The organism is Lacibacterium aquatile (assembly GCF_042683105.1).
Taxonomy (GTDB): Bacteria; Pseudomonadota; Alphaproteobacteria; order Elsterales; family Elsteraceae; genus Lacibacterium; species Lacibacterium aquatile.
On record NZ_JBHUIP010000012.1, the window covers coordinates 512,103 to 623,862 of the forward strand.

Annotated in this window: 115 protein-coding genes, 1 tRNA gene and 1 pseudogene (2 of these 117 only partly in view); 59 read left to right on the forward strand and 58 right to left on the reverse strand. The window is 62.5% G+C overall.

The features are described from left to right. Positions 1–1,021: the 3' portion of a heparinase II/III family protein gene (locus ACFSM5_RS14010; RefSeq protein ID WP_379877055.1), read on the forward strand. The gene continues 650 nt to the left of window position 1, outside the view; the window shows 1,021 of its 1,671 coding nt (coding positions 651–1,671); its start codon lies off the left edge, out of view; its stop codon occupies positions 1,019–1,021. Between the two features lie 320 nt (positions 1,022–1,341). Here ACFSM5_RS14010 and ACFSM5_RS14015 read toward each other — a convergent pair whose 3' ends face one another. Next, a complete protein-coding gene (locus tag ACFSM5_RS14015; protein ID WP_379877056.1) occupies positions 1,342–2,406 on the reverse strand; it encodes a DUF2125 domain-containing protein in 1,065 nt (354 codons plus the stop codon). Positions 2,407–2,512: 106 nt separating this feature from the next. Here ACFSM5_RS14015 and ACFSM5_RS14020 point away from each other — a divergent pair, with 106 nt between their 5' ends. After that, entirely contained in the window at positions 2,513–3,391 is an 879-nt protein-coding gene (locus ACFSM5_RS14020) for a DMT family transporter (RefSeq protein ID WP_379877057.1), read from the forward strand. After that, the gene (locus tag ACFSM5_RS14025; RefSeq protein WP_379877058.1) at positions 3,388–3,975 is read left to right on the forward strand and encodes a gamma-glutamylcyclotransferase; all 588 of its coding nucleotides are present in this window, start codon (positions 3,388–3,390) and stop codon (positions 3,973–3,975) included. Before ACFSM5_RS14020 ends, ACFSM5_RS14025 begins: the two co-directional genes overlap by 4 nt. Positions 3,976–4,125: 150 nt before the next feature. On the opposite strand, the gene queF is transcribed toward ACFSM5_RS14025, so the two are convergent. From queF to ACFSM5_RS14060, 7 genes and pseudogenes are all read right to left on the reverse strand, one after another. Next, entirely contained in the window at positions 4,126–4,590 is a 465-nt protein-coding gene (gene queF / locus ACFSM5_RS14030; RefSeq protein ID WP_379877059.1) for a preQ(1) synthase, read from the reverse strand. Further along, complete coding sequence (gene tgt / locus ACFSM5_RS14035) at positions 4,587–5,714, reverse strand: tRNA guanosine(34) transglycosylase Tgt (RefSeq protein ID WP_379877060.1); 1,128 nt, start codon at positions 5,712–5,714, stop codon at positions 4,587–4,589. The genes queF and tgt overlap by 4 nt, the downstream gene beginning before the upstream one ends. Next, on the reverse strand, positions 5,711–6,742 hold the full coding sequence (queA, locus tag ACFSM5_RS14040) for a tRNA preQ1(34) S-adenosylmethionine ribosyltransferase-isomerase QueA (RefSeq protein ID WP_379877061.1): 1,032 nt from the start codon (positions 6,740–6,742) through the stop codon (positions 5,711–5,713). Before queA ends, tgt begins: the two co-directional genes overlap by 4 nt. A gap of 6 nt (positions 6,743–6,748) precedes the next feature. Further along, entirely contained in the window at positions 6,749–7,309 is a 561-nt protein-coding gene (locus ACFSM5_RS14045) for a queuosine precursor transporter (RefSeq protein ID WP_379877062.1), read from the reverse strand. A 79-nt stretch (positions 7,310–7,388) separates the two neighbouring features. Continuing rightward, entirely contained in the window at positions 7,389–8,066 is a 678-nt protein-coding gene (locus ACFSM5_RS14050; RefSeq protein ID WP_379877063.1) for a DUF2278 family protein, read from the reverse strand. A 607-nt stretch (positions 8,067–8,673) separates the two neighbouring features. Continuing rightward, positions 8,674–9,222 (reverse strand): hypothetical protein, encoded by a 549-nt coding sequence (locus tag ACFSM5_RS14055; protein WP_379877306.1) that lies wholly within the window; start codon positions 9,220–9,222, stop codon positions 8,674–8,676. Between the two features lie 39 nt (positions 9,223–9,261). Further along, positions 9,262–9,360 (reverse strand): annotated as a pseudogene (locus ACFSM5_RS14060) (MJ0042-type zinc finger domain-containing protein); the annotation flags it as partial. Between the two features lie 166 nt (positions 9,361–9,526). Here ACFSM5_RS14060 and ftsE point away from each other — a divergent pair. The 6 genes from ftsE to ACFSM5_RS14090 all read left to right on the forward strand — a co-directional run bounded on the left by ftsE (position 9,527) and on the right by ACFSM5_RS14090 (position 13,877). Continuing rightward, positions 9,527–10,204, forward strand: a complete 678-nt coding sequence (gene ftsE / locus ACFSM5_RS14065) for a cell division ATP-binding protein FtsE (RefSeq protein ID WP_379877064.1) — start codon at positions 9,527–9,529, stop codon at positions 10,202–10,204. Beyond that, positions 10,201–11,100 (forward strand): cell division protein FtsX, encoded by a 900-nt coding sequence (locus tag ACFSM5_RS14070; RefSeq protein WP_379877065.1) that lies wholly within the window; start codon positions 10,201–10,203, stop codon positions 11,098–11,100. Before ftsE ends, ACFSM5_RS14070 begins: the two co-directional genes overlap by 4 nt. Then, entirely contained in the window at positions 11,100–11,645 is a 546-nt protein-coding gene (locus ACFSM5_RS14075) for a D-glycero-alpha-D-manno-heptose-1,7-bisphosphate 7-phosphatase (RefSeq protein ID WP_379877066.1), read from the forward strand. The genes ACFSM5_RS14070 and ACFSM5_RS14075 overlap by 1 nt, the downstream gene beginning before the upstream one ends. After that, positions 11,642–12,262, forward strand: a complete 621-nt coding sequence (locus tag ACFSM5_RS14080; RefSeq protein WP_379877067.1) for a YdcF family protein — start codon at positions 11,642–11,644, stop codon at positions 12,260–12,262. The genes ACFSM5_RS14075 and ACFSM5_RS14080 overlap by 4 nt, the downstream gene beginning before the upstream one ends. Then, positions 12,259–12,990: a lysophospholipid acyltransferase family protein gene (locus ACFSM5_RS14085; RefSeq protein ID WP_379877068.1), complete on the forward strand. Its 732-nt coding sequence runs from the start codon at positions 12,259–12,261 to the stop codon at positions 12,988–12,990. The genes ACFSM5_RS14080 and ACFSM5_RS14085 overlap by 4 nt, the downstream gene beginning before the upstream one ends. Before the next feature lie 146 nt (positions 12,991–13,136). Beyond that, on the forward strand, positions 13,137–13,877 hold the full coding sequence (locus ACFSM5_RS14090) for a tetratricopeptide repeat protein (protein ID WP_379877069.1): 741 nt from the start codon (positions 13,137–13,139) through the stop codon (positions 13,875–13,877). 10 nt (positions 13,878–13,887) lie between these two features. Here the strand turns inward: ACFSM5_RS14090 and ACFSM5_RS14095 are convergent, their stop codons facing one another. After that, on the reverse strand, positions 13,888–14,487 hold the full coding sequence (locus ACFSM5_RS14095) for a DUF4142 domain-containing protein (protein WP_379877070.1): 600 nt from the start codon (positions 14,485–14,487) through the stop codon (positions 13,888–13,890). A gap of 306 nt (positions 14,488–14,793) precedes the next feature. Beyond that, positions 14,794–15,285 carry an SH3 domain-containing protein gene (locus ACFSM5_RS14100; RefSeq protein WP_379877071.1) on the reverse strand — a complete coding sequence of 164 codons (492 nt, stop codon included), beginning with the start codon at positions 15,283–15,285 and terminating at the stop codon, positions 14,794–14,796. A 136-nt stretch (positions 15,286–15,421) separates the two neighbouring features. Between ACFSM5_RS14100 and ACFSM5_RS14105 the strand changes: the two genes are divergently transcribed. Further along, the gene (locus ACFSM5_RS14105; RefSeq protein ID WP_379877072.1) at positions 15,422–16,408 is read left to right on the forward strand and encodes a 2-hydroxyacid dehydrogenase; all 987 of its coding nucleotides are present in this window, start codon (positions 15,422–15,424) and stop codon (positions 16,406–16,408) included. Positions 16,409–16,525: 117 nt separating this feature from the next. Here ACFSM5_RS14105 and ACFSM5_RS14110 read toward each other — a convergent pair whose 3' ends face one another. Continuing rightward, positions 16,526–17,536 (reverse strand): NAD(P)/FAD-dependent oxidoreductase, encoded by a 1,011-nt coding sequence (locus ACFSM5_RS14110; protein ID WP_379877073.1) that lies wholly within the window; start codon positions 17,534–17,536, stop codon positions 16,526–16,528. Positions 17,537–17,699: 163 nt separating this feature from the next. On the opposite strand from ACFSM5_RS14110, the gene tsaE reads away from it, so the two are divergent. From tsaE to addA, 3 genes are read left to right on the forward strand one after another with little or no spacing between them, the layout of a single operon-like run. Then, positions 17,700–18,197: a tRNA (adenosine(37)-N6)-threonylcarbamoyltransferase complex ATPase subunit type 1 TsaE gene (tsaE, locus tag ACFSM5_RS14115; protein ID WP_379877074.1), complete on the forward strand. Its 498-nt coding sequence runs from the start codon at positions 17,700–17,702 to the stop codon at positions 18,195–18,197. A gap of 4 nt (positions 18,198–18,201) precedes the next feature. Beyond that, positions 18,202–21,120, forward strand: a complete 2,919-nt coding sequence (addB, locus tag ACFSM5_RS14120) for a double-strand break repair protein AddB (RefSeq protein WP_379877075.1) — start codon at positions 18,202–18,204, stop codon at positions 21,118–21,120. Beyond that, positions 21,117–24,542 carry a double-strand break repair helicase AddA gene (addA, locus tag ACFSM5_RS14125; protein WP_379877076.1) on the forward strand — a complete coding sequence of 1,142 codons (3,426 nt, stop codon included), beginning with the start codon at positions 21,117–21,119 and terminating at the stop codon, positions 24,540–24,542. Before addB ends, addA begins: the two co-directional genes overlap by 4 nt. 292 nt (positions 24,543–24,834) lie before the next feature. Here the strand turns inward: addA and ACFSM5_RS14130 are convergent, their stop codons facing one another. From ACFSM5_RS14130 to ACFSM5_RS14140, 3 genes are read right to left on the reverse strand one after another with little or no spacing between them, the layout of a single operon-like run. Next, positions 24,835–26,334 (reverse strand): tripartite tricarboxylate transporter permease, encoded by a 1,500-nt coding sequence (locus ACFSM5_RS14130; RefSeq protein ID WP_379877077.1) that lies wholly within the window; start codon positions 26,332–26,334, stop codon positions 24,835–24,837. A gap of 4 nt (positions 26,335–26,338) precedes the next feature. Continuing rightward, complete coding sequence (locus ACFSM5_RS14135) at positions 26,339–26,842, reverse strand: tripartite tricarboxylate transporter TctB family protein (protein ID WP_379877078.1); 504 nt, start codon at positions 26,840–26,842, stop codon at positions 26,339–26,341. Then, the gene (locus ACFSM5_RS14140) at positions 26,842–27,825 is read right to left on the reverse strand and encodes a Bug family tripartite tricarboxylate transporter substrate binding protein (protein ID WP_379877079.1); all 984 of its coding nucleotides are present in this window, start codon (positions 27,823–27,825) and stop codon (positions 26,842–26,844) included. Before ACFSM5_RS14140 ends, ACFSM5_RS14135 begins: the two co-directional genes overlap by 1 nt. Before the next feature lie 203 nt (positions 27,826–28,028). Here ACFSM5_RS14140 and ACFSM5_RS14145 point away from each other — a divergent pair, with 203 nt between their 5' ends. The 5 genes from ACFSM5_RS14145 (at position 28,029) to trxA (ending at position 32,287) form a co-directional block, all read left to right on the forward strand. Further along, positions 28,029–28,826 carry a class I SAM-dependent methyltransferase gene (locus ACFSM5_RS14145; protein WP_379877080.1) on the forward strand — a complete coding sequence of 266 codons (798 nt, stop codon included), beginning with the start codon at positions 28,029–28,031 and terminating at the stop codon, positions 28,824–28,826. 9 nt (positions 28,827–28,835) lie between these two features. Further along, entirely contained in the window at positions 28,836–29,966 is a 1,131-nt protein-coding gene (locus ACFSM5_RS14150; protein WP_379877081.1) for an ABC transporter substrate-binding protein, read from the forward strand. Then, positions 29,963–31,057 (forward strand): FecCD family ABC transporter permease, encoded by a 1,095-nt coding sequence (locus ACFSM5_RS14155; protein WP_379877082.1) that lies wholly within the window; start codon positions 29,963–29,965, stop codon positions 31,055–31,057. Before ACFSM5_RS14150 ends, ACFSM5_RS14155 begins: the two co-directional genes overlap by 4 nt. Beyond that, the gene (locus ACFSM5_RS14160) at positions 31,054–31,833 is read left to right on the forward strand and encodes an ABC transporter ATP-binding protein (protein ID WP_379877083.1); all 780 of its coding nucleotides are present in this window, start codon (positions 31,054–31,056) and stop codon (positions 31,831–31,833) included. The genes ACFSM5_RS14155 and ACFSM5_RS14160 overlap by 4 nt, the downstream gene beginning before the upstream one ends. Positions 31,834–31,966: 133 nt before the next feature. Next, positions 31,967–32,287: a thioredoxin TrxA gene (trxA, locus tag ACFSM5_RS14165; protein WP_379877084.1), complete on the forward strand. Its 321-nt coding sequence runs from the start codon at positions 31,967–31,969 to the stop codon at positions 32,285–32,287. Positions 32,288–32,477: 190 nt separating this feature from the next. Here trxA and ACFSM5_RS14170 read toward each other — a convergent pair whose 3' ends face one another. From ACFSM5_RS14170 to ACFSM5_RS14200, 7 genes are all read right to left on the reverse strand, one after another. Further along, positions 32,478–32,921, reverse strand: coding sequence for a c-type cytochrome (locus tag ACFSM5_RS14170; RefSeq protein ID WP_379877085.1), 444 nt, complete (start codon positions 32,919–32,921; stop codon positions 32,478–32,480). A 163-nt stretch (positions 32,922–33,084) separates the two neighbouring features. Next, entirely contained in the window at positions 33,085–33,639 is a 555-nt protein-coding gene (locus ACFSM5_RS14175) for a thioesterase family protein (protein WP_379877086.1), read from the reverse strand. Between the two features lie 157 nt (positions 33,640–33,796). Then, positions 33,797–35,575: an acyl-CoA dehydrogenase C-terminal domain-containing protein gene (locus tag ACFSM5_RS14180; RefSeq protein ID WP_379877087.1), complete on the reverse strand. Its 1,779-nt coding sequence runs from the start codon at positions 35,573–35,575 to the stop codon at positions 33,797–33,799. Positions 35,576–35,588: 13 nt separating this feature from the next. Then, the gene (locus tag ACFSM5_RS14185) at positions 35,589–37,889 is read right to left on the reverse strand and encodes a 3-hydroxyacyl-CoA dehydrogenase/enoyl-CoA hydratase family protein (protein WP_379877088.1); all 2,301 of its coding nucleotides are present in this window, start codon (positions 37,887–37,889) and stop codon (positions 35,589–35,591) included. Between the two features lie 15 nt (positions 37,890–37,904). Next, positions 37,905–39,041, reverse strand: a complete 1,137-nt coding sequence (locus ACFSM5_RS14190) for a thiolase family protein (protein WP_379877089.1) — start codon at positions 39,039–39,041, stop codon at positions 37,905–37,907. Positions 39,042–39,315: 274 nt separating this feature from the next. Beyond that, positions 39,316–39,729, reverse strand: coding sequence for a MerR family transcriptional regulator (locus tag ACFSM5_RS14195; protein ID WP_379877090.1), 414 nt, complete (start codon positions 39,727–39,729; stop codon positions 39,316–39,318). 101 nt (positions 39,730–39,830) lie between these two features. Then, on the reverse strand, positions 39,831–41,543 hold the full coding sequence (locus ACFSM5_RS14200) for a long-chain-fatty-acid--CoA ligase (protein WP_379877091.1): 1,713 nt from the start codon (positions 41,541–41,543) through the stop codon (positions 39,831–39,833). A gap of 197 nt (positions 41,544–41,740) precedes the next feature. On the opposite strand from ACFSM5_RS14200, the gene ACFSM5_RS14205 reads away from it, so the two are divergent. Together ACFSM5_RS14205 and ACFSM5_RS14210 are read left to right on the forward strand one after the other, a co-directional pair. Next, positions 41,741–42,547: an enoyl-CoA hydratase/isomerase family protein gene (locus ACFSM5_RS14205; protein ID WP_379877092.1), complete on the forward strand. Its 807-nt coding sequence runs from the start codon at positions 41,741–41,743 to the stop codon at positions 42,545–42,547. A gap of 4 nt (positions 42,548–42,551) precedes the next feature. Continuing rightward, positions 42,552–43,361: an SDR family oxidoreductase gene (locus ACFSM5_RS14210; protein ID WP_379877093.1), complete on the forward strand. Its 810-nt coding sequence runs from the start codon at positions 42,552–42,554 to the stop codon at positions 43,359–43,361. Between the two features lie 33 nt (positions 43,362–43,394). Here the strand turns inward: ACFSM5_RS14210 and ACFSM5_RS14215 are convergent, their stop codons facing one another. Genes ACFSM5_RS14215 through ACFSM5_RS14225 form a run of 3 tightly spaced genes read right to left on the reverse strand, consistent with a single transcriptional unit; the run spans position 43,395 to position 46,478 of the window. Beyond that, positions 43,395–43,796, reverse strand: coding sequence for a hypothetical protein (locus ACFSM5_RS14215; protein WP_379877094.1), 402 nt, complete (start codon positions 43,794–43,796; stop codon positions 43,395–43,397). Between the two features lie 21 nt (positions 43,797–43,817). After that, entirely contained in the window at positions 43,818–45,182 is a 1,365-nt protein-coding gene (locus ACFSM5_RS14220; protein WP_379877095.1) for a di-heme oxidoreductase family protein, read from the reverse strand. A 3-nt stretch (positions 45,183–45,185) separates the two neighbouring features. Beyond that, the gene (locus ACFSM5_RS14225) at positions 45,186–46,478 is read right to left on the reverse strand and encodes an imelysin family protein (protein WP_379877096.1); all 1,293 of its coding nucleotides are present in this window, start codon (positions 46,476–46,478) and stop codon (positions 45,186–45,188) included. A gap of 184 nt (positions 46,479–46,662) precedes the next feature. On the opposite strand from ACFSM5_RS14225, the gene ACFSM5_RS14230 reads away from it, so the two are divergent. The 5 genes from ACFSM5_RS14230 to lspA all read left to right on the forward strand — a co-directional run bounded on the left by ACFSM5_RS14230 (position 46,663) and on the right by lspA (position 52,226). Further along, the gene (locus tag ACFSM5_RS14230) at positions 46,663–47,328 is read left to right on the forward strand and encodes a Fe2+-dependent dioxygenase (RefSeq protein ID WP_379877097.1); all 666 of its coding nucleotides are present in this window, start codon (positions 46,663–46,665) and stop codon (positions 47,326–47,328) included. Between the two features lie 99 nt (positions 47,329–47,427). Further along, the gene (locus tag ACFSM5_RS14235; RefSeq protein ID WP_379877098.1) at positions 47,428–47,712 is read left to right on the forward strand and encodes a GIY-YIG nuclease family protein; all 285 of its coding nucleotides are present in this window, start codon (positions 47,428–47,430) and stop codon (positions 47,710–47,712) included. 202 nt (positions 47,713–47,914) lie between these two features. Beyond that, complete coding sequence (purU, locus tag ACFSM5_RS14240; RefSeq protein WP_379877099.1) at positions 47,915–48,784, forward strand: formyltetrahydrofolate deformylase; 870 nt, start codon at positions 47,915–47,917, stop codon at positions 48,782–48,784. A 65-nt stretch (positions 48,785–48,849) separates the two neighbouring features. Continuing rightward, a complete protein-coding gene (gene ileS / locus ACFSM5_RS14245; RefSeq protein WP_379877100.1) occupies positions 48,850–51,729 on the forward strand; it encodes an isoleucine--tRNA ligase in 2,880 nt (959 codons plus the stop codon). A gap of 2 nt (positions 51,730–51,731) precedes the next feature. Next, positions 51,732–52,226 carry a signal peptidase II gene (lspA, locus tag ACFSM5_RS14250; protein ID WP_379877101.1) on the forward strand — a complete coding sequence of 165 codons (495 nt, stop codon included), beginning with the start codon at positions 51,732–51,734 and terminating at the stop codon, positions 52,224–52,226. Between the two features lie 49 nt (positions 52,227–52,275). Here lspA and ccmB read toward each other — a convergent pair whose 3' ends face one another. The 3 genes from ccmB to ybaL all read right to left on the reverse strand — a co-directional run bounded on the left by ccmB (position 52,276) and on the right by ybaL (position 55,490). Further along, positions 52,276–52,941, reverse strand: coding sequence for a heme exporter protein CcmB (gene ccmB / locus ACFSM5_RS14255; RefSeq protein ID WP_379877102.1), 666 nt, complete (start codon positions 52,939–52,941; stop codon positions 52,276–52,278). Beyond that, on the reverse strand, positions 52,938–53,573 hold the full coding sequence (ccmA, locus tag ACFSM5_RS14260) for a heme ABC exporter ATP-binding protein CcmA (RefSeq protein WP_379877304.1): 636 nt from the start codon (positions 53,571–53,573) through the stop codon (positions 52,938–52,940). Before ccmA ends, ccmB begins: the two co-directional genes overlap by 4 nt. 183 nt (positions 53,574–53,756) lie before the next feature. Beyond that, positions 53,757–55,490, reverse strand: coding sequence for a YbaL family putative K(+) efflux transporter (gene ybaL / locus ACFSM5_RS14265; RefSeq protein ID WP_379877103.1), 1,734 nt, complete (start codon positions 55,488–55,490; stop codon positions 53,757–53,759). 300 nt (positions 55,491–55,790) lie between these two features. Here ybaL and ACFSM5_RS14270 point away from each other — a divergent pair, with 300 nt between their 5' ends. The 9 genes from ACFSM5_RS14270 (at position 55,791) to deoA (ending at position 64,360) form a co-directional block, all read left to right on the forward strand. Further along, positions 55,791–56,798 carry a BMP family lipoprotein gene (locus ACFSM5_RS14270; RefSeq protein WP_379877104.1) on the forward strand — a complete coding sequence of 336 codons (1,008 nt, stop codon included), beginning with the start codon at positions 55,791–55,793 and terminating at the stop codon, positions 56,796–56,798. Positions 56,799–56,853: 55 nt separating this feature from the next. Further along, positions 56,854–58,377 carry an ABC transporter ATP-binding protein gene (locus ACFSM5_RS14275; protein ID WP_379877105.1) on the forward strand — a complete coding sequence of 508 codons (1,524 nt, stop codon included), beginning with the start codon at positions 56,854–56,856 and terminating at the stop codon, positions 58,375–58,377. Further along, a complete protein-coding gene (locus ACFSM5_RS14280; RefSeq protein WP_379877106.1) occupies positions 58,374–59,480 on the forward strand; it encodes an ABC transporter permease in 1,107 nt (368 codons plus the stop codon). Before ACFSM5_RS14275 ends, ACFSM5_RS14280 begins: the two co-directional genes overlap by 4 nt. A 1-nt stretch (position 59,481) precedes the next feature. Beyond that, the gene (locus tag ACFSM5_RS14285; RefSeq protein WP_379877107.1) at positions 59,482–60,441 is read left to right on the forward strand and encodes an ABC transporter permease; all 960 of its coding nucleotides are present in this window, start codon (positions 59,482–59,484) and stop codon (positions 60,439–60,441) included. After that, positions 60,442–60,915, forward strand: coding sequence for a cytidine deaminase (cdd, locus tag ACFSM5_RS14290; RefSeq protein ID WP_379877108.1), 474 nt, complete (start codon positions 60,442–60,444; stop codon positions 60,913–60,915). Continuing rightward, complete coding sequence (locus ACFSM5_RS14295) at positions 60,899–61,237, forward strand: DUF1491 family protein (protein ID WP_379877109.1); 339 nt, start codon at positions 60,899–60,901, stop codon at positions 61,235–61,237. The genes cdd and ACFSM5_RS14295 overlap by 17 nt, the downstream gene beginning before the upstream one ends. Then, positions 61,234–62,046: a purine-nucleoside phosphorylase gene (locus ACFSM5_RS14300; protein WP_379877110.1), complete on the forward strand. Its 813-nt coding sequence runs from the start codon at positions 61,234–61,236 to the stop codon at positions 62,044–62,046. Before ACFSM5_RS14295 ends, ACFSM5_RS14300 begins: the two co-directional genes overlap by 4 nt. Before the next feature lie 4 nt (positions 62,047–62,050). Continuing rightward, positions 62,051–62,812 carry a deoxyribose-phosphate aldolase gene (gene deoC, locus ACFSM5_RS14305; protein ID WP_379877111.1) on the forward strand — a complete coding sequence of 254 codons (762 nt, stop codon included), beginning with the start codon at positions 62,051–62,053 and terminating at the stop codon, positions 62,810–62,812. Positions 62,813–63,034: 222 nt separating this feature from the next. Further along, positions 63,035–64,360, forward strand: coding sequence for a thymidine phosphorylase (deoA, locus tag ACFSM5_RS14310; protein WP_379877112.1), 1,326 nt, complete (start codon positions 63,035–63,037; stop codon positions 64,358–64,360). 160 nt (positions 64,361–64,520) lie between these two features. On the opposite strand, the gene ACFSM5_RS14315 is transcribed toward deoA, so the two are convergent. After that, positions 64,521–66,524 carry a methyl-accepting chemotaxis protein gene (locus tag ACFSM5_RS14315; protein WP_379877113.1) on the reverse strand — a complete coding sequence of 668 codons (2,004 nt, stop codon included), beginning with the start codon at positions 66,522–66,524 and terminating at the stop codon, positions 64,521–64,523. A gap of 267 nt (positions 66,525–66,791) precedes the next feature. Between ACFSM5_RS14315 and ACFSM5_RS14320 the strand changes: the two genes are divergently transcribed. Both ACFSM5_RS14320 and ACFSM5_RS14325 read left to right on the forward strand, forming a co-directional pair. Continuing rightward, a complete protein-coding gene (locus ACFSM5_RS14320) occupies positions 66,792–67,559 on the forward strand; it encodes a C13 family peptidase (RefSeq protein WP_379877114.1) in 768 nt (255 codons plus the stop codon). Beyond that, entirely contained in the window at positions 67,556–68,233 is a 678-nt protein-coding gene (locus tag ACFSM5_RS14325; RefSeq protein ID WP_379877115.1) for a ribonuclease T2 family protein, read from the forward strand. Before ACFSM5_RS14320 ends, ACFSM5_RS14325 begins: the two co-directional genes overlap by 4 nt. Positions 68,234–68,278: 45 nt before the next feature. Here the strand turns inward: ACFSM5_RS14325 and ACFSM5_RS14330 are convergent, their stop codons facing one another. Next, positions 68,279–69,010, reverse strand: a complete 732-nt coding sequence (locus ACFSM5_RS14330; RefSeq protein WP_379877116.1) for a FadR/GntR family transcriptional regulator — start codon at positions 69,008–69,010, stop codon at positions 68,279–68,281. Positions 69,011–69,102: 92 nt separating this feature from the next. On the opposite strand from ACFSM5_RS14330, the gene ACFSM5_RS14335 reads away from it, so the two are divergent. The 4 genes from ACFSM5_RS14335 (at position 69,103) to ACFSM5_RS14350 (ending at position 72,868) form a co-directional block, all read left to right on the forward strand. Further along, positions 69,103–69,960 (forward strand): 2-dehydro-3-deoxygalactonokinase, encoded by an 858-nt coding sequence (locus tag ACFSM5_RS14335; RefSeq protein ID WP_379877117.1) that lies wholly within the window; start codon positions 69,103–69,105, stop codon positions 69,958–69,960. Further along, complete coding sequence (locus ACFSM5_RS14340; protein ID WP_379877118.1) at positions 69,957–70,577, forward strand: 2-dehydro-3-deoxy-6-phosphogalactonate aldolase; 621 nt, start codon at positions 69,957–69,959, stop codon at positions 70,575–70,577. Before ACFSM5_RS14335 ends, ACFSM5_RS14340 begins: the two co-directional genes overlap by 4 nt. A gap of 1 nt (position 70,578) precedes the next feature. After that, positions 70,579–72,357 carry an IlvD/Edd family dehydratase gene (locus tag ACFSM5_RS14345; protein WP_379877119.1) on the forward strand — a complete coding sequence of 593 codons (1,779 nt, stop codon included), beginning with the start codon at positions 70,579–70,581 and terminating at the stop codon, positions 72,355–72,357. A gap of 250 nt (positions 72,358–72,607) precedes the next feature. Next, positions 72,608–72,868: a hypothetical protein gene (locus ACFSM5_RS14350; RefSeq protein ID WP_379877120.1), complete on the forward strand. Its 261-nt coding sequence runs from the start codon at positions 72,608–72,610 to the stop codon at positions 72,866–72,868. 385 nt (positions 72,869–73,253) lie between these two features. Here the strand turns inward: ACFSM5_RS14350 and ACFSM5_RS14355 are convergent, their stop codons facing one another. Next, positions 73,254–74,123, reverse strand: coding sequence for a metal ABC transporter permease (locus ACFSM5_RS14355; protein WP_379877121.1), 870 nt, complete (start codon positions 74,121–74,123; stop codon positions 73,254–73,256). 91 nt (positions 74,124–74,214) lie between these two features. On the opposite strand from ACFSM5_RS14355, the gene ACFSM5_RS14360 reads away from it, so the two are divergent. Further along, positions 74,215–74,769, forward strand: coding sequence for a GNAT family N-acetyltransferase (locus ACFSM5_RS14360; RefSeq protein ID WP_379877122.1), 555 nt, complete (start codon positions 74,215–74,217; stop codon positions 74,767–74,769). A 162-nt stretch (positions 74,770–74,931) separates the two neighbouring features. On the opposite strand, the gene ACFSM5_RS14365 is transcribed toward ACFSM5_RS14360, so the two are convergent. Next, positions 74,932–76,044 carry a branched-chain amino acid ABC transporter substrate-binding protein gene (locus ACFSM5_RS14365; RefSeq protein ID WP_379877123.1) on the reverse strand — a complete coding sequence of 371 codons (1,113 nt, stop codon included), beginning with the start codon at positions 76,042–76,044 and terminating at the stop codon, positions 74,932–74,934. A gap of 251 nt (positions 76,045–76,295) precedes the next feature. On the opposite strand from ACFSM5_RS14365, the gene ACFSM5_RS14370 reads away from it, so the two are divergent. Next, positions 76,296–77,525 (forward strand): class I SAM-dependent methyltransferase, encoded by a 1,230-nt coding sequence (locus ACFSM5_RS14370; protein WP_379877124.1) that lies wholly within the window; start codon positions 76,296–76,298, stop codon positions 77,523–77,525. A gap of 193 nt (positions 77,526–77,718) precedes the next feature. Here ACFSM5_RS14370 and ACFSM5_RS14375 read toward each other — a convergent pair whose 3' ends face one another. The 10 genes from ACFSM5_RS14375 to ACFSM5_RS14420 all read right to left on the reverse strand — a co-directional run bounded on the left by ACFSM5_RS14375 (position 77,719) and on the right by ACFSM5_RS14420 (position 86,860). Then, positions 77,719–77,922: a DUF1127 domain-containing protein gene (locus ACFSM5_RS14375; protein ID WP_379877125.1), complete on the reverse strand. Its 204-nt coding sequence runs from the start codon at positions 77,920–77,922 to the stop codon at positions 77,719–77,721. A gap of 681 nt (positions 77,923–78,603) precedes the next feature. Next, entirely contained in the window at positions 78,604–79,467 is an 864-nt protein-coding gene (locus ACFSM5_RS14380; protein WP_379877126.1) for a hemolysin family protein, read from the reverse strand. 58 nt (positions 79,468–79,525) lie between these two features. After that, complete coding sequence (gene ybeY / locus ACFSM5_RS14385) at positions 79,526–80,038, reverse strand: rRNA maturation RNase YbeY (RefSeq protein ID WP_379877127.1); 513 nt, start codon at positions 80,036–80,038, stop codon at positions 79,526–79,528. Next, positions 80,035–81,051, reverse strand: a complete 1,017-nt coding sequence (locus ACFSM5_RS14390; protein ID WP_379877128.1) for a PhoH family protein — start codon at positions 81,049–81,051, stop codon at positions 80,035–80,037. The genes ybeY and ACFSM5_RS14390 overlap by 4 nt, the downstream gene beginning before the upstream one ends. Beyond that, a complete protein-coding gene (gene miaB / locus ACFSM5_RS14395; RefSeq protein ID WP_379877129.1) occupies positions 81,048–82,460 on the reverse strand; it encodes a tRNA (N6-isopentenyl adenosine(37)-C2)-methylthiotransferase MiaB in 1,413 nt (470 codons plus the stop codon). The genes ACFSM5_RS14390 and miaB overlap by 4 nt, the downstream gene beginning before the upstream one ends. A 69-nt stretch (positions 82,461–82,529) precedes the next feature. Continuing rightward, positions 82,530–83,345 (reverse strand): lysophospholipid acyltransferase family protein, encoded by an 816-nt coding sequence (locus ACFSM5_RS14400; RefSeq protein WP_379877130.1) that lies wholly within the window; start codon positions 83,343–83,345, stop codon positions 82,530–82,532. Positions 83,346–83,350: 5 nt separating this feature from the next. Continuing rightward, a complete protein-coding gene (gene olsB / locus ACFSM5_RS14405; RefSeq protein WP_379877131.1) occupies positions 83,351–84,184 on the reverse strand; it encodes a l-ornithine N(alpha)-acyltransferase in 834 nt (277 codons plus the stop codon). 8 nt (positions 84,185–84,192) lie between these two features. Further along, a complete protein-coding gene (locus ACFSM5_RS14410; RefSeq protein ID WP_379877305.1) occupies positions 84,193–84,630 on the reverse strand; it encodes a Fur family transcriptional regulator in 438 nt (145 codons plus the stop codon). A gap of 130 nt (positions 84,631–84,760) precedes the next feature. Continuing rightward, complete coding sequence (locus ACFSM5_RS14415; protein ID WP_379877132.1) at positions 84,761–85,186, reverse strand: Ros/MucR family transcriptional regulator; 426 nt, start codon at positions 85,184–85,186, stop codon at positions 84,761–84,763. Between the two features lie 513 nt (positions 85,187–85,699). Further along, positions 85,700–86,860, reverse strand: coding sequence for a glycosyltransferase family 4 protein (locus ACFSM5_RS14420; RefSeq protein ID WP_379877133.1), 1,161 nt, complete (start codon positions 86,858–86,860; stop codon positions 85,700–85,702). 75 nt (positions 86,861–86,935) lie between these two features. Here ACFSM5_RS14420 and ACFSM5_RS14425 point away from each other — a divergent pair, with 75 nt between their 5' ends. From ACFSM5_RS14425 to ACFSM5_RS14440, 4 genes are all read left to right on the forward strand, one after another. After that, positions 86,936–88,717: an ABC transporter ATP-binding protein gene (locus tag ACFSM5_RS14425; RefSeq protein WP_379877134.1), complete on the forward strand. Its 1,782-nt coding sequence runs from the start codon at positions 86,936–86,938 to the stop codon at positions 88,715–88,717. Then, positions 88,714–89,667, forward strand: a complete 954-nt coding sequence (lpxK, locus tag ACFSM5_RS14430; RefSeq protein WP_379877135.1) for a tetraacyldisaccharide 4'-kinase — start codon at positions 88,714–88,716, stop codon at positions 89,665–89,667. Before ACFSM5_RS14425 ends, lpxK begins: the two co-directional genes overlap by 4 nt. Further along, complete coding sequence (locus ACFSM5_RS14435) at positions 89,664–90,533, forward strand: LpxL/LpxP family acyltransferase (RefSeq protein WP_379877136.1); 870 nt, start codon at positions 89,664–89,666, stop codon at positions 90,531–90,533. Before lpxK ends, ACFSM5_RS14435 begins: the two co-directional genes overlap by 4 nt. Before the next feature lie 77 nt (positions 90,534–90,610). Further along, complete coding sequence (locus ACFSM5_RS14440; protein WP_379877137.1) at positions 90,611–90,811, forward strand: DUF2061 domain-containing protein; 201 nt, start codon at positions 90,611–90,613, stop codon at positions 90,809–90,811. Here ACFSM5_RS14440 and ACFSM5_RS14445 read toward each other — a convergent pair. From ACFSM5_RS14445 to ACFSM5_RS14460, 4 genes are read right to left on the reverse strand one after another with little or no spacing between them, the layout of a single operon-like run. After that, positions 90,808–91,557 carry a hypothetical protein gene (locus ACFSM5_RS14445; protein ID WP_379877138.1) on the reverse strand — a complete coding sequence of 250 codons (750 nt, stop codon included), beginning with the start codon at positions 91,555–91,557 and terminating at the stop codon, positions 90,808–90,810. The two genes, ACFSM5_RS14440 and ACFSM5_RS14445, sit on opposite strands and share 4 nt — an antisense overlap. Before the next feature lie 10 nt (positions 91,558–91,567). After that, the gene (rlmH, locus tag ACFSM5_RS14450) at positions 91,568–92,026 is read right to left on the reverse strand and encodes a 23S rRNA (pseudouridine(1915)-N(3))-methyltransferase RlmH (RefSeq protein ID WP_379877139.1); all 459 of its coding nucleotides are present in this window, start codon (positions 92,024–92,026) and stop codon (positions 91,568–91,570) included. 5 nt (positions 92,027–92,031) lie between these two features. Beyond that, positions 92,032–92,535, reverse strand: a complete 504-nt coding sequence (rsfS, locus tag ACFSM5_RS14455) for a ribosome silencing factor (RefSeq protein ID WP_379877140.1) — start codon at positions 92,533–92,535, stop codon at positions 92,032–92,034. 13 nt (positions 92,536–92,548) lie between these two features. Then, entirely contained in the window at positions 92,549–93,304 is a 756-nt protein-coding gene (locus tag ACFSM5_RS14460) for a nicotinate-nucleotide adenylyltransferase (protein WP_379877141.1), read from the reverse strand. On the opposite strand from ACFSM5_RS14460, the gene ACFSM5_RS14465 reads away from it, so the two are divergent. From ACFSM5_RS14465 to ACFSM5_RS14485, 5 genes are all read left to right on the forward strand, one after another. Continuing rightward, positions 93,303–94,031, forward strand: coding sequence for a hypothetical protein (locus tag ACFSM5_RS14465; protein WP_379877142.1), 729 nt, complete (start codon positions 93,303–93,305; stop codon positions 94,029–94,031). The genes ACFSM5_RS14460 and ACFSM5_RS14465 overlap by 2 nt on opposite strands. A 3-nt stretch (positions 94,032–94,034) precedes the next feature. Then, positions 94,035–94,769, forward strand: a complete 735-nt coding sequence (locus ACFSM5_RS14470) for a hypothetical protein (RefSeq protein WP_379877143.1) — start codon at positions 94,035–94,037, stop codon at positions 94,767–94,769. Between the two features lie 65 nt (positions 94,770–94,834). Further along, positions 94,835–95,527, forward strand: coding sequence for a hypothetical protein (locus ACFSM5_RS14475; protein WP_379877144.1), 693 nt, complete (start codon positions 94,835–94,837; stop codon positions 95,525–95,527). A gap of 85 nt (positions 95,528–95,612) precedes the next feature. Further along, positions 95,613–96,332, forward strand: coding sequence for a hypothetical protein (locus ACFSM5_RS14480; RefSeq protein ID WP_379877145.1), 720 nt, complete (start codon positions 95,613–95,615; stop codon positions 96,330–96,332). Next, on the forward strand, positions 96,329–97,159 hold the full coding sequence (locus tag ACFSM5_RS14485; RefSeq protein ID WP_379877146.1) for a hypothetical protein: 831 nt from the start codon (positions 96,329–96,331) through the stop codon (positions 97,157–97,159). Before ACFSM5_RS14480 ends, ACFSM5_RS14485 begins: the two co-directional genes overlap by 4 nt. Here the strand turns inward: ACFSM5_RS14485 and ACFSM5_RS14490 are convergent, their stop codons facing one another. From ACFSM5_RS14490 to rplU, 5 genes are all read right to left on the reverse strand, one after another. Further along, positions 97,160–98,428, reverse strand: a complete 1,269-nt coding sequence (locus ACFSM5_RS14490; protein ID WP_379877147.1) for a glutamate-5-semialdehyde dehydrogenase — start codon at positions 98,426–98,428, stop codon at positions 97,160–97,162. It lies immediately after the preceding gene. Further along, a complete protein-coding gene (gene proB, locus ACFSM5_RS14495; RefSeq protein ID WP_379877148.1) occupies positions 98,425–99,576 on the reverse strand; it encodes a glutamate 5-kinase in 1,152 nt (383 codons plus the stop codon). The genes ACFSM5_RS14490 and proB overlap by 4 nt, the downstream gene beginning before the upstream one ends. Positions 99,577–99,590: 14 nt before the next feature. Continuing rightward, positions 99,591–100,637 (reverse strand): GTPase ObgE, encoded by a 1,047-nt coding sequence (gene obgE / locus ACFSM5_RS14500; protein WP_379877149.1) that lies wholly within the window; start codon positions 100,635–100,637, stop codon positions 99,591–99,593. Positions 100,638–100,784: 147 nt separating this feature from the next. Beyond that, positions 100,785–101,045, reverse strand: coding sequence for a 50S ribosomal protein L27 (gene rpmA / locus ACFSM5_RS14505; RefSeq protein ID WP_379877150.1), 261 nt, complete (start codon positions 101,043–101,045; stop codon positions 100,785–100,787). 28 nt (positions 101,046–101,073) lie between these two features. Next, on the reverse strand, positions 101,074–101,385 hold the full coding sequence (gene rplU, locus ACFSM5_RS14510; protein ID WP_379877151.1) for a 50S ribosomal protein L21: 312 nt from the start codon (positions 101,383–101,385) through the stop codon (positions 101,074–101,076). A gap of 214 nt (positions 101,386–101,599) precedes the next feature. On the opposite strand from rplU, the gene ACFSM5_RS14515 reads away from it, so the two are divergent. Continuing rightward, positions 101,600–101,689: transfer RNA gene (locus ACFSM5_RS14515), tRNA-Ser, on the forward strand. Between the two features lie 332 nt (positions 101,690–102,021). Continuing rightward, positions 102,022–102,933, forward strand: coding sequence for a hypothetical protein (locus ACFSM5_RS14520; RefSeq protein ID WP_379877152.1), 912 nt, complete (start codon positions 102,022–102,024; stop codon positions 102,931–102,933). A gap of 21 nt (positions 102,934–102,954) precedes the next feature. Here ACFSM5_RS14520 and ACFSM5_RS14525 read toward each other — a convergent pair whose 3' ends face one another. The 5 genes from ACFSM5_RS14525 to ACFSM5_RS14545 all read right to left on the reverse strand — a co-directional run bounded on the left by ACFSM5_RS14525 (position 102,955) and on the right by ACFSM5_RS14545 (position 104,945). Next, a complete protein-coding gene (locus ACFSM5_RS14525; protein WP_379877153.1) occupies positions 102,955–103,464 on the reverse strand; it encodes an alpha/beta hydrolase family protein in 510 nt (169 codons plus the stop codon). Continuing rightward, positions 103,430–103,654 (reverse strand): alpha/beta hydrolase, encoded by a 225-nt coding sequence (locus tag ACFSM5_RS14530; protein WP_379877154.1) that lies wholly within the window; start codon positions 103,652–103,654, stop codon positions 103,430–103,432. Before ACFSM5_RS14530 ends, ACFSM5_RS14525 begins: the two co-directional genes overlap by 35 nt. After that, entirely contained in the window at positions 103,651–103,842 is a 192-nt protein-coding gene (locus ACFSM5_RS14535; protein ID WP_379877155.1) for a hypothetical protein, read from the reverse strand. The genes ACFSM5_RS14530 and ACFSM5_RS14535 overlap by 4 nt, the downstream gene beginning before the upstream one ends. A 114-nt stretch (positions 103,843–103,956) precedes the next feature. Next, complete coding sequence (locus ACFSM5_RS14540; RefSeq protein ID WP_379877156.1) at positions 103,957–104,355, reverse strand: hypothetical protein; 399 nt, start codon at positions 104,353–104,355, stop codon at positions 103,957–103,959. A gap of 116 nt (positions 104,356–104,471) precedes the next feature. After that, positions 104,472–104,945, reverse strand: a complete 474-nt coding sequence (locus tag ACFSM5_RS14545; protein WP_379877157.1) for a VOC family protein — start codon at positions 104,943–104,945, stop codon at positions 104,472–104,474. A gap of 121 nt (positions 104,946–105,066) precedes the next feature. Here ACFSM5_RS14545 and ACFSM5_RS14550 point away from each other — a divergent pair, with 121 nt between their 5' ends. Beyond that, positions 105,067–106,077 (forward strand): DUF1176 domain-containing protein, encoded by a 1,011-nt coding sequence (locus ACFSM5_RS14550; RefSeq protein WP_379877158.1) that lies wholly within the window; start codon positions 105,067–105,069, stop codon positions 106,075–106,077. 206 nt (positions 106,078–106,283) lie between these two features. Next, positions 106,284–107,561 (forward strand): MFS transporter, encoded by a 1,278-nt coding sequence (locus ACFSM5_RS14555; protein WP_379877159.1) that lies wholly within the window; start codon positions 106,284–106,286, stop codon positions 107,559–107,561. On the opposite strand, the gene rimI is transcribed toward ACFSM5_RS14555, so the two are convergent. Beyond that, positions 107,558–108,016, reverse strand: coding sequence for a ribosomal protein S18-alanine N-acetyltransferase (gene rimI / locus ACFSM5_RS14560; protein WP_379877160.1), 459 nt, complete (start codon positions 108,014–108,016; stop codon positions 107,558–107,560). The two genes, ACFSM5_RS14555 and rimI, sit on opposite strands and share 4 nt — an antisense overlap. Continuing rightward, entirely contained in the window at positions 108,013–108,750 is a 738-nt protein-coding gene (gene tsaB / locus ACFSM5_RS14565; protein WP_379877161.1) for a tRNA (adenosine(37)-N6)-threonylcarbamoyltransferase complex dimerization subunit type 1 TsaB, read from the reverse strand. Before tsaB ends, rimI begins: the two co-directional genes overlap by 4 nt. 32 nt (positions 108,751–108,782) lie before the next feature. Between tsaB and ddpX the strand changes: the two genes are divergently transcribed. From ddpX to ACFSM5_RS14585, 4 genes are all read left to right on the forward strand, one after another. Continuing rightward, positions 108,783–109,337 carry a D-alanyl-D-alanine dipeptidase gene (ddpX, locus tag ACFSM5_RS14570; RefSeq protein WP_379877162.1) on the forward strand — a complete coding sequence of 185 codons (555 nt, stop codon included), beginning with the start codon at positions 108,783–108,785 and terminating at the stop codon, positions 109,335–109,337. An 81-nt stretch (positions 109,338–109,418) separates the two neighbouring features. Then, positions 109,419–110,453: a polysaccharide deacetylase family protein gene (locus tag ACFSM5_RS14575; protein WP_379877163.1), complete on the forward strand. Its 1,035-nt coding sequence runs from the start codon at positions 109,419–109,421 to the stop codon at positions 110,451–110,453. 12 nt (positions 110,454–110,465) lie between these two features. Continuing rightward, the gene (locus tag ACFSM5_RS14580; RefSeq protein ID WP_379877164.1) at positions 110,466–110,810 is read left to right on the forward strand and encodes a hypothetical protein; all 345 of its coding nucleotides are present in this window, start codon (positions 110,466–110,468) and stop codon (positions 110,808–110,810) included. Continuing rightward, entirely contained in the window at positions 110,807–111,259 is a 453-nt protein-coding gene (locus tag ACFSM5_RS14585; protein WP_379877165.1) for a hypothetical protein, read from the forward strand. The genes ACFSM5_RS14580 and ACFSM5_RS14585 overlap by 4 nt, the downstream gene beginning before the upstream one ends. Positions 111,260–111,454: 195 nt before the next feature. Here the strand turns inward: ACFSM5_RS14585 and ACFSM5_RS14590 are convergent, their stop codons facing one another. Then, positions 111,455–111,760 carry the 3' portion of a DHCW motif cupin fold protein gene (locus tag ACFSM5_RS14590; protein WP_379877166.1) on the reverse strand. Its footprint extends 24 nt past the window's final position, so only the last 306 of its 330 coding nucleotides appear in the window; its start codon lies off the right edge, out of view; its stop codon occupies positions 111,455–111,457.

Consider the following 111,760-nt stretch of genomic DNA (forward strand, 5'->3'; position numbering starts at 1 on the left):
GAGTGCCGATATCCGCACCGACGGCGGCCATAGCGACCGTAGCCCGTCGCGCCAGCTGGCGGCCCTGCGGATGCTGATCGATCTGCGCAATATCCTGCGTGCCGGTGGTGGTGCCGTTCCGGACAGTCTGGTGCTGGCCATCGACCGTATGGCGCCGATGGTCCGCTTCTTCAAACATGGCGATGGCGGGCTGGCGCTCTTCAACGACAGCAACGAGGAAGACCCCGTCGAGGTCCGCCGGATTCTCGATTCCTCGGAAACCTCCAGCAAGCCACCCAACAGCGCGACGCAATCGGGTTTCCAGCGGGCGATGCGCGGCAAGACCGTGCTGATCTGCGATACCGGCGTTCCAAACATTGCCAACTCCGCCGCCCATGCCGGGACCCTGTCGTTCGAGCTGAGCTATGAGCGCGACCGGCTGATCGTCAATTGCGGAGCCCATGTGCCGGACGGTTCGGACTGGCGGCGTGCCCAACGCGGCACGGCGGCCCATTCGACCCTGACCATCGCCGACCGCCCCTCGACCGAGATCATCGACGGCAATCGCCTGGGCAAAGGCGTGACCCATGTGGGAGTCAGCCGCGAGGAAAGCGAAGACGGCGTCTGGCTGGAGATGACCCACGACGGTTATGTCGTGCCTTTCGCCCTGGAGCATCGCCGCCGCCTATATCTGGCGGGAACCGGCGAGGATCTGCGCGGCGAGGATGTGCTGGCGCCGGTCGGGCTGGAGCGCAAAGGCGCAGCGGCTGAGCCGCAGAAATTCTGTATCCGCCTGCATCTACACCCCCGCGTTCAGGCTGTGCTGATCCGCGACGGCGCGGCCGTGCTGCTGAAGACATCCGGCGGCGCAGGCTGGCGGTTCCGGGCATCGGGGGCCGAGCTCGGCTTGTCGGATTCGATCTATCTGGGCAAGCGGGGCGAACTGCGCCGCTCGCAACAGATCACCATGACCGGGACCACGACGCCGGATAAATCCACGTCCGTCAAATGGGCGCTCCAACGCGAGGCCCTAAAGCCTTAATGGGGCGTTCGTCCGGCGGCGATCTGCGTCGTTGCTTCCCGTGCTCGGTGCTCACGTACAGTCGTACGTTCCGCGCCTGCGCTCGAAAACGCCTAGCAGCTCACTCACCGGCCTTCACGCTTGAGACGGCGGTGCGACGCGGTTCGGCCACGCGAGATCCCGCATCAAGTGCGGGATGGCGGCTGCCTCTTACTCGGCTTTAGAAGTGAAGGCCGGTGGATGAGCTGCTAGGCGCTGGCGAGCGCAGGCGCGGAGCGTACGACTGTACGTGAGCACCGAGCACCGTCGGCAACGCGCAGATCGCCACCGGACGAGCGCCGTCAGGGCCTTATTGGCTTTACCTGAAACAGCTGCGACGGTCCGGCGGAGAACCAGCCATTCTGCACCGTGACCGGGATCGACAGCGACGGCAGGCCCGTCTCCTGATCCTTCTTCGCCAAGGCCAGCAGCAGCAGCTTGGACAGTTTAGCGTCGCGTTCCTCGATCAGGCCCGCTTCGGTCAGCCGCTCGATGGCTTCGGGGAAGCCGATAGCCGTCAGGGTTCCGGCAGCTTGCGGGCGCATCTGGCGATCCAGTGCCAGGGTCGCATTGCCCAGCAGCTTCACGGTGCCGCTGGCCGCGCGCAGCTCATGCATCTCGATCGTCCCGCCCTCGTCCCGCCAGGCAGGCAGCACAACAGCGGGCGGACCCGGCGGCAGGGCGCCCATGACGGTCGCGCGGATGCCGACGCTCAGGGGCTTGGCCAGGATCGGATCGGCATCGGGGGCCAGCAGATTGACCAGATCGAATTCCAGATCCAACGACGGGCGCAGATGGTCAGTCGATTGTTTGGGGTGGCGCACGATATCGAGCGCAAGCCGGTCTGCCCGCATATCGGACCCTTTGCCCGTCGCCGTCAGCGCCGCATTATCGAGCACCAGCGACAGCTTGAACCCCCCGCTCCGTTCGCTGACCGTCACCTGACCACCCCCGGCCAATGCGCCCTGCCACAGGCCGCCATTGGGCCAGCGCGCTTCGAGCGCGGTGCGGGCCGGAAGCTCCAGGCGCACCGCGAAGGGATCGAACAGCGACCAGACGACATCGGCGCTTTCGGCATCTGCCGCAAGGCCCACCAGCCCCACGATAGAGCGATTGGGATCGGTCGGGATCAGCAGGCGCGGCGTCTTGAGGTGCAGGCGGACCGCAAAGGGGAAGCCGCCCGTATCGATATCGCCATGGGCGATCTGCCAGCCGTCCGCGCGCCGGGCTTCGGTCCAATCGGCAAAGCCATCGCGCACTTTTCCGTCCGCAATGATCCACAATAGCCACAAGACGCCGGTCAGAAGAATAAAGACGGCGAGAGCAATCGTACCTGGGCGGCGCAGGATCGGCGCTAACTGAGACATCACCTTTGCCATAACTGTTCTTGAAGATATCGGCAAGGGGGACCCGCGCATCCGCCATGCAGTCAAAGCATGAGCGTTGCCCGTACACTCATGCAAACTCGGGCCCATGAACATTGTGACCCGCGCCGCGCCGCTCCTATTTGTCGCACTCTGGCATACCGGCTTCATCGGTGGGCGCCTCGGTCTGCCCCATGCCGAGCCGCTGACCCTGCTGCTCTATCGCTTCATCGCCGCCAGCGCGATCCTGAGTCTGGCCGCCTTTTTTGTACGGGCGCCCTGGCCCAAGGGCTGGCAGGCGGTGCATCTGGGCCTATCGGGCCTGCTGCTGCATGGGGTGTATCTGGGCGGGATCTTCTACGGCATCTCGGTCGGGGTATCCGCGGGCGTCACCTCGCTGATCGCCAGCCTGCAGCCGTTGCTGACTGCCGTGCTGGCCGGGCCGCTGCTGGGCGAGAAGGTCGGCGGACGCCAGTGGCTGGGTCTGGTCCTGGGTCTGGTCGGCGTTTCCTGCGTGCTGTTCGAGAAGCTGACCAGCGCCCATCTGCCGCTCGGCGGGCTTGCGGCCTGTTTCATGGGCCTCATCGCCATCACCTATGGCACGCTGCATCAGAAGAAATACGGCGGCACGGGCGATCTGCGCACCATGACCGCCTGGCAGTATCTGGTCTGCGTCGCCTTTTATCTGCCCGTGGTGCCGCTGCTGGAAAATTTCCATGTGGAATGGACCGGCGAGTTCATCTTCGCCTTCACCTGGCTGACGCTTGTGCTGTCGGTCGGCACCATCGCGCTCTATTTCTGGCTGATCCGCCGGGGCAGCGCGGCGGGGGTTGCGAGCCTGATGTATCTGGTGCCGCCGCTGACCGCGATCACTGCCTATTTCCTCTTTGACGAACGCTTGGGCATACTGGCGCTGATCGGCATCGCCATTGCCGCGACCGGCGTTGCCATTGTGAACGCGAAACCCGCCAAACCTAGGACGGCATGAACGACAGCGACTATTGGGTTTTTGGCTATGGGTCGCTGATCTGGGACCCCGGTTTTCCGTATCTCGAGAAACGGACCGGCATCCTGCGCGGCTACCACCGCCGTTTCTGCCTCTATTCCCACCGCTATCGCGGCACCAAGGAGAAGCCCGGCCTCGTCCTGGGGCTGGACCGCGGCGGCGCCTGCCGGGGCGTGGTCTTCCGGGTAGCCGCTGCCGAGGTTCCGGCGGTCAAGGAGTATCTCTGGGACCGCGAGATGCTGAACAGCGCCTATATCGCCAAGATGCTGCGGATCGTGACGCCCGACGGGCCGGTGCTGGCCCAGAGCTTCGTGATCAATACCCAGAACGAGCAATATGCCGGTCGCCTGACCCATGACGCCGCCGCCCGCCTGATCGCCACCAGCTGCGGCGAGCGCGGCCAGAACTGCACCTACCTCTATAACACCGTCGACCATCTGGCCGAGCTGGGCATCCATGACCATGGGCTGGAGGCGCTCGCCAATCTGGTGCGCAGGTTGACGACACTGCATGGCGAAGGCCTCGATAGGCCGGAGCATCCGGTGTTCGCAGGCGACGGGATTTAGGGTCGCTCGGCCGGAGGGTCGCCCAAGAAGGACGTCACCCCGGGACTTGATCCCGGGGTCTCCTCCGGGCGCGTTTCCACGTCATCTCGGCAGGATTGGACAATCTCCCGGAGGAGATCCCGTGGTCGAGCCACGGGATGACGAAAAAATTTAACCTCTACCGCGATACGGCGGCACACCTTGGTCAGGTATCCACACGCCTTTCGGCGTTTCCCCAGTCGCGTAGAACACATCGATTGGAATCCCGCCGCGCGGATACCAATAGCCGCCGATGCGCAGCCATACCGGCTCCAGCACATCCACCAGGCGGCGGGCGATATTCACCGTGCAATCCTCGTGGAAAGCGCCGTGATTGCGGAAGGAACCGAGGAACAACTTCAGCGACTTCGACTCGACCAGCCATTTGCCCGGCACATAGTCGATCATCAGATGCGCGAAATCCGGCTGCCCGGTCATGGGGCAGAGCGAGGTGAATTCAGGCGCCGTGAAGCGCACGCAGTAGGGCACATCCTGGCTGTTCGCCACCCGCTCCAGCACTGCTTCTTCGGGCGATTGCGGCAGGTCGGTCTTGGTGCCCAGCTGGGTCAGGACGGCGTATTTATCGGTGCTGCTCATAGCGGCGGGATATCCCCTTCGGCCTGTTGCCGGTGGAAGTCGGCGGCGAAAGCATCCAGGCGATCTTCCTCGATGGCCCGGCGCAGATCGGCCGTCAGTTCCTGATAATAATGGATGTTGTGCCAGGTCAGCAGGATCGCCCCCAGCATCTCCTCGGCCTTGAAAAGGTGATGCAGATAGCCACGCTGATACTGGGTACAGGTCGGGCAGGCGCAATCGACGTCCAGCGGCCGCGTATCTTCGGCATGGCGAGCATTGCGCACATTGATGGTGCCTCGGCGGGTGAAGGCCTGGGCGGTGCGGCCGGAGCGGGTCGGCAAAACGCAGTCGAACATATCGATGCCGCGCTGAACCGCGCCGACGATATCGGACGGCTTGCCCACCCCCATCAGGTAACGCGGCTTCTCCTGCGGCATGCGCGGCATGGTGAAGTCCAGGACCTTGAACATCATTTCCTGCCCCTCACCGACCGCGAGGCCGCCGACGGCATAGCCTTCGAAATCAAGCTCGGTCAGGGCATCGATGGAGCGGTAGCGCAGATCGGGATAGACCGAGCCCTGGACGATACCGAACTGGCCATAGCCCGTGCGCGCCTGGAAGGCATCGCGCGAGCGCTTGGCCCAGCGCATCGACAGCTCCATGGAGGTCTTCGCCAACTCCTCCGTCGCCGGATAAGGCGTGCATTCGTCGAACGCCATCGTGATCGTGGCATCCAGCAGATGCTGAATCTCGGTCGAGCGTTCCGGCGTCAGCTTCCACTGCTTGCCGTCGATATGGCTGCGGAAGGTCACCCCTTCCTCGCTCATCTTGCGCAGATCGGTCAGCGACATGACCTGATAGCCGCCGCTGTCGGTCAGGATCGGGCCGGACCAGTTCATGAATTTATGCAGGCCGCCCAGGGCCGCCACCCGCTCAGCGCCGGGGCGCAGCATCAGGTGATAGGTATTGCCGAGGATGATGGAGGCGCCGGTCGCTTTGACGCTTTCCGGCAGCATGCCCTTGACCGTTCCCGCCGTGCCGACCGGCATGAAGACCGGGGTTTCCACCACGCCATGGGCGGTATGCAGGCGCCCCCGCCGCCCGTTGCCGGACTTGGCGAGAACTTCGTAACGAAACTCGGTCATTGGGCAGCAGGCTCCAGAAGGCTGGCATCGCCGTAGGAGAAGAAGCGATAGCCATGGGCAATAGCGTGGGCATAGGCCGCCTGCATGCGATCCAGCCCCATCAGGGCGGACACCAGCATGAAGAGGGTTGAGCGCGGCAGATGGAAGTTCGTGATCAGCGCATCGATGCCCTTGAAGCGGTATCCCGGCGTGATGAAGATCCGCGTCTCATCGTCAAAAGCATGGAACCGGCGGTTCTCATCGGCCGCGCTCTCCAGCACCCGCAGGGCCGTGGTGCCGCAGGCGATGATGCGACGGCCAGCTTTGCGGGCTTCGTTCAGGCGTTCGGCGACCTCCGGGGTGATCTCACCGGTTTCGGCGTGCATCTTATGCTCGTCGGTTTCCTCGACCTTTACCGGCTGAAAGGTGCCAGCGCCCACATGCAACGTCACCGTCTCGCGCGCCACGCCCTTAGACATTAGTTTTTCTAATAACTGTTCGGTGAAATGCAGGCCCGCTGTCGGCGCAGCCACTGCACCATCCTTGGCAGCGAACACCGTCTGATAGTCACCCTTGTCTTGATCGTCCTGGGCGCGGCGGATATAGGGCGGCAGAGGCATCTCGCCATAACGCTCCAACGCATCCCGGAAAGCGGCACCTTCGACGTTGAAGCGCAGGATGATCTCGCCGGACTCGCGCTTCTCGATTACTTCGGCCGACAGATCATGAGAAAAACTAATTATCTGTCCCGGCTTCAGGCGCTTGCCGGGCTTTGCGAAGGCTGACCAGCAGCCATTGGCGAGGCGCTGATGTAGCAGCGCCTCCACCTTGACCTCGCCGCGCTCGCCCCGCAGGCGGGCCGGGATCACGCGGGTATCGTTGAAGACCAGCAGGTCGTCGGGACGCAGCAGGTCCGGCAGGTCGCCGACCACCCTGTCGATCAGGGCGGACGGCGTCACATGCAGCAGGCGTGCGGCTTCTCGCGGCACCATCGGCCGTTCGGCAATCCGGTCGGGCGGAAGGTCGAAATCGAAAAGCTCGACACGCATGGCTGATTACTTCGCGAACTGGGTGCCGTGCGCCCGCCACAGGGCAAGGCGGAAGGGCGCCAGCATGACCAGCGCCATCACCAGCTTCACCGCGAAGTCACCCAGCGCCAGGGTGGTCCAAGGAACATCGGTGCCCGCGAAAGCGACCGAGAAGAAGATCCCGGTATCGACGGCCGACGCGATAGCACCAGCGATGAAAGGCGCCTGCCACCAAGCCTGGGTCCGCAGGCGATTGAAGATGGTGACATCCAGCAGCTGGGCAGCCAGGAAGGCAGCACCCGAGGCAATCGCAATCCGCAGGGTGGTCAGCTCCAGGAACGAGAAAGCGACCGAGACCGCAACGCCGGTGGCAAAACCGGCATAGACGACGCGGCGGGCCTTTTCGGGGCCGAAGAAGCGGTTGATCAGGTCGGTGACCAGGAAACTGACGGGATAGCTGATCGCACCCCAGGTCAGGAACTCGCCCAGGGCGCCGCTGGTGACCGGAAACTGCACGAGGTAATTGGAAGCGACGACGATGACAATCATCGCCAGGACGGCAAGCGACAAGGCGCGCGTCTGGGGCATTTCATATCTCCATCCGGTCGAACATACCGGCGATGTTGCGGGCGGACGGCTGATGCCGAAGCCCGATCAAGGGAAGGCTTTACGCCGAGACCATCGGCGGCGCAAGCATCGTGGTTGCATGGCCGCTTGCATCCTCGGTCGCCCAGGACTGCGACTGGAACTTCAGCAGCAGCGCCACCCAGGTCTTCTCCTCGGGCAGGCAGGCCAGCAGACCACCGTCCTGCCAGCAGCCGTTCTGCGCCAGGAACTCGGCGCTATTGCCCTGGTTCATATGGATATCATGCATCCCGCGCGAGGGGATGAAGCCGAACTGCCGGTCACGGCGCAGGGGCCACGGCCCCCAGGGCTCGCCATAGATCGCCAGGAACGCGCCCCGGTCGCGCGCCACCCGCGACATCAGGCGCATCAGCAGATCGTTGAGATCATTATCCGGCCCTTCGACGAAATCCGGCAGCGGCTTGAAGTCGGCAGGCTGGCAGATCCCGGCCCGGATATAGTCGAGCGCGATCCCGCCCGGTCGCCGTGCCACGAGATGCAGCCCCGGCGGCATGGCCCACAGGCGCTCGGTCAGCGGATGGTCGAAGGGCTCGATCAGAGCGACCTCCAGTTCCGATGGCCAGAGGGCGGAGCGGATATTGACCGACGCCCGGTGCGATTGGCGCCCGGAGGAAACGCGGATCTGAAAATGGGGAGTTTTTCCCTGCCCCCGGCGCCACTCGACCGGCCGCCCCTTGAGCATCGCGTACTGCTTCAGCATGGCCGCGATCCTAGAGCGGCTTTACGCACAAAAAAAGGCCCCGCGAGCACAGGGCCTGCGGGGCTTTAAGGTCGGAAGGGTTCGAGCAGGACACCACAGTCACGCTCGATGTCGTTTGTAAGTGATAATCATTCTCATCGTCAAGGGGGAAAGAGTTGAGCGCCGGTGGAATTTTTTCGACTCATGAGTCAGATGGATGGATCGTAGGCAAATGATCGATCTGACTCATGGGTTGAGCCTCCTCGTCGCCATCCTCGGACTTGATCCGAGGATCCATAGGGTGGCCGACTTTGATGCTGCGGATCACGGTGTCGATGTCTTAGGGAGATTGGGGGAGATCGGCTCCCGGAGGAGATCCCCCGACCAAGTCGGGGGATGACGGCGTTTTTTTTTGGGGGGGCGGAAAAATCGCCCAACGCGGTTCGGCCACACGAGATCCTCGGGTCGAGCCCGAGGATGACGAGGTCTTTCTTAATAGGCTTTAGAAGCGAAGGCCGGAGGGATCAGATGCTAGGCGCTGGTGAGCGCAGGCGCGGAGCGTACGACTGTACGTGAGCACCGAGCACCACCAGCAACGACGCAGATGGCCCCTCCGGGCGAGCGAGGCTTAGTGTTCGCCTTTTTCGGCGAAGGTAACGACTAGGTTTATGGCCGCAGGCGGCAGGTCCGACAGTTCGACGCGGAACCCACCGGCAGCACCACCTTCCAGCGGGCCGACCTGGGGGGCGAAGACCCATTCCTTCAGGGCCTGGGGACGATCCTTGGCGGAGACGATGGCTTTCAAGGCCGGAACCGCTTTCATCTCGGGCGTGGTGTTAATCAGCGTACCTTCAATCACCAGCACCCGCGCATCATCCCGGCGCTGCGAGGTCACGTCGCGCAGATCGAAGCCTTCGCCGGCAACACCCAGGGGAATACGCAAAGTCTCGTAGGCCACAACCGCCTGGGGCCAGGCTTGGACGACCTGCAGACGGCCGAGATAAAGGCCGGTCAGGCCGCCGACCAGAACCAACAGCAGCAGCGCCCAACCGAGGCCGGAGCTTTTGGCGGGCGCAGGCGGCGGGCCGCGACGGCGGGGACGACGATCCTCGCGCGCTTCCTTCAGGGCAAAGACATCGCCATCGCCACTATAGGCGCCAGGGGCGGCCGATGACATCTCGACCATCTCCTCCCCAACGCCATCGTGACGCCAGGTGTGGGCGCAACGCGAACAGCGTACGGATCGGCCGCGCGTGCCAATCTCGGCTTCCGCGACGATGTATCGGGTCTCACAGGCGGGACAGCTGACAATCATCTTTAGTTCGGCCACATTTAGATGAATTCCCTTATACGGCCAAGCAGGGCTTGGCGGCAAGTTAAGAGCTTGCCTGACAATTAGTTGAAAGATGTAGCACTTTCGGCCACGGTCGAGACATCGACCATAGGTTTTTGTGGCTGAGACGGCGGGACAGGCGACTACAATGGTGCGATTCGATGCGGTTGGCGTGCGATATGGGAAAGGGCAGGAGGTCCTGCGGGACGTCTCTTTCCATCTGCCACCGGGCTCTTTTCATTTTCTGACCGGGGCGTCGGGCGCCGGTAAATCCACCCTGATGCGCCTGATGTATCTCGCCCAGCGCCCCACACGCGGCGTCGTCAGCCTGTTCGGGCGCGATGTGCAGTCGCTGGAGCGGCACGAGATGCCTGCCTTCCGCCGCCGCATCGGCGTCGTGTTCCAGGAATTCCGCCTGCTAGACCACCTGACCGCCCTGGAGAATGTCGCCCTGCCCCTGCAGGTCGCGGGCTATGACATCGCCGAAGTCGGCAACCATGTGACCGAACTTTTGAGCTGGGTCGGCCTCAAAGACCATCTGAATGCCAAGCCGTCGACCCTGTCGGGCGGTCAGCAGCAGCGTGTCTCCATTGCCCGCGCGGTGATCGGGCGGCCCGACCTGCTGCTCGCCGACGAACCCACGGGTAACGTCGACGACAAGATCGCCGTGCGCCTGATGCATCTGTTCGAGGAACTGCACAAGATCGGCACCACGGTGGTGATCGCGACCCATAGCGAGGCGCTGATCCGCGAATTTCCGCACCCCGTCCTGCATCTTGACCGGGGCGAGCTGACCCTGCGCCAACCCGGCGAGGTCTGGGCGTGAAGTTCCTGCATGAAAAGCTGGCCGTCGGCGTCGCCCTGCCTCTGCGGGCTGACGAAGGGGGCCGCCTGCTGCCCGCCATCGTCGCCGTTATGATCTTCCTGGCCATGCTGGCCGCTGCTGCTGCTTTGGCTATCAGTGGCGCCGCCAATCATTGGGACCGCACGATCTCTGGATCAGCCACTGTCCAGGTCCTCCCAGCACCGGACAGCGCGTCCCCTGCCGCCCTCGAACAACGTTTGAACGCCGCCCTCGCGGCCCTGAAGGCCACACCCGGCGTGCTGTCTGCCGACGCCATTCCTGAAGATATCTCGCGTGAAATGCTCACCCCATGGCTGGGTGAAATCGTCGCCAGCGGCGCCCTTCCCATACCCCGGCTCATCGATATGGATTTCACCCCGGGCAAGCTCGACCTAGAAGCCCTGCGCGCTAAGCTGATGGTGATTCCAGGGGTAAGTCTCGACATCCATACCCAATGGCTGCCGGGCCTGCGCCAATCCGCATTCTGGGCATCACTCGCCAGCCTCGGGCTGGTGTTGACAGTAGGCGCCGCCTCGGTTCTGGCCGTGGTCTTCGCCACCCGCTCCACCCTGCGCGTGCAGCAGGATGTAATCGAGGTGCTGCATATGATCGGCGCCCGCGACAGCTATATAGCGGGCGGTCTTGCCCGGCAGGCCCTGAAGCGCGCCCTGATCGGCGGGGCTATCGGCGGGGCCCTGGCCCTGCTGGGGCTCATCGGGCTCGCCTTCTTTGCGACCCCGGATATCGCCCTGCTGGCTGCCGTCCGCCTGTCTATTTTCGACTGGATCATCGTCGCCCTGATCCCCTTGGTCGGGGCTATTCTGGCCGCCGTCACCGCCCGCATCACCGCGATGCGCGTGCTGGCCCGGATGGTCTGATGCGTTACAAGCTGATCCTGCTGGACCGTGATGGCGTTCTGAATGTGGACCGGGCCGATTCCGTCCGCACGCCAGAGCAACTGATCATGATCCCCGGCGCCGCCGCTGCCGTTGCCCGCCTGAACAGGGCCGGGCTTCGGACGACGCTCTGCACCAACCAGTCGATCCTGGGGCGCGGCTGGGTAACCCAGGCGGTCTTCGATACGATCCATGACAAGCTGATCGCGGCGCTGGCGGCCGAAGGCGCCCGGCTGGATCATATTCTCGTGGCCCCCGATGCCCCTGACGCAGCAACCCCGCGCCGCAAACCCGGTCCGGGCATGCTGCAGGAGGCTCTGAATCTCCATGGCCTCTGGCCGGACGAGGCGGTGATGATTGGTGACAGCATGGTCGATGCCCAGGCCGCCAAGGCCGCTGGTGTGCCTTTCATTCTGGTCCGCACCGGCAAAGGCAGCAAAACCGAGTTGGATTTGCCGCCATCCGAGCGGCTTTTTGTCGCCGACGATTTACCTTCCGCAGTGGACGCGCTATTCACGGCGGCATGAAACGTCTGCCCCTCTATCGCCGGACCCGCGCGCGCCGATGGCCTTTCCGCCTGATCGCCCTCGCGCTCGTCGGCTATTTCGCGGGGCTGGTCTGGTTTGCAGCGACCCTGGCGACCGAGGAAACGGCGGATCGCCGCACCACCGACGCCATCGTGGTGCTGACCGGTGGCTCGCTGCGGGTGCAGGCGGGTTTTCAGCTACTGGAGGCTGGGCTTGCCCGCCAGCTGCTGGTTTCCGGCGTCAATCGCGAGGTCGAGCGTAACGAGCTGCTGGCCTTTGCTCCCTTGCGCAAGGATCTGATGACCTGCTGCGTCACGCTGGGCTATGCGGCGGGCGATACCATCGGCAATGCCAGCGAAACGGCGGCCTGGGCCATGGCCCATGATGTCCATTCCCTGCGGCTCGTCACTGCCAACTACCATATGCCGCGTGCGATCCTGGAGCTGAAACGCTCGCTGCCCGACGCCGATATTCTGCCCTACCCGGTCTTTCCGGCCGCCTTCGATCTGCGCCGCCCGACGTTAGCCGCGACGGCGTTGCTGTTTTCCGAATATAACAAGCTGCTGGGTGCCTGGGGGCGCCATCTTCTGGCCAGCGGCATGGAGTTGCTTTCTTGATCTACGTCCGCTCGTTGGCTTTCAACATCGCCTTCCTGGTGTGGTTCATCTGCTGCACCGTCGGCGGGTTGCCGCTGCTGTTCACCAACCGCGAAAATCTGTTCCCGCTGGCCCGGGTCTGGATCAATGGCACGAGCTTCCTTTTGCGGGTGATCGTCGGCCTGAAATACGAAGTGCGCGGCATCGAGAACCTGCCCGAGGGCGCCTGCATCGTCGCCTCCAAGCATCAGTCGGCCTGGGACACGCTGATTTTCATGCCGCTGCTGAAACGCCCGGTTTTCATCCACAAGAAGGAACTGCTCTGGTTCCCGATGCTGGGGTTCTACCTGTGGCGCGGCGGGATGATCGCGGTCGACCGGTCGGCGGGCAAGCGCGCCATCATCCATATCGGCCGCGCGGCAAAGCCGCTGCTGGCCGTCGGGCGGCGCGTCATCATCTTCCCGCAAGGCACCCGCACCCCACCCGGCGAAATCCGCCCCTATCGGTCCGGCGTACAGTCGATTGCAGCCGCGACCAACGTGCCGGTTGTGCCGGTAGCGCTGAACTCCGGCCTTTACTGGGGCCGCAACGCCTTCACCAAGCGCCCCGGCACCATCCTGCTGGAATTCCTGCCGCCCCTGATGCCGCCCCATAAAGACCGAGCGGCTTTCATGGAAGCGCTGGAAGGGGCGATCGAGCCCGCCACCCAGCGCCTGGAAGCCGAAGGCCGCGCGAGAGACGGGGTTTAAACCTCGGCATTCAGAAGAGTATGCCCCGACAGATAACGACCGGCACTTCTGCTAGGGATGAATTTTTCCCTTTAAAGTAGCGCCGATCTCTTCCCTACGATCTTTGATCTCAGTAAGGTCTCTCTCGCTAAGCACGTGAGGCCTGAATGCCCTTTTTCGTTTTGTCGCTGCTCGTCCAGGTCGCTTGTGTCGTGCATATCATGCGCACGGGTCGCGAGCGTTTCTGGATCTATGTCGTCGTTCTGCTGCCGATGGCCGGAACCGCGGCCTATCTGGTCGCGGAAGTCCTACCGGGAATGATCGGCGCCCGCACGTCTCAGAAGATGATTCAGAATGCGGGCCGGGCGATAAACCCGACGCGGGATCTGCGACGCTGCGAGCAGGCGCTCGACATGGCCGACACGATCAGCAACCGGCAGCAACTAGCCGAACAATATATGATCCATGGGCGCCCTGCGGATGCCGAACAGCTTTATGCGCGCTCCTTAGTCGGCATGCATGCCGATGATCCGACATTGCTGCTCGGGCTGGCGCAGGCGCGGCATGAGCAGGGAAACTTCGACGGCGCTCTCGAGTGTTTCGACCATATGGCGGGTGGCCTCGAGAGCTTATCCCCTGAAGCGACTTTGTTTTACGCACGTTGCCTGGAAGGAGCGAGGCGCACCACGGATGCGATCTCGGTGTATGAGCGCATCGCGGATGCCTATAGCGGTGAAGAAGCACGCTGCCGCTACGCCATGCTGCTCTACGGACAGGGGCGTGTCGCCGAATCGATGGCCCTGTTTCAGGAAATCCTGAAGCGGGCCGACCGCGCCAAACGAGGCTATCGTCAGGACCAGAAGGCCTGGATCGACATAGCTCGTCAGGCCATGGCCGCCGCCCGCTAACTTAGGATCGTTAAGGACCGCTGGTCGCCACCAGCTGTTCAACGGCGCCAAGCTGCTGACGGGCGCGGGGTTCAATCTGTCCAGCGGCTGCCCGCAGAGCAGGCGTATCGCCGCTCTGGGCATAACCGCTATGAAGCGCCCAGGCTTCGCGTTGGACGCGCAGCTGGGCTGACAGATATTTCTTGTCGAAAGACGGGCCGGGCGGCTCCACCTGCAAGCCCTGAAGCAAAGCCGCCGGACGCGGATCAAGGGCGGTTGCCACCACAATATTTGGGTCGGCATTGCGGGCGGCGGAGACCAGGATCTGCGAATCCGTCCCCTGGGTGCCGATCATCTGCTGGGCCAGATCGCGCACTCTGGGGTTCATCGATTTCTGTAGGGCTAGCTGGCTGGCCTGGATTTCGAACATATCGGCCTGGGAGGCCATATGGACATAGTCGGAGGCACGGACAGCCAGGGAGGTCGGCCCGACATCGGGGATGGCGCTGCCGGTTTCGACAGCGGGCGCGCTGGTCGTGGGTGCCGAAGCGCTGGAGGCGGCATTGGGGTCCTGACAGGCCGCAACCGACAGCGCGGCTACGGCGACGAAAGCGGGAACGAGCTTGGACATCGGCATCTCCCCTGGAAGATATCTGCCTAGGGGAACGCAATAGCGGGGCCGGAGTTCCCGGAAGGGGTTTTACGGGGGCCCACCGCGCGTCGCGCTACTTGAGGCCACTATTGATACTGTCATCCCGGGCTTGACCCGGGATCCGGCCGCATGCAGTTGCAGACTGAAGCCGCCAGAGACTGTCCATCCAAACGGCCGGATCCCGGCTCGGAGGCCGGGATGACAACGGAGAGGGGAGGCCAGTTCCCCCAAGCGGCCATTGAGGCCGCGGCCAAGGTCACGGAGTGACCGCCCGGCGAGGGCACATCAGTCTATCTTGTCGTTCGGATAGGCACCGTAGAATTCGGACTTCAGCAGCCAGCCGCGACGGCCACCCACATCGATGCGGCACCAGTCGGTCTGGCATTCGTTGATCTCGCCCACCACGCCGGGCTCAAGCCGCGCGATCGGAGGGGATTCCATTTCCGGCTTGCGCCGCAGAACCCGGACCTGCTTGGTGATCAGCGCCATCCGGCGACCCTGCACCATAGTCTGATGAACCCAGCTTTCGGCGCCTTCCGCATCACGGATCTTCCGCCAGGTATCGAATTCAGCCACGATCTCCACCGGCATGCGGGCGCGGCGATAGACCCAGTCGATGGGATATTGTGCGCCGGGGCCAAGCCGGGCATTCACTTCGTCCGACCGCAGGGATACGAAACGGGGAATCGGCAGCTTTTCCTGCGCTTGCGCAAAAGCCGGGGCAACAGGAGCAGCGGCCAGACAGGCCAGCATCGTCAGAATTGAAAGTCTCTTCATTGCCTCAACGCACAATCCTGAGCTGATCAATTCCTAACAGAAGGACGCATTTGCGCCCCACTCCGATGGAATTAAACATTGACCGGATGAAATCAAATTTCTTTCATCCATGGGACAGAAAGTAAGGCAGGCCCCCATGACCCGCAAGAAACCATTGGTTGTTGTTACGCGCAAGCTTCCCGATGTCATCGAAACCCGGATGATGGAGCTGTTCGATACTCGGCTGAACGCCGATGATCAGCCGCGCAGCGCCGAAGAACTTCTGGCGGCGGTTCAGACCGCAGATGTGCTGGTGCCGACCGTCACGGACCGGATTGATGAAGCGCTGATCAAGGCTGCGGGCGAGAACCTGAAGCTCATCGCCAGCTTCGGTGCGGGTGTCGATCACATCGACCTGAAAGCCGCCAAAGCCAAGGGCATCACGGTCACCAACACACCGGGCGTGTTGGCCGAAGATACCGCCGACATGACGATGGCGCTGATCCTGGCCGTCTGCCGCCGCATCAATGAAGGCGAGCAGACCTTGCGGGAAGGCGAATGGCAGGGCTGGGCCCCGACCTGGATGCTGGGGCGGCGCCTCTATGGCAAGCGCATCGGCATCATCGGCATGGGCCGCATCGGCACCGCCCTTGCCCGCCGCGCCCGCGCCTTCGGCCTGTCGGTCCACTACCATAACCGCAACCGGGTGGGGCCGGAGCTTGAGGCGGAGCTGGAGGCAACCTACTGGGAAAGCCTCGATCAGATGCTGGCGCGCATGGATATCGTCTCCATCAACTGCCCCCACACGCCCGCGACCTTCCATATCCTGTCGGCCCGGCGCCTGAAGCTGCTGCAGAAGCATGCCGTCATCGTGAATACCGCGCGCGGCGAGTTGATCGATGAAAAGACTCTGGCCGACCTGCTGATTGCCGGAGACATCGGCGGCGCGGGCCTCGACGTCTACGAACGCGAACCCCAGCTGGCGCCCAAGCTGCTGCGCGCCAAGAACACGGTGCTGCTGCCCCATATGGCATCCGCCACGCTGGAGGGCCGCATCGACATGGGCGAGCGCGTGATCATCAACATCAAGACTTTTGCGGACGGTCATAAGCCGCCGGACAGGGTCCTCGGAGAGTTACTTTAGTTTGACCTCGTCATCCCAGGGCTTGACCCTGGGATCTTGTGTGGCCACACCGCGTCGAGATAGCGGCGGAAGGAGATCCCCGGATCAAGTCCGGGGATGACGCACCCTATTGAGAGATCAGGGCACACCCTTCGTGGTCGAGTACTCGAAGTGGAAAATCTCGCCCGGACGAGCCACGGCATGCGCACCATGCGCTGCGGAAGCGGCTTCCGCAAAGCCCGACAGGATGAGCTTCAGCTTGCCTTCGTAGGTCGCGATATCGCCAATCGCGAAGATGCCTTCAACCGAGGTCTGGCAACGGGCGGGCGTGATCGCGATGTGGTTATGGTCGAGGTTGAGGCCCCAGTCGGCAATCGGACCCAGGGTCATCGACAGGCCGAAGAAGGGCAGCAGCACATCGGCGGGCAGTGTGCGCTTCTCGCCTTCCAGGGTTTCGACGATAACGCCGGACAGCTTGCCGTTTTCGCCTTCCAGGCCGCCCAGCTGATAGGGGATCACCAACTCGATCTTGCCCGCCTTGGCCAGTTCGTCGAGCTTGGCGGCGCTTTCGGGCGCGGCGCGGAACTTCGGGCGACGGTGCACCACCTGAACCGAGGCAGCGACGTCGGACAGCGACAGGGCCCAGTCGACGGCGCTATCGCCGCCGCCCGCGATCACCACGCGCTTGCCGCGGAAATCCTCGCGCTTCTTGACGTAATATTGCACGCCGCCGGTCGCCTCATAGGCTTCCAGACCCTGGATCGGCGGACGGTTCGGGCCGAAGGCGCCACAACCTGCCGCGACGATGACGGCGAAGGCATCGATGACAGTGCCCTTGTCGGTGGTGACGCGCCATTTGTCGCCCACCTTCTCCAACCCCATCACCTGCTGGTTGAGGTGATATTCCGGCTGGAAAGGCGCCGCCTGCTTTTCGAGATTGGCGATCAGATCGGCGGCGTCGATGCTGGGAAACCCAGGAATGTCATAGATCGGCTTTTCGGGATAAAGCGCCGTGCACTGCCCACCGACGGCATCGAGGCTGTCCACCACATGGGTCTTCAGGCGCAGCATGCCGCATTCGAAGATCGCAAAAAGCCCGACAGGTCCCGCGCCAATGATGACGACATCGGTGGAAAGAGGCGTGCTCATGCGGTTGGTATCCCTTGGGTAATCGCGCGAATCCCTCGCACCATAAGGCCCGCGCGCGGCAAATCAACCCCACAGACGGAAGGGCCTCTGCAGAGCGTGCAGTGTTGCCAAGATGTTCGCGCTCTTGCGGGACGGCATCGAAGCGGGCTAGGCTGGAGGCGCTATGAAAGTGACCCTGACCAATCCCACCACCATCGAGGTCCAGGCCGAAAGCCTGACCGCCACCACCGCCATCGCCGCTGCCCTGGCCGAGATCGCACAGAAAGGCGATGTCATCGCCCTGCGCGGTGACCTGGGTGCCGGGAAGACCGCCTTTGCGCGGGCTTTCATCCAGGCGCGCACCGGCCTGCCGGTGGAGGTGCCGAGCCCGACCTTCACGCTGGTGCAGACCTACGAACTGCGCAACGGCGCCATCTGGCACTTCGACCTCTATCGCCTGAAATCGGCGAGCGACGTCTATGAGCTTGGCCTCGACGAAGCCCTGGGCGGCATCACCCTGATCGAATGGCCCGAACGCCTGGAACAGGCGATGCCCCGCAATCCGCTGAATGTCACCCTTGCCCCCGGTAAGACCGCCGAATCGCGTCAGGTGATCATCACCGGCGGTCAAGCGTGGGAACAGCGGCTGGTCATGCTGCAAATCAGCCTCGCCCGCAGCTAAAGCGTTGGGCGGCGTCTTCACCATCCCGGCCGGGACGCCGTTTGTCGATTCTCTGGCGGAGGGGTTGGCGCTGATCTCCGGCGCCGATCCCCTGGCCCTTGCCCGCATTTCTGTTCTGCTGCCGAACCGGCGTGCGGCCCTGTCGCTGCGGGAGGCGTTCTTGCGCCGCAGCGACGGTGCGGCTGTCCTGCTGCCCCGCCTGTCCCCCATCGGCGATATCGATGCGGACGAGCTGGATCTGACGCTGCCCGGCGGTCTGGATCTGCCGCCCGCGCTAGATGGGTTGCGGCGGCAGATGTTGCTGGCGGGCCTGTTGGCGCCGACCGACTTCGCCCCCAGCGCCGTTCAGGCGGCCGATCTGGCAGGTGATCTGGCCGGGCTGATCGATCAGGTGGGAACCGAGCGGGTGGATTTCGCCCGCCTGAAAGACCTCGCCCCCGACCGCTATGCCGAACATTGGCAGATGACCCTGCGGTTCCTGGAGGTCCTGACCCAGCATTGGCCGCAGATCCTGGAAAGCCAAGGGGCGAGCAATCCGGCGGAGCGGCGCGAGGCACTGGTCCGCATGCTGATCGGCAGCTGGCAGGCGAGCCCGCCCGATCATCCCGTCGTCATAGCCGGGTCCATCGGCACGATCCCGGTGACGGCCGACCTGATCGCCGCCGTCGCGCAACTGCCATCCGGCTATGTGGTACTGCCCGGCCTGGATCGCGATATTCCGCCCGCCGAATGGGACGAGCTGATCCCGACCCACCCGCAATACGGCCTGAAACAGATCCTGAGCCGCCTGGGTCTCACCCCCCAGGAGATCCGCGACTGGCCGGGTACGGAGCACCGACCCAGCCCGCGTGCGCGCCTGCTGTCACTCGCCATGGCACCGGACCCAGCTCGTGGCAGCGACGTGGGCACAGTGGAAGCCGTGTCCGGCCTCTGGCGCCTGGATTGCCCCACGCCCCACAGCGAGGCGGCAGCCATTGCTCTGGCCCTGCGCGAGGTGCTGGAGATCCCCGGCAAACGCGCCGCCCTGGTCACCCCCGACCGGCATCTGGCCCGCCGGGTTGCGGTTGAGCTGCGCCGCGCAGGGGTGGAGGTCGATGATTCGGCTGGCCAGCCGCTGGCCACCAGCGTGCCGGGTATCTTCCTGCGGCTGGTGGTCGAGGCGGTGCAGGAGGATCTGGCGCCAGCGCCCCTGCTGGCCCTGCTGAAACATCCGCTGACCGGCCTGGGCTGGGACCCGGCCAAGGCGCGATCCGAAGTGCGCCATCTGGAGCGCCGCCTGCTGCGTGGCCAGCGGCCACCCGGTGGCATCGCGGGCCTGCGCGCGGCCTGCGCCCTGCTGCCCGAAGCGGATCGCGAGCGTCCGTTGCCGCTGATCGCGAAGCTGGAACAGGCGCTGGCCGAACTGACACCCTTGATCGGTACCGATAAGGTGCCGCTGGGCGATCTGGCGGCAGCTCATATCCGCGCAGCCGAAGCCTTGGCCGCCAGCGACAGCGAACCGGGCGCCCATCACCTCTGGGCGGGGCAGGCCGGGGCGGCGGCGGCGGACTTCCTGGCCGAGCTGTTGGAAACCGGCAGCGCCTGGGGCCAGGGCGTGCGGGGCGAGGATTACCCGGCGCTGTTCGGCGGGCTGCTGGCGGCGCGCGCCGTGCGCTCCAGCTTCGGGACCCATCCACGCTTGGCAATCTGGGGGCCGATCGAATCGCGGTTGCAGCAGGTGGACCGGCTGGTGCTGGGCGGCCTCAACGAAGGTTCCTGGCCCGCCGAACCCGCCGACGACCCTTGGATGAGCCGCCCGATGCGCCGGGATTTCGGCCTGCCGCCGCTGGAGCTGCGTATCGGCCAGTCGGCCCATGATTTCGCCCAGGCTTTTGCCGCGCCGGAGGTCATCCTGACCCGCGCTGCCCGCGCCGATGGCACCCCGACCGTGCCGTCGCGCTGGCTGCAACGCCTCGACGTCACCCTGACCGCGCTGGGCGCCCCGCCCCTGCCCGCCGGTCCATGGCTCGATTACGTCCGTGCGCTCGATGCGCCGCCCGCCTATCGCGCAGCACCGATGCCCCGGCCCTGCCCGCCGCTCGATAAGCGCCCGCGCAAACTCTCGGTCACCCGCATCGAGACCCTGCGCCGCGACCCCTACGCGCTCTATGCCTCCCATATTCTGAAGCTGCGGGTGCTCGATCCGCTCGACAAGCCTGTGGATCCGGCCGAACGCGGGACCATCATCCATGGGGCGCTGGAGACATTCGTCCAGGCCTATCCGGCTGACCTACCCAAGGATGCCTATGAGAAGCTGCTGGCTGAAGGGCGCAAGGCGTTCGGCGCCCTGCTGAACGATCCGGCCATCGAGCGGTTCTGGTGGCCGAAGTTCGAACAGCTGGCCGATTGGCTGATCGCACAGGAAACCGAACGCCGCCCCCTGTTGGCCGAAATCGGAACCGAAGTGCAGGGCGCCATGGTCTTAAGCGGCTTTGCCGGGGGCGATTTCATCCTGGAAGGCCGCGCCGACCGGGTGGAGCGCCACGGCATCGGTAGCCTCTCCGTCATCGACTATAAAACCGGCCAGCCGCCCGCGCCCAAGCTGATCCAGCAGGGCTATGCGCCGCAATTACCCTTGCTGGGGGCCATCGGACAGGCGGGTGGGTTCAAAGGCTTCGGCGCCGCGCCCATCGCGACCTTGGAATTCTGGTATCTGGGCGCCAAACCGAAGATCCAGCCCGTGGCGGAGGCTCGCAAGGCCGCCGATGCGACCTATACCAAGCAGGTGATCGATGATGCCGTTATCGGCCTGCGCAACCTGATCGCCCATTTCGATACCTCGACCGCCGTCTATCTGCCGCGCGTGAAACCCGGCAAATACGGTGGCGACTATGACCATCTGGCACGAACCCGCGAATGGGGCGGTGCGGGGGACGGCTCATGACCGGACATTCGCAAGCCTCTGCCCTGCAACGGCGCGCGACGCGGCCGGATCGCTCGGTCTGGGTTGCCGCCTCCGCCGGGACCGGCAAGACCAAGGTTCTGACCGACCGCGTGCTGGCGCTGCTGCTGGCGGGGTCGCCGCCCGAACGGCTGCTGTGCCTGACCTTCACCAAGGCGGCCGCCGCCGAAATGCAGAACCGCATCATGAAGCGCCTGGGCGACTGGGCGACGCTGGATGACGCGCGGCTGGCGGCAACGCTGGAGGAACTGACCGATACCGAGCCGACACCCGGCCTCCTGATCACCGCGCGGCGCCTGTTCGGCCGGGTGCTGGAGGCGCCGGGACGCCTGAAGATCCAGACCATCCATTCCTTCTGCCAGTCACTGCTGGGCCGTTTCCCGCTGGAAGCCCGCCTGCCGCCCGGCTTTACCGCGATGGACGAACCCACGGCGGACGGGCTGCTGGTAGAGGCGCGCAACGCCATCCTGGCCCGCGCCCGCGATATCGATCCGCTGTTGGCGCTCGATCTGGCGCTGGTGGCCGAGCGGGCGGGCGAGGAAGGGCTGCTGGACCTGATGCGCGCCCTGACGTCGGAGCGCGAACAACTGGCCCGCCGCCTCAAACACCATGGCGGCAGCGATGCCTTGATCGAGGCACTGGCCCGGCGGCTTTCGGTCGATCCAGACATGACGCCCCACCGCCTGAGGGAAGAGTTCCTGGCCAGGCTGCTGGCGGATGAGGGCACGCTGCGCAGGACGGCAGAGGCTTTTGCCAAAGGCACCAAGACCGATATCGCCAAATCCGACACGCTTTATGGCTTGCTAGAGGCACGCGATGCGGAGCGGCTGGACGGCTACCTCGGGATCTTCCTGACGGCCGAGGGCGAGATCCGCAAGACGCTGGCGACCAAGGCGGTGTGCGAGGCCAATCCCTGGTTGCCGCCGTTCCTCGATACCTCCGCTGAAGCGGCTCTGCGGTTCCGGGCCAGCGAGGCGGCCCTAGGCACCTTCCAGGCCAGCGCTGCGCTGATCCGCCTGGGCCTATCGGTGCTGGCGGAATATGAGGCACTGAAGCGTCAGCGCGCCTGGCTGGATTACGACGATCTGATCCTGAAGACGCTGGACCTGCTGCGGGCCGGGACCTCCTGGGTCATGTTCAAGCTGGACGGCGGCCTGGATCACATCCTGATCGACGAGGCCCAGGACACGAACCCCGAACAATGGGAAGTGGTCCGCCTGCTGGCCGAGGAATTCTTCGCAGGCTTTGGTGCCTCCGAAGAAGTGCTGCGCACCCTGTTCGTGGTGGGCGATGCCAAACAGTCCATCTTCAGCTTCCAGCGCGCCGACCCGGTGAAATTCGGCGAGATGCGCCGTTTCTTCGCAAACCGCATCGACGAGGCGCGCCAGACGTTTGAACAGATCGACCTGCTGCATTCCTTCCGCTCGACCGAAGCGATCCTCAAGGCCGTCGACCTGATCTGCAACGGTCCCGCCGCCGATGGGGTGCTGGATGGCGGGGTCGCGGTACAGCATCTTGTCTCGCGCATCGGCCAGGGCGGGCTGGTGGAGGTCTGGCCCCTCACTGTGAAGGCCGACCCGGAAGAAGAGGAGCCCTGGCGCCTGCCGACCGAAACCGCAGCCGATGTGGTGCCGCTGCGCCGGGTGGCGCAATTGATCGCCAGGACGATCCGCCGCTGGCTCGATAGCGGGGAGCGGCTGGCTTCCCAGGACCGGCCGGTAAAGGCAGGCGACGTGCTGATTCTGGTGCGCCGTCGCGGGACCTTTATGGCCGAAATGGTGCGCGCGCTCAAAGGCGCCGATGTCCCCGTCGCCGGCGCCGACCGCATGGTGCTGACCGAACAGCTGGCCGTCATGGATCTGCTGGCGCTCGCCCGGTTCCTCCTGCTGCCCCAGGACGACCTGTCGCTCGCCTGCCTGCTGAAAAGCCCGCTGATCGGCCTGTCCGAAGATCAACTCTATGCGGCAGCCATCGACCGGGTGGGTGACCTTTGGGGGTCTTTGCAGGCCCGCAAGGACAGCGATCCAGGTTTGGGCGCTGCGGTTGATCGCCTGAAGGAATGGCTGCGCCGCGCCGATCTGCAACGCCCCTATGAATTCTATGCTCAGGTGCTGGGCCTGGAAGGCGGGCGGCAGGCTTTGCTGGCGCGCCTGGGCGAAGAAGCCGCCGACCCCATCGATGAGTTCCTGAACCAATGCTTGGCGTTTGAGCAGGCCCATACCCCTTCGCTCCAGGGCTTCCTCTATTGGCTCGACAGCTCGATGCAGGAGATCAAGCGCGAGATGGAGGCGGGCGGGCGCGACGAAGTGCGGATCATGACCGTGCATGGCGCCAAGGGCTTGCAGGCGCCCATCGTCTTCATGCCCGACACCACCGATATGGGCCGCCTGCGCGAGGTGCTGTTCTGGCCCGAGGCGCCCGAGGAACCTTGGGGACCTTTGTGGGTGGCGGGCAAATCGAGCGCCGATCCGGTGTCGCTGGACGTGCGCGAGCTGGAAAAACAAAGCCAGGACCGCGAATACCGCCGCCTGCTCTATGTCGCCCTGACCAGGGCTGAGGACCGGCTCTATGTCCTGGGGTGGCAGAATACCAAGGAACTGCCCGCGGGCTGCTGGTACGACCTGATCCTCCAGGGCCTGCTGACCGACGCGACCGCTTTCGAGCCTGATTTCACGTCCCAGGGGTTCCCCGACTGGCCGGGACAAGGCTGGCGTCTGACCACAGCGCAGAGCGCCCCGCCCAAGCGGTCGATGGCTGCCGAAGCGACTCAGGCCGCAGCGTCCCTGCCCGATTGGGTCCGTCGTCCACCGCCGGTCGAACCCACGCCCTCGCGCCCGCTCGCCCCCTCCAAGCTGGATGAAGATCCGCCCGCCCGCTCGCCACTGGCCGGGGAGATGACGGGCTATAAACGCGGCCGCCTCGTCCATCGGCTGCTGCAGACGCTACCGGACCTGGCGCCGGAGCGCCGGGCCGACGCCGCCCGTCGTTTCCTCTCCCGCCCGTTGCATACTCTGGGCGAAGCGGATGTGGCGGCCTTGAGCCAGGAAGTGATGGCTGTGCTGGAGGATGCCGCCTTCGCTCCGATCTTCGCCCCCGGTAGCCGGGCGGAAGTTCCGCTCGCAGGTGTGCTGGGCAGCCTGGTCATCGCGGGTCAGGTCGACCGGCTGGCGGTGACGGAGCGCGAAGTGCTGATCGTCGATTTCAAGACCAACCGCCCGCCCCCGCGCGACCCGTCGCTGGTCGGGCAGAGCTATATCAAACAGATGGCCGTCTATCGTGGTCTGCTGGCGCGGCTTTATCCCGGCCTGCCAGTGCGCTGCGCCCTGCTCTGGACCGATGGGCCCTTCCTTATGGAACTGCCGGAGGATCGGCTGGAGGCGGCTTTGAGGGAAATTACGGGATAAGGCGCCACCCCCTTCATCAGTCGTCACCCCGGGACTTGATCCCGGGGTCTCCTCCGGGGACGTTTCGAACAAACAAAAACCTTGTCATCCCGGACTTGATCCGGGATCCGGCCGAAGGCAATTGCATACCTCTGACGCTATAGACGGGCCATGCTGGCGGCCGGATCCCGGCTCGGAGGCCGGGATGACAGCAAGAGTAAGGACAAGCTCCCGGAGGAGATCCCGGGATCAAGTCCCGGGATGACGACAGAGAGAAACAAAAAACCCCGGGATCACTCCCGGGGTTTTTCAGTTACGCCGTAACCGGCTTTTTCATCACAATCCGCCAGATGATCGGGCCGACCAGCGCCAGCACAGACAGCACCAGCAAGGTCGCCGACAGGGGACTGGCGAGGAAGACCGCCGGATCGCCCTGGTTGATCGACAGCGCGCGGCGGAAGTGGATTTCCGCCAGCGGGCCGAGGATCAGGCCGATGATGACCGGCGCGACCGGGAAGTCGAACCGCTGCATCACGAAGCCAACCAGTCCCAGCATCCACAGCAGGATCAGATCGAACACCGACCCCGAGGCCGCGTAACAGCCGATGGTCGCGAAGACCAGAATACCGGCATAGAGCCAGGGGCGCGGGATCGACAGCAACCGGACCCAGACACCCACCATCGGCAGGTTCAGCACCAGCAGCATGACGTTGGCGACATAGAGGCTGGCGATCAGCGACCAGACCAGGTCGGCATTGGTCAGGAACAGGGTCGGACCCGGCTGCAGACCGAACTGCTGGAACGCCGCCAGGATGATGGCAGCGGTCGAGGAGGTCGGCAGGCCCAGGGTCAGCAGCGGCACCAGCACACCGGCGGCAGCGGCATTATTGGCCGCTTCCGGTCCGGCGACGCCTTCGATGGCGCCATGGCCAAATTCTTCCGGGTTCTTGGAGAGCTTCTTTTCGGTGGCATAGGACAGGAAGGTCGGGATTTCCGCCCCGCCCGCCGGAAGCGCGCCGATGGGGAAACCGAACAAGGTGCCGCGCAGCCAGGGCTTCCACGAGCGCTTCCAGTCGTCTTTGCTCATCCAGAGCGAGCCGCGCACGGTCTCGATGGTCTCATTCACCGCCCGGTGACGGGCCGCCATGAACAGGGTCTCGCCCACCGCGAACAGGCCGACGGCCACGATCACGATATCGATGCCGTCCTGCATGGCCGGAAAGCCGAAGGTGATGCGCGCCTGACCCGATAGCTCATCAATGCCCGTCGACCCCAGGATCCAGCCGAACATCAGCGCCACCACACCCTTGAGGACCGAAGACCCCAGCATCGAAGTAACGGTGGTGAAGGCCAGGATCATCAGCGCGAAATAATCTTCCGGACCGAAAGTGACGGCGATATCGGCAACCCAGGTAGCGACAAACGTCAGCGCGATCGTCGCGATGGTCCCCGCGACAAAGCTGCCGATGGCGGCGGTCGCCAGCGCAGGACCGCCGCGCCCGGCCTTGGCCATCTTGTTGCCTTCGAGCGCCGAGATCATCGACGAGCTTTCGCCCGGCGTATTCAGCAGGATCGAGGTGGTCGAGCCGCCATACATGCCGCCGTAGTAAATGCCCGCGAACATGATCAGCGATCCGGTCGGATCATTGAGCTTGTAGGTGACGGGCAACAGCAGCGCGCAGGTCAGGGCCGGGCCGATACCGGGCAACACGCCGACGGCGGTGCCCAGGGTGACGCCGATCAGTGCATAGAGAAGGTTTGTCCCGCTCACCGCAAGGGCGAGACCGTCCAGCAGAAGACCGAAAGTTTCCATTGTTTTAGAGGATCCCCTCGAGCGGTCCGGCAGGCAGCACCAGACCAAGCAGCTGGGTGAAGGCGAAGAAGGTCACGATGGTCAGCACCAGCGCCGCGATGATGTCGGCCAGGATCCGGCGGCTGCCGAACGCGCGGGCGGTCAGCACGAAACAGAAGGAAGCAGCGGGGATGAAGCCCGCAGGCACGATGGTCAGGGCCATGCCAACCATGCCGACCGACACCAGGACCAGCGAATCCCAGGCCGTCTTCTTGCGGATCTCGACTTCGAAATCCTCCTCATTACGCAGCTGACCCCGCCAGCCGGTAAAGGCGATCAGACCGCCGCCCAGGCCCAGCAGGACGATCAGCACCATCGGGACATTCCGGGGACCGATGTAGTCATAGGTGGACGTCGCGGTGACGCCGATCACCTGCGTCAGGCACAAAAGGGCCAGGACAACGATCCCGACCCCCAAGCCGACACCGCCCCAATCAGGGGCGGTGTCGTTGCCGTGAGCTTGGCTCACTACTGCACCAGACCGATGGTCTTGAGCACGTCAGTGATCCGCTCGTTTTCCGACTTGATGTAGGCGGTGAATTCCGGACCAGCCATATAGGCATCCATCCAGTCGCGCTGCTTCAGGGTGTCCTGCCAGCCCTGCGACTTGACCATCGTGGCAACAGCCTTGTCGATTTCGGCCTTCTGGGCGTCGGTAAGGCCCGGAGGTGCCATGACCGCACGCCAGTTAGCGAGATCGACGTTATAGCCGCCTTCGATGATGGTCGGGACGTCCGGCGCGATGTCGATACGCTTGGGCGAGGAAACCGCCAGCGCGCGCATCTTGCCCGACTTCACATGGGGCAGGAACTCGCCGATACCCGAGACACCGGCCGCAACCTTGGCGCCCAGGATCGCGGCAACGGCTTCACCACCGCCCGAGAAGGGAACGTAGTTCATCTTGGTGACGTCCGCACCGGCGGCCTTGCCGACCAGACCAACGAGAATATGGTCGGTACCGCCAGCCGAACCGCCTGCGAAGGCAACTTTGCCCGGATCGGCCTTCATGGCGTTCATCAGCTCGGCCAGTGTCTTGTAGGGCGAGGAGGCCGGAACGACGATGATTTCATATTCGGCGGTCAGACGGGCAATCGGAGTCACGTCGGCAAGCGTCACCGGCGACTTGTTGGTCAGCAGCGCGCCAACCATGACGAGGCCGTTGACCATCAGCTGGCTGCCATCGCCCTTGGAGCTGTTGACGAGCTGAGCGATACCCACAGCACCGCCGGCACCGGTGACATTCGTGACCTGGGCGTTCTTCGCGGCACCCGAAGCGACAAGCGCGGTCTGCATGGCGCGCGCGGTCTGATCCCAACCACCGCCCGGAGCAGCCGGAGCCATGATCTTGACCTGGTCGAGCGCCATGGCGGCGGTCGCACCCGTCAGGGTCGCAACGCCGACGGCAAGCGCCGCCAGGCCCCGCACGGCGCGGCGCGTGAACATTTGGTTCATGAGAGTTCCTCCAGTGATGCAGGGCGGTTTTTCGCCAGCGGTTATTAGGCTGACAGGATGGCAAAAGCCTCCCCCCCTGTCACCCCCGGAATGGCGAAACGTTGCACCATAGGGCTCGGGCGGTATCAGACGGCGTAAATGCCACTTGCCACTGATATCGACTCTCAATATCGTTCGCAAAATTTTAAAAGGCCTCACCCCCGATGACATCGCCAACGAACTTTTCCGTTAAGGATGAGATCGCCCTTTACTGGGATAGCCGCGCTGAAGGGTTCGATGCTTCCTGGGGACATGGGATCCACACGGAAGACGAACGCCAGGCCTGGCTGGATCTCTTCACCCGCCATATCGGCCCTTTGCAGGGCAAACGCATCCTGGAACTCGGATCAGGTACCGGCATCATCTCCTCGCTTCTGGCTGGCGCCGGGGCAGAGGTGACGGGCGTAGACCTGGGCGAAAAGATGCTGGCGAAAGCCCGCGCCAAGGCAGCCGACAAAGGCCTGCCGATCCAGTTCATCTATGGCGATGCCGAAGATCCGATGGTGCCGCAGGGCGGATTCGATGCGGTCGTGAACCGCCATCTGGTCTGGACGCTGCCGAACCCTTCCCAGGCGCTGACGTCCTGGCGCCGCTTGCTGAAACCCGGCGGGCGTCTGCTGATCATCGACGGCGAATGGACGGACAGACGCCTGCTCTGGCGTATCCGGACAAAACTGGCCGAGAAACTGGCTGCCCGCATGGGTCAGCCTCCCCGACCCAATATCGCCGATGCCGGCAGTCCCTACGCCCAGATTTCGGCGCACCTCCCCTTCCGGGGGGAAGGCGCGCCTGCCGAGGCGGTGATGGGGCTGGTGGCCGAGGCTGGATTTGCCGACGTCAGCAGGGACGCGATGGCGGCAATCGTGCGGGCGCAGCGCAAGGCGGCAGATCTGCCGCAGTGGCTGCGCTCCTTCAACCAGCGGCGCTATGCCGTCGCTGCCGTCAACCCTGCGAAAGAGTGAGAGAAGAGCATGCTCCCGTCGCTTCGTAATGGGCTTCTGGCCCTTACAGCCGCCATCAGCTTTGCGCTGCCCGCGGCCGCCCAGATCACCGTGACCGACATGGCCGGTCGCACCGTGACCCTGCAGAAGCCTGCAGAACGCATCATCCTGGGCGAAGGCCGTCAGATTCACGTGCTAGGCACGCTCGACACCGAAGACCCGTTCAAGCGGGTCATCGGCTGGCGCGACGATTTCAAGATCAATGATAACACCAGCTATCGCGTCTATGCCCAGAAGTGGCCGCAGATCGAAAAGCTGCCGCTGTTCGGTAATCCGACCACCGGCGGTTTCTCGATGGAACAGGCCATCGCCCTGAAGCCGGACCTCATTCTGATGAACTTCGAGTTCTTCAAGGGCGCCCGCGACACCGGCCTGCTGGCCGCCGTTGAACAGGCAGGCATCCCGATGGTCTTCATCGACTATCGCGAAAACACCCTCAAGAACACGATCCCCTCGACCCGCGTCCTGGGTAAGCTGATCGGCAAGGAAGCCCGCGCCGAAGAACTGGTCGCCTTCTATGAGCGCGAAACCAAGAAGGTCACCGACAAGCTGGCCGGTTTCAGCGGCACCAAGCCGACCGTCTTCATCCATCGCGCTGCCGGTATCGCCGAGGAGTGCTGCTGGACGTTCGGTCCGGGCAACCTGGGTGAGATGATCGGTCTTGCCGGTGGTGAGAATATCTCCGTCGGCAAGGTGCCGGGCCATACGGGCGTGATCAGCCTGGAACAGGTCATCACCTCCAACCCGGACGTCTATATCGCAACCGGCGCCGACTGGTCGCTGTCGAACCCCAAGAACTTCGCGGTTCCCATGGGTCCGGGCGCCGACCCCAAGCTGGCCCTGGATCGCCTGAAAGGCCTGATCAATAGCTCTGGTTTCGACCAGACCAAGGCGTCCAAAACCGGCAAGGCCTTCGCGCTCTGGCATCCGTTCTATAACTCGCCGCACAATTTCATCGCGCTGCAGGTCTTCGCCAAGTGGTTCCATCCGGACCTGTTCAAGGATCTGGACCCGGAAGCAACCTTCAAGGAATTCCACGCGAAGTTCCTGCCGATCCCCTACCAGCCCGGTTACTGGTTCGCGCTGAGCGACGCGAAATGACCGGCCGCTCCCCAGGGCTTATCGGGTCAATGCCCGCCCCGGCTTCGGCTGCTCCGGGGAGCGTTGCCTACCGGCAGGCGACGCGCAAGAAAGTCGGCATCCTTGCAGGCTTTACCGCGCTGCTCCTGCTGTCGCTGGCGATTGACGTCGCCAGCGGCCCCGCCGGCTATTCGGTGTGGGAGGTTCTCAAAACCCTCTTCGCACCTGATAGCGTTCCGGTCGGGCAGAAGATCATCGTCTGGACCCTGCGCTTCCCCGTCGCCCTGATGGCCATCGTCACGGGTGCCGCCCTGGCGATTGCGGGCGCACAGATGCAGACCATCCTGAATAATCCACTGGCGAGCCCCTTCACACTGGGCCTGTCGGCCGCTGCCGGGTTCGGCGCGGCGCTCGCCATCGTCTTCGGCATCGCGATCATCCCCTTTGCGGGCATCCTGATCGTCCCGATCAACGCCTTCGTCTTCGCCATGCTCACGGCGTTGCTAATCTTCGGTGTCAGCCGCATGCGTGGCGGCGGGGTCGAAACGGTCGTGCTGCTGGGCATCGCCCTGGTCTTCACCTTCAATGCCGCCCTGGGTCTGCTGCAGTATCTCGCCAGCGAACAGGCGCTGCAGGAGGTTGTCTTCTGGACGCTCGGCAGCCTTGCCAAGGCCACCTGGACCAAGGTCGGCATCACCGCAGCCGTGGTGGTGCTGGTCATCCCCTATTTCGTGAAAAATGCCTGGGCCCTGACCGCCCTGCGCCTGGGCGAAGATCGCGCGGCAGCCATGGGCATCGATGTCACCCGCCTGCGCCTGCTGGTGCTGATGGCCGCCTCGCTGCTGGCTGCGGTCCCGGTCGCCTTCGTCGGCACCATCGGTTTCGTCGGCCTCGTCGGCCCCCATGTGGCGCGCCTGTTGGTTGGCGAGGATCAGCGTTTCTTCCTGCCGCTGTCGGCCTTGGCCGGGGCGCTGCTACTGTCGCTGACCTCTATCATCTCCAAATCCATCGTGCCGGGTGTGCTGATTCCGATCGGCATCATCACCGCGCTGGTCGGCGTGCCCTTCTTCCTGGCGCTCATCCTCACCAACCGTTCGGGGAACTGGAAATGAAGCTCGAGATTCTTGGCCTCAGCTCCCATTACGGCCGCCGCACGGTGCTGAACGGCGTGCAGGTCCCGGCGATAACGCCGGGCTCCGTCACCGCCCTGCTCGGCCCCAATGCCGCCGGTAAATCGACCCTGCTGCGCTCGATCCTCGGGCTTCAGGCCAGCAAGGGCACCATGACCCTCGACGGCGCCGATCTGCGCAAGCTCTCGCGCCGGGATCGATCTGCCAAGATCGGCTATCTCCCCCAGGACGTCGGCGCCCGCTGCGCGCTCACCGCTATTGAAGTGGTGCTCCTGGCCCTAAAGCAGGGGACCGGCTGGGCCGTCGACGAACAGGATCTCGCCGCCGCCCATTCCGTGATGGACGATCTGGGCATCCGTGCGCTGTCCGAACGGCCTTTGCATGAGCTTTCAGGTGGTCAGCGTCAATTGGTGGCGGTTGCGCAATCCCTGGTGCGCCGCCCGCAGATCCTGCTGCTGGACGAACCGACCAGCGCCCTCGATCTGCACCATCAGCTCGATCTGCTGGGCCTCGTCCAGCGACTGGCGCGCCGCGACGGGCTCACCGCCATGATCGCCCTGCACGACCTTAATCTGGCCGCGCGCTTTGCGGACCGGATCATCGTGCTCCATGGCGGCAAGATCGCTGCCGACGGCACACCGGCCGAGGTTCTGACGCCGAAGGTGATCGCCGATGTCTGGCGGGTTCAGGCCCGGATCGAGTCCGACCGCGACGGCACGCCGATGGTAGTGCCGGAGGGGGCGTTGGCGGCGGCCTGATGTGCGAGGCGCTCGTAACTGCCATGCATAGCGCAACCGCTTGACGTCAGGGGCGCCTCGTTCCTACATAGGATGCAGATGAACCGGCCAGCCCGCTAGATATAGGGGGTCCGCCTCCAAAAGGAACCATAAGATGGCAACCAAAGCCGTTTCCGATACCAGCTTCGAAGCCGATGTCCTGAAGGCAGAAGGCCCCGTTCTCGTGGACTTCTGGGCCGAATGGTGCGGCCCCTGCAAGATGATCGCCCCGGCACTTGAAGAACTGTCGGACGAGCTTGCCGGCAAGGTCACCATCGCCAAGCTGAACATCGACGACAATCCCTCGGCCCCCGCCAAATACGGCGTGCGCGGCATCCCGACCATGCTGCTGTTCAAGGGCGGCCAGGTCGTCGCCCAGAAGGTCGGCGCCATGCCCAAGGGCATGCTGGCCAGCTGGCTGAACGGGGCATTGTAGTTGCTTAAAGGGGTCTATCGGCCCTTGGCCTACTTGAGCCCCCTTTAAGGTAAGAAAAAACGCCGGATCATCTGATCCGGCGTTTTTGTTTGCTCTCTTTTCGTCGTCATCCCGCACTTGATGCGGGATCCCTCTCAGGCTGAACCGCCCCGGATATGCCCCGCATCAAGTGCGGGGCGACGAGGTATTTTTACTTCCGGAACTTGTTGTGGCAGTTGGCGCAGGAACCGGCCACGGCACCAAAAGCTGCCTTCAGCGCTGCCGGGTCCTTGGCGGCAGAGGCATCGGCCACCTTCTGGGCGGCATCGGTAAAGACCTTGTTCGCGGCCTCGAACCCAGCCCAATCACTCCAGACTTCCGGCTTCGACGCGGTGTCGCCGCTTTCCGAGCCCTTGGGGAACAGGGTGATGAACTTCTGACCATCGTCCAACAGCGTCTTGGCATGCGCCGCCGCAGCGGCCGGGTCCGAGCCGTCGTCGACGATCTTCTTGATCGCGCCCAGGCTGGAGCGATTGGCCTTCATCAGTTCCTTACGCTGGGCGATCACATCGCCTTGCGCCAGCGCCGTGCCGGTACCGGCCAGCAGGCCAACGGCGATCAAGGCCGCTGCAATCTTCTGTCCCATCGTAGCCATCTCGAACCCTCTTTCCTGTTCGCGGGAGCGCAGTTTTTCGCGCCTTCACCCGTAACAATGGCTGTAACGATGTCCTATTCCAAGCCTCTAGTGCTTAGTAAATACCATTAATTTTTTAATTTCACGGGTTCGCGAACAATAACAACCACGAAGATTATTGATATTAGTTCTCAATTGCAGAAATGACCGTAGCGGGGTCTTGGCGGGCCATCGCCACCTCGGCCGCCGCCCAATGGCGCACGGCTTCGGGCAGTTCGGGGCTCAGTTCCGTCACGCCGATTTCCGCCAGGACCACCGCTGTCGGCAGCGGGCCGCCGGGGGCGACGAAGCAGCCGCGCACATAGGCGATCATCGCCACGCCCTTCGGGGTGACGATCTGCTGTTCCATATAGAAGAACCGCTCGTCCCAGCCCAGGATGCGGGTCGTCAGGGTGAAGCGCTGACAGACCTTCAGCGAACGGCGAAAACGCACCATCACCCCTGCCACCACGGGCAGCCAGCGGCGCCTGAAGAAATGCCGCCAGAGGCCACTGCGCTGCATGAGATCGACCCGCCCCAGGTCCAGCAGACTGAGGTAGCGGCCGTTGTTCACATGCAGATTGATATCGAGGTCATTGGGGAAGGTCAGCAGCCCCAACTCGGCGGGCTCCAGGAACCCCACGTGACGCCTGCGCCAGGAGGTGCAGAGAACCCAGATCGCGCGGAAGAGGAGGTTCATGGGACACGATCCCCCACTAAACTCGTCATCCCGGTGCTCGACACCGGGATCTCCTCCGGGAGCCTGCCCAAGGAATCCTCGATCAGAATGGAAAAGCCCCCGGAGGAGATCCCGGGATCAAGTCCCGGGATGACAGTGTTGTGGGGGGCAAGCATCCCTAAAACGCTGCCTCTTCCATCTCCATCAGGCTTTTGCCGCCTGCCATGATCTGGATGAACAGCGAGCCATGTTCGGGCAGAACCCGCGCCATGAAGAAGCGGGCCGTGGAGAGTTTGGCGCCATAGAAAGCGGGATCCTCGCCCTGCTTCTCCAGCGCGATCTTCGCCATGCGGCACCAGAGGAAGCCGAAGACCACCAGACCGAACATGCGGGCATAATCTGTCGCCGCCGCCCCGGCTTCTTCGGGCTTCGCGAGGCCCTTCTGCGCGATGACCGCCGTCGCCTGCTGCAGTTTCCCCAATGCCTTGGCAAAGGGCAGGACGAACTCGACCATCAACGGATCGCTCTGATGCGCCTCGATAAACGCCACCGCCGGATGGAAGAAGCGACGGAGGAGACGACCATAGTCCTGGCCCATCTTGCGCCCCACCAGATCCAGCGCCTGGATGCCGTTGGTGCCTTCATAGATTTGAGTGATGCGGGCATCGCGCACCAGCTGTTCGACGCCATATTCGTGGATATAGCCATGGCCGCCATGGATCTGCACGGCGAGGTTCGCCGCCTCGAACCCATGGTCGGTGAGATAGCCTTTCACGATGGGCGTCAGCAGCGCGACGAGGTCATCCGCCTCCTGACGCTTCTCCGCATCCGGGTCCTTCTGGGCGACATCCAGCAGCATGCCGACCCAATAGGCAAGCGCCCGGGCCGCCTCGTTCACCGAGCGCATCTTCAGCAACATGCGGCGCACGTCCGGGTGCACGATGATCGGATCGGCGCTTTCCCGCCCCTGCTTGGCCTTATCGAGCGACTTGCCCTGGCGTCGGTCCTTGGCATAGGCAACGGCGGTCTGATAGGCCGTTTCCGCCAGCCCCAGCCCCTGCATGCCGACCCCTAGGCGCGCGGCATTCATCATGGTGAACATGCATTTGAGGCCCTTGTGCGCCTCGCCCACCAGCCAACCCGTGGCGCCGTCGAAATTCATGACGCAGGTAGAGGACGCCTTAATCCCCATCTTATGTTCGATGGAGGCGCAGACAGCGCCATTGCGCGGCCCTACCGTGCCGTCCTTGACCAGGAACTTCGGCACCAGAAACAGCGAGATCCCCCGCACCCCGGCGGGCGCATCGGGCAGGCGAGCCAGCACCAGATGCAGGATATTGTCGGTCAGGTCATGTTCGCCAGCCGAGATGAAGATCTTGGTGCCGGTAATAGCGTAGGAACCATCGTCGTTCGGTTCCGCCTTGGTCCGCAGCAGGCCCAGGTCGGTGCCGCAATGGGGTTCGGTCAAGCACATGGTGCCCGCCCATTCGCCGCTGACCAGCTTGGGCAGATACGTCGCCTTCAGATCGTCGGTGCCATGCTGATAGAGCGCGTTATAGGCGCCGGTCGACAGGCCGGGATACATGCCGAAGGAGAGGTTCGTGGCGCAGATCATCTCCTCCACCACGAACTGGAGCAGATGCGGCATCCCCTGACCGCCATAGGCCGGGTCGCCGGACAGCGCGGTCCAGCCTGCTTCGGTGAACTTCGCATAGGCTTCCTTGAAGCCTTTTGGCGTGCGCACGACGCCGTTTTCGAACTGGCAGCCTTCGGCATCGCCGCTCAGGTTCAGCGGCAGCAGCTCGTTCTGACAGAATTTTGCAGCCTCGCTTAAGACCGCCTCGAACAGATCCGGCGTCGCTTCGGCAAAACCCGGCAGGCGGCTAAGACTCTCGGCGCCCAGCAGCTCGTCCAGGACAAACTTCATGTCGCGCAGGGGGGCGTTATAGGTGACCATTTTCTCTCTCCCCCTAATTCCGCAGCGGCTTGCCGGTCGACAGCATGTGTTCCATGCGGGCCAGCGTCTGCGGGGTCTTCGCCAACTGCATGAAGGCCGTGCGCTCCAACGTCAGCAGATCGTCTTCGCTCAGGATTTCCGTCACGTCGGTATCGCCGCCCGACAACACCGTCGACAGCTTCTTGGAGACGGTTTCGTCATGGGGCGTCGCCTTACCCTGTTGGCGGAAGCCATCGACAGCCATATCCATCGCAACTTTCGCCGTCGGTCCCGGCAATCGGAATTCCGGCGGCGCGGGTGGTGTGTAGTTTTTAGCCATCTCTAAAACCGCGGCCTTGGCATCGGCCAGCAGCCGGTCCCGGTTCATCGTGATACCGTCGGATGCCCTGAGATAGCCAAGCTCCTTCGCCAGGGCTGCCGACCTGGATACCTGGGCGGTCGAAATGGTTTCGAAGACCTTGGCAATCGGCGGCATCGGCCCCTGGGGTCGACGCTTCTCGGCGAACTGCCGGGCCAGCAATTCCTTGCACCCACCCCAGCCAGGGATGATGCCGACACCGACTTCGACCAGGCCGATATAGCTTTCGGCATGGGCCTGGACATGGTCGCAATGCAGCAGGATCTCGCAACCGCCACCCAGCGCCATATTGGCGGGTGCGCCGACCACCGGGAAAGGCGCATATTTCAGCGCCTTATAGGCCGCCTGCCCCCCTGCCACCAATTCCTCGATAGCGGGCCAGAGAGCGATATTGGCGGCAAAGAGTGCCAGCCCCAGATTGGCGCCGACAGTGAAATTGCTGCCCTCGTTATAGACGACGAGGCCCTTCAGACCCTTCATCTGCACGAAGGCCACCGTCTCGCCCAGCAGCTTCAGAACATCGCCATCCAGGCTGTTCATCTTGGCCGTAAATTCGAAACAGACGACCCCGTCCCCGATATCCCAGAGCGCGGCCGACCCATTCTTCAGCAGCGGTTTGCCCGCCCGCTTGACATCGGCCAGCAGCAGCACGCCATCCTTGCGGACCACCGGCTTGTAGGAGCCGTCAAGCGCCAGGGCATGCAACGTGCCGCCGTCGACCTTATAGAAGCCGCCGGACGCTTGTTTCAGGATCGCGGGAGCCTTGTCGCCCAACTGTTCGGCCAGCCAATCGGCGCCCAATTGGTCGATTAGCTCGAACGGCCCGTAGGTCCAGTTGTAGCCAAGGCGCATCGCCTCATCGACCGCAGTGATATCATCGGATATCTCCGGCACCAGGGAGGCGACGTAACCCAGCGTCTGCACCAGCACGCGCTTGACATATTCGCCCTCGGTCGACGCATCGGTTGCCAGGACCTTGAGGCTGCGCCCCGCCCGCTCAATGGCTTCCAGCTTCACCTTGCCCGCCGGATGGTAGTCACCGGCCTTGAGGTCAATGGCCAGCTTCTGCCGCTTCTCGTTCAGGCGATAGAAACCGCCCTTGCCTTTGCGCCCAGTGAAGCCTTCCGCGATCATCTTCTGGAACAGCGGCGGGGTGCGGCTGATACGCAGGAAATCGTCCCCCTTGGGTAGGGTCATCGCCATCGATTTGGCGATCAGCGGCATGAGGTCCAGGCCAACCAGATCGATCAGCCCGAACACGCCGGTCTTGGGGATCCCCATCGGCTTGGAGGCCAGGGCATCGGCCGCTTCGACACTCAAGCCCAGATCCATCGCCTCGTTAACGGCCGCCTGGATCCAATAGGTGCCGATCCGATTGGCGATGAAGCCCGGTGTGTCCTTGCAACGCACCACACCCTTGCCGAGCTTGTAATCGGCAAAAGCATCGATCTCCGCCACCGCATCAGCACGGGTCTTCGGCCCTGCCACCAGCTCCAGCAGGCGCAGGTAACGCGGCGGATTGAAGAAATGGGTTATCAGAAAGTCGCGCTGAAAACCCTCGCTGCGTCCCGCCGTCAGGATCGCCAGCGGCATGGTGGAGGTATTGGAGGAGACGATGGAGCCTGGCTTGCGCACGCCCTCCAGCTTTTCGTAGAGCGTCTTTTTGATATCGAGATTTTCGACCACCGCTTCGATGATCCAATCGCACTCGGCGATCTGGGCCAGATCATCCTCAAGGTTACCCGGCGTCACCAGCTTGGCGGCGGCAGACGACATGAAGGGCGCCGGATCGGCTTTCAGCATCCGGTCGATGGCACCGCGCGCAATCGCCGAGCGGTCGGGGCCATCCTTCACGATATCGAGCAGCAGAACGGGAACCCCGGCATTGGCCACATGGGCGGCAATGCCGCTACCCATCACGCCCGAGCCGATGACGCAGACTTTGGAAATCGCCATCCTGAGGCCCTCCGCTTAGACGGCTTCGAGGATGGTGGCGATGCCCTGGCCGCCGCCGATGCATTGGGTGGCGAGCGCATATTTCTTGCCTTCGCGCTTCAAAAGCTGCGCCGCCTTGCCGGTGATGCGCGCGCCCGTTGCCCCCAACGGATGGCCCAGGGCAATGGCGCCACCATCGATGTTTACTTTATCCACACTGAACCCAAGATCCTTCATGCAGGCGATGGCCTGGGCCGCGAAAGCCTCGTTCAGTTCGATGATATCGATGTCCTTGGCTTCAAGCCCGGCACGCTTCAACGCCTTCTTGGCCGCGACCACAGGGCCGATCCCCATCACTTCCGGACGGCAGCCGCCGACGGCGATGGATTTGATCCGCGCCAGGATCGGCAGATTATGCTTCTTCGCATATTCCTCGGTCGCGACCAGCACCGCCGATGCGCCATCGGTCAAGGGCGAGGATGTACCCGCCGTCACCTGACCTGCCGCATCGAAGACGGGCTTCAGCCCCGCCAGCCCTTCGGCCGTCGTCTCCGGGCGGATGCAACCGTCTTCCTCGACCTTGCCTGCCTTGGTGTCGATGGGGATGATCTCGTCCTTGAATTTGCCCGATGCGCGCGCGGCAGCCGCGCGCCTGTGGCTTTCGGCGGCAAAGACCTCCTGCTCCTGGCGGGTCAGCTTGTATTCGTTCGCAACATTCTCGGCCGTGATGCCCATCGGCATATAGGCGCCTGCCATTTTGGCTGCCAAAGCCGGGTTCGGCATCGGGTTGAAGCCCATCATCGGCACCCGGGTCATGCTTTCGACGCCCGCGCAGATGAAGACCTCGCCCGCGCCCATCTGGATCGCGCCCGCCGCATCATGGATCGCCTGCATGGAGGAGCCGCAGAAGCGGTTCACCGTCGCCCCCGCCACCGACAGCGGCAGGTCGGACAGGAAGCCGATCAGGCGCGCGACATTGAAGCCTTGCTCCCCTTCCGGGAAAGCACAGCCCAGGATCAGATCCTCGATATCCGCTGGATTGACGCCAGTCTTGGCGATGAGGCCACGCACCACCGCCGCCGCCAGATCGTCCGGTCGCACCTTGGTCAGAGCGCCCTTATTGGCGAAATGAAAGGGGGAGCGAACATAACCAGCGATGACAACTGACTTCATGGTGCAGCTTCCTCTTATATGCGTTGGCCTACCGGGCTTCGCCCTGCTTGAGGCCGACTCTTCAGTTTGGCCTACCGGGCTGCGCCCTGCTTGAGGCCGACTCTTCAGTTTGGCCTACCGGGCTGCGCCCTGCTTGAGGCCGACTCTTCAGTTTGGCCTACCGGGCTGCGCCCTGCTTGAGGCCGACTCTTCAGTTTGGCCTACCGGGCTTCGCCCTGCTTGAGGCCGACTCTTCAGTTTGGCCTACCGGGCTTCGCCCTGCTTGAGGCCGATGTTAATTCAGATCTTTTGTGCCCTTCGCCTTTAGGCTGGCGACCACATCCCGTTCCAACTGCCGCAGTTCATCGAGAGTGGCACGCAGATCGTCGAGCTGGGTTTCAAGCGCCCCAATCCGCGCCCGCCCCTTCTTCAAGGCGGCCTTCAATTGCGTCACCTGACTGCCGTCGACGTCATAGAGATCCAGCAGTTCCTTGATATCCGAAAGGCTGAAGCCAAGACGCTTGCCCCGCAGAATCAAGCGCAGCCGCCCATGATCGCGCGTCGTATAGACTCGCGTGACACCAAGACGCGTCGGCGACAGCAGCTGCTGGTCCTCGTAAAACCGAATGGCGCGCGGCGAAATCCCGTATTCAGCCGCAAGATCACCGATTGCATAGAGCTTTTGACCCGTCGGATCGCCGTGGCTCATGGCGCGGCCTCCCTAGCCCCGAATTCCACGGGACATTTCCAGAGTATGCGAGTTACTTAACGCCGTCAATATTGAAGATTACGGCGTTAAGTGCGAGTTTATTACCCGAGTTTCGCCTTCTCGCGTTCCTCCGCCACCAATTCCTTCTTGGAGAGCTTGCCGATCATCGTCTTGGGCAGGCTGGTGCGGAACTCGATATGTTTGGGCATCTCGATGGGCGAGAGCTTGTCTTTCAGGAAATTGATCAGCGCTTCGGCCGCAACATCCTGGCCGGACTTGCAGACGACGAAGGCCTTCACGGTTTCGCCGCGATATTTGTCTTGGATGCCGATAACGGTCACTTCTGCGACCGCCGGATGCTGATAGATCGCCTCTTCCACTGTACGCGGATAGACGTTGTAGCCGCCGCAGATGATCAGATCCTTGATCCGGTCGACCAGACAGACATAGCCATCGCTGTCGAGATAGCCGATATCGCCCGTCCGCAGATACCCGTCGACCATGACCGCCGCCGTCTCTTCCGGTCGCCGCCAGTAACCCAGCATGACCTGGGGACCTTTGACGCACAGCTCGCCGCGCTCGCCGTCCGGCATTTCCTCGGTCGGGTTGGCGGGATTGCGGATCGAGAAATAGGTCTGCGGCAACGGCAGGCCGATAGCGCCCGCCTTTTCCGTGCCGCTCAAGGGATTGGCAAAACAGACCGGCGAGGCTTCGGTCAGACCATAGCCTTCGATCAGGGAGCAACCCGTCACATCTTCGAACTGCTTCTTCACTTCCACCGGCAACGGCGCGCCGCCCGAGATGCAGATCCGGATCGAACGCAGATCGTATTTCTGCAGATCCTTGTGGTTCGCCAGCGCGGCATAGATCGTCGGCACGCCCGGCAGCAGCGTCGGGCGTTTCTCGTGGATCGTCTTCATCGCCTGCTCCAGATCGAAGCGCGGCAGCATGATGATTTCCGACCCGGCCAGCAGCGACTTATTCATGACCACGGTCATGGCAAAGACATGGAAGAAAGGCAGCAGGCCCAGCATCTTCTCCAGCCCCGGCCGCGTCATCGGACACCAGCGTAAGGACTGCACGGCATTGGCATAGAGGTTGGCGTGGCTCAACATCGCCCCCTTGGGCGTGCCGGTGGTGCCGCCGGTATATTGCAGCACGGCAATATCGCGTTCGGGATCCACCTGGATCGGCGTCGGCTTGCTGGCATTCACGATGAGATCGCGGAACCACAGATTATGGCTATCGGCCGGAATATGCGCCCGGTCGGCCCGGCGGATCAGCGGGAACAGGAAATTCTTCGGGAAAGGCAGGATATCCGCCATCGGGCAGACGATGACCTGGCTCAAAATCCCCGACGCCAGGAACGGCTGAAGCTTGGGGTAGAGCGCGTGCAGATCCAGCGTGACCATGATCTTGGTCTCGCTATCCACGATCTGCTTTTCGATTTCGCGCTCGACATAGAGCGGGTTGAAATTGACGACGGTGCCGCCCGCCTTCAGGACCCCATAGTAGAAGAAGATGAAATAGGGGCAGTTGGGCAGGAACAGCCCGACCTTGGTCCCTTTGCCGACGCCCTGGCGCTGCAAGCCTGCAGCCACCCGATCGACGATCGCGCCAACTTCGGCATAGGTGTATTTCTTGCCCAGAAAATCGATGCAAGGACGCGCGCCATAGGTCGCGACGGATTCATCAAGCAGTTGATAGAGCGGCGCCACCGGTACCGGCGTGTCGAAATCGACATCGCGCGGATAATAGCTACGCCAGACCTCATGTCCCGAGGCCTCATGCCCCGTTTTTTCGGATGCACTCATATATGTTTCCTCCCCCTTCCCACCGGTGCCGGCGGGGTGCCCGTCGCTTCGACGTGGCGGCTTTCAGCCAAGTGAACAGTGTAATCCTTTTTACGTCAACCGATTTACGGAACCGTTAAATCGTGTCAGCGTAGACCATAGGTGAAGGTCGCGCCAGACGACCCATCTTGAGGAAACATCATCAGGAGTGCGCCGTCATGAACGCGATATCTCCCTCCATTATCTTGGAAGTCGATGCTGGGGTGGCAACCATCACCCTCAATCGCCCGGAAGTCCTCAACGCCCTGGACGAAGGCATGCTCACGGCTCTACAGGCCACCATCGAACCGCTGGGCCGCAACCGGGCCGTCAAGGTCGTCGTGCTGCGCGGCGCGGGCGATGCCTTCATGGCCGGTGGCGACATCAATCTCTTCAATAAATGCATGAAGCTGCCGCCCGGCGAGCGCTATTCCCATTTCTCCGCCGCTGCTGCCCGGGTTGCCGCCATCACGCTGAGCCTGCGCCAGTTGCCGCAGCCGGTCATCGCCTCGGTCCATGGCGCCTGCGCTGGCTATGGTTTCTCGCTGGTACTGGCCTGCGACCTGGCGATTGCCGCCGAAAACACCGTCTTCACCATGGCCTATTGCCAGTTGGGCGTGTCGCCCGATGGCGGCGGCACCTGGTTCTTGCCCCGAGTTGTCGGCATGAAGCGGGCGTTCGAGATCGCAACCCTGTCGGAGAAGTTCGATGCGCGGGAGGCCGAGCGCAAAGGCCTGCTCAACCGCATCGTGCCGCCCGACGGCCTGCGGGAGGCGACCGACAGCCTCGCCCGGCGGCTTGCCACCGGGCCAGCGACCGCGCTGGCCCGCACCAAGGCGCTGCTGAATGCCGCCTTCGGCGCCACCCTCGACCAGCATCTGACGCGCGAGGGCGATGCCTTTGCCGAATGCAGCCTGACCCATGATTTCCGCGAGGGGGTCGACGCCTTCCTGAATAAACGCCGCCCCGTTTTTACCGGAGAATGAGCATTTGAGCCTGAAGGACAAGACACTGCTGATCACCGGGGCATCGCGCGGCATTGGCCGTGCGATTGCTCTGCGGGCCGCGCGGGACGGTGCCAGTATCGCCATCGTCGGCAAGACGGTGGAGCCGCAGCCCAAGCTGGTCGGCACCATCCATGATGCGGCCGACGAGGTGATCGCTGCCGGTGGCAAGGCAATCGCGCTGGCAGGCGATATCCGGGACGAGGAGCAGGTCCGCTGGGTCGTCGCCCAGACCGTCGAGCAGTTCGGCGGCATCGACATCCTGGTGAATAACGCCAGCGCGATCAGCCTGACCGGCACGCTGGACACGCCGATGAAGAAGTTCGACCTGATGCATCAGGTCAATCAGCGCGGCACCTTCATCACGTCGCAAGCCTGCCTGCCGCATCTGCTGCAATCGGGCAATCCGCAGATCCTGACCCTTTGCCCGCCACCCAGCCTGGATGCCCGCTGGTTCGGCCCGCACCTCGCCTATACGCTGGCCAAGATGGGCATGAGCTTCGTAACCATGGGACTGGCGGAGGAATTCCGGGGCCGGGTCAGCGTCAACGGCCTCTGGCCCCGCACCCTGATCGCCACCGCCGCCCTGACCCAGATCGAAGGCGGCGTGCGCCCCGAACATTGCCGCTCACCCGAGATCGTCGCCGATGCCGCCCACGCGATCCTGACCCGGCCGAACCCAGGCAGCGGCCGCTTCTTCATCGACGAGGAAGCCCTGCGGGAAGCGGGAATAAACGACCTCGACCGTTATTCCCTGGTTCCCGAAGGGCAGTTGCAGACGGATCTGTTTTTGTAGGGCACGCAACTCCCCGCCACACGAAGGTGGAGCTTATTCAGAGCTGGAAACGAGGGGATAACGGATCATGAGGTCGGCCCTGACCGCTTTACCGTCCAATACGGCTGACACTTCGAGATCGAGATGATCGACTTCGGGCGTGCCGTCCCTCACCGTTTTCAGGCTGAAAACTCGCAGCAGATCCAGATCACTCTTTTCCAAAGATAAAGTTGCAATGGAGCCTTCTATCAACAGGCATGAAACATCAGCGCGCTTGAGTATCGTCTTCTGCCGACCATTATTTGCGAGCAGCGTCATAGAGGAAATCAGGTCGCCATCCAAAAGACAGAGCCCAAGCGAGAATTTGGTCAACCCCTGGCTATGCAGAACAAATTTCAGCGCCGGGATACTTTGTTGAATCTGAACATCGGCAATTTCCGTCAGAACCCAGGTCATGTCCTGTTCCTATTTTGTATCCTAAAGTGACCTGAGAAACGCCACCAGCGCCTCACGATCCACCTTCGGCAGAGACTTGAAAGCCTCCCGCGCCGTTTCCGCCTCGCCGCCGTGCCAGAGGATTGCCTCTTCGGGCCCACGGGCGCGGCCGTCGTGGAGCAGTTCCTCGTGCCCGTTCACGGCCTTGATCAGGCCTAGGCCCCAGAGCGGCGCGGTGCGCCATTCCCGTCCATCGGCCAGGAAATCCGGGCGATTATCCGCCAGTCCTTCGCCCATATCGTGCAGCAGCAGATCGGTGAAGGGGTGGAAAGTCTGGTGCGCCACCTCCGGCGCCTCATGCGCGCCTGCCGTCCAGGTTGGACGGTGGCAGGCAGCGCAGCCGCTCTGGCCGAACAGGAGCTCGCCGCGTTTGACCGCCGGATCCTCGGCATTGCGCTGGACCGGCACGGCCAGGGTCTGGGTATAAAGGGTCAGCTTGCGCCGGAACTCGTCCGAGACCTCCGGCGTCCCGCCATTCGGCGCCTTTCGGCAGGCCTTCTGGACCTCATTGCAGCCGGTTTCCGGGAACAGGCTGGTGGTCAGCCCCATGTCGCCGTTGAAGGCGGCGGCATTCTGCTGATGGAGATTGGGCTGGTTGGCTTTCCAGCCGAAGCGGCCAAGGGCGGGTTTTCCCGCCGCGAAATCCCACGGCTCATTCACCCGGCCGCTGATGCCGTCGCCATCCTTATCGTCGGGATCGGCAGTGGCGCGGATCTCGGCTTCCGGAATGGCTTCCAACAGGCCAAGGCCGATCACCTGCGGCGCGACACGCGGACTGAACAGGATATCGGCGCCCAGCGGACCAAAGGCCATATTCGCGAATTTGAACTCGGGCTTGCGCAGCCCATAGGTCGTGCCGTCGGGATAGGAGCCTTTGACCTCAACCCAGCGGATCAGCGCGCGCCCTTCGGCAGGGACGCCCGGAATGGCCCGGTCCTGCAACTGATCGCCATAGGCCGGATGCGGCTTCGGCCCGCCATGGGCATCGATGCCGGGCACCGAGAGCCGGACCAGCATCGACAGCATTTCGCCGCCCGATTCGGTCGGGCTGCGGCCGCGCCCGTCGCGGGTATGGCAACCGGAACAGGAGACGCGGTTGAAGGTCGGCCCCAGCCCGTCGAAGGTCACGGTCGAGGCGGGGGCAATCACCCAGTTGGTGTTGAAGAGGCGGTTGCCGAAAAAGAAATCGCGCTGACGCGCGGCGCCCTGGTTGGCGGCATTGAGGGTGAAGGCCTTCGACCCCAGGATGGCGCGGCTGGTGTCGCCGCCCAGCTTTGGACTGATCTCGTCCGCAGCCGCAGGGCCGGCCCAGAGAATGAGGGCCGCCGCCAGGGGTCGAAGGCGCATTCCTTACTCCGTCGGGATGACGACCAGCACCCCAAGCTTGGCACCGGCGTCGGCAAAACCATCCGCCAGTTCCTTCAGGGAAGTCGCCAGCGCTTCGGCGTTCTTACGCTCGGCGCTGTCCTTTGCGCTAGCCAAAACACTGTCGAAGGGCTGCGGCAGAGCGTCCGCATGGGCTTCGACCTTGTTCAGCAGGCCCGAGATCTTGAGGGCCAGGGCGGCATCCTGCGAGGCCAGCAGGGCGTCAAGACCGGGGCGATCCTTGCCCTGGCTGTCGCCGAACCAGACATTCCGCATGCCGCGGATGTCATAGATGAAGTCGTTGCGGGTAGTGTCGGAGAAGCAGGAGTGCTCGTCTTCCTGATCGCCGCTATCCAGCGCGACCTGGAGGCGTTCCGACATCAGCTCGTGCCCTGCAAGGCTGGCAAGACCGGCAAAGACGCGGCCCAGGGCTTCGCGCTGATCGAGCGCCTGGAAGGTCTTGGCGTAATTGTCCTTGCCCGGCGCCCAGGCATCGACCAGACCGGCCAGGTTGCCAACCAGCTGATCGGTCACGGTCTTCAGGTACAGGCGGCGGCGGTCGTTGTTGCCCTTGCCCGCCGCATAGTCGGAGGCCGGGCGGTTGCCCGGACCGGTGGCCGAGAAATCCTGGCCCCAGAGCAGGAATTCGATGGCGTGCCAGCCTGTAGTAACGTCGGCTTCGTCATCGACCTGATCGTTCTCCAGGATCACATCAGCCGTGATCTTGATCTTCGGGTTATTGACCAGACCCGCCTTGGCGTTGCCCTTCACATAATCGATGAAGGCTTCGTTCAGCGGCCAGGCATTGATGTGACCTTCCGGACCTTCTTCGCCCTTGGCATCGATATCGATCGGGCCGTCATAGAAACGGAACGCCTCGGTCTGCAGATAGGGGATGCGGGCATTGACCCAGGCATTGCGCGCGGCGGCCAGATTGGCGGCAGACGGGTTTCCGAGGAAGGCCGTGACCGCCTTCTGCAGCTTCACCGCACCCTCATGGCTGGCCTTGTAGCTGTCATAGACCAGCTCGGCATAGCCCGCGACCTGGGGCTTGCCGTCGTACTGGAAGGCATTGGCGTCGGTCGAATTCAGCTTGAAGCTGGTCGGCATCGCGCCGCCGCCTTCCGAACCGCCCTCGCCCCCTTCACCGGCAGGCGAAGCTGCATAGGCAAGGCTACCGAGGCCAAGCGAGAGGTCGTTGGTCGGCGTGACATTGAGATCAGCGCCCATCAGCGCCACGGCGCCCAGCCCAACCCAGAGTTTGGTCTTCATCGACATCGGTAGACTCCCTGATTACCAGCGTGGCGCCTCGGACAAAGGGTCGGAGGGCGGCTAAAACGGCGCGATGCTACTGCGAACCATTCTCGACTGCAATGGTCACTGTAGTAGCGTCGCGTGACTTGCGGTCGCACGTCTGCTCGGTTCATGCTGGCGCCCGCCTTTGGACCTGGAGCCACGCGTCATGATTCTCTGCATCGCCGATATGCTGACCCCCGCCGAGGCGGCGGATCTGAGCCGCAAGTTCGATGGTCTCGAAATGGGCGACGGCAAGTTGACCGCCGGCTGGCTGGCGCGGGATGTGAAGAAGAACCGCCAGGCCTTCTCCGGCCCGGCTGCCGAAGCGGTGCAGCAGGTCATCATGGCGGCCCTGCGGCGTCATCCGCTGGTGCAGTTGGCAGCGCGGCCGAAGGTGATCCGCGCGCCCCTGCTGTCAGCCTATGGCATTTCCGAAGAATATGGCGCCCATGTCGACGATGCGCTGATGGGCTCGCCCCCCACCCGCAGCGATCTCTCCTGCACGGTCTTCCTGAGCGCGCCGGAGGACTATGACGGCGGCGAACTGGTGATCGAGACGGCAGGCGGCGAGCAGGCGATCAAGCTGCCCTTGGGCGCTGCTGTCGTCTATCCCTCCACCACCCTTCACCGGGTGAATGCCGTGACGCGCGGCACCCGCAAGGTCGCGGTGACCTGGATGCAGAGCATCATCCGCGATGGCGAGATCCGCGAAATGCTGTTCGACCTGGACCGCGCCCGGCGCTCCCTGCATGAACGCATCGGCCGTAGCCCCGAAGGCGACCTGCTGGCCAAGGTCTCCGCCAACCTGCTGCGGCGGCATGCGGAGGTTTGAGGTTTAGGCTAAAAAACACGGTCGTCATCCCGGGACTTGATCCCGGGATCTCCTCCGGGAGCACTTTCAGACATTTTCCCGCCATGGTAGAAATCCTCCATGGCCGCATGGGTCTACATCGTCACGAATAAGCGAGACGGCACACTGTATATCGGCGTGACCAGTGATCTTCCGCGCCGCGTCTGGGAACACCGGGAAGGGGTCGTCGACAGTTTCACCAAGCGGTACCGCCTCAAACAACTCGTCTGGTTCGAGACGCACGACGAGATCACCCAAGCAATCCGACGCGAGAAAACCCTGAAGGAATGGCCGCGCGCTTGGAAAGTCGACCTGATCGAGAAAACAAATCCCGAATGGGCAGATCTTTATGAGCAACTCGCCTAAAACGGTAACCGCTCCCGGAGGAGATCCCGGGATCAAGTCCCGGGATGACGAGTTTCTTTTAGACTTCCTCAGTAGCGAAACCCCGGTCTGCGCCCGCAGCGGTTTCCAAGCGCGCGCGCATCTGGTAGAGCCTTCAGTCGGCCTATCGGGCATTGCCCTGCATGAGGCCGATCCGCCTTTAATCCTGCGCGTTAGAAGAAGCATGTCCGAAAGCCCTAATACCGGTTCGCTTATCCTGAAGCTGCACTGCCCCGATCAGGTCGGTATCGTTGCCGCCGTCTCCGGCTATCTGGCGGATGCAGGGTATAATATCCGTCGCTCCTATCAGTTCGAGGACGACGAGACCAAGACCTTCTTCATGCGCACGACCGTGGATCCGCAGGCCAATTCCGCGATCCGCCCGACGCTGGAGGCCGGTTTCGCCGCCATTGCCGAACGCTTCAAGATGACCTGGGGCCTGCATGATCCGACGCGCAAGATGCGGATGCTGCCGCTGGTCTCCAAGTTCGGCCATTGCCTGAACGACCTGCTGTACCGCTGGCGCTCGGGCCTGCTGCCGATCGATATCCCCGCTGTCGTCTCGAACCACCGCGAGTTCGAGGAGCTGGCGAAGTGGCACGGGCTGCCCTTCCATTACCTGCCCGTCGACAAGACGAACAAGGCAGCCCAGGAAGCCGCCCTGATCGAGTTGATGGATCAATATAAGATCGATCTCGTCGTGCTCGCCCGCTACATGCAGGTGCTGTCGCCGGATCTGTGCGAGCGCCTGCGCGGCCGCTGCATCAATATCCATCACTCGTTCCTGCCCAGCTTCAAGGGCGCCCAGCCCTACAGCCAGGCCTTCAATCGCGGCGTGAAGCTGATCGGCGCCACCGCCCATTACGTGACCCCCGACCTCGACGAAGGCCAGATCATCGAGCAGGCGGTGGAACGGGTCGATCATACCTTCACGGTGGATCAGCTGGCGGCCCTGGGCCGCGACATCGAATCGGTCGTGCTGGCGCGCGCGGTTCAGTTCCATGCCGAACACCGCGTCACGATCAATGGTCACAAGACCGTCGTCTTCTGGTAAGCACAGAGCCTAAACGGCCTCAAGCAGGGCAAAGCCTGACAGGCCAACTTGGAGAGTTTTTAACGATGAGCCGCGATTACAAGGACAGTGTTTTCCTGCCCCAGACCGACTTCCCGATGCGTGCGGGCCTGCCCGTGGCGGAGCCGAAGATTCTGGAGCGGTGGGAGAAGATTGACCTCTATCGCCTCAATCGCCAGGACGGCAAGGGCCGCGAAAAGTTCGTGCTGCACGATGGTCCGCCCTACGCCAACGGCGACATCCACATCGGTCACGCGGTCAACAAGATCCTGAAGGACGTCATCGTCAAGGCGCAGCGCATGCTGGGCAAGGACGCCGCCTATGTGCCGGGCTGGGACTGCCACGGTCTTCCCATCGAATGGAAGATCGAGGAGCAGTATCGCGCCAAGGGCAAGGACAAGAATGCCGTGCCGCCGGTGGAATTCCGCCAGGAATGCCGCGCCTTTGCCGAAGGCTGGATCGATATTCAGCGCACGCAGTTCAAGCGTCTGGGCGTAACCGGCGACTGGGCCGATCCCTATAAGACGATGAACTTCGGCTCCGAAGCCCAGATCTTCCGCGAACTGACCAAGTTCCTGATGTCGGGCAGCCTCTATCAGGGCTTCCGCCCGGTGCTCTGGTCCGTCGTCGAACAGACGGCGCTGGCCGATGCCGAGGTCGAATATCACGACCATACCTCGACCCAGATCCATGTGCGCTTCAAGGTGCAGGGCGGCGTGTTCGACGGGGCGTCGGCCCTGATCTGGACCACCACCCCCTGGACCATGCCGGGCAACCGGGCCATCTGCTATAATCCGGAACTCGCCTATGTGGTTCTGGAAGTCGGCGCGGTCGAAGACGGCAGCCTGGCACAGGTCGGCGAAAAGCTGATCGTTGCCGAAGCCCTGGTCGAAGCGGTCGCCAAAGCCGCCAAGATCTCCGCCCATACCATCACCAGCAGCTTTGCCGGTGCGGCCCTGGAAGGCGTCATCGCCGCCCATCCCCTGCGCGGCCAGGGCTATGACTATGACGTGCCGCTGCTGCCGGGCGACCATGTGACCGCCGATGCCGGTACCGGCCTTGTCCATACCGCGCCGGGCCATGGCGAGGACGATTTCGATATCGGCCAGAAGTTCAATCTGGAACTCCCGCGCACCGTGGCGGGCGACGGCACCTATTATCCGTCGGTCCCGCTGTTCGCCGGGATGCATGTCTATAAGGTCGCCGATGCGATGTGCGAGACCCTGGATAAGGCGGGCGGTCTGCTTGCCAAATCCAAGCTGGTGCACTCCTACCCGCACTCCTGGCGCTCCAAGGCCCCGCTGATCTATCGGGCGACCCCGCAGTGGTTCATCTCCATGGAGCATGGGGATCTGCGCAAGAAGGCGCTACAGGCCATCGCCGATACCCGCTGGGTGCCCGAAGCCGGTGAGAACCGCATCCGCTCGATGATCGAAAGCCGCCCGGACTGGTGCGTGTCGCGCCAGCGTTCCTGGGGCACCCCGCTTGCGATCTTCGTCAATAAGGCGACCGGCGAACCCCTGCGCGACGACACCGTCAACGACCGTATCGCCGAAGCTTTCGAAGCCGAAGGCGGCGATGCCTGGTTCTCCAGCCCGCCCGAACGGTTCCTGGGAAATCAGTATAAGGCCGAAGATTTCGAGCAGATCATGGATGTGGTCGAGGTCTGGTTCGACAGCGGCTCCACCCATTCCTTTGTGCTGGAGAAGCGCGAGGATCAGCATTGGCCCGCCGACCTCTATCTCGAAGGCTCGGACCAGCATCGCGGCTGGTTCCATACCTCCCTGCTGGAAAGCGCCGGGACCCGTGGCGTTGCGCCCTATAAGGCCGTGCTGACCCATGGTTTCGCGCTCGACGAACAGGGCCGCAAGATGTCCAAGTCGCTGGGCAATGTGGTCAGCCCGCTGAAGGTGGCGGACGAATATGGCATCGATATCCTGCGCCTCTGGGTCGTGTCGTCGGACTATTCCGAGGACGTGCGCATCGGGCCGGAGATCCTGAAGTATCAGGCCGATCACTATCGCCGCCTGCGCAATACGCTTCGCTATCTGTTGGGCGCTGTGCAGGGCTTCGACGTCAAGTCGGAGAAGCTGCCGTTCGACGAGATGCCGGAGCTGGAACGTTGGGTGCTGGCCGAACTGGTCGAACTCGATAGCCTGGTCCGCAACAGCATCCAGGCCTATGACTTCCACGGCCTCTATTCGGCGATCCATAATTTCTGCGCCAATGAGCTGTCGGCCTTCTATTTCGATATCCGTAAGGACTCGCTCTATTGCGACGATCCGGCCGAGCCGCGCCGCCGTGCCGCCCGTACCGTCATGGCGATCCTGCTGGATTGCCTGACCAAGTGGCTGGCCCCGGTCCTGTCCTTCACCGCAGAAGAAGCCTGGGGCTATGCGCCGGGCGCCACGGGTGACGAGACGGATTCGGTCCACCGCCAGCTCTTCCCGGAAATCCCGGACGAATGGCGCGACGGCGATCTGCTGGCCAAGTGGGAAGTCATCCGCGGCGCCCGTCGCCGCGTGACCAGCCGTCTGGAAGTCGCCCGCAGCGCCAAGGAAATCGGCTCCTCCACCCAGGCTGCGCCGATGGTCTATGCCTCGCGGGCCGTGTTCGACATTCTGGAGACGGTGAATTTCGCGGAAGTCTGCATCACCTCCAACGTCGGACTGGTGCCGCTGGAAGCCTTGAGCCAGGAGAAAGTTGCCGTTCTCTCGGCCGAGAATGAGGGTTCGGGGGACTTCCACGCCGTGTTGGAAAATTCCTCGGGCGAGATGGTGACCGTGTCGGGCGCCGACGTGCTGGTCGAATTCGCCAAGACCGAATATGCCCGCTGCGAGCGCTGCCGCAATCACTACAAGGAAGTCGGCACCATCGCCCGTAACCCGGATCTCTGCTTCCGCTGCGACGCGGTCATCGGGGGCTGAAAATGGTGCGTCGTCCGCTCGCGCACGGCCTGGGATGGGCTGTGCTGATCATCCTGCTCGACCAGGTGTCGAAGTACTACATGATGGGGCGGCTGGGCGTGTTTCAGCCGAGCGACCCCTTCGCCCAGGAATATGTGCTGCCGTTCCTCAACTGGTCGGTGGTCTGGAACCGAGGCGTTTCCTTCGGGATGCTGGCCGCCGACGGCTGGACAGGGGCTTACCTGCTGTCGGCCATGTCGGTCGCCGTCTCCATCGCGTTGGTGTTCTGGCTGCGCAAGGCCGAACGGACGATTGTGGTCGCCGGGATCGCCATGGTCATCGGCGGGGCCATCGGGAACATCTTTGACCGGATGCGCTTCGGCGCGGTCTTCGATTTCATCGATTTCCACTTTGCCGGTTGGCATCCGTTCGTCTTCAATGTCGCCGATGCGGGCATCAGCCTGGGCGTCATCGCCCTGCTGATCGACGGGCTGTTCCCCAAAAAATCCGACTCATGAGTTGAATAGATCAATCGTCGGCGATTGATCTATCTGACTGATCGGTAGCTTATTCCACTGCCTGCCTAAGCGCGGCCGAAATCGCCAGCGGGGCCAGCGGGGCGGCAAAGGCCAAGATCGCACCCAGGATCAGCAGATGCGGCCGGGCGCCCAGCCCCATGGCCGCGCCTTCAATGGCGCCAACGCCAAAGATCAGCACCGGCAACAGCAGCGGCAGCACCAGCAGCGGCAACAGCGCCGCGCCCCGGCGGGCGCCCAGGGTCAGGGCCGCGCCGATACCGCCGATACAGCTCAGGACCGGGGTGCCGAGCAGCATCGACAGCAGCATGGTCCCCAAGGCGTCGGGCGGCAGGTTGAGCAACAGGGCCACCAAGGGCGCCAGGATCAGCAGCGGCAGACCGGTCGTCAGCCAATGGGCCAGCAGCTTGGCCGCCGCCAGCAGGGCAAGTGGCGTCGGCGAAAGGGCGAGCTGCTCCAGCGAGCCATCTTCGTAATCGCTCAGGAACAACCGGTCGAGGGTCAGCAGGCTCGCCAGCAGCGCGGTCACCCACACGATGCCAGACGCGATCCGCGCCAGCAGATTGGGCTCAGGCCCCACCCCCAGCGGGAACAGGGTCGCCGCCAGCAGGAAAAAGACCAGCGCGGGCATGAGATCGCCCAATTGCCGGGCGGTCAGGCGCAGTTCGCGCATCAGCAGAACCTTGAAGCCGCTCATTCCGCCCTCTCCGGCAGAAAGTCGGCCGGTCGCAGCCGCAGGCTATCGGCCAGGCCCAGGTCATGATGGGTTGCAGCAACCAGCAGCCCGCCTTGGGCCAGATGTTCGCCCGCCAATTCGGCAAACAGAGCTGTTCCAGCATCATCGAGGGCTGTGGTCGGTTCGTCCAACAGCCACAGCGGCGCGGCGCGGACCAGCAGGCGGGCCAGCGACAGGCGGCGGCGCTGACCGGAGGAAAGGATACGCCCCGGCTTGTCCAGCAGCGCTCCCAGACCCACGCGACCGCCCGCTGCCTCGACATCGATGCCGGGCAAACCCAACGCACGATGGAACGCCAGATGCTCACGCACCGTCAGCGTCGGCTTGATACCATCCGAAAACCCCAGCCAATTGAGGCGAGCGGCATGATCCTCGCGATCGTCTATCGGCGCCCCATTCCAGGAGAGCTGCCCCAACTGCGGCGGCGTCAGACCCGCCAGAACCCGCAGCAGGCTGGACTTCCCCGACCCGTTCGGTCCGGTCAGCAGCAAGGCCTGACCGGGGGCGATCTCGAAAGCAAGGTCACGGAACAGCAGGCGCCCACCGCGCACCACGGCAAGGCCGCTGCCGCTGAAGGAAGCGGCATTGATCATGGGCGCCAAGGTGGCGGATCGCGGGATTAGGGGCAAGCGGCTTGATAGAAAGGATTCGTCGGGAAACCTGTCCATATGGACCTCGTCATCCCGCACTTGATGCGGGATCCCGCTCAAGCGGGGCCGCCTCGGATAGACCCCGCATCGAGTGCGGGGTGACGACTTCTTTGGGGACCCTGACCCCTACGCCGGTTGCGGCTGTCCGGCGTCGGGTTCGGCCGGGCGCTCTGCCGCAGGCTTCTTGGCCTCGAACGCCTTCTGCAACATACCCAGGGCGATTTCGCGCTCGCCCATGATCGTTTCGTCCGCGCCACGGGACTGGAGATATTCGATCTCCGCATCCGTATGGGCGCGCGCGACGATCCGCAGATCCGGATTGGCCTTGCGGGCCTGCTCCACGATCTGCCCCGCTTCAAAGCTGTTGGGGATCGCGACGAACAGCCAGTTGGCGGCGGGGATATTCAGCGTCGCCATGACCTCGGGCTTGGCGGCATTCTCAGTCACGACCTCGATGCCTTTTTCGTTCAGCTCGGTAATGCGGGCGGGAACATCCTCGACCACCAGGAACGGCTTGCCCGCTTCGGCGAGGCCATTGCAGACCACGCTACCAACGCGGCCATAACCCACGACCACCGCATGTTCGGTCAGGCTGGTCGGCTGCAGGGCCGGGACTTCCTCGACCGGTTCGGCTGTAGCAGAAGCGGCAGGCTGGGCGCGGCGTGCCTCCCACCAGGGCAGCAGTTTATCAGCGCCATAGAAAACCAGCGGATTGGCGAGGATCGAGAGAATGGCACCCGCCAGGATCAGATCGCGACCCTCGGGCGGCAACAGCCCCAGGCCGACACCAAGCGCCGCCAGGATGAAGGAGAATTCACCGATCTGCGCAAGGCTGGCAGAAATTGTGAAGGCGGTGCGCAACGGATGGCGGAACAGCAGCACGATGCCCAGCGCCGCCAGCATTTTGCCGACCACGATGATCAGCAGCACGCCCAGAACCGGCAGCGGGCTTTTCACCAGGATCGCCGGATCGACCAGCATACCGACCGAGACGAAGAACAGCACCGCGAAGGCATCGCGCAGGGGCAAAGTCTCTTCCGCAGCGCGATGGCTGAGCGGCGATTCGCTCAAGACCATGCCCGCGAAGAAGGCGCCCAGTGCAAAGGAAACCCCGAACAGGACCGCCGCGCCATAGGCGACGCCCAGCGCAATCGCCAGCACCGACAGACGGAACAACTCACGCGATCCGGTGTGGGCAATGTAATGCAGCACCCAGGGGATCACGCGCCGCCCGACAATCAGCATCAGGGCCACAAAAGCAGCGACCTTGCCGAGCGTGGTGCCGAGGGTCATCAGGATTTCCTGCGATCCGGGGCTGCCCGCCTCGTCCCCCTTGAGCAAGCCAGCCAGCGGCGGCAGCAAAACGAGGGCCAGGACCATCGCCAGATCTTCGACGATCAACCAGCCGACGGCGATCCGGCCCCGTTCGGTATCGACGATCCGGCGTTCCTGCAATGCACGCAGCAGCACGACCGTACTGGCAACGGACAGCGCCAGACCAAAAACCAGACCGGCCCCCAGATTCCAGCCCATGAAGAGGGCCATGCCGACACCCAGCCCTGTCGCCACCGCCATCTGCACGATGGCCCCTGGTATCGCGATGGCTTTTACCGCCAGCAGGTCTTTGAGCGAAAAATGCAGACCGACACCGAACATCAGCAGAATGACGCCGATTTCGGCCAGTTCCGGCGCCAGATTCTGATCGGCGACAAAACCCGGCGTGAAGGGACCGACCAACACACCCGCCAGAAGATATCCCACCAGTTGCGATATCTTGAACCGCTGCGCCAACGCCCCGAAGATGAAGGCCAGACCGAGGCCGACGACGATTGTGGCAATCAGGGGCGTATGGTGAGGCATCGGATAAATCGGTCCTTTCGAGTAAGAAGGGCTGGTCGAGATCAGAGGCGCTGGCTGCCTCGACATCCTAACGATTGGATGAGACGAAGCGATGAAATATTACCGTGTTGTAATGTTTTTCTGCTAACCGCCTCATCCTAGATAGGGTGCTGTCCCGCTCACGCAACAGAGTAATCCTGACCATAAGGTCGAATTTTCCGCGTGCCTTGCGTCCTTACTATTGCGATAGTGGCGCGATCCCGAAGGACGAGGGTACACTCGACGCGGGGCTTGGGGCATTTCACGAAGGGAGTTACACCCGTGACCGTCAAGACAACTGCGGCTCTCGCCGCCGGTTTAGTTGCTGGCCTGCTGTCGGGCAGCGCGCTGGCTCAGGAATTTGTGCCTGCTGTCGTTTTCGACATGGGCGGCAAGTTCGATAAGAGCTTCAATGAAGCGGCCTACAATGGTGCCGAGCGTTTCAAGAAAGAAACCGGCATTCAGTACCGCGAATTCGAAGTGACCAACGAAAGCCAGCGTGAGCAGGCCCTGCGCAACCTGGCGCGCCGCAACGTCGGCATCATCGTGTCGGTCGGCTTCACCCAGCAGTCGGCCGTCCAGGCCGTAGCGCCGGAATTCAAGGATCTGAAGTTCACCATCATCGACGCCGTTGTCGATGCGCCGAACGTCAATTCGATCCTGTTCAAGGAAGAAGAAGGCTCGTTCCTGGTCGGCGTCGCCGCTGCCCTGTCGTCGAAGACCGACAAGGTCGGCTTCATCGGCGGCATGGACATCCCCCTGATCCGCGCCTTCGGCTGCGGCTATGCCCAGGGTGCGAAGTACGTGAAGCAGAACGTCGAATATATCGGCAACATGACCGGCACCACCCCGGCTGCCTGGCGCGATCCTGCCAAGGGCGGTGAATTGGCCCAGTCGCAGTTCGACCGTGGCGTCGACGTGATCTTCGCAGCCGCTGGCGGCACCGGCGACGGCGTTATCCGCGCTGCCAAGGACAAGAGCAAGTTTGCCATCGGCGTCGACAGCAACCAGAACCATGTTGCGCCCGGCACCGTGCTGACCTCGATGGTCAAGCGCGTCGATCTGGCTGTCTACAATTCCTTCAAGTCGGCCCAGGACAAGTCCTGGAAGTCGGGCACCCAGGTTCTGGGCCTGAAGGAAGAAGGCGTCGGTTACGCGCTGGACGACAACAACAAGTCGGTCTTCACCGACGCGATCAAAGCCAAGGTTGAAGCGGCAAAGGCCGACATCATCGGCGGCAAGATCAACGTCGTCGATTATCGCAAGACCAACAGCTGCCCGGTTTCGTAACCGGTCGGCTCTGGTTCTTTTGAAGTCTTGACCCTCTAAGGACGCGCCGCAACGGATGACCGCGCCAGCGATCGAGCTTGTCGGTATCAACAAGCGTTTCGGCCCCGTTCAGGCCAACCGTGACATCAACCTCACGGTGGCCAAGGGGTCGATCCACGGCATTATCGGCGAAAATGGCGCCGGTAAATCCACTCTGATGAGCATCCTCTACGGCTTCTATCAGGCCGATAGCGGGCTTATCCGGGTGAATGGCCATGAGGTCAAGATCAAGACTTCGGAAGATGCCATTGCCTTGGGTATCGGAATGGTCCACCAGCACTTCATGCTGGTGGACCCTTTCACCGTGCTCGAGAATGTCATTCTGGGTGTGGAGGGGAATGCACGGCTTTCCCCCGTTCTGACGCCCGCCCGTGACGCCCTGCTGAAACTATCCCGCGACTATGGGCTTGCCACCGATCCCGACGCCGTCGTCCAGGATCTGCCGGTCGGCGCCCAGCAGCGGGTCGAGATTCTAAAGGCCCTGTATCGCGGTGCCGAGGTGCTGATCCTCGACGAGCCGACGGGCGTGCTGACGCCGCAGGAAGCCGACGATCTGTTCCGTATCCTTCGCGCGCTAAAGGCCGAAGGCAAAACGATCATCATCATCACCCACAAGCTGCGCGAGATCATGGAGGTGACCGATGCCGTCACCGTCATGCGCGGCGGCACCGTCGTGGGCGAAGTGAAGACGGCACAAACCTCGAAAGAGGAACTGGCCGAACTGATGGTCGGCCGCAAGATCAATATGACCGTCCCCAAGGCCGACCGTCAGGCGGGCGAGGTGGTGCTGAAGGTCGAAGGCCTGACCTATATCGACAGCCGCAACTGCGCCCTACTGGAAGATGCGACGTTCGAAGTGCGCGCGGGCGAGATCGTCGGCGTCGCAGGCGTGTCGGGCAACGGCCAGTCCGAACTGCTCGAAGTGCTGGCGGGCCTGCGGGCTCCCACGCGCGGAAAAATCTGGCTGAATGGGGTGGAACTGACCGGCGGCGGCCCGTCCGAGGCGGCGCACCGCCGAACGCTCGGCATGGCCCATGTGCCCGAAGACCGCTCCACCACCGGCCTTGTGAAGCCCTTCACCGCGCAGGAAAGCGCGATTCTCGGCTACCACGACGACAAGGATATCCAGCGCGGCCCGCTCTATGATCCCGCTAAGATCACCGAGCGCTGCGAGCGCTTCATGGCGGAGTTCGACGTCCGTCCGCCCAATCCGTATCTGCGGTCCAGCCTGTTTTCCGGCGGCAATCAGCAGAAGATCGTACTAGCGCGTGAGATCGACCGCGATCCGGCGCTGCTGCTGATCGGCCAGCCCACACGCGGCGTCGATATCGGCGCCATCGAATTCATCCACCGCCGCCTTGTGCAGTTGCGCGATGCGGGCAAGGCCCTGCTGCTGGTCTCGGTGGAACTTGAGGAGATCCTTGCCTTGTCCGACCGCATCCTGGTCATGGCCGCAGGCCGCGTCACGGGTCAGGTGCCGCGTATCGAGGCAACCGAACGCAAGCTCGGCCTCATGATGGCGGGCGAGACCACAGTATGATGGGACTTTTCAAGAAGGCGAACGGGCTTCCGGCCTGGGTCGACCTCGGGCTTATTCCCGCCCTCAATCTGCTGGCCGCCCTGGTGATTTCGGGCGTGGTCATCGCCCTGATCGGGGAAGATCCGTTCGAGGCGATGGGCATTCTGGTCAATGGTGCCGTCGGTTATCCCGAGGCAATCGGCTATACGCTCTATTATACGACGAACTTCATCTTCACCGGCCTTGCGGTCGCCATCGCCTTCCACGCCGGTCTGTTCAATATCGGCGCCGAGGGTCAGGCCTATTTCGCAGGCTTGGGCGTCACGCTGGTGTGCCTTGCCATGGGCGGGGTGCCGTTCATCCTGGTGCTGCCGGTCGCGCTGATCGCCGCCATGGTCTTCGGCGGGGCCTGGGCTTTCCTGCCCGGCTATCTCCAGGCCAAGCGCGGCAGCCATGTGGTCGTCACCACCATCATGTTTAATTTCATCGCCGGCGCCCTGATCCAATGGGTGCTGGTGGACCTGATCCGCGCGCCCGGCCAGCAGGCCCCGGAAAGCCGCCGCTTCGACGAAAGCACCTGGCTGCCGACCATGCAGGAAGCGGGGCGCTGGTTCGGGATCGAGATGGTGAAGTCGCCGCTCAATACCTCCTTCATCATCGCACTGATCATCTCGGGCCTATTCTATCTCTTCGTCTGGCGGACCCGCTGGGGCTACGAGCTGCGGACGGTCGGCCTCAACGAGCGCGCCGCCTCCTATGCCGGTATCCGGGTCGACCGCACGGTCATTCTGGCGATGGTCATGTCGGGCGGCCTTGCAGGCTTCGTCGCGATCAACGATGTGCTGGGCGTGCAGCATAAGCTGCTGGTGAATTTTACCGGCGGCGTCGGTTTCGTCGGCATCGCGGTCGCGCTCATGGGGCGCAATCACCCCATCGGCATCTTCCTGGCGGCCCTGCTGTTCGGCGCGCTCTATCAGGGCGGATCAGACCTGTCGTTCGAGAAGCCCAATATCACCCGCGAAATGGTGGTGGTGATCCAGGGCCTGATCATTCTGTTCTGCGGCGCGTTGGAGAATCTGTTCCGCCGCCCGATCGAACGGCTCTTTGGCGGAAAGGCGGGCTGACATGGATATTCTGCTAAGCCTGCTCGACAGCACCATTCGTGTCGCGACCCCGCTGCTGCTGGCGGCGCTGGCGGGCATGTTCTCCGAACGCTCCGGCGTGATCGACATCGGCCTTGAGGGCAAGATGCTGGCCGCCGCCTTTGCCGCCGCCGCCGTTGCCGCAATTACGGGTAGCGCGCCGCTAGGACTGCTGGCGGCCCTGGGTGTCGGGTTCCTGCTCTCGATGATGCATGGCGTTGCCTCAGTCACCTATAACGGCAATCAGACGGTCAGCGGCATGGCGATCAATATCGCCGCCTCCGGCCTGACCGCCATCCTGGCCAATGCCTGGTTCCAGCAGGGCGGACGCACACCGTTCCTGGAGGGCGATGCCCGCTTCACGCCGATCACCCTGCCGTTTGCGGAGGCGACAAAGGGCGTGCCGGTGCTGGAGATCTATTACGAGATCATCAGCGGCCATAATATCCTGGTCTATGTCACGGCGATCCTGCTGCCGACCATCGTCTGGATCGTCTATCGCACCCGCTTTGGCCTGCGCCTGCGGGCGGTGGGCGAGAATCCCCATGCGGTCGATACCGCCGGGATCTCGGTCGCCAAGCTGCGCTATCAGGCGCTGGCCATCAACGGTCTGCTGTGCGGTATCGCGGGCAGCTACCTTTCGACGGCGCAGAACAACAGCTTCCTGCAGGATATGACCGCCGGTAAGGGCTTCCTGGCACTGGCGGCGCTGGTGTTCGGCAAATGGCGCCCCTATCCGACGCTGATCGCCTGCCTGCTGTTCGCCTTCACCGATGCGGCCCAGGTGCGCCTGCAGGGCGTTAATATCTTCGGCATCGGCCAGATCCCGGTGCAGTTCATCCAGGCTATTCCCTATATCCTGACCGTTCTGCTGCTGGCAGGTTTCGTCGGCCGGGCAGTTGCGCCCAAGGCCATCGGCATTCCTTACGTGAAGTCGCGATAGATGTTTGAACTGACCCCCGAGATGACCAAGCGCCTGGTAAAGGCAGCGATGACCGCGCGTGGCAATGCCTACGCACCCTATTCGCGCTACAACGTCGGCGCCGCGCTGCTGGGCGAGGATGACGTCATCTATCCGGGTGCCAATGTCGAAAACGCGGCCTATCCGCAGGGTGCCTGCGCCGAAACCTCGGCTATCAGCCACATGGTGCTGGCGGGTCCCCGCCGCTACAAGGCCGCCGCTGTGATCGGATCCGGCCCGGATTTTTGCACGCCCTGCGGCGGTTGCCGTCAGCGCCTCTTTGAATTCGGCGATGCCTCCACCCCGATCATCCTGTGCAAGGCCGATGGCAGCCATGTCGTCCAGACCCTGGGTGAGTTGCTGCCGATGGCTTTTGGACCGTCCGAGCTGCCCGATAATATGAAGCCGATCCTGGAAGCGTACCAAGCCCGGCGCCCCGATGTCCGACAGGCTTGAGACAGCCTTCTGGCTCAAGGCCCACATCAAGATGTGGAACGACCGCGGCATCCAGATGCTTGTGGTCAAGCGCGGCGAACCGACGGCGGGCGCTGTTCTGGTGAAGATCAACCGGGGGCCCGCCATCGGCGTTACCGTCCTGTCCCAGACCCGCACGCCCGAAGGCAAACCCGCCTGGATGCGCGGCACGGGCGAGGAGCCGGTCACGGAAGCCGATGCCGATGCCTATATCGCCCGGCAGTTGAAATACGATCCCGACCTATGGGTCGTCGAAATCGAAGATGAAGCGGGACGTCACCCGTTCGAGGAGCCTGTGTTATGAGCGACGTTCTTTCAGCCATCCAAGCCATCCAGGCCCGCGCACCCGGCTTCACGCCAAAGGTCGGCATTATCCTGGGCTCGGGCCTCGGCGGGCTGGCCGATCAGGTGCAGGATGCGATCGCGATCCCTTATTCCGAGATTCCGGGCTTTCCGATCTCCTCGGTCCATGGTCACGCCGGGACGTTGGTTCTGGGCAAGCTGTCGGGCACCAATGTCGCCGTCTTCAAGGGCCGGGTGCATTTCTATGAGGGCCATGGCGCGGGTATCATGTCGGTGCCGGTGCGGGCGCTGAAGGCGCTGGGTGCCGAGACGCTGATGGTGACCAATGCCGCAGGCTCGCTGCGCCCGGAGGTCGGCCCCGGCAAGCTGATGCTGATCACCGATCACATCAACATGATCCCCGGCAATCCGCTGATCGGCGCCAATGACGATGCCATCGGCCCGCGCTTCCTGCCCATGGCCGGTGCCTATGAGCCCGACTATTGCGAGCGGATGCGTTCGACCGCCAAGAAGCTGTCCATCGAACTGGCGGAAGGCACCTATATCGCCGTTCCCGGCCCGATGTTCGAAACGCCTGCCGAAATCCGCATGTTCGCCAAATGGGGCGCGGATGCCGTCGGCATGTCCACCGTGCCGGAAGTCATTCTGGCCCGTCACTGTGGCCTGAAAGTAGCAGCGGTCTCAGCCATTACGAATCTGGGCGAAGGGCTGAGCGACTTTCCCTTGAGCCATGACCAGACCTTGCAGTATGCCGGTGTGGCGGCACGCGACCTCGGCCGCCTGGTGCTCGCTTTCCTGGAAGGGATCTAAGACCATGAACATTCCGGAGATCGCAGCGCGGGCCCTGCCGCTGCTGGACCTGACGTCGCTGAATGATGGCGATACCGAGGAAACGATCAACGAGCTGGCCCGCAAGGCAGTGACGCCCGCGGGCCATGTGGCGGCCGTCTGCATCTGGCAGCGGTTTGTCGCCTATGCCAATCCGATCCTGGACCAGCGCCTGGGCCTCGCCACCGTGGTGAATTTCCCCAGCGGATCCGAAGACCGCAAGGTGATCGAAAGCGACATCAAGGCAGCGATTGCCAATGGCGCGGACGAGATCGATCTGGTTTTCCCCTACCAGCAGTTCCTGGCCGGGAAGCGCACCTATGCCCGCGATATCGTGGCCGCCGCCCGTCAGAGCTGCGCCCATGGCGTGCTGCTGAAAGTGATCCTGGAGACGGGCGAACTGCAGACCACGGCTGCCATCCGCGAAGCCTCGGAAGCCGCCATCCTGTCGGGGGCCGATTTCCTGAAAACCTCGACCGGCAAGACCAAGGTCGGCGCGACACTGGCCGCTGCCCGCACCATGCTGGAAGTCATCCACGACATGGACCCGGAAGTGGGCTTCAAGGCGTCGGGCGGTGTGCGCACGGCGGGTGACGCCGGGGCCTATCTGGCGCTGGCCGACGAGATCATGGGCGAAGGCTGGGCAAGCCCGGAAACCTTCCGCTTCGGCGCCTCGGGCCTGCTGGACGACCTGCTGCGGACGCTCGGGCATGCACCGGCGGTGCCGGGTGCAGCGTCGGGGTATTAGAGTTTCTCGTCTCGTCGTCATCCCGGGACTGGAGCCCGGGATCTCCAGCTTTTCTCGCTTTGTCGTCATCCCCCGACTTGATCGGGGGATCTCCTCCGGGAGCTTGTCCAATTCCGCCGAGACACCCTGGAAACTCCCACGGAGGGGATCCCGGTGTCGAGCACCGGGATGACGACGGGAAATGATGACGATCCGTTTTAATTCCTCCTCTGGGAGCTTTCCATGACCTATCTGCCGCAAGAACTGATCCGTAAGAAGCGTGACGGCGGGGCATTGACGCCCGATGAGCTGCGCTTCCTGGTGAAGGGCCTGACCGATGGCAGCCTTGCCGACGAGCAGGTCGGCGCTTTCGCCATGGCGGTCTATTTCCAGGGCATGGCGATGCCCGAACGGATCGCCTTTACCGCCGCCATGCGCGACAGCGGCGACGTGCTGAACTGGCAGCAGTTCGACCTGGATGCCCCCGTGGTCGACAAACATTCGACCGGCGGTGTCGGCGACAAGGTGAGCCTGATGCTGGCCCCCATCGTGGCTGCCTGCGGCGGCGCGGTGCCGATGATCTCCGGTCGCGGCCTCGGCCATACCGGCGGCACGCTCGATAAGTTCGACAGCATCCCCGGCTATAACACCGCCCCCTCGCCCGACCTGTTCGTCAAGGTCACCAAGGAAGTCGGCTGCGCGATCATCGGCCAGACGGCCAAGATGGCCCCCGCCGACAAGCGCCTCTATGGCATCCGCGATGTGACGGCAACGGTGGAATCGATCCCGCTCATCACCGCTTCCATCCTCTCCAAGAAGCTGGCCGCAGGGCTCGACGCCCTCGTGATGGATGTGAAGTTCGGTTCCGGCTCCTTCATGGGTCCGCTGGATCGTTCGCGCGAGCTGGCCGACAGCATCGTCAAGGTCGCGACCGGCGCGGGCGTGCCGACGCGCGCCCTGCTGACCGACATGAACGAAGTGCTGGGCTGGACGGCAGGCAATGCGGTCGAAATGCGCGAGGCGGTCGAATATCTGACTGGCACCAAGCGTGAGAAGCGCCTGCATGAAGTCACCAAGGCCCTGGCAGTCGCCATGTTGCGGGTCACCAGCCTGTTCGACAGCGATGAAGCCGCCGCCCAGGCCGTCGAAGACAGTCTTTCGTCCGGAAAGGCGACGGAGAAGTTTGCCCAGATGGTCACCGCCCTGGGCGGACCTGCCGACTTTGTCCAGAATTACGACAAGCACCTGGGCAAGGCCCCCATCGTCAAAGCCATCACGGCATCGAAGACCGGATTCGTCTCCGCCATCGATACCCGTGCCGTTGGGCTGGCCGTGGTGGCCATGGGCGGCGGGCGCACCCGGTCGGCCGATGCCATCGACCATGCGGTCGGCCTGACCGATATCGCGGGTCTGGGGGCCGAGGTCGGCCCGAACCGGCCACTCGCCATCGTCCATGCCCGCGACGAGGCTCAGGTGCAACGCGTCCAGATGATGCTGGATGCCGCCTTCACCGTCGGCGCCGCCGCACCCGCCCCCGGCCCGGTAGTGGCCGAGGTGCTGGGGGCTTAGCGATCATCCCGTGGCTTGACCACGGGATCTCCTGCGGGACCCTGTCCCCACTCTCGCTGTCATCCCGGCCTCCGAGCCGGGATGACAAGGTTTTTGTTTGTTCGAAACGCCCCCGGAGGAGGCCCCGGGATCAAGTCCCGGGGTGACGGACTATTGAAAATTACGCCGCCCTTAACGTCGCGATAAAGCTATCCAAACTCGTTCTCAACTCCCCCGAAATGCTGGTCAGGCTTTCAGCCGCGACCAGCACCTGATCGGCAGCCGAGCCAGTATCGCCAGCTGCAGCGTTCACCGCATCGGCGCCATCGTTCACCGAAGTCATACGGGCCTCGACCTGCCGCAGGTTTTCCGTGATGCGCGTCGTCGCTGCCTGTTGCTGGGCCAGGGCCGCCGCGGTCCGGGTAACGATCTCGTTGATCGAAGAGATGCGTCGACCAACCGCTTCGATAGCGGGAATAGCGGCGGCAAAGGCGGTCTGGATCGTCGAAATCTGCTGATCGATATCCTCTGTCGCGCGCCCGGTCTGCCCGGCGAGATTCTTTACCTCACCAGCCACCACCGCGAATCCCCGCCCCGCCTCACCCGCCCGTGCCGCCTCGATGGTGGCATTCAGGGCCAGCAGATTGGTCTGGGCGGCAATGGTTCGGATCAGATCCGTCACCTTGTCGATCTGGCCCGCCGCTTCCGACAGTTCGGTCATCGCGGTCTGGGTCGCGTCGGATTGGGACACCGCTTCCTCCGCCACCTTCAGAGACTCCCCCGCATGCCGATTGACCTCGTCGATGGCCGAGGCCAATTCTTCGGCCGCACGGGTCATGCCACTGACAGCCGACAATGCATCCTGGGCAGCTGTTCCCATATGGGCCGAGCGCGCGCTGGTGGCGACGGCATTGTCCGACATCCGTCGGGCGCTGCCCTGCATGCTGGCAGAGGCATCATTAAGGGCGGTCAGGACGGAATCGGTGGTCGCCCCGATATCATGGATCGCGTCCTCCAGTGCCTGATGGCGTTGTTCGCGGGCACGCCGCTCGCTTTCCTGATAGGCGGCCAGGAAACTCTCCTCCCCATCCCCCTCGCGATAAAAACGGGCCACGAGGGAAATCAGCGGCCCCTGGGACACCGACGTATCCGCCGCCACTCCACGGATCAGGGGAAATAGCGAACGTCGCCGTTGTTCGGCGGCGATCAGTTGACGGCGGCAGATCCAGATGTAGAGACGCTGACCAAGGCCAGGCTGAAAATCGGGAACCCCAAGATCCCCCTGCAGGAGTTTGCGCGCATCGGTCAGCGCCGTTTCACAGAGGCGCGTCAGATCCTCCGCAAAGCGATCCTCCGCCACCTTGAGGGCGTCGATCCTCTGGCTGGTGAGATCGAACCAGTCCGTCCCCTGGATCCCCTGCAGATCGCCGGTCAGTCCTCCCTGACGTGCGACCTCCCTCATCGCTTCGATGCGCTCAATCGGCCCGTTGGACAACAGCTTGTCGAGCTGCTCGACCTGCCCATCGGTAGCAAAACGTCTGACCTCGGCCAGAGTACGATCCTGTGCCTGCACCAAGTATAGCAGGCGACGATGCTGGCTGGGTTCGAACCGACCGGCAGAGAAGGCAGCAGCCCCCATAGCACGCTCCTGCCCCGCGAACTCTTTGCCCTGCATCAGATTATAATAGGCCAGCAGCACATGAGACATCGCGCGGTCGGTCCGGATATCCGTCGCCGCCTGCACGACGGTCAAGAGAGTGGCGATAACGTCGCTGTAGGCAGACGTCGATTCGGCAGGCGTGATTGCACGCTGCTTCACCTTGCCGCGCCATTCGTCCAGACGATGCAGACCTTTCACTGCCAAGGAAACAGCAGAGACCAGTACTGATCCGAACTCCAGACGGTCTATGCCCCGGAAGGATACCAAAAGGGTTTGGCGCAGCTCGGTGCATTTGCGCGTTTGCTGTGCAAGCCTTTCAGCAGTTTGAGTATTCGCAGCTTTCAGGAAAAGGTTAGATGTTCCCCGTTCCCGTTGCAGTTCATGGATCAACTGGCTGATGGCCGTAACCGTCTGGGAAACCGCCACAAACCGTTCCAGATGAACAATTTTTTCAAAACGGAGACCTAGAAGATAACGGATACTCGCCCGTTCTCTGGCACCGAAGAACTTGAATTTTACCGGCATGGCGCATCCCTCGCGCGGAAATGATTTTCAGTATTTTTAGCAAAACCTATGCCCGTCGGACCCTATAAAGATGCACAGGTAAAGTATATTTATATCATCTTGTCATTTATTACAAAATGTTATGCGTGATTTAATTTATATTTATACAAGCGTAATATCCGCAGACCTCATCAACTATAGATTACACAGACAGACTCCCCACAATCATCGGGCTTGCAAGCCCGCCGGGGGGCGCCCATCCTGCGTTTCAGCCAGGGAGACAGGGATATGGGGCTTTCAAAATACGCCACGCTTATTGGCCTGCTGCTGGCCGCCAATCCGCTGACGACAGGTGCCGAGGCACAGGGTAATTCATCGAAGGCTCCACCGACCGCGATCACGGCCAAAGGGTTGAACTGGTATGCAGTTCTCCTGGCGGGCAGCGATGAGCATCCCGTCTTCGACCGTTTCGTGACCGACTTCCAGAAGACCCTTAAGGATGGGGGCGTCAGCGCCACAGCCTATAAGGCCGAAGGGGCACCGGTCGAGGGGCAGCCGGGAGGCAGCTTCAATCCCCGGAACCTGCTGGCAAAAGCCCCGTCGGGTGAGCAGAGCGCTTGCCTGCTCTATGTCACCTCCCACGGCAACCCGGAGGGGTTTGTCGAATATGTCAAAGACCCTCGCAACCTTGGGATTCTGACGGCAGGCGATCTGGCGGTCATGGCGGATCAGGTCTGTGGCGAGCGACCGGCCGCCATCGTGATCTCCGCCTGCTTCGGCGCTTCCATGGTGACGCAGAGCCTGCGCAAGCCCAACCGCGTGATCCTGGCCGCCGCCCGGCCCGACCGCTCCTCCTTCGGCTGTTCGTTCGAAGAAACCTATAATTATTTCGACGGCTGCATCCTGCAGAACTGGAGCGATTCCGCCACTTGGACGGTCCTGTTCGACCGCGCCAAGGAATGCATCTCGCGCCGGGAAGGACCACGCCGGGACGCCTCTGAACCGCAGATCTTCGTCGGGAGCGCCGCCAAGAACCTACCCGTTCCCCATCCATGAGACTTGCCGCGCTTCTGCTGCTGTTCCTGCTGCCCGGGCTGTCCGTGCGGGCGGAAGTGTTTGTGCTGGCCTTGAGCTGGCAGCCACAGTTCTGCGAAACGGCCGGACGCAGGAAGCCGGAATGCGCGGTCCAGCGCGGGCAGTATTTTGCCCAGAACCTGGTGCTGCACGGCCTCTGGCCGCAGGCTGGGGATTATTGCGGGATCCCGGAGGAACAGAGACGCGACGACAAGGCCCGGCGCTGGGAAAACCTGCCCGCGCTGGATCCTCAACTGGTCGATAGTCTGAAGGATGTGATGCCGGGCAGCCGCTCGTATCTGGAGCGGCACGAGTGGGTGAAACACGGCAGTTGCTCCGGCCTCGACGCCGCCAACTACTACCGGAATGCGGCGGATCTGGTGCGGCAGGTGAACCGTCTGAACCTGCGCCAATTGATCGCCGAGCATGCAGGCGGTAAAATCAGTTACGCCGACCTATGCCGCACCCTGATCGCGGACTTCGGCGCCACGGCCTCCCATGCCATCAGCCTGAAGCTCACCAAGAGCGGTGATCTTGAGGAAATCCGCATCCGGCTTGCCCGCACCGACCGGCTGGAGCTGGCGCCTGGACGACGGGACAGCCTGAAGTGCGCGGATCAGCGCGACCGGGTCATCGGGATCGATGCGGCGAACTAGAAGGGCTTTTGTGTTCGCCTACCGGGCTTTGCCCTACTTGAGGCATCAACTCCCCGCCTGGGCCGCCGCGATGCGGTCAATGGCTTCACGGGCGTCTGTCAGCAGCACCTCCATCGCCTGGGTCGCCGCGGCCGGGTCGCGGGATAGGATGGCGTCCAGCACATCCCGGTGCAGGATCAGGCTTTCCTTCGGCTTCCTCGCATGGCGGGCCGAATAGTCGAAACTGGTGATCAGCGCCGTTTCGATCAGCGTACCAAGCGCCCCCACCAGTTCATTCCCGGTCGCGCTCAGCATCGCCTGATGGAAGCGCAGATCCGCCGCCGACCAATCCTGATGGGTCTGGGAGGCATCCATGGCGCGATAGGCCTCGACCAGTTCCACCGCCTGTTCGGGGCGATGGTTGCGGGCCGCCAGCCCGGCCGCTGCCGGTTCGATCATGTCGCGCATCTCGATCAGCTTGCGGGAAAAGACCGTGAGGTCGCTGGTCTGGATGGTCCATTCCAGAACGTCGGGATCCAGCATGTTCCAGTCGCCACGCGGACGGACCTTGGTGCCGATCTTGGGGCGGCTGACGATCAGCCCCTTGGCGGTCAGGACCTTGATCGCTTCGCGCAGGGCCGTGCGGCTGACATCAAGCTCGGTCGACAGCTCCTCCTCGTTCGGCAGCAGACTACCCTCGGGATAGCTGCCACCGATGATCCGGCGGCCGAGATCATGCGCCACCTGCCCGTGAAGGCTGCGTTTGGAATAGGTACGGCGGGCGGCTGTCTGCGTCATCGGCCTCGGATTCTCCAACGATCACTCTATTCATCATACAATAATCTGATAAAGTCCTGAAGCGCACTTAAACGATAAGTCCGATGGGGACAATGAGATTGATCGGCATCGACTGGGGAACCAGCTCCTTTCGCGCCTTCCGCTTTGCTGAAGACGGCAGCCTTCTTGCGACTCACAGTGCCGCGCGCGGCATTCTGACGGTCGAGGGCGGCAAGTTCGCCGAGGCACTGCAGGGAGAGATCGGCAGTTGGCTCGATGGGTCGCCGCTGTTGCTGTCCGGCATGATCGGCAGCCGTCAGGGCTGGATCGAAGCGCCCTATTGCCCTGCCCCTGCCGGTGCCGATGAAATCGCCGCCGCTTGCATCGATCTGCCGGGCTTCAGCGGCCATATCGTCCCCGGCGTGTCCACCGTCCGCCCCGATGTCATGCGGGGCGAGGAGACACAGATTCTGGGAACCGGCATTCAGGATGGGCTGATCTGCACCCCCGGCACCCATTCGAAATGGGTCAGGGTCGTAGGGGGTCGGATCGTCGATTTCGCGACCCATATGACCGGCGAGCTTTATGCCGTGTTGCGCCAGCATTCGATCCTGGGGCGTCTGATGGAAGGCGATGGCGAGGATGAGGGCGCTTTCCTGGCCGGTGTCGCTACCGCCAAGGCCGACCCGGCCCTGGGCCGCACGCTCTTTACCGCCCGCAGCTACGGTCTATTTGAGAAAGTTCCGGCGAGCGGCCTTGCGAGCTATCTGTCGGGCCTGCTGATCGGGACCGAGATCGCCAGCGAACCGGGAGACGGTCCGGTCTATCTGATCGCGACTCCGGCCCTGACAAAACGCTATCAGGCAGGATTGAGCGTCTTCGGGCGCACTGCGCAATCCATCGACGGGGCGGATGCCGCCGCCAAGGGCCTGTGGGCCATCGGACAAAGACTGTACGGGAGAGAAGGGTGAGTTTGCTGGAGAAAATGGGAGCGCTGCCGCTGGTGGCGATCCTGCGCGGCGTCAAGCCGGGCGAGGTGGAAGACATCACGGCGATGCTGACCGTGTCCGGCTTCCGCGCGATCGAGGTGCCGTTGAACAGCCCCGATCCGTTCGACAGCATTGCGCGCCTGGTGAAGCGTTTCGGCGATAAATGCCTGATCGGCGCAGGCACGGTGACCACGGTGGAGCAGGTCAATGAGTTGGCCGCCACCGGCGCGACCTTGATGGTCAGCCCCCATACGGATGTCGACGTGATCCGCGCCGCCAAGGCCAAGGGGCTCTACGCCCTGCCCGGCTTCTTCACCCCCAGCGAAGCCTTCGCCGCGATCAAGGCGGGCGCGGACGGGTTGAAGCTGTTCCCGGCCGAAGCAGCCTCGCCTGCCGTACTGAAGGGCATGATGGCGGTCATTCCGAAACATATCCCTGTCTTCCCGGTCGGCGGCATCACGCCGGACCGCATGAAGGACTATCGCGCAGCGGGCGCCGCCGGTTTCGGCCTGGGTGGCGCGCTCTATCAGCCTGGACAATTTGCAGAAATGGTCGCGATGAAGGCCCATGCCTTCGCGACCGCCTGGACGGAGAAATAAGATGACCCGCACAAAAGATCAGCTCCGTAGCCGCGAATGGTTCGCCAATTCCGAAGATCCGGGCATGACCGCGCTCTATCTGGAGCGCTATCTGAACTATGGCCTCACCCGTGAGGAACTGCAGTCCGGCAAGCCGATCATCGGCATCGCCCAGACCGGCAGCGACCTGTCGCCCTGCAACCGCCACCATATCGAGCTTGCCGCCCGCGTCCGCGACGGCATCCGCGAAATGGGCGGTATCCCGCTGGAGTTCCCGGTTCACCCGATCCAGGAAACCGGCCGCCGCCCCACCGCAGCCCTCGACCGTAACCTCGCCTATCTGGGGCTGGTCGAAGTACTGCACGGCTATCCGCTGGATGGCGTCGTGCTGACCACCGGCTGCGACAAGACCACACCGGCCTGCCTGATGGCCGCCGCGACTGCCAATATCCCCGCCATCGTGCTGTCGGGCGGTCCGATGCTGGACGGTCATTGGCGCGGCAAGCTTGCCGGCTCCGGCATGGTGATCTGGGACAGCCGTCGACAGCTTGCCGCCGGCGAGATCAACGAGGAAGAGTTCCTGGAGGCCGCCGCCTCCTCCGCCCCGTCGGTCGGTCACTGCAATACCATGGGCACCGCCCTCTCGATGAATTCGGTGGCCGAAGCCCTGGGCATGTCGCTGCCGCGCTGCGCCTCCATCCCCGCGCCCTATCGCGAGCGCGCCCAGATGGCCTATCTCACCGGCAAGCGCATCGTCGATATGGTCTGGGAAGATCTCACCCCGTCGAAGATCATGACCAAGGCTGCCTTCGAAAACGCCATCGCGGTCGCCGCCGCCTGTGGCGCTTCCACCAACTGCCCGCCGCATCTGATCGCCATTGCGCGCCATGCAGGCGTCGATCTGACCCTGGAAGACTGGCAGCGCGTCGGCCATCCCATCCCGCTGCTGGTGAACTGCCAGCCCGCTGGCCATTATCTGGGCGAAGGTTTCCATCGGGCCGGCGGCATCCCCGCCGTCATGAAGGAACTCTTAAGCGCCGGGAAGCTCCATGGCACCACCGTCACCGTCACCGGCAAGACGACGGCCGATTTCCTGGCCGATGTGGAGATCGAAGACACCGACGTCATCCGCCCCTACGACAAGCCGATGATGCTGGAGGCGGGCTTCATCGTGCTGTCGGGCAATATCTTCGATAGCGCCGTGATGAAGACCAGCGTGATCGGACCGGATTTCCGCAAGCGCTACCTCTCCACCCCCGGCGATCTCGATGCTTTCGTTGCGCGCGCCATCGTGTTCGATGGGCCGGAGGATTATCACAAGCGGATCAATGATCCCGCCCTGAACATCGACGAACATTGCATCCTGGTGATCCGCGGCGCAGGCCCGGTCGGCTATCCGGGCTCGGCGGAAGTCGTCAACATGCAGCCGCCCGATCATCTGATCAAACGCGGCATCACCGCCCTGCCGACCCTGGGCGACGGACGCCAGAGCGGCACCTCGGCCAGCCCCTCGATCCTCAATGTTTCCCCGGAAAGCGCCGTCGGCGGCGGTCTTGCCCTGCTGAAGACCGGCGACAAGATCCGCGTCGACCTCAATACCCGCAAAGTCGATGTGCAGTTGTCCGAGGCTGAACTGGCGGAGCGTCGCAAGAACCCGGCGTCGTCATATCCGGCCCATCAGACGCCCTGGCAGCAGATCCATCGCGAAACGGTGGGGCAACTGTCGACCGGCGGCTGCATGGAGATGGCCACCGCCTATCAGCATGTGGTCGCCAACGGCACGCCCCGGCATTCGCATTAACTTTGTGTCGGCCTATCGCTTCGCTGCTTGAGGAAGCTTTTGTGTCGGCCTATCGCTTCGCTGCTTGAGGAAGCTTTTGTGTCGGCCTATCGCTTCGCTGCTTGAGGAAGCTTTTGTGTCGGCCTATCGCTTCGCTGCTTGAGGCCAGTTAAAAAAAACCTCGTCACCCCGGGACTTGATCCCGGGGTCTCCTCCGGGGGCGTTTCCTTCAGAAGACTCGTCATCCTCGGGCTTGACCCGAGGATCCAGGATGGTTGCCGAACTCCAGCTCTACGCGGGCAGCTTAAAGATGGATCCTCGGGTCAAGCCCGAGGATGACGAGGTTCAGGGGGACAAGCTCCCGGAGGAGATCCCGGTGTCGAGCACCGGGATGACGACAAAAACGGAAAGGCTTGGAGATCCCGCGGTCGAGCCACGGGAGGACGTCCGTTTCCCCACTACATATTCTCAAACGTTTCAGGCAAAGCGGCGGATCTTGGGAAACCGGGTCCGCCGCTTTACGTTTGCGTAAAGCCGGATTCCGCGCAAAAAAAAGGCCGCACACGAAGCGCGGCCCGAGTTTAGGGAGGAAACGTCCGCGGAAGCGGACCATCATCGAAGCGATGATGCAATGCAATATATGAAACTCGACTACAGATGCGCAATAGGAATCGTTCTGCGAAACGCGCATAGCCAGCATGCGAACCTTGCCAGTCACGCAAAGCTCAATCGCTATCCCCCTTATATACCTCAAATTTTTGGGAATTTCCCTGGGAGTACTGCTGAAGCTTTACGCAGTTCGCTTACAAAGGTGGCGCTTTCAGTTTGTTTCGTAAATATGTCATACCGTTACATATGAGACGAAACAGGGGCATTTTTGGAGCGCCGCTAACTGCTGCAATGCAAAATGACGGCAACTACGCCCGAAGATGACGCACGGGGAAGAATCTGCGCAACAATCCGTCTTTCGGACCAGCGATCAAGGAAACAAGGTAGGCGCCACCCGCCGCAAGGATGATCGCGGGGCCAGATTGCAGATCATAGTGGAACGACAGCACAAGTCCGAGATACCCCGACACCGTGGCCAGCAACACGCTGGTCAGGGCCAACCCCATAATCGATCGTGCCCAGAATTTCGCCGCCGCCGCTGGCAACATCATCAGGCCGACCGCCATCAAGGTTCCCAGCGCCTGAAAACCGGCCACCAGATTCATCACGACCAGCACTAGGAAGATGCTGTGATAGATCGCGCCCTGACTGCCGATGGCTTTCAAGAAGCCAGGATCGAAACATTCGACGAGCAGCGGGCGATAGATCACCGCCAGGGCCAGCAGCGTCACGCTGGCAATCCCCGCAACCAGCAGCAAGGCCGCATCATCGACTGCCAGCACAGTCCCGAACAGCACATGGATCAGGTCGACGTTCGATCCCCGGGAGGAGACGATCATCACCCCGACCGCCAGCGAGATGAGGTAGAAGGCCGCGAAACTCGCATCCTCGCGCTGGCCGGTCACCCGCGTGACGAACCCGGCGGTCAGCGCCACCAGGATGCCTGCAACGAAGCCGCCCAGGCCCATAGCCCAGAGCGACAGCCCCGCGAACAGAAAACCAACCGCCGCCCCCGGCAGAACCGCGTGGCTCATGGCGTCGCCAACAAGGCTCATCCGGCGCAGGATCAGTAGGGTTCCAACAGGACCGCAGCCCAAGGCCAGCGCCACGCAAGCGATGAGCGCGCGGCGCATGAAGGCGAAATCCAGGAAAGGATCGATCAAAATCTCGGCGAACATGGCGATTTGTTACACCATAACAGATCGACTGGCGAGCCAAGCTTATGGAATATCTGCCCCGCAGATAAGAAACGGCCGGAGAGAAAAAGCGATGATCGAAACCGAGCGACTGATCCTACGCTCTCCCAGCACGGCAGATGCCGCGGCATTGCTGGATTATGCCGCACGCAACAAAGCCCACCTCGCCCCCTGGGAACCATCCCGGAGCGATGCCTATTACACCCTTGCCCATTGGCAACGGCTGCTGGCCGATCAGGAGGCCGAGATTACGCGCGGCACCGCTACGCGCTTCCTAATCTTCCAGCATCAGGCGCCGGACCGGGTTATCGGCACCGTGAATTTCTCGCAAATCTTCCGCGGCCCCTTCCTCGCCTGTTATCTCGGCTATGGACTGGATGGCGAGGCTGAGGGCAAAGGGCTGATGTTCGAAGGTGTGCAGGCGGGCATCACCCATATGTTTGAGACGGTCGGCCTTCACCGCATCATGGCGAACTATGTTCCGACCAACGAGCGCAGCGGCCGCCTGCTGCGGCGCCTGGGCTTCGCGGTCGAGGGATATGCCCGCGACTATCTTTATATCAATGGGGCGTGGCGGGATCACATCATGACCGCGCTGAACAACCCGCAGCCCGTGATGCCTGCTTGAAGGTCAAACGCGTCAGGAAGCCGAGCTCGGCGCAAGCCAGATATAGGAGGATCTGAGCATTTTTTGCTCAACGGAGACCATGCTGTTGACCAAGCGTCGTCAAAAAAAGAAGGCCCCGCCGTAGCGGGGCCTTCCATCTAGCTCACACGATGAAGGGTGGGATCAACCACCGATTTCGTCGTTCTTACCGTTAGAGAACTTCCACCAAGTATACTTCGATGCCTTCAGGTCGCCCTTGGCGTCGAAGGACAGTTCACCGATAACGGTCTGGAAGGTGTTGCCACGCAGTGCCTTGGCAACATCCTCTGCTTTGGTCGACTTGGCGATTTCAGCGGCCTTGGCCCAGACTTCGACACCAGCATACGAAAGCAAGGTGTAGCCTTCCGGGTCGTAATTAGCAGCACGGAACTTGTCCACCACTGCCTTAGCCGTCGGGTACTTACGAGCGTCACCAGCCTGGGTGTAGATCGTGCCTTCGCCGGCAGGACCGGTGATGCTCCAATACTCAACCGTATCGATGCCGTCGCCCGACATGAACTGGGCCTTCATCCCCTGGTCGCGCATCTGGCGGACCAGCAGACCGGCTTCGTTGTGCAGACCGCCGAAATAGACGACTTCGACATTGGCCGCCTTCATCTTCGAGACGAGAGCCGAGAAATCCTTGTCGCCGACGGTGACGCCTTCGTAGATGGCTTCAGTCACACCCTTGCCGTTCAGCGCCTTCTTGGTCTCATCGGCCAGGCCCTTGCCATAGGTGGTCTTGTCATGGATGACAGCGACCGGCTTGCCCTTGAACTTGTCGGCGATGTAGCCGCCGGCAACGGTGCCCTGCTGATCGTCACGACCGCAAACGCGGAAGACGTTGCTGAACTTGGCACCACGATCAGTCAGGACCGGATTGGTCGAGGCCGGAGTGATCTGCAGGATGCCTTCTTCGGCATAGACTTCAGAGGCCGGGATCGAGACCGACGAATTGAAGTGACCGAGGACAAACGGCACCTTCTTGGTCGCGAGCTGGTTGGCAACCGAGACACCCTGACGGGGATCGGAAGCATCGTCGCCCAGTTCGATCTTCAGCTTCTTCCCGAGAAGGCCGCCCTTGGCATTGAGATCATCAATAGCCATCTGAGCGCCACGCTTCAACTGCTCGCCGAACGCTGCGTTCGGGCCAGTGAAGGGGCCGGCAACGCCAATAGCAATGTCCTGCGCCAGCGCAACACCAGAGCTGACCGAGACGGCCAGCGCAACGGCGGCGCCGAAGGCAAACTTCTTCATTCCCCAAACTCCCTTTTGGTTGCGACGCCGCAGTCTGCTCCTGAAGCCTTATTATATAGGGCACCCCTGCGACGACTGGCCGTATCGTGCATGAGCGAAACGGGAAAGTCCATGACCCACAATCACCGTTTTTTCACGCCGCTTCTTCCCGCGTAACGCGTAATCGTTTTTCCGCACTGGACGCTTGGTCGACACACCGGCAAGGTGCGCAGCTTCCAAGGCTGTTTTTCCTTTTCGAGGCTTAAGTTCCCATGTCCATCGACCAGGCTGTCCGCGATCAATATGAGGCACTCCCCTACCCGTCCCGCGATCCCAAGGACGAGAAACGGCGCCTGATCATCGGCAGCCCCAGCCATCTCGATGAGATCACGCATCACATCTTCTCGGGCAAGCTCCCCAACCGGCCGATGCGTTTCCTGGTGGCAGGCGGGGGCACCGGCGATGCACTGGTCATGCTGGCCCAGCACCTGAGAGATGCCGGACGGGAAGCAGACACCATCGTCTATCTCGATCAATCGACCGCCTCGCGGAAGATCGCCGAAGCCCGCATCGCGGCGCGCGGCCTGAAAGTGGACTTCATAACCGGCTCGCTGCTGGATGTTGCGACCCTAGCGCCCGGCCCCTTCGACTATATCGATTGCTGCGGTGTGCTCCATCATCTGGACAGTCCCGAGGAGGGACTTGCGGCCCTGGTGTCGGTCCTTGCCCCCGACGGCGGCATGGGCCTGATGGTCTATGGCGCCCTAGGACGGCGCGGTGTCTATGATCTGCAAGCGATTCTGCGGCAGGTCGCCAGTGACGGCAGCCCGCAGAGGCGCGTCGCCCTGACCCGCAAGATCCTCGCCGGGCTGCCGCCGACAAACTGGCTGCGCCTCAATCACCAGGTCCGCGGCCATGTCAGCGGGGACGCCGCCGAGGTCTTCGACCTGCTGCTCCATGCCCGCGACCGGCCTTATACCGTCGGCGAGATTCTGACATGGCTCGACGGCAGTGAGTTGCGGCTGCTCGATTGGGCCGAGCCCGCCCGCTATGATCCCGCGTCTTATATTTCCGATACGGAAGCACGCAACCAGTTCGCCGCCCTCCCCAAAGAATCGCGCTGGGCCATGGCGGAGCTTCTGTCGGGCGGCCCGGCGGCGCACGTCTTTTACGTCGCCCGCAAAGGCAATCCCGTCACCTCGCCCGCCGCCGATGATCTGGACGCAATTCCGGTCCTGCCCAAAATGAGCGGCACGGAAATCGTGAGAGCCGCCAATGCCCGTCTGGTGCTGGAAGCAAACGACGGCGTTCAGACGCTGAAACGCCCCCTGCCGGTCCAATCTCCCCATATTCTGCCCCGTATCGACGGGAAGACCAGCTGGCGCGAGATTTTCGCCGCCATGGATCGCAAGGGGTCCGACGAGAGCCAGCAGAAGAATATTGTCGAAACCCTGGTGCGGGCCCTCGGCGGCATCAATCTGCTGCTGTTGCGCAAAGCTTAGGAGGCCAGACGCCAAAAAACAAAAACGCCGAGATCGGGGAGGATCTCGGCGTTTTATCGAACGGGCAAGCTTGCCGGGGAGGGAGACGGCAAGTTGATCCTTCAAAGCGGCACAACCGGGCCTGGATACCTGGGAGAAAAGCACCAGGCCGGTTGGCTTACCAGCAGAGGCCCCGGGGAGGGGGCCCAGCCAGTTAGGCGCGCCAGAAGGGCTTGTCCATTTCGAGAGCAGCGTCAGCGCGGGTCACGCCGATGTCGGCCAGAAGGCGTTCATCCAGCGAGGCCAGAGCGCGGCGTTCGAGAGCGCGCTGCATCCAGACACCGGCCACTTGGGCCAGCGCTGCCAGCGTGAAACGCGGCGCTGCATAGGCAACAGTGGTGGTCATCGAGCGGGCCATAGTCAGTAACTCCTAGATAAGTGCCGCAGTCAGCGGCCGGGTTTCGCTTACCGCCCCGTGGCGGGTCGCGTTGTTTTGCTACACAGACACTACGCCGCCGCCGACCCATTGTGCAGCGCAACGATGACAGCGGAGATGCGCGCGCGCCGCATGGGATGCCTGATATGCAGGCAGCGCATCTTTAATAATCAGAGGCTTATCTGGCGAAGCTGACACAAATTCGGCGCAATTCGGCCATTTTCCAGCGGCCGACGAAGGGTGCGCCGCACGCACAGAAAACACTCATGCCGCTACATAAACAGACAGAAAATTACCGGGGTCGCGGCAGTATGGCTGTAATGGGGGTTCAACAGACGATGTAGCGAGCGCGTGGGCGCGCGTAACTGCATAAAGCATGCCGCGTCCATGGAAGTGTCATGGAGCGGACAGACGAAAGGTGTGGGGGTTTTAGTTGGATAATCCGTGCGACGCGGCTCGGCCACACGAGATCCCGCATCAAGTGCGGGATGACGAGGTTCTATTAGAAATGACGAGGTCTTGTTTGTTGTGTTTTAGGCTTTAGAAGCGAAGGCCGGAGGTATGAGATGCTAGGCGCCTAGCCGCACAGGAGCGGAGCGTACTTTACGTACGTGAGCATCCGAGCAGCGTAGCAACGACGCAGATCATACCTCCGGGCGAGCGTCACGACTCGTTGATGGCGCTGGCTTCGGTATCTTCACTGGGCGGATTGCGCAGCACGACCCCTTGCAGACGGCGGCCGTCCGCTTCGGTGACTTCGAACTGGAAGCCGCTGTCAGGATGGGTCAGTACAGCCCCCACAGTCGGCACCTCGCCTGCAAGCGAGAAGATCAGACCGCCGACGGTATCCACCTGCTCGCGCTCCTCATCGGTCAGAAAGGTGCCTATGTGGGCCTCCAGATCTTCGAGCGGCATTCGCGAATCGAGAACCAGGCGACCGGCTTCGTCGCGAGCAACGATGGGAGCGGCCTCTTCCTCGTCATGTTCGTCTTCGATATCGCCGACGATTTCCTCCATCAGATCCTCGATGGAGACCAGCCCGTCAATGCCACCATATTCATCGACCACAAGGCCGAGATGGCAACGCTTCAGGCGCATTTGGGCCAACATGTCGAGCACGGTGGTGCTGGGCGGGACGAACAGGGTCTTGCGGATCAATTTTTCGATCGGCACAGCCTCGCCACGCCGGGACGCCGCAAACACATCCTTGATATGGACCATGCCAATGACATCGTCCAGCGTCTCGCGATAGACCGGCAGGCGGGAATGACCAGCTTCGAGCAGAACATCGATCAGTTCTTCGAAGGGAAGCGATACTTCCACGGCAATGATATCGGACCGGGTCACCATGACGTCGGCGACGGTGGAGCCCTTCAGATCAAGGATATTGCGCAGCAGCTCGCGCTCGCTGGCTTCCATCGGAGTGGCGTTCTCGTCGCCATCCCCTTCCTCGATCAATTCCTCAATGGTTTCGCGCACGGACTGATCCGCGCTGCGCAGGCCCATCAAGGCCAAAAAGCGATTCATCAAGCGGCCGGAGCGTGGCGTTGCATTGCGCTCCGGCCCGCGACTAGACGCAGGTCCGTCATTCATGGCCGTTCAACTGTTCCTCTGGATGAATATAGGGATTGGCGATCCCGAAACCGGCCAGGATGACCGCTTCCGTCGCTTCCATATCTTCTGCCTCATCCTCGTCTTCATGGTCATATCCCAGCAGATGCAGGGTACCATGGACGACAAGATGCGTAATGTGATGTGCAATTTGCTTCTGCTGCTCAACCGCTTCCCGGCACACCGTTTCATAGGCAAGCGCGATATCGCCGATCTGCGGCGGCGGCATATCGGGTGACAGCGGCGCGTCCAGCGGATCGTCGCTGGGAAAAGAAAGCACGTTGGTCGGCTTGTCCTTGCCCCGCCAGTCGCGGTTCAGAATCCGCACGGCAGCATCATCGGTCAGCAGCACGGAAACGGATGCAGCAGCAAGATCCGGCGCCGTTTTGGCAAGTGCTGCCCGGATCGCGCGGTCGACGAGGCCGGTCGCGTCGGGAACATCGTCCCAGCGACCGGCCTCGATGCTTATGTCTATGTCGAGGCTCAACCGCCACGCTCCTCGGGTCGTCCCGGCATAGCGAGACGCTGTTCGTCCTTGGCGTTGTAGGCCTTGACGATGCGGGTCACCATCGGGTGGCGCACGATGTCCTGTTCATTAAAGCGCACAAAGGAGATCTCCTTCACGCCTTCCAGCACCTCGATGGCGTCTTTCAGACCTGAACGCGCGCCCAGCGGCAAGTCGATCTGCGAGAGATCGCCCGTAATCGCCATGCGGCTGCCTTCACCCATACGGGTCAGGAACATCTTCATCTGGGTCGGCGTTGTGTTCTGCGCTTCGTCCAGGATGATGAAGGAATTGGCCAGCGTGCGGCCACGCATGAAGGCCAGCGGTGCCACTTCGATCTCGCCCGACTCAAGACGCTTTTCCACCTGATCGGCGGGCATCATGTCGTAGAGCGCGTCATAGAGCGGGCGCAGGTAGGGGTCGACCTTGTCCTTCATGTCGCCGGGCAGAAAGCCGAGGCGTTCGCCCGCCTCAACCGCCGGGCGCGACAGAATGAGGCGTGTCACTCGCCCTTCGAGCAGCAGCGATACGGCCTTGGCAACGGCCAGATAGGTCTTGCCGGTACCGGCGGGGCCGATGCCGAACACAAGTTCGTAATCGCGCAGGGCCTGGAAATAGGTCCGCTGGGTCGGCGACCGCGGCTCGATGGTCTTGCGCCGAGTGCGCAGAATCTCGCCTTCGCCGCCACCGCCGCTGCCTTCAGCCGGCGGCGCTTCTGCCATCCGAACCGCCGCGTCGACTTCGCCCATATCGATGGTCCGGCCGCGCTTGGCACGCCCATAAAGGGCCATGAGCGCATCCTTGGCGATCTGCGCAGGCCCCAAGGCCCCGGAAATTGCCACCATATTACCGCGCGGAACGATGGCGATTTCGAGCAACTGCTCGATGCGCGCGAGATTCCGGTCGTGTTCACCAAAGAGCAACGGCAACAGCGCGTTGTCCTCGAAGGTCACGTAAAGCGGTTCGACTTGGGTTTTGACGGTGGTTTCGGTCACGCAGTCACCCTCGGCTGTGGCGATGAAAGGGACGATGCTTCGGCAGACTCATCATAAAAACTGCCGGTGAGCGAATAGGCATGTTCGCGGTCGATCCGCACCATCCGGATCGATCCGACCAGATCCAGGCCACCCTGCACATGGACAGGCTGCAGATAGGGCGAGCGGCCCATCATCTGACCGTCATGTTTGCCCGGACGCTCGAACAGCACGGGCAGAACCCGGCCCACCGACTCCCGGTTGAAAGCGGCATTCTGGGCGCGCAGCAGATCGTTCAGTTCCGCCAGCCGGGCATCCTTCAGCTCTTCGGGCAGCTGATGATCCGATAGGGACGCAGGCGTCCCCGGACGCGGACTGTATTTAAAGGAGAAAGCCTGCGGGAAGGTGATGTCCCGGACCAACCGCATCGTCGCCGCGAAATCCACGTCGCTTTCACCCGGGAAGCCAACGATGAAATCGGACGAAAGCGCCAGATCGGGACGCACGGCTTTGAGCTTATCGACGATACGGCGGTAATCGTCGCCCGTATGCTGACGGTTCATCATCTGCAGGATCCGGTCGGAACCCGACTGCACCGGCAGATGCAGGAACGGCATCAGTTGCGGCAGCGCGCCATGGGCCGCGATCAGATCGTCGCCCATGTCACGCGGGTGCGAGGTGGTGTAACGGATGCGCTCCAACCCCGGAATATCGGCCAGGGCATAGGAAAGCTTGGCCAGGGTCCAGGTCGATCCGTCCGGCCCCTCGCCATGATAGGCATTGACGTTCTGACCCAGCAGGGTGAGTTCGCGGGCGCCCAAAGCGACAAGGCGACGCGCCTCTTCCAGGATTTTATCGGCCGGGCGGGAGAACTCTGCCCCGCGGGTATAGGGCACGACGCAGAAGGTGCAGAACTTGTCGCAGCCTTCCTGGATCGCCAGGAACGCCGTCACCCCATGGACCGTATCGGGGGCGGGCAGATGGTCGAATTTCGATTCGATGGGGAATTCGGTATCGAGGATGCCGAGGCCCGGCTGCGCCTTCCAGCCAACCTTAGCGACGGCAGCGCCACGCTCGGCACGCGCCACCATTTCGGGCAGGCGGTGATAGGTCTGCGGCCCCAGCACGATATCGACGAAGGGTGCACGCGCCATGATCTCGGCGCCTTCGGCCTGGGCAACACAGCCCGCGACAGCCAGGATGACCTTGCCGTCCTTCTCTTCCTTGATATCGCGCAGGCGGCCCAGCTCGGAGAAAGTCTTCTCCGACGCCCTCTCACGGATATGGCAGGTATTGACGATCACCATATCCGCTTCTTCCGGGCTTGCTGCCGGAGCATATCCAAGCGGCGCCAGGACATCCGCCATGCGTGCGGAGTCATAGACATTCATCTGGCAGCCGTAGGTGCGGATAAAAAGTTTTTTGGGCATAGTCCCCGGTGATCCTGACACAACTTCGATAATACGCGACTTCACGCCGCGACGGTAGGGTTTGCGCGTTCAGTCTTCCGCGCGCACCGACGCCTCGACCCGGCCGGAGTTGGCCGCCGCCACCCCCTCGGACACCAGCTTGTGGCAATGGGCGGCGAGTGCCTTGCGGCCGCCCTTGCCAAAATCGGCCAGCGCGACCGGCGGGTGGAAGACCAAGGTCACCTCGGCATTTCCCATCCCGGCCACCTTCAACAGATGGGGCGCGAGCTCCATATCGCCATACCACGCATAAAAAGGCCGCAAGGCCCGGCCGAGCGGTATGCCGTTGAGGCGCGTATAGGCGATGGAAACCGGCTGGATCGTCATCGGCGGTTCGGTCGGGATCTCGGCCACGCTGAAAAGCGCGCTCTTGAAGGGCAGTACCCGATTGCCGTCATCGCTGGTCCCTTCCGGGAACAACACCAGATTGTCACCGGCCTTCAGGCGGTCGGCGATATCATTGCGCTGGGTATCGGTCGAGTTGCGTTTGCGATCGACAAAAACCGTCCGCTGCAGCTTTGCCAGCCAACCAAACAGCGGCCAGGAGGCCACCTCGGTCTTGGCGACAAAGCTGACTTCCAGGAAAGCGGACAGCACGATGATGTCGAGGTAGCTGGCGTGATTGGAGATGAAGAGCGTCGGATGCGAAGTGGACGGCTCGCCCACCAGCTTCACCTTGAAGCCAAACAGCCGCAGGCAGCAGCGATGATACCAGACCGGGAAACGCGCCTTGGCCCGCCCGTCGAGATACAGGAGCACAACTTGCACCGGCATCAGAGCAAAGGTGAAGATCAGATAGAGCGCCAACCTGACCACGGCTGTCAGCCGGGATCCCAAACCTTCCACGTCAGTTAGCTCCCCGATCCGTCGGATACATGGGTTTCACGGGTCGTTCGCGAGTAGTGCTGGAAATATTTGTCCGTCACCAGATCGGTCTGGACGATGATGAAGACGTCGACGGTATTGAACTGCTCGTCGATCACCGCGCCTTCACCGATGAAACCACCCAGACGCAGATAACCCTTTACCAGGGGCGGCAATTCGCCCAGGGCCTTGCGCGGATCGATTTCCTCCTTCGCCATCAGGTTCATCGATACATAGCGCTCGGGCAGAGCCTTGACCGCAATGGCTTCGGGGGCCGGATGGAAGTGATGCAGATAGGAGAGCGCGAGCGCGTGCTCTTTTGGATCGGTGCCCGGCAGACTGGCGCAGCCGAACATCAGAACGATGTCGTGCTTGAAGACATAGGCCGCGATGCCACGCCACAGCAACTGCATGGTCGGACGGTTGCGGTAGCGCACATCGACGCACGACCGGCCCAGTTCCAGCAGATTGCCCTTGAGCGCCAGCAGATTGCCGATGTCGTACTCGTCCTTGGAGTAGAAACCGCCGCGGGCATCGGCGGCAGGCCGACGGATCAGGCGATAGGTGCCGACAATCGACTCCGGTCCGCTGCCAAGGCTATTGTCGACCACCAGCAGATGGTCGCAAACCGCGTCGAAATGGTCGACATCGCGCTTGCTGGCCGCCGTCTCCGGATCGGCCCTGGCATCCATCTCCTCATAGAAGATGCGATAGCGCAGTTCCTGCGCGGCCACGATTTCCGCATCGTTGGCCGCCAAGCGCACTTCGATGTTGCCGACGATCAGATCGCCAGCAAGCGGCCCCTTGTCAGGGACGTGCATGGATGACATCAGCGGGCTTTGCCCCGCTTGGCGTTCTGATCACGGTCCAGCGGCACACCATAGAGTTCGAGCCGGTGATCGATCAGGCGATAGCCCAATTCCTCGGCGATCTTATGCTGCAACGCCTCGATCTCACGATTCGAGAACTCGATGACCTTGCCGGTATCGATATCGATCAGATGATCGTGATGCTCTTCGGGAACTTCCTCGTAGCGCGCGCGGCCATCGCCGAAATCATGCTTCTCGAGGATATTCGCCTCTTCGAAGAGGCGGACCGTGCGATAGACGGTCGCGATGCTGATCCGACTGTCGATCTCCGTCGCCCGGCGATAGAGGAGTTCGACGTCCGGATGATCGGTCGCGTCAGAGAGAACGCGCGCGATCACGCGGCGCTGCTCGGTCATCTTAAGGCCCCGGTCAAAGCAAAGACGCTCCAGACGGGACATGCTGGTTTCGTTGGTCACGATTGCAGGTCCTCCCATTCGGAAGAGTTATACCGAATGGGAGGGAACGCTACAAAGCCGATAATGGCGAAGAGCGATGAAGCTTTTAAGCAAAGCCCCTCGACCAAAGCCGTTAGGCGGCCTGTGCACCACGGCGCGGCTTGGTGCCGAGGCCGATTTGCTTAGCCAGCTTGGAGCGCTGATCAGCGTAGTTCGGCGCGACCATCGGATAATCGGCCGGCAGACCCCAACGCTCGCGATACTGTTCCGGCGTCATATTGAAGGCAGTCTTCAGATGCCGCTTCAGCATCTTCAACTTCTTACCGTCTTCAAGACAAACGATGTAATCCGGCGTAACCGACTTCTTGACGGGCACGGCGGGTTCCGGACGCTCAACTGCCACAGCAACGGGAGCGGTCCCGACGCCAGTCAAAGCAGAGTGAACTTGCTGTATCAGACTCGGCAACTCGCTCAGTGGCAGACTATTTTTGGAAAGATAAGCGGCCACGATCTGAGTGGTCATTGCGGAAAGATCGGAGGTTACAGCGTTATCAGTCATTTTGGTAAGTACCTTGGAAGCCACAAACACCACTTATATAGTCATGAAGACTGAGCATGGCAATCATCGTATGAGTATTTTTAACAAGAAAAATTATTTCCCAGAAATTTAAGCATATCTTGAATTCTTATCGAATCGTTAACAACATCAAAACCAAAGCGCTTTCGCCCTGTTTGTCCTGCACGAAAACTGTGACGCAATCTGTCGTTATCAGATTTTTGCATTGCTCATATTTTCATTTACTCAAAAAACCGGAATCGATTTTTTGAAAATAGAATGAAACGGAATGAATATTAGATGTCAGATTCGCCCGATAAACCATTTTACCTAAAGTATTAACACCGATCTCCCGTCAAATTTGACTACAATAACTTCATGGCATAGGCATAATTAAAGAAACGAGAGCTTGACCGGTCAGAAACACTCCGGAAACCTAATATATTAACCACGTCTATATTTAAGATATTCATAACGGAATATTCGCATGCCAAGATCAAGGCTGTCACGGAAATATCACCGCGGATCGGCCGGAATTAAAAGCTCCTCAAATACCTTCCGCAATGCTTGCCCATGGGCTGCAAAAGAATAAAAGCGCAATGCCGTTTCCTGGGTACGACCGGCGTAACGCGCCAGCTCTCCACGATCTTCATGCAACCGTCGGAAGGCTGCAGCCAGAGCGTCCGGGCGCGGCGGCACGATCAGACCGGCCCCCGCCGCCTCGATATCCTCGGCAACGCCGACAGTCGGGGAAAGTAGAACCGGCGTACCAGCCGCCAAAGCTTCTGCGGCAACCAGACCAAAACACTCAAAGACCGACGGCATGGCAATAATATCGACAGACCGGAAGAAGCTCTCCCGATCGCTGGCCTGGACAAATCCCGCCCAGCGCACCCGGTCCGTAACCCGGCGACGGTCGGCCCGTTCCTTCAGTTCTTCCTCGATTCCGCCGGCCCCAGCTATCACCAGCTGGACGCCCGGCGACATGTCTAGGGCATCGATCAGCAGTCCGATATTCTTCTTTGGATGCAGGCGGCCAATATATCCCACAGTCAAAGGCGACCATTCGGGATCAGGGCCGACAAGACGCTTTATCAACTCATGCGAGACTTCATCGAAGACGGGATGCCGGACAACAACGGCCTTCGGATTGTCCGACAGCAGACTTTCGCGGCGCTCCAGATCGGACGATAGAATAATGCGATCGAGGTTGCGCAGGTAATAGCCGCGCAGGGCCTTCTTGGCATATCCGAGCAGTTTGGAGCTGGCGTTGCCCATATCGAAGCGAGTCAGCCCTTCATGCGGCATCGCGACGATGGGGCGACCCACTTTCTTGGCCGCCCGAATTGCCTGGATCGTCGATAGCACCCACATCGAATGGGCGACGATGAGGTCATAATCCCCTACATTGGCCCGCAGCCAGCGCCCGAGATCGTGGGACACACCCCAGCGCACAGCCCGACTGCCTTCAGCAAAAGGAAAGCGGTGAATGCCTACATCGGCGCGGGCGAGATCGGCCACAAAACCACCGATCAGATCCTCGGTCCCCGGCTGCATCGGGAAAGCGATATCGCACTGGATGCCGACACGGCGGGCAGCAAGACAAACCGAAACAGCGGCTGAAGCAGTCCCGCCGGTGCGCGGATCGAGACCGCTGGAAACGAAAAGAACTTTCATGGCGCCCTTTCTGGGCCTCCCATATTGGGGTTTATGGTGTTTTGCTAACCCGTCCAACGGTATATAACCCGCCAAATGTCGAAAGTCCCGCCTCCCCATGTTCCGCCGACACGGCAGCTTGCCACCGCGCATCTGATGAAGCGGCTGCTGCGCACCTATGTGCGCCCCTATTGGGGCCGCTTCGCGGCGGCGATCTTCATGATGCTGATCGGGGCAGGAGCGACGGCTGCCCTGGCGAAGCTTATTCAGCCGGTTCTCGATGAAGTCTTCGTGCAGCGCAACGCCACCCTGCTTTACCCCATCGGCATTGCGGTCTTCGTCACCTTTGTAGCAAAAGCGCTTTCGGCTTATGGCGAAGCGGTGCTGATCAATACGACTGGCCAAAAGATCATCGGAGATATTCAGAAAGAGCTATTCCGCCATCTCATGAAAGCGGATCTGGCTTTTTTTCAGGCCCATCCGACCGGCACCTTGATCGCGCGCTTTACAACGGACATCGCATTGCTGCGCTATGCAGTGGCCTCGTCTCTGACCGGATTTGGCAAGGATATCCTGAGCCTGATTTTCCTGATCGGGGTCATGGTGCACCAGGACCCCTGGCTGTCGCTGATCGCTCTTGTGGTCTTCCCCAGCGCCTTCTATCCGATTGGCCGCCTGGCCCGGCGAATGCGCAAAGTTTCCGGCAATACCCAGGCCGAAACGGGCCAGTTCATGACTATGCTGGAGCAGGTCTTTCAGGGCGTACGACACGTCAAAGCCTATGCCATGGAAGAGTATGAGGCCCAGCGTGCCGATAAGCTGATCGACAGGTTGCGGTCGCTGATCGCGCGCGCCGGGCGGGTGCGGTCGATTGCGTCGCCGATTATGGAGATGATGGGTGGCCTCGCCATCGTGACCGTCATCGTCTATGGCGGTGCTCAGGTCGTGGAGGGCACTCGAACTCCTGGCAGTTTCTTCTCTTTCATCACCGCCGTACTCCTGGCCTATGAACCCGCCAAGCGCCTCGCCAATCTCAATGTCATCCTGCAGGAAGGCATGGCGGCGGCGGACCGTGTTTTTGCCCTGCTGGACGAACAGGCGCGCATCACTTCCCATCCAGGTGCGTCCGAATTGCGCGTGTCGGCAGGCGAGATCCGCTTCCAGGATGTGACCTTCCAATATGCGACCCAGCCCCGACCGGCGCTGGCCGATTTCTCGTTGACCATCGCCCCCGGCAGTAAAGTTGCCCTGGTAGGCGCCAGCGGTTCGGGTAAGACGACGGCGCTTAATCTGATCCCGCGCTTCTTCGACGTCGCCAGCGGCACCATCACCATCGACGGCCAAGACATCCGCACCGTCGCCATAGACTCCCTGCGGGCCAACATCGGACTGGTCAGCCAGGAAGTCAGCCTCTTCGACGATACCGTGCGGGCCAACATCGCCTATGGCCGTCCCTCCGCGTCGCTGGAAGAGATCATCTTGGCAGCCAAGCGGGCCGCAGCACATGAGTTCATCGAACGGCTGCCCCAGGGCTATGACACGCCGGTCGGAGAGATGGGCGACAAGCTTTCAGGCGGCCAGCGCCAGCGCATCGCCATCGCCCGTGCGATGCTGAAGAATGCGCCGATCCTGCTGTTGGACGAAGCGACCAGCGCGCTCGACACCGAATCCGAACGGCTGGTGCAGTCGGCCTTGAGCGATCTGATGCGCGGCCGCACCACTCTGGTGATCGCCCATCGCCTTTCGACCATCATGGACGCCGATCTGATCTATGTGCTGCAGGATGGGCAGGTGGCCGAACAGGGGACCCACGCCAGCCTGATGGCCCAGGGCGGACTTTACGCCCGCCTGCAGAAGGCTGAGGCCCAGGCTACATGAGGGCGCCCGCCTTCTGGCAAACCAGGGGATGGCAGTCCGACCTGCTGGAGCCATTCGGGCTGCTGGTATCCGCCCTCGCCCGCCGACGCCACCGCCATGCCACGGCTTTCGATCCAGGCGTACCGGTGATCTGTATTGGCAACCTGACAGTCGGCGGCCAGGGCAAGACCCCGGTGGTCCTGGATCTGGCTAAGCGGCTGACAAATGCAGGCCGCCGCCCCGCGATCTTGTCGCGCGGCTACAAAGGCTGCCTCAGCGGCGTTCGGGTCGATCCGGCGCAGCATTCCAATACCGATGTCGGCGACGAGCCCCTGCTGCTGGCCGAGATCGCCCCGACCTATGTCGATCCTGACCGTGCCGCCAGCGCCCGCCTGGCCGTGGCCGACTGTGCCGATTGTCTGCTGATGGATGATGGCTTTCAGAATCCGGGACTGAAGAAGCATCTGTCTTTCGTCGTGGTCGATGGCGGCAGCGGTTTTGGCAACGGGCTGGTGATACCCGCCGGTCCCTTGCGCGAAAACCCTCGCGACGGTCTGGCACGGGCGGACGCCGTCATCCTAATCGGCGAAGACAGGTTGGGGCTTTTGAGCCGCCTTGAGGCCGTACGGCCAGTGCTGCGGGCGCGCCTTGTCCCCCGCCCCATCGATCTGTCGGGCCCCATTGTTGCTTTCGCCGGGATCGGCAGGCCGGGGAAATTCTTCGACAGCCTGCGGTCGATGACAGCCAATATGGTCGACACCATTCCCTTCGACGATCATCACCCCTATGACGACGCAGACTGGCGGAAGCTTCAGGCCCTTGCCAAGACCCATGGAGCCAGGCTGGTGACCACAGCCAAGGACTATGTGAGGCTGCGGGCCGACTGGAAATCCGAGGTCGCGGTCCTGACGGTGGATCTTGACTGGAGCCATCCGGATTCCCTGATGTCCCTGCTGGAACGCGTCCTATGAAACGCCTGCGACATCTGATTGAAGCGGGCGTCGTCCTCGTCCTGCTGGGCATCTTCAAGATGCTGACGCTGGATGCCGCTTCAGCCTTCGGGGGCTGGATCGCACGCAAGGTGGGGCCGCTGACCTCCGCCGATCGTATCGCCCGGCGCAATCTTGCCCGCTTCATGCCCGAGATGGGGGCGGCCGAACGCAATGCGACCATCAGGGATCTCTGGGATAATCTGGGCCGGACATTTGGGGAATATCCCCATCTGGCCCAGATTGCAGCGGAACGGGTGGAGGTTACCGGCACCGATATCGTCGCCCGCCTGCGCGAAGACGGGATGACCGGCATCTGCTTTTCCGGGCATCTGGCGAATTGGGAGCTTCTGCCCATCGTCGCGGCCCAGCAGGGGGTCGAACTGACCGGCGTCTACCGCCGCCCCAATAACCCGTTTGTCGACCGCATCGTTCTCAAGTTGCGGGAACCGGCGGGCGGGCGTCTTGTGCCCAAGGGCAGTGAGGGCGCGCGGGAGATCCTGAAGGCGATGCTGGCAGGCCAGCATCTGGGTCTGCTGATCGACCAGAAGATGAATGACGGCATGGCCGTGCCCTTCTTCGGCACCGACGCCATGACCGCACCCGCCGCCGCACAGTTGGCCTTGCGCTTCAAATGCCCGCTGGTGCCGGTTCACCCGGTTCGCCTGCAAGGAGCGAACTTCCGCCTCGACGTTCTGGAACCCCTCGTGCTACCCGCCAGTGGCAACAAGAACGCCGATAGTCTGGCCCTGATGAGCGAGATCAATCGCCTGCTCGAAGCCTGGATCCGCGAGAATCCCGCCCAATGGCTGTGGATCCATAACCGCTGGCCAAAATCCAAGATCTGAGAATCAGTCGCAAATACCCCTTGCATAATTTGGCGAAGAGTCGCAATTTAGATTTATTCTAAATTGGAGCGACGCTGATGGCACGCGATCTGATCAAAACCGGCACCTTCGCCGCCCTGCATTTCGCAGTCGGCTTCACCGTCACCTATCTTCTGACCGGATCCGTGATGATCGCCACCGGCGTGGCACTGATCGAACCGGCCGTGAATACGGTGGTTTTCTTCTTCCATGAGCGCATCTGGCAGCGCCTCGGCGCGTCCAAAGCAGCAACCGCCTAGCGGCCGTTCAGGGCGTCATTCACCTGCTGGGGCGAAAGACCCGTGCGCCCAGCAATGGCTGCCACATAACGCTGCCGGATGGCCAGAGCGGACTGGCGTCGGGAAGCGTCGAGATTGAGCATCCCCTGCTGCTCGTCCTTTGTCATCGGCATGCCGCGCTCGCGCTCGATGACAGGCTTCAAGTCTATGGCCGCTGCCTCGGCAAACTGATTGAGTGGCGGCAGCAGCTCGATCACCCGACCGCGATAGACATGGGTCAGCGCCGCCGTCCGGTCGGCATAATCCGAATGCACGATCCGAAGCTCTGATGTCTCGGCACGTCCCGCATCAATCACCGCCTTACGCTCCACATCCGAAAACGCCCGCCCTAGCATCGCCTGCATCCGGGCCAGTGCATCCGCGCGCGGTGGCGCCCCCGGAGCAGGCGGCGGGGCCGCAGCAGGAGGAGGAGCCACGACAACGGGCGTCGGCGGGGGGACAGGAGCGGGAGCAGGGAAAGCAACCGGTGGCGGCGGCGGGCTCAGAATCTGACCCGTCGGCGCGGTCCCACGGGCCTGTCCGGGAGTGGAGGCTGGCGGCGTTTGAGTGGGTGGCGTTTGGGCCGCGGTGGGCGAGGCGGCTTCCGTCACCGGATCCGGCAGCGGCATCGCCTGATTGAGATCAAGCGCTCCGGCGGAGAACGGTAGACCCAGCGCGAGTGCCAGCCCGACCGTCTGATACCGCGATTTCCAACATCTGCTTGCCAAGGAGCGCATGCTAGACCCGATGATAGGGGTGGCCGCTAAGGATGGTTTCCGCCCGGTAGAGCTGTTCCGCGATCAAAACCCTGACGAGCATATGTGGCCAAGTCAGGGCGCCGAGAGACAAAAGAAAATCGGCCCGCTGCCGGACCGCATCATCCAACCCATCCGCCCCACCGATACAGAAGACAAGGTCCTGCACGCCGCTGTCCTGCCATTTGCCGATGCGGGCGGCGAACGCGGGGCTGTCCAGGCTTTTGCCCTTCTCGTCCAAAGCAATCAGCGTGGCGCCCGTAGGAATGGCGTCAAGAATAAGCCGCCCCTCGCGCAGTTTCAGATCAGGCGGGGGCGGCTTTTTCTTGTCTTCGACCTCGATCAGCGCCAGACGCGGGCTGAGGCGTCCGGCATACTCGTCGAACAGCGCCTTGACCGAGGCATCACGGCATTTACCGACCGCGATCAATGTCCGGCGCATGGGAGTTACTTACGCTTCGCGCGCTCTTCGCTCTCGACGCGGGCCAGCATGGCGCGATCCTCATCGTCGAGATCGTCATCGGCAGTCTCGATCGGGCCTTCGCTATCGTCCAGCATATCGTCGTCGAACGCGCCCGACTCTTCGATGGCGGTCCGCAGTTCGGGCGGCAGATCGATGCCCCACATCTTTTCGAGATTGTAGAAGCTACGCACTTCCGGGCGGAAGACATGGACGATGATGTCCTTGGCGTCGATCAGCACCCAGTCGGCCGTCTGCATGCCTTCGAGGGTGATGCCCTGGGCGCCAGCTTCCTTCAGCTTGAAGGCCAGCTTTTCAGCCATGGAGGCCACCTGGCGCGACGAGCGGCCGGAGGCGATCAACATATAGTCGGCGATGCTGCTCTTGCCGATCAGCGGGATCGTGACGATGCCTTCGCCCTTGTCGTCCTCCAACGATTGGCGGGCAACGTCGAGCATATGCTCAACAGAAGGGGTAACGGGGTCGGTCATCAAATATCCTCGATCACTTATGCAAGAGAGAGCGGCCGGTGGCCCGCAGGTGACTCGCCGAGGCCGGATGCCGTCGGATGGGGAGAAAAACCCAACCGGGGAGTTTGGTTCCGACCAGACTGCGAGCTGCTTGCGCTGGCAAGCGATAGCGCCACAACCGCCGGGCCGCAACAGCGACCCGCGCATCGGCAGAATAAGGCTCGCGCGCAAGAACCGCAATCGGCACGCACGCAGCTATGCTATGCCATCGCTGCCATCTGTGAAATCCCGCCAGATTATCGGCCCCCATCAGCCAGCAGAAATCGATCTTTGGATACTGGCGGACCAGCTTTTCCAAAGTATCGGCGGTGTAGCGGGTGCCCAGGCGGACCTCGATATCGGTCACTTTCAGACGCGGATGCAGGGCGATCTCGCGCGCATAGGCTACCCGTTCGGCCAGCGGCGCCATGCCCTTGACCTGTTTCAGGGGGTTCTGCGGGCTGACCAGCCACCAGATCTCGTCCAGATCCAGACGCTTCAGCGCCTCCAGACTGATATGCCGATGCCCGTCATGGGCCGGATTGAACGAGCCGCCGAGCAGGCCGATGCGCCGTTTACGCTTCATCGAACCGTCATGGCATGAAGCGGAGAGCGCGGCAAGGTAGCGCAGCAGGAAAACCGGATGCAGACGCGTCTTGTTTTTGCCACTTATGCGGGTCACAAGAGCGCTATCCGCTTCTGCCCCGCTTGAGGTTTCCATGGGCCGCATCTCGTCGATACTCGCGCTCATGATCGCTCTGATGGCACCGGCTGTGACGTTGGCGAGGGTCGAAACTCCGGTCGGAAAAATTCTGCTGCACCTGGATCGCAGAATGGGAGAGTTACCCAGCTATGATCCGGCGGAACGCTATATCACCTCAAAAGACGTCTATGCGTCGCGGAAGTTGGTCGAGCAGGCAGCGATCAAGATCGCGATTCTGTTGGAGAATGACGGCGATCCCAGCCGGCATCTCGTCATCGAAAAGAACTTCAATCTGCTGCGCTATGCCGTGATGTTCGGGCTGTCCGATGTCGTCGAGCTTCTACTGCGATATCCCCAGGTGCGCGTCACGGTCAATGAAGCCCTGCCCGATTCCCCTCATCTCTGGACCTGGGCCACCTTCGCTGCCGGTCAATCCAGCCGGGTCTGCGGCGATCCCCATTTCGATGCCTACTTCGAGAAATGGCAGGGCTACTTCGGCATCGCTCCCGATGATTCGCCCTATAAGGCTATCCGGCAAATGCTGGAGCAGGCAGGGGCTATCCCTCAGCCGGAAGAAGCCAGAGCCCTTTGGCTCAACCGCTGCAACCCCGCCGCCGCTTCTTGGGATCTATCTGGCCTAGAAAAGATGGGCCCCAAAGAATATATCCCCGGCGCCCGCGACCGTGTGGCCAATGCCCCGGATATTCTGGACGCCATCCTGGCCGAGATCCAATCCCAGATGACGCCGCAAGGCCTGCCCAAGCCGAGGTACTGAACAATGCGCTGGCTCCGACTTCTTCTCCTGGTTTGGCCACTGGCTGCAGTCGCGGCGGACCGACCGCCGACCGCTGATATGCTGGAGGTTCTTAGACCGCTCGAAAAGCAGCTGAAGGGGCTTGCTGAGCAATATGGCAACCGGGGTATTCCGCCCTACTCCACCGCATTTATTGAGACATCCCGGACAGCGGTGCGGGATGCTGCCATCGATTTTCGCAAGTATCTCGAAGATCCCAAAAACCGCGCAACCCTGCGGGATCAGTCGGCGGAAGCCGACCCTCTGACCGTCGCCATCTTGATGGGGTTTCCCGATTTTGTGGAAGCCTTGCTCGCCTATCCCAAGTTCCGAGCCGATGTGAACAAACCTAACCGGCATCTCGAGACGCCCTGGATCGTCGCCATCCTGCTACCGGCCCAGGCCTGGATGGTCTGCGGCGACGGCCATATGATGGGCGGCACCCTGGCGTTTTTCGGCTACCTCGGCTTCGACGCTGAGAGATCTCCCTATCGCAAGGTGCGCCGCCTGCTCGAAGAGGCCGGAGCGACCCCTCAGCCGGAACAGGCGCGCGATGCTTGGCTTAGGAACTGCGACCCCAGCCAATTCAACGGAACCTACGGCCCTCGCGAAAGCAGCCCCGGTGTGCGCCAGCGGGTGGCCGATGCGCCCGATATCCAAGCCGCCATCCTGGCCGAACTGGAAACCCTCGCCCGCTCGCACGGATGGATCCGGCCTTAGGCTTGGCCAGAGCTCTTGGGGCAGCGTATCCTCATTCCGATCCCAATCCTGCAGGTGCGTTCGTCATGGGTTTCCGCCACCTCTTCGGCTTTCTGATCGGCTTTGTATGCTCTCCAGCGTTTGCCCAGGGGGCGTTTGACGATCTGGGGAGGCTGGGGGCAGTCTTCGATGACCGGGCGATCATGGCGATGCAGACGATTTATGTGGGTGAACTGAACCTGAGCGAGGAGGAACGGTCGCCCATCCGGGCCGCACTCAAGACGAATGCAGCCGCGATCAAGAATTTTCTAGATAACCCCGCCAACAAGGACGAGCGGGGGCAGAATGCCAGCAATCTTCTCTACGCCATGGTCATGCTGGGGTTTGATGAGATCGTCGCCGTTCTCCTCGCCTATCCGGAGGTAAAGGCCAGCCTCAACGGCCCGACCGCCAACGGCATCAGCCTCTGGGCCACCGCCAGCCTTGCCCTGCCTCACAGTGGCGCCTTCTGTGGCAATGAGGCGCTGCACGACAAGATAAACCGCTTCGTCGGGGCCTATCACGGCACCAAGCCCGACGCGTCCCCCTTCCCGAAGATCCGCCGCATGCTGGAGGCCGCCGGAGCCACACCACAGGTCGAGGAAGCGAACGCAGTCTGGGCCAATAGTTGCACCGATTATATGACCAACGAGAAGCTGAGCGCCGCCCGGGACCGCATCGGCAAGGCAGCCGATATTCTGCCTGCGATCCTGAAGGAAATGGAGCGGCACGGCGGGTAACTGACCGGGGTGTCTTTCGGCCTTTGATACGCCACTATTGGGAGAGTATCGTCGCCGGACATCCACCGGAAAGACAGATACCGCCATGCGTTTTGGTCTTGTTGCAGCCTTTGTCGTTACCCTCCTTGCGCCCCCCGCTTTCTCCAAAGCTTTCGGCGAACTTGGCCCCTTCGCCAAGCTGATTGACGACCGCCCCTTATCGGAAGCGGAGCGAAATTATCGCGGCGAAGCAAATCTGACCGAGGAGCAGCGCACGAAGATCCGGGCCACGCTGAAAGACGGCGCCGTCAAGGTGAGGGCTTTCCTGGACGACCCCGCCAATAAGGCCGATCTCGCCAAGAACGCCAACAATATGGTCTATGCCATGTCCGTGATGGGGCTGGAGGAAATCGTCGAGGTGCTTCTAGCCTATCCCGAGGTGCAGGCAAGCCTCAACAACCCAACAATCCACGGCCCCTCAATCTGGACGATGGCCAGCCTCGCCTTTCCCCATAGCAGCAAACTCTGCGGGAACAAGCAGGCACAATCGGCGAGCATAGAGGTTCTAGGCGCCTATTTCGGTACCGACCCCGCCAATTCTCCTTTCCCCAGGATCCGTCAGAAGCTGGAAGCGGCAGGCGCAGCCCCGAAACCCCAGGAAGCCAGTACTATCTGGTCCCGGCTCTGTGCGAGTGATCCGTTTTATAATATCACCGACGAAACCGCCCACGCCGCCCGCCTTCGCATCGCCGACGCCCCGGATGTGCTGCCCGCGATCCTGGCGGAGATGGAAACCTATCGAAAACTTGGGCATCCCGCGCCATGAAGCGACTTCTTACGGGCGCCATTCTGGCGCTGCTCACTCTCCCGGCTTTGGCCCAGCAGCCCGCCGACAAAAGGTCGCTGAAAACCCTGTTCGAGGATAAAGGCTCCTTCGAACGCCTAATGAGCAAAGCCATCAACGCGGGGAACTGGGAGAGCACCTCCGGTGAGGCGGTCGCGATAATCACTGGGTTCGCCGACAAGACAGCAGCCTATCTCGACGAGACCGGCAGAATTTCGGAAATCACCGAGATCAAGTCGGGAGATATTGGATCCCCCCTTACGAATGCTATTTCCATGGGACTCATTGAAGTCCTGGAGGTCTATCTGCGCTACCCCGAGGTGCGGGCAAAAATCAATGAACCCCTGGATCTCTTTCCCCTAGGGGGGCGCCCACGCATGAAGGTACACGCCTGGGCACTGGCTGCCGCAGCGCCGGCGCAAGGAGCATCCTTCTGTGGAGGAGAGTTCGCAACCCTGGTTTTTGGTTACGGCAGCATCGCGCCTTATCTGGAAGCTCGCCCCGGGGAAACGCCCTATCGTCGAGTGTTAACCGCCCTTGAGGCTGCGGGGGCTACCCCTCAAGCGGAAGAAGCGCGCGCGGTCTGGCGATTTGTCTGCGGGCCCGACAATCGACCAGATGATGGTAAATGGCAGGACAACACAAAACGGCTGAATTACGCGGCTGCCATCGTCCCGGGTTCGCGCGAACGAGTGCTTAAGGCGCCACAGATGCTAGATGCCATCGAGATGGAACTTCGCACCCTGCAGACCCTCAGAACCGAGGGGAAAGTGCCGTTTCTGGTGTTTCCGAATATCTACGAGGACTGACTATCCCCGAACCGTTCCGTCGCCCGTCAGCACATATTTGTGGCTGGTCAGATGCTGGGCGCCCACCGGGCCACGCGCGTGCAGCTTGCCGGTGGAGATGCCGATCTCGGCACCGAACCCGAACTCGCCGCCATCGGCAAACTGGGTCGAGGCATTGACGACGACGATGGCACTATCGACCTTGGCCGTAAAGGCGGCGGCGGCCGCCTTATCCTCGGTCAGGATCGCGTCGGTGTGGTGCGAGCCGTAGAGATTCACATGCGCGATGGCAGCATCGACCCCATCGACCACCTTGGCCGAGACGATCTTGTCGAGATACTCCGTCCCCCAATCCGCCTCATCCGCCGGGCGGATGCGGGTATCGAGCGCCTGCAGGGTGGCATCAGCGCGCACCTCGCACCCCGCATCCAGCAGGTCGCGCAGGATCAGCAGCGCGTGTGAGCCGACGGCGGCGCGGTCGAACAGCAGGCTTTCGGTCGCTCCGCAGACGCCGGTGCGGCGCAGTTTGGCATTCAGGATCACCGCGCGAGCCTTCGCCAGATCGGCGCTGGATTGGACGTAGGTGTGGCAGTTGCCGTCCAGATGCTTGATCACCGGAATGCGGCTTTCGGCGGACACGCGGGCGATCAAGCCCTTGCCGCCACGCGGAATGATGACGTCGATATCATCGACCATGCCCAGCATGATGCCGACAGCGGCGCGGTCGGTCGTCGGCAGGGACTGGATCGCATCCTCCGGCAGGCCCGCTGAAGCGAGTCCCCGGCGCAGGGCAGCCAGCAGGGCGCCCGATGAATGGAAGCTTTCCGACCCGCCGCGCAGCACGGCGGCATTGCCGGATTTGACGCAGAGCGCGCCCGCATCCGCCGTTACATTGGGGCGGCTTTCATAGATGATTCCGATGACGCCCAGCGGCACCCGGACCTTCTGGAACGTCAGTCCGTTCGGACGCTCCCAGCTTTCCATCACCTCGCCCAGCGGGTCCGGCATGGCAGCGATCTCGTCCAGGCTGGCGGCAATGGCCTCGATCCGCTTGGCATCCAGCACCAGCCGGTCGCGCATGGCGGCGCCGAGGTCGCCGGCGGCAGCCAGATCCTTGGCATTGGCAGCCAGGATCGCATCGGCATCCTTGCGGATTTCGGCGGCCATCGCGGCAATAGCCACGCGACGCTGATCGGGCGTGGAAGCAATCAGTTCCTGGCTGGCCGCGCGCGCGCGTTGGCCGAGAGCCGCCATCTGCTTGTTCAGATCATCCTGCAGCTGCGCGCTCATGCCGTCTTCTCCGCCTCGACGGAGGCCTGGGCCTCCATCACCAGATCGTCGCGATGGATCATCTCGTCCCGGCCGCGATAGCCGAGCAGCGCCTCGATCTCGCTGGTCTTGCGACCCGCCAAGCGCTTGGCGTCTTCCGCGTTGTAACAGACGAGGCCACGGGCCAGCGCCCGCCCTTCCGGGCCAACCACCAGCACCAGGTCGCCGCGCTCGAACCGGCCATCGACCTGTTTGACACCGGCGGGCAGCAGGCTCTTGCCCTGGGTAAGCGCCGTTGCGGCACCGGCATCGACGGTCAAGGTGCCTACAGGCTTCACGGAAGCCGCGATCCAGCGCTTGCGGGCCGTCAGCGGTTCGGCATTTTCCGGCAGGAACCAGGTACAGCGGCCACCGGCCAGCAGGGATTTCAGCGGATGATCGACCTTGCCCGACGCAATCACCATCCGGCATCCGGCCGAGAGCGCGACGCGCCCGGCTTCGAGCTTCGTGACCATCCCGCCCGAGGAATATCCCGGCGGCGCTTCACCCGCCATCGACAGGATTTCCGGCGTCAGGCCGCGCACTTCGGGCAGATGCCGGGCGTCCGGGTCCTTGCGCGGATCGGCGGTATAAAGGCCATCGATATCGGACAGCAGCACCAGGGTGTCCGCCGAAATCATCTGCGCGACGCGGGCCGCCAGACGGTCGTTGTCGCCAAAGCGGATCTCGGAGGTCGCGATGGTGTCATTCTCGTTGATGACCGGGATCGCCCCCAGGGCCAGCAGGGCATTCATGGTGGCGCGGCCATTGAGGTGACGGCGGCGCGCCTCGGTATCCTCCAGTGTCAGCAGAACCTGGGCGACCGTAAAGCCATGGCGGGCCAAAGCTTCCTGATAGGCATGGGCCAGCCGGATCTGACCTGTCGCGGCGGCTGCCTGCTTTTCCTCAAGCCGCAGCGGGCGCCCCAGCAACCCCAGCGAACCACGTCCCAAGGCGATCGAACCGGAGGTGACGATCACCACCTCGATCCCCAGCCCCCGCAGATGGGCGACGTCTTCGGCCAGCGCCTCCAGCCACGGTCGCCGCAACTCGCCGGTAGAGGTATCGACCAGCAGGGCCGACCCGATCTTGACGACGAGGCGATGGGCGGTGGTAAGGCGTTCGCTCATGGGAGTTCCGGTGGTTAGGGCTGGTAAGGCTTTGCTTCCCGCGCGGCTTCTTCTTCCTCGCGCTTTTCGCCATCGATGATGCCGAACAGGCGACGGCACATATCGGCCGTACCCGTCGCGGTGGCGCCGGAAATCGCGAAAATCTGCTTCAGCGGCAGGCCCGAGGCCTCGGCCAGGGCTTCGCGCTTCTCCTGGATCTCGTCCTCGGTCAGCGCATCGATCTTATTCAGCGCCAGCAGTTCGGCTTTCTCGTCCAGGCCACCGCCATATTCGGCAAGCTCGCCACGGATGATGTGATAGGCCTCGACCACATCTTCCTGCGTGCCGTCGATCAGGTGCAGGATGACGCGGCAACGCTCCACATGGCCCAGGAACCGGTGGCCGAGGCCCGCCCCTTCCGACGCGCCTTCGATCAGGCCCGGAATGTCAGCCAGCACAAATTCCTGATCATCGACCGCGACCACGCCCAGCTGGGGCTTCAGGGTCGTGAAGGGATAATCGGCGATCTTCGGCTTGGCGGCGGAGACGGCCGCCAGGAACGTGCTCTTACCCGCATTCGGCATGCCGACGAGGCCCGCGTCCGCGATGAGTTTCAGGCGCAGCCAGATCCACATCTCGCCACCCGGATAGCCGGGGGTCGAATGGCGGGGCGAGCGGTTGGTCGAGCTTTTGTAATGGGCATTGCCCATGCCGCCGTCACCGCCGCGCAGCAGCAGGACACGCTGGCCGGGTTCGGTCAGATCGTGGAGAACCTCTTCGTTCTCCTCGTCCATGATCTGGGTTCCGACCGGAACCTTCAGCGTCACATCCTTACCACCCAGACCGCTGCGCAGGCGGCCCGACCCCGGAATGCCGTTCTGGGCCTTGAAATGCTGCTGATAGCGATAATCGATCAGGGTGTTCAGGTTCGCAACCGTCTCCACCCACACATCGCCGCCGCGCCCACCGTTACCGCCATCCGGGCCGCCATATTCGATGAATTTCTCGCGCCGGAACGAGATACAGCCGCCGCCGCCGTGGCCGCTGCTCACATAGATCTTGCACTGGTCGAGGAACTTCATAGCGAGGTAGTCCGGAAAGAGAGGGCCGAAACGGCCGAGATAGAAAATCAGCAAAAGCGAAAGGGGGATGGTTTCCCATCCCCCTTCGAACCTCTGTCACGTTCCCGGCCTTAGATCAGGCTAGGGGACGTGCCTGACGGTCGGGACTTAGGCCGCGACCGGCGGGAGCACGTGCACCGTGGTGCCAAGACGGCTCTTGTGGAAGGTCACGGTGCCATCGATCAGCGAGAAGATGGTGTGATCCTTGCCGAGACCGACATTCTTGCCCGGCTTGAACTTCGTGCCGCGCTGGCGGACGATGATGTTACCGGCAATGGCGATCTCGCCACCGAACTTCTTCACGCCGAGACGACGACCAGCGGAATCGCGACCGTTGCGCGAAGAGCCGCCTGCTTTCTTATGTGCCATGGGTCAAACCCTCCTAATCAGTCGACGCTTACGCGGCCGGCAGTGCGGTAATCTTCAGGACGGTGAGGTCCTGGCGATGACCGTTCTTGCGGCGCGAGTTCTGGCGGCGACGCTTCTTGAAGATGATGATCTTCGGACCGCGGGTCTGTTCGACCACTTCAGCCTTGACGACCTTGCCGGCAACGGCGGCGCCCATGCTGACCGACGGACCTTCGCCAATCATCAGCACCTTGTCGAGCGAAACTGCGGCGCCGACGTCGGCATCGATCTTCTCAACGGTGATGACGTCGTTCTGGGCAACGCGATACTGCTTGCCGCCGGTCTGGATGACTGCGTACATGATGATTTCTCTGGCTCAAAATTCTACGACCCGGCTGGAGAGCACCCCCAACCGAAGGAAGCGGCACTATACGCATTCAGAGACGCACGTCAAACGCTTTTGCTGACTCATTCTTCAAGGATTTAGGAATCATCCCTCTTGCATAGGATGAGTCTTTCCAATATGTTCCGCGCCCAACGCCGAATACGGCGTTCTGCTCGACAAAGAGCCCGGCGGATGGGTGGCAGAGTGGTCGATTGCACCGCACTCGAAATGCGGCATACCCTCACGGGTATCGGGGGTTCAAATCCCTCCTCATCCGCCAATTCTCTCTAGAATATCAAGGTTCCTGCGGCCCTCAGCCGTGCCGAAGGCACGGCCGGACAACCCGAGTCCACTTCGGGAGTCCACATGCATATCTTCACAAGGGCTTCTGTTAAAGCCGTGTACAGGTTCCGACGCGGCGTAAATAGAAGCGAACCCCTGGATCCGCGGCCTGACGCCACGACCAGGCGGGTCGCAACAGATCGCGAAGACATCGCTTCATCAACAAGCATTGATTATCAGCCGCCCAGCTTCGGTTGCGAAAACATTTTAACTTGCTCGCATAACGTCAAAGCGGCACTCTCACGCCAAAGCTTATAATAGAGAGCCGATGTGACCGGACCCCAAGCCAAACAACCATCAAATAACGATCAAAAACCACCACTGCAACGTAGTCTGGTGGTCAGATTTTGGGCACAGATATTTGATTGGCTATCTTGGTTCTCTTTATCGGGTCTGCTCAAGATTGCCGGAATGACACGTTTCGGATGTAAATTTGTTGCTTGGCGCAATAAGAAACTGGACATCTATCAGTTCATCGAACTCTACGTCATGCTACACGCGGGCGCGGCTTTTGCTGCCATGCTTCTCATGGGTTGGGGGCTTGATCGCTATCTGACAGAGAATCCGAACCGCACGATCGTCGGGCAACCCTACTGGGTATGGGCCGTGGCGATCTACGCCATCGCCCGAATCTTTGAGGTCACAGTCGCCCAGATCAACATGCTGCTGTTTGCCGAATATCTTCATCCGCACAAAGAGCATGAGAGAAAGGTCAAGGCCCAGAAGAAGGGTGAGTCCTATGAGACCAAGCCATATGCAGTGCGAGGGTTTCGGCGGACCGTCATTCTGCTCTTACACAACTATTTCGAAGTGATCTGCTGGTTCAGCGTAATCTACGCATTCCTTCTGAGATCCGGCATGCTGGAGATGGCAGACAAGCAGTTGACGCTTGGCGTTCTCACGATTTTCCGCCAGAGCCTGCTGCTGATGTTCACGCTCAACACCGATGCTTATAAGGTGGTGAATGAAGTCGCGGTCTTCGCGCTTTCCTGCCACGGACTGGTGGGGCTGCTCATGACTCTGATGGTCATGGCCCGCTTTCTCAGCCTTCTACCCACACCCGAAACGCTCGATGAATTCGAGAATGGCGCCAGCCCGAAGGCGCAAGCGTATAGCGGCAAAACCACCATCACGCAGACGCTGGAAGACCCAACACGCGATAACGAGAAGCAATCAGGCTGACATAAAACAGCCAACCCGCATTCAGAGCGCCAGCGTGCGCTCGAAAAACGCGATCAGCTGTTCGTGATGCTCATTCTCGGCGGCGCTGCCAGGGATATGGTCCTGCCCTTCGTAATAATGCACATCCGGCATGCGTCCATAGCGCATCAGCCGGTCGGCAAGGCGACGTGTCATATCTACCGACCAGACCCGGTCCGCCGTCCCGTGACTTAGGAATAGCGGGCCGTCATACCGCTCGATCTCGATAGGCGTCGTCGGCAGCAGATCATCCGAGTTCCCCCGCCAGGACCAGGCCCGGCGGCCGGGGTCCCAGGTCTGCCAACCCGGATCGCCGGAATCGCGATACTGCCACGCGTCGAAGGCGCCGCAGATGACATCGGGCGGACTATGGGCCGCCAACGCATCCGGCAGACCTGCAATACCGTCGCGTACCATGAGGCTGGTCAGCAGCAGCGCATGTTCGGCCCCGCGCGACACGCCATAGAAACCAATTTTCTTACTGACGAACGGAAATGCGCGCAGGGCCGCCATTGGAATAGCCGAAGGGAAAGGCAAGAAAACCATGGGCCGCCAGAATGACCGCGTTCCGATGGCTCCACCCCGACAAGGCCCCTTCGGAGCCATGGAAGATCATCACCGCCGGAAACGGCCCCTCGCCGGGTGGACCGTAAGTGGTTCCCCAATCGGGTAGCAAACGGCGGACGATCTGAAGGGAGGTCATTTTTTGCGCTCGCTTCTCGGCAACTCGTGCGGGGCAGAGTCTCTGCGGCCGATCAACTCGCGCTGATATTTCGCCAGATCGGGGAATACCGATCCGGTGGCGAGATTAGGCTCCAGCTCCGTCAGTCGGGCTTCCGCCTCGGAAAAGCGCTCCGTCCGGCGCAATAGCTCAGCCGCCATAAGGCCCATGCCGACCTTCTGTCCGACCTCTTTCTCTGCCTGAATATCATCGGTCAGGCGCGCCAGCAGCAGATCGGCATAGCGCCGGTAGACCGCAGGTTCTTCCGAAGCCTCCCAACTCGCCTAAACAAAGAGCCATGTCACCTGCTGTCGAGGCAGCCCAGCACGCTCGGCCAGATGAGCCGCACGGAAATAGGGTTTCTCGCCCTGCAGCGCCCGATAGTCGTCAGAGAAGACGTATGGCCGCAGTCGCTCCAGTTCTTCAGGCGCGATCGTCTGATTGTAAAAAACAAAGCCGTTAGTCGGACAAACCGCCAGAGGCCAGGGCGTCGTCATCGCACCGAAGGGCCGGAAATCCAGCATCATCCCGAAGCTTGACCCGGACATCTGCAAGGTCGCGGTAAATTTCACGCCATCATAGGGACAGGTCATTTCGACGGTGCCGATCGTCGAAGCCCGGAGCGGCGAGGAGCCCAGCAAGGCGCTCGCCAAACCAAGCCCCAACACGGTCATCTTACGCAAGTTCACGCTATCGCTCCTATCGCCAACCGAGACCTTGGCCACAAGAGACCCATGCGGTGGCATAAATTAGGCAGAATGCAACTTGCCCCCGACCATCGCTTACCTTTGACCTCACCCTACCCCTCGAACGCCTTCTGCAAGGCGGCGATGTCGAGTTTGACCATGCCCATCATCGCCTGCATGGCGCGGGCGGCTTTGGCGGTGTCCTTGTCGGCCAGCATCTGGAGCATGACGCGCGGCACGACCTGCCAATGCACGCCGAAGCGGTCCTTGAGCCACCCGCATTCGAGTGGCTGCCCACCCTCCAGAAGCGTGTTCCAGAGAGTGTCGACCTCCGCCTGATCGTCGCATTCGATCATGAAGGAGACCGCGAAATTATGTTCCTGGACCATGCCGCCGTTCAGGGCGGTGAAGCGCTGGCCCGCGATATTGAAATCGACCATCAGGACTGCCCCGGCAGAGCCGCCGGGATTATCCATCACGCTCCTTTGAATATGGGTGATGCCGGATCCGGGCAGGATCGAGGTGTAGAAGCGGGCGGCTTCCTCGGCATTATCCTTGAACCAAAGGCAGGGAGTGACTTTCGACATGATTTTTCCTCCTGAAGAGTCTGTTTGCTCTCCCAAGGACGCTGGCCCCCGAGACGTTCCTACACAGAGGCGAAAATTTTTGGCTAGAGTGGCGTCCCGCCCTCCCACCCTGCGAGTTGCCATGCTGCGCTTTGCCGTCCTCGCCCTTGCTCTCATGCCCCTTGCCGCCGAGCCGCAACAGGCCCGCAGCTTCAAGGATTGGAGCGTGCTCTGTGCCGAGGCCGGGCATTGCACCGTCTTTGGCTTCGGGCCGGATACCGCGGACACATCCGCCTATGTCCGCATCGAGCGCGGCATCGGGGCCGATGCGAAACCGCAGGCATGGATTGTCCTGAACGAGGCGAGCGATAAGGACCGTCAGGTCAGCCTCACTCTGGACGGCACGCCCTCGCCCGCCCTCCCAGGCACGCCCCAGCGACTGCCCAAGGACGAACGGCGAATCCGCCTGTCTTTCAACGACACGCTGATTGCCGCCCTGCGCAAGGGCAGCCTGATCGAGGCGCAGATCGCGGGTGCGGACAAAGCCCCGATCTCCCTGGCAGGGGCCGTCGCGGCGCTGATCTGGATGGACGATTATCAGGGCCGCGTCGGCACGCCTGCGGCCCTGATCGCCAAGACCGGCAAGAACACGCCTTTTCGCGAACCGATCCCTAAGCTGCTGCGCAAACCCGCCCCAGTCACCCCGCTGGCCGAACAGCCACCGGTGCCGCCCGCGCTGATGCAGGCGGTAAGCGACGAATGCTCGCTTGAAAACCCCGCCGAGCAGGCCCAGCCCGAGGCGGTACGCCTCACCGACACCAAGATCCTCTGGTCCGCCGTCTGCAACATCGCGGCCTATAATATCGACTCGATCTTCTTCATCGAGGAAGCGGGCAGCCTGAAACCGGCGGTCTTCGCGTCGCCCAAGCTGGATGCACCGGGCACCGAGGAAACCAACAGCCTGACCCTGGCCGAAGTGGAGCCCCAAGGGCGTACCGTCTCCTCCTTCGCGCGTGGCCGTGGCTTTGGCGACTGCGGGGTTTCGGGCGACTGGATCTGGGATGGGGTGGAGTTCCGCCTGACCGCCTATCATTTCATGCCGGAATGCAAAGGCGTCCAGTTCGAGGATTGGCCCGACCTGCTGGCGAAATAAGGCTTTTCGTTCGCCTACCGCGCTTTACGTTACTTGAGGCACGCCTTAAGCAATTTACTTTCGCTCAAGTGCCGGAAGAGCGGATTTTCATATCCGCTTTCCATGCGTTAACAGCATTAATCGAACCCGTTTTTTGCAATGGTTAAGGTCGCGCGCCCGGCCTAAGAACGTCAGCCTGTTTTACCTAATGATCAGGCTTCCCAAGAATGACCGCCATCACTGCCGACCGCGCCTTGACCCGAGGCGACGCAAAAACCCTTGCCCTCGCCTCCCTGGGCGGGGCGCTCGAGTTCTATGACTTCATCATTTACGTCTTCTTCGCGGTGGTGATCGGCAAGCTGTTCTTTCCGCCCGACATGCCGGTCTGGCTGCAGCTGTTGCAGACTTACGGCATCTTCGCCGCCGGTTATCTGGCGCGTCCGCTGGGCGGCATTATCATGGCGCATTTCGGCGACAAGACCGGCCGCAAGCGCATGTTCACCCTGTCGATCTTCATGATGGCGGTGCCGACCCTTCTGATCGGCGCCATGCCGACCTATGCGACCATCGGCTATGCCGCCCCGATCCTGCTGCTGATCATGCGCCTGTTCCAGGGCGCGGCCATCGGGGGCGAGGCGCCGGGCGCCTGGGTCTTTGTCGCCGAACATGTCAGCGACAAGCGGGTGGGTCTTGCCTGCGGCCTGCTGACGGGCGGCCTGACCGGCGGCATCCTGCTGGGATCGCTAATGGCCACCGCGATCAACGCGATCTATACGCCCGAGGAAATCGCCGGTTTCGCCTGGCGCATTCCCTTCCTGATCGGCGGTGTCTTCGGTTTTGTCGCCATGTATCTGCGCCGCTGGCTGCATGAGACTCCAGTGTTCGAAGCCCTGCGCGCCCGCAAGGCCCTAGCCGCCGACATGCCGGTCAAGCAGGTGCTGCGCGATCACAAGCCGGGCGTCGTCATCTCAATGCTGGTGACCTGGATGCTGACCGCCGCCGTGGTGGTCGTGATCCTCTCCACCCCCGCCCTGATGCAGCAGATCCACAAGGTTCCGGCCCTCACCACCCTGATCGGCAGTGTCGCGGCCACTTTGGGCATCACCGTCGCAGCCATTCTGGTGGGCATGCTGCTGGATCGGTTCGGCGCGCTCAAAGTGACGCTGGCAGGCGCCCCGCTGCTGATCCTGACGACCTATGGTCTCTATATCGGCACGGCGACCCATCCGGAGAATCTGATCACGCTCTATGCCCTGGCCGGGACCGCCGCCGGGATCATCACCGTGGTGCCTTACGTCATGGTGCGCAGCTTCCCCGGCACCGTGCGTTTCACCGGGGTTTCCTTCTCCTACAATGTCGCCTATGCGATCTTCGGCGGCCTCACCCCGGTTGCGGTCAGCGCGCTGGTGAAGTTCAACAACCTGGGCCCCGCCCATTATGTTGCCTTCAGCACAGTGATCGGGCTATCCGCCGTCGTCTGGTTCGCAAACCAGAAAAAGAATTAAACGAACAGATCCCGACGCATCACGATGGCATCGTCATGGGTGCCATCGGGATTGTCGTAGTAGTTCTTGCGACGTCCGACCGGCACAAAGCCGAAGCCCTGGTAAAGAGCGCGGGCGGCCTGATTGGTCTCCGCCACTTCCAGGAACAGCATCTCCGCCCCCTGGCCTGCCATCCGTCGCGTTACGGCCGACAGCAGGGCGCGGCCGATGCCGGTGCCACGCGCCGACGGCAGCACACCGATGGAGAGAATCTCTCCCTCCCCCACCGTCAGCCGGGCAATCACGAAGCCCACCGGATCGGGGTTGGTGGCGATGAAGGCGAAGCTGCCGTTGCCATCCAGCAGACCAACCATCGTCTCAACCGTCCAGGCTTCGGCAAAGCTGGCGCCGTGCAAGGCCGCCAGCACCTCGACATGCGCAATCCCGGCAGGCTGAAGCACCGGCCCCGCAGTCATCGCACCAACCGTTTCAATCGCCCGCCAAAAGCCGGAACAGCTGCATCGGGGGGACGGATATAGACCGGAGCCGCGGCTGGCAGCGCTTCGGGCGCGTGCAGGGCCGCCAGTGCCAACATGGCAACCGACACGGCAGACGGCGGGCCGCTGGGTGCAAGCTCCACCCCCGGCAGTGTCAGGGCATCGATATGGTCAGCAACCGCATCGCCGGTGACATAGAGCCCATCCCCCGCCAGCCCTTCGACAAAACCGCGCAGATCTTCCGGCGGCAAGGCGACGGCCTCCCCCAGGGAGGTCGCATCGGCATCGAACGCCTGGACAAACAGGTCGGCGCGGCGCGAATCGATCAGTACCAGGATCGGACGCCCCGCCGCCTGTTCGCGGGCGCCATAGGCCACTGCCGCCGCGCTGCCGATGCCGATCACCGGCAGGCCTGCCGCAAGCCCGACGCCCCGCGCCGCCGCCAGACCGACACGGATGCCGGTGAAGCTGCCGGGGCCGACGCTGGACGCCACGGCCCCCAGATCGCGGGCGGCAAGATCGGCAGCGTTCAAGGTTTCGGCGATCATCGCAACGATGCGTTCGGCATGGCCGCGCATCATGATCTCGTCCATCCGGGCGCGTACCACGCCATCGGGCATTACAATCGCCGTGGAAAGCGCGCCACCGCTGCTCTCGACAGCCAGCAGCGGCCTTGCGATAGCCTTGGAGCGCTCTGACGTGGTAGGTGTCATTTCTTCTTTCACATAAGCCCCAAGCCGGAAACATGCCGCTTATACAGATTACCGAAGCCGATCATAATGTCGTTCTCGATCTGCGTTATGCCACGAGCGATAACCTGACCGGCAAGCCGGTTTATCGTCATCCTGTATGTTATCTGCATCCTATCGCGGAACGGTATCTCCGTAAGGCTGTCGATCTTGCCAAGCCGCACGGGTTGCGCCTCAAGATCTTCGACGCCTATCGGCCGCCCGAAGCGCAGTGGATCTTCTGGAACCACACGCCCGACCCGATCTTCCTGGCCGATCCCCGCAAGGGCAGCCCCCATTCGCGCGGTGCCGCCATCGATCTGACCCTTATCGACAGGGATGGGACCGAGCTGGACATGGGCACCGGCTTCGATGCCTTCACCGACCTTTCGCACCACGGCCGCACCGATGTTTCGGTGGAAGCGCAGAAGAACCGCTTCCTGCTGCTAGGCATCATGAGCGCCGCCGGATTCGATTTTTATTCGATGGAATGGTGGCATTACCAGCTGTTCAACGCCCGGCAATATCCTCTTATCAGTGATACCGCTTTGCCACTGCGGATCATGGAATAGGGGCTGCGGCTGTTAGCCCTCTGGACTTTCCTTGAAACCTGCCGCATCTGATTACGGCGGAAGGGAATAAAAGAGGTACAAATGCTGGCGAGATTGCGGCAATGGATCGGGATAGGGGTACTGGCAGGCTGTCTGCTGTCCCCGGCGGTTGCCTTTGCTCAGCAGGCGGACAGCTTGCTGCCGCGGGCCGTCATTCTGACCTACGGCCGCTTCAATGACGATAGCGCGGCCTCCTCGATCTCGACCGAACTGTTCGAGGCCCACCTGGCCGAACTGTCGGCCGGTGGCTATCAGGTCTGGCCTCTGTCGCGTCTTGTTGCCGCCATCACCGATGCTAAGCCGATTCCCGAAAAGACGGTCGTCCTGACCATCGATGAGCCCCACGTCAGCGCCTTCACGGTCGCATGGCCACTGCTGCGGCAATATGGGTTTCCTGCGACCCTGTTCCTGGCGACCGACACCGTGGACCGTGCCAGCGGGGAAACCTTAAGCTGGTCCCAGATCCGCACCATGGCCAATAACGGGATCGAGATCGGCAATCAGACCGCCTCTCATCCCCATCTGATCAATCAGGACCGCGCTTATATCATCGGCCAGATCGCCCGGGCGAACGACCGTATCAAGGCCGAAACCGGGACCACGCCGACGATGCTTGCCTATCCTTACGGCGAATATTCCGACGCGGTGCGGGACTATGCCAAGGGTCAGGGCATGCGCGGCGCCGTCGGCCAGCAATCCGGGGTCGCCCATGCGCGCTCGGATGTCTTCACTCTGCCGCGTTTTGCCATGAACGATACGCTCGGTTCGCAGGAACGTTTCCGCCTTGCCGTCCAGGCCCTGCCGTTGCTGGTGGGCGATGTGACGCCAGGCGACATGCGGCTTGGCGAAAATCCGCCGTCGGTCGGCTTTACCGTCGATCCCATGATGGGCGATCTGTCCGGGCTTTCCTGTTTCCTCTCCGGTGTCGGCCGTATCAACGCCCAATCGCTGGGCGAACGCCGGATCGAGCTGCGCTTCGACGATGCCCTGCCTGCCGGCCGCTCCCGCCTTAACTGCACCCTGCCCGCCAGCGAGGGACGCTGGCGCTGGTTCGGCATGATGCTGGTCGCGAATTAGGCTATGGGGCGGTTGTGGCTGTTATATTGGCTCTCGGCCCTGGGGTTATTTTACATCGGCTTCAAGCATCAGCCGTTTAGCCAGGGCGAGCTTGATCGGGAGCGGACCTATTACTCCCATTCCTTTTTGAAAACCCCAAGTCGTTATCCGGTAGGCATCATCGAGACCGCTGACGAGATCTGCCCCACCTACGAATATTCCTCCCAGCGAGGCGCCACGATCGAGATGCGGGCCGTCGCCCGCGAGATTCAGAGGCGTTCCTTCTATGAAGGGGACTTGGTGCGGACCGGAACGCTCTATGAACTCTTCCATTCCTCCGATCTGATCGGCACCGATGGGGAGTGCCGGCTGAAATGAAGGTGCTGCTGTTTCTGGCACACTGTGTTCGCACCACCGTCGCCATAGCCTTCCTGCTCGCTGTACATATTTTTGGCGACATCACTGGCTATGCGATAAATGGAGATAAGACTCCCGGCCCATCGAATCAGCAGATCGTCCACGTTAACCACAACGTCGCCCCCTATCCGCTGGATCTGGGCCATCGGCGCCGAGCGCTATCGGCTGACGAACTTTGCTTTTCCCGTATCAGCGCCCAAGCGAAGAGCACGAACCCGGAATTTAACAGGATGATCGGTCGTCTGCATGACGTCTTCGGCCACGATCTGATCGCCGTCACGCGCTCGCCAGGGCTGATCCATGTCAACCCGATGCCAGCCGACCATCCCTGGCTCGCCGGGATGAAAGTGCCTTCCTGCCTGACCCGCAAGGAAGATTATCCCGCGATCATCCGCACGGTGGGGAATTAGTTTCGACGCGGCCTGGCCACACGAGATCCCGCATCAAGTGCGGGATGACAGATGTTGTTTGTTTGCGGGCTTTAGAAGTGAAGGCCGGTGGATGAGCTGCTAGCTGCCGGAACGCGCAAGACCGGAGCGTACTTCCTGTACGCGAGGATCTGAGCACGTCCGACAGCGACGCAGATCGCCGCCGGACGAGCGCCCTTAGTCGACGATGAAGAGGCGCGCGCCGGTTTTGGTGAAAGACCGATGCGGCTCGGCATTATCGGCCACCTGATAGGAGGTTCCGGCCTTCATCTCGAAGGTCCGGCCATCCTCTAGTTCCGTCGTCATCTCCCCGTCGATGACAAACAGCACATGGCCTTTCACGCACCAATGGTCGGCGAAATAGCCCGGCGTATACTCGACCATCCGCACCCGCATCGGTCCGAAATGACGGGTGCGCCAATAGGCCTCGCCGGTCTCCCCCTTATGGACCGTGACGGGCTCGTCCTGCCAGACGACGGTATT

Coding starts and splice junctions, on each gene's coding strand:
- ACFSM5_RS14015 (WP_379877056.1), bottom strand. CDS start 2,406: ATGTCTCAGTTAGCGCCGATCCTGCGCCGCCCAGGTACGATTGCTCTC.
- ACFSM5_RS14020 (WP_379877057.1), top strand. CDS start 2,513: ATGAACATTGTGACCCGCGCCGCGCCGCTCCTATTTGTCGCACTCTGG.
- ACFSM5_RS14025 (WP_379877058.1), top strand. CDS start 3,388: ATGAACGACAGCGACTATTGGGTTTTTGGCTATGGGTCGCTGATCTGG.
- queF (WP_379877059.1), bottom strand. CDS start 4,590: ATGAGCAGCACCGATAAATACGCCGTCCTGACCCAGCTGGGCACCAAG.
- tgt (WP_379877060.1), bottom strand. CDS start 5,714: ATGACCGAGTTTCGTTACGAAGTTCTCGCCAAGTCCGGCAACGGGCGG.
- queA (WP_379877061.1), bottom strand. CDS start 6,742: ATGCGTGTCGAGCTTTTCGATTTCGACCTTCCGCCCGACCGGATTGCC.
- ACFSM5_RS14045 (WP_379877062.1), bottom strand. CDS start 7,309: ATGCCCCAGACGCGCGCCTTGTCGCTTGCCGTCCTGGCGATGATTGTC.
- ACFSM5_RS14050 (WP_379877063.1), bottom strand. CDS start 8,066: ATGCTGAAGCAGTACGCGATGCTCAAGGGGCGGCCGGTCGAGTGGCGC.
- ACFSM5_RS14055 (WP_379877306.1), bottom strand. CDS start 9,222: ATGTCATCGGCCGCCCCTGGCGCCTATAGTGGCGATGGCGATGTCTTT.
- ftsE (WP_379877064.1), top strand. CDS start 9,527: ATGGTGCGATTCGATGCGGTTGGCGTGCGATATGGGAAAGGGCAGGAG.
- ACFSM5_RS14075 (WP_379877066.1), top strand. CDS start 11,100: ATGCGTTACAAGCTGATCCTGCTGGACCGTGATGGCGTTCTGAATGTG.
- ACFSM5_RS14080 (WP_379877067.1), top strand. CDS start 11,642: ATGAAACGTCTGCCCCTCTATCGCCGGACCCGCGCGCGCCGATGGCCT.
- ACFSM5_RS14090 (WP_379877069.1), top strand. CDS start 13,137: ATGCCCTTTTTCGTTTTGTCGCTGCTCGTCCAGGTCGCTTGTGTCGTG.
- ACFSM5_RS14095 (WP_379877070.1), bottom strand. CDS start 14,487: ATGTCCAAGCTCGTTCCCGCTTTCGTCGCCGTAGCCGCGCTGTCGGTT.
- ACFSM5_RS14100 (WP_379877071.1), bottom strand. CDS start 15,285: ATGAAGAGACTTTCAATTCTGACGATGCTGGCCTGTCTGGCCGCTGCT.
- ACFSM5_RS14105 (WP_379877072.1), top strand. CDS start 15,422: ATGACCCGCAAGAAACCATTGGTTGTTGTTACGCGCAAGCTTCCCGAT.
- ACFSM5_RS14110 (WP_379877073.1), bottom strand. CDS start 17,536: ATGAGCACGCCTCTTTCCACCGATGTCGTCATCATTGGCGCGGGACCT.
- tsaE (WP_379877074.1), top strand. CDS start 17,700: ATGAAAGTGACCCTGACCAATCCCACCACCATCGAGGTCCAGGCCGAA.
- addA (WP_379877076.1), top strand. CDS start 21,117: ATGACCGGACATTCGCAAGCCTCTGCCCTGCAACGGCGCGCGACGCGG.
- ACFSM5_RS14130 (WP_379877077.1), bottom strand. CDS start 26,334: ATGGAAACTTTCGGTCTTCTGCTGGACGGTCTCGCCCTTGCGGTGAGC.
- ACFSM5_RS14140 (WP_379877079.1), bottom strand. CDS start 27,825: ATGAACCAAATGTTCACGCGCCGCGCCGTGCGGGGCCTGGCGGCGCTT.
- ACFSM5_RS14145 (WP_379877080.1), top strand. CDS start 28,029: ATGACATCGCCAACGAACTTTTCCGTTAAGGATGAGATCGCCCTTTAC.
- ACFSM5_RS14150 (WP_379877081.1), top strand. CDS start 28,836: ATGCTCCCGTCGCTTCGTAATGGGCTTCTGGCCCTTACAGCCGCCATC.
- ACFSM5_RS14155 (WP_379877082.1), top strand. CDS start 29,963: ATGACCGGCCGCTCCCCAGGGCTTATCGGGTCAATGCCCGCCCCGGCT.
- ACFSM5_RS14160 (WP_379877083.1), top strand. CDS start 31,054: ATGAAGCTCGAGATTCTTGGCCTCAGCTCCCATTACGGCCGCCGCACG.
- trxA (WP_379877084.1), top strand. CDS start 31,967: ATGGCAACCAAAGCCGTTTCCGATACCAGCTTCGAAGCCGATGTCCTG.
- ACFSM5_RS14170 (WP_379877085.1), bottom strand. CDS start 32,921: ATGGCTACGATGGGACAGAAGATTGCAGCGGCCTTGATCGCCGTTGGC.
- ACFSM5_RS14175 (WP_379877086.1), bottom strand. CDS start 33,639: ATGAACCTCCTCTTCCGCGCGATCTGGGTTCTCTGCACCTCCTGGCGC.
- ACFSM5_RS14180 (WP_379877087.1), bottom strand. CDS start 35,575: ATGGTCACCTATAACGCCCCCCTGCGCGACATGAAGTTTGTCCTGGAC.
- ACFSM5_RS14185 (WP_379877088.1), bottom strand. CDS start 37,889: ATGGCGATTTCCAAAGTCTGCGTCATCGGCTCGGGCGTGATGGGTAGC.
- ACFSM5_RS14190 (WP_379877089.1), bottom strand. CDS start 39,041: ATGAAGTCAGTTGTCATCGCTGGTTATGTTCGCTCCCCCTTTCATTTC.
- ACFSM5_RS14195 (WP_379877090.1), bottom strand. CDS start 39,729: ATGAGCCACGGCGATCCGACGGGTCAAAAGCTCTATGCAATCGGTGAT.
- ACFSM5_RS14200 (WP_379877091.1), bottom strand. CDS start 41,543: ATGAGTGCATCCGAAAAAACGGGGCATGAGGCCTCGGGACATGAGGTC.
- ACFSM5_RS14205 (WP_379877092.1), top strand. CDS start 41,741: ATGAACGCGATATCTCCCTCCATTATCTTGGAAGTCGATGCTGGGGTG.
- ACFSM5_RS14215 (WP_379877094.1), bottom strand. CDS start 43,796: ATGACCTGGGTTCTGACGGAAATTGCCGATGTTCAGATTCAACAAAGT.
- ACFSM5_RS14220 (WP_379877095.1), bottom strand. CDS start 45,182: ATGCGCCTTCGACCCCTGGCGGCGGCCCTCATTCTCTGGGCCGGCCCT.
- ACFSM5_RS14225 (WP_379877096.1), bottom strand. CDS start 46,478: ATGTCGATGAAGACCAAACTCTGGGTTGGGCTGGGCGCCGTGGCGCTG.
- ACFSM5_RS14230 (WP_379877097.1), top strand. CDS start 46,663: ATGATTCTCTGCATCGCCGATATGCTGACCCCCGCCGAGGCGGCGGAT.
- ACFSM5_RS14235 (WP_379877098.1), top strand. CDS start 47,428: ATGGCCGCATGGGTCTACATCGTCACGAATAAGCGAGACGGCACACTG.
- purU (WP_379877099.1), top strand. CDS start 47,915: ATGTCCGAAAGCCCTAATACCGGTTCGCTTATCCTGAAGCTGCACTGC.
- ileS (WP_379877100.1), top strand. CDS start 48,850: ATGAGCCGCGATTACAAGGACAGTGTTTTCCTGCCCCAGACCGACTTC.
- lspA (WP_379877101.1), top strand. CDS start 51,732: ATGGTGCGTCGTCCGCTCGCGCACGGCCTGGGATGGGCTGTGCTGATC.
- ccmB (WP_379877102.1), bottom strand. CDS start 52,941: ATGAGCGGCTTCAAGGTTCTGCTGATGCGCGAACTGCGCCTGACCGCC.
- ccmA (WP_379877304.1), bottom strand. CDS start 53,573: ATGATCAATGCCGCTTCCTTCAGCGGCAGCGGCCTTGCCGTGGTGCGC.
- ybaL (WP_379877103.1), bottom strand. CDS start 55,490: ATGCCTCACCATACGCCCCTGATTGCCACAATCGTCGTCGGCCTCGGT.
- ACFSM5_RS14275 (WP_379877105.1), top strand. CDS start 56,854: ATGACCGCGCCAGCGATCGAGCTTGTCGGTATCAACAAGCGTTTCGGC.
- ACFSM5_RS14280 (WP_379877106.1), top strand. CDS start 58,374: ATGATGGGACTTTTCAAGAAGGCGAACGGGCTTCCGGCCTGGGTCGAC.
- ACFSM5_RS14285 (WP_379877107.1), top strand. CDS start 59,482: ATGGATATTCTGCTAAGCCTGCTCGACAGCACCATTCGTGTCGCGACC.
- cdd (WP_379877108.1), top strand. CDS start 60,442: ATGTTTGAACTGACCCCCGAGATGACCAAGCGCCTGGTAAAGGCAGCG.
- ACFSM5_RS14295 (WP_379877109.1), top strand. CDS start 60,899: ATGTCCGACAGGCTTGAGACAGCCTTCTGGCTCAAGGCCCACATCAAG.
- ACFSM5_RS14300 (WP_379877110.1), top strand. CDS start 61,234: ATGAGCGACGTTCTTTCAGCCATCCAAGCCATCCAGGCCCGCGCACCC.
- deoC (WP_379877111.1), top strand. CDS start 62,051: ATGAACATTCCGGAGATCGCAGCGCGGGCCCTGCCGCTGCTGGACCTG.
- deoA (WP_379877112.1), top strand. CDS start 63,035: ATGACCTATCTGCCGCAAGAACTGATCCGTAAGAAGCGTGACGGCGGG.
- ACFSM5_RS14315 (WP_379877113.1), bottom strand. CDS start 66,524: ATGCCGGTAAAATTCAAGTTCTTCGGTGCCAGAGAACGGGCGAGTATC.
- ACFSM5_RS14320 (WP_379877114.1), top strand. CDS start 66,792: ATGGGGCTTTCAAAATACGCCACGCTTATTGGCCTGCTGCTGGCCGCC.
- ACFSM5_RS14325 (WP_379877115.1), top strand. CDS start 67,556: ATGAGACTTGCCGCGCTTCTGCTGCTGTTCCTGCTGCCCGGGCTGTCC.
- ACFSM5_RS14330 (WP_379877116.1), bottom strand. CDS start 69,010: ATGACGCAGACAGCCGCCCGCCGTACCTATTCCAAACGCAGCCTTCAC.
- ACFSM5_RS14335 (WP_379877117.1), top strand. CDS start 69,103: ATGAGATTGATCGGCATCGACTGGGGAACCAGCTCCTTTCGCGCCTTC.
- ACFSM5_RS14345 (WP_379877119.1), top strand. CDS start 70,579: ATGACCCGCACAAAAGATCAGCTCCGTAGCCGCGAATGGTTCGCCAAT.
- ACFSM5_RS14350 (WP_379877120.1), top strand. CDS start 72,608: ATGGTTGCCGAACTCCAGCTCTACGCGGGCAGCTTAAAGATGGATCCT.
- ACFSM5_RS14355 (WP_379877121.1), bottom strand. CDS start 74,123: ATGTTCGCCGAGATTTTGATCGATCCTTTCCTGGATTTCGCCTTCATG.
- ACFSM5_RS14360 (WP_379877122.1), top strand. CDS start 74,215: ATGATCGAAACCGAGCGACTGATCCTACGCTCTCCCAGCACGGCAGAT.
- ACFSM5_RS14365 (WP_379877123.1), bottom strand. CDS start 76,044: ATGAAGAAGTTTGCCTTCGGCGCCGCCGTTGCGCTGGCCGTCTCGGTC.
- ACFSM5_RS14370 (WP_379877124.1), top strand. CDS start 76,296: ATGTCCATCGACCAGGCTGTCCGCGATCAATATGAGGCACTCCCCTAC.
- ACFSM5_RS14375 (WP_379877125.1), bottom strand. CDS start 77,922: ATGGCCCGCTCGATGACCACCACTGTTGCCTATGCAGCGCCGCGTTTC.
- ACFSM5_RS14380 (WP_379877126.1), bottom strand. CDS start 79,467: ATGAATCGCTTTTTGGCCTTGATGGGCCTGCGCAGCGCGGATCAGTCC.
- miaB (WP_379877129.1), bottom strand. CDS start 82,460: ATGCCCAAAAAACTTTTTATCCGCACCTACGGCTGCCAGATGAATGTC.
- olsB (WP_379877131.1), bottom strand. CDS start 84,184: ATGCACGTCCCTGACAAGGGGCCGCTTGCTGGCGATCTGATCGTCGGC.
- ACFSM5_RS14410 (WP_379877305.1), bottom strand. CDS start 84,630: ATGTCCCGTCTGGAGCGTCTTTGCTTTGACCGGGGCCTTAAGATGACC.
- ACFSM5_RS14415 (WP_379877132.1), bottom strand. CDS start 85,186: ATGACTGATAACGCTGTAACCTCCGATCTTTCCGCAATGACCACTCAG.
- ACFSM5_RS14420 (WP_379877133.1), bottom strand. CDS start 86,860: ATGAAAGTTCTTTTCGTTTCCAGCGGTCTCGATCCGCGCACCGGCGGG.
- ACFSM5_RS14425 (WP_379877134.1), top strand. CDS start 86,936: ATGTCGAAAGTCCCGCCTCCCCATGTTCCGCCGACACGGCAGCTTGCC.
- lpxK (WP_379877135.1), top strand. CDS start 88,714: ATGAGGGCGCCCGCCTTCTGGCAAACCAGGGGATGGCAGTCCGACCTG.
- ACFSM5_RS14435 (WP_379877136.1), top strand. CDS start 89,664: ATGAAACGCCTGCGACATCTGATTGAAGCGGGCGTCGTCCTCGTCCTG.
- ACFSM5_RS14440 (WP_379877137.1), top strand. CDS start 90,611: ATGGCACGCGATCTGATCAAAACCGGCACCTTCGCCGCCCTGCATTTC.
- rlmH (WP_379877139.1), bottom strand. CDS start 92,026: ATGCGCCGGACATTGATCGCGGTCGGTAAATGCCGTGATGCCTCGGTC.
- rsfS (WP_379877140.1), bottom strand. CDS start 92,535: ATGACCGACCCCGTTACCCCTTCTGTTGAGCATATGCTCGACGTTGCC.
- ACFSM5_RS14465 (WP_379877142.1), top strand. CDS start 93,303: ATGATCGCTCTGATGGCACCGGCTGTGACGTTGGCGAGGGTCGAAACT.
- ACFSM5_RS14460 (WP_379877141.1), bottom strand. CDS start 93,304: ATGAGCGCGAGTATCGACGAGATGCGGCCCATGGAAACCTCAAGCGGG.
- ACFSM5_RS14470 (WP_379877143.1), top strand. CDS start 94,035: ATGCGCTGGCTCCGACTTCTTCTCCTGGTTTGGCCACTGGCTGCAGTC.
- ACFSM5_RS14475 (WP_379877144.1), top strand. CDS start 94,835: ATGGGTTTCCGCCACCTCTTCGGCTTTCTGATCGGCTTTGTATGCTCT.
- ACFSM5_RS14480 (WP_379877145.1), top strand. CDS start 95,613: ATGCGTTTTGGTCTTGTTGCAGCCTTTGTCGTTACCCTCCTTGCGCCC.
- ACFSM5_RS14485 (WP_379877146.1), top strand. CDS start 96,329: ATGAAGCGACTTCTTACGGGCGCCATTCTGGCGCTGCTCACTCTCCCG.
- ACFSM5_RS14490 (WP_379877147.1), bottom strand. CDS start 98,428: ATGAGCGCGCAGCTGCAGGATGATCTGAACAAGCAGATGGCGGCTCTC.
- proB (WP_379877148.1), bottom strand. CDS start 99,576: ATGAGCGAACGCCTTACCACCGCCCATCGCCTCGTCGTCAAGATCGGG.
- obgE (WP_379877149.1), bottom strand. CDS start 100,637: ATGAAGTTCCTCGACCAGTGCAAGATCTATGTGAGCAGCGGCCACGGC.
- rpmA (WP_379877150.1), bottom strand. CDS start 101,045: ATGGCACATAAGAAAGCAGGCGGCTCTTCGCGCAACGGTCGCGATTCC.
- rplU (WP_379877151.1), bottom strand. CDS start 101,385: ATGTACGCAGTCATCCAGACCGGCGGCAAGCAGTATCGCGTTGCCCAG.
- ACFSM5_RS14525 (WP_379877153.1), bottom strand. CDS start 103,464: ATGGCGGCCCTGCGCGCATTTCCGTTCGTCAGTAAGAAAATTGGTTTC.
- ACFSM5_RS14530 (WP_379877154.1), bottom strand. CDS start 103,654: ATGACCTCCCTTCAGATCGTCCGCCGTTTGCTACCCGATTGGGGAACC.
- ACFSM5_RS14535 (WP_379877155.1), bottom strand. CDS start 103,842: ATGGGCCTTATGGCGGCTGAGCTATTGCGCCGGACGGAGCGCTTTTCC.
- ACFSM5_RS14545 (WP_379877157.1), bottom strand. CDS start 104,945: ATGTCGAAAGTCACTCCCTGCCTTTGGTTCAAGGATAATGCCGAGGAA.
- ACFSM5_RS14550 (WP_379877158.1), top strand. CDS start 105,067: ATGCTGCGCTTTGCCGTCCTCGCCCTTGCTCTCATGCCCCTTGCCGCC.
- ACFSM5_RS14555 (WP_379877159.1), top strand. CDS start 106,284: ATGACCGCCATCACTGCCGACCGCGCCTTGACCCGAGGCGACGCAAAA.
- rimI (WP_379877160.1), bottom strand. CDS start 108,016: ATGACTGCGGGGCCGGTGCTTCAGCCTGCCGGGATTGCGCATGTCGAG.
- tsaB (WP_379877161.1), bottom strand. CDS start 108,750: ATGACACCTACCACGTCAGAGCGCTCCAAGGCTATCGCAAGGCCGCTG.
- ddpX (WP_379877162.1), top strand. CDS start 108,783: ATGCCGCTTATACAGATTACCGAAGCCGATCATAATGTCGTTCTCGAT.
- ACFSM5_RS14575 (WP_379877163.1), top strand. CDS start 109,419: ATGCTGGCGAGATTGCGGCAATGGATCGGGATAGGGGTACTGGCAGGC.
- ACFSM5_RS14585 (WP_379877165.1), top strand. CDS start 110,807: ATGAAGGTGCTGCTGTTTCTGGCACACTGTGTTCGCACCACCGTCGCC.